The organism is Thalassoroseus pseudoceratinae, from assembly GCF_011634775.1.
Lineage (GTDB): Bacteria > Planctomycetota > Planctomycetia > Planctomycetales > Planctomycetaceae > Thalassoroseus > Thalassoroseus pseudoceratinae.
On record NZ_JAALXT010000005.1, the window covers coordinates 115,344 to 230,686 of the forward strand.

87 protein-coding genes, 1 other RNA gene and 1 pseudogene (1 of these 89 only partly in view) are annotated in these 115,343 nt (G+C 55.2%); 41 read left to right on the top strand and 48 right to left on the bottom strand.

The window, feature by feature from the left end:
- Positions 1-236: 236 nt before the first annotated feature.
- Positions 237-2,150 (bottom strand): vWA domain-containing protein, encoded by a 1,914-nt coding sequence (locus tag G6R38_RS18275; protein ID WP_206028633.1) that lies wholly within the window; start codon positions 2,148-2,150, stop codon positions 237-239.
- Positions 2,151-2,330: 180 nt separating this feature from the next.
- Positions 2,331-3,362, bottom strand: coding sequence for a hypothetical protein (locus G6R38_RS18280; RefSeq protein ID WP_166829443.1), 1,032 nt, complete (start codon positions 3,360-3,362; stop codon positions 2,331-2,333).
- 115 nt (positions 3,363-3,477) lie between these two features.
- Between G6R38_RS18280 and G6R38_RS18285 the strand changes: the two genes are divergently transcribed.
- From G6R38_RS18285 to G6R38_RS18305, 5 genes are all read left to right on the top strand, one after another.
- Entirely contained in the window at positions 3,478-4,137 is a 660-nt protein-coding gene (locus G6R38_RS18285; RefSeq protein WP_166829446.1) for an RNA polymerase sigma factor, read from the top strand.
- 4 nt (positions 4,138-4,141) lie between these two features.
- On the top strand, positions 4,142-5,389 hold the full coding sequence (locus G6R38_RS18290; RefSeq protein ID WP_166829449.1) for a HEAT repeat domain-containing protein: 1,248 nt from the start codon (positions 4,142-4,144) through the stop codon (positions 5,387-5,389).
- Between the two features lie 47 nt (positions 5,390-5,436).
- Complete coding sequence (locus G6R38_RS18295; protein WP_166829452.1) at positions 5,437-6,741, top strand: hypothetical protein; 1,305 nt, start codon at positions 5,437-5,439, stop codon at positions 6,739-6,741.
- A 110-nt stretch (positions 6,742-6,851) separates the two neighbouring features.
- On the top strand, positions 6,852-7,568 hold the full coding sequence (locus G6R38_RS18300; RefSeq protein WP_166829455.1) for a hypothetical protein: 717 nt from the start codon (positions 6,852-6,854) through the stop codon (positions 7,566-7,568).
- A 32-nt stretch (positions 7,569-7,600) separates the two neighbouring features.
- Positions 7,601-8,044: a hypothetical protein gene (locus G6R38_RS18305; RefSeq protein ID WP_166829457.1), complete on the top strand. Its 444-nt coding sequence runs from the start codon at positions 7,601-7,603 to the stop codon at positions 8,042-8,044.
- A 19-nt stretch (positions 8,045-8,063) separates the two neighbouring features.
- On the opposite strand, the gene G6R38_RS18310 is transcribed toward G6R38_RS18305, so the two are convergent.
- The 4 genes from G6R38_RS18310 to G6R38_RS18325 all read right to left on the bottom strand — a co-directional run bounded on the left by G6R38_RS18310 (position 8,064) and on the right by G6R38_RS18325 (position 11,925).
- The gene (locus G6R38_RS18310; RefSeq protein ID WP_166829460.1) at positions 8,064-9,236 is read right to left on the bottom strand and encodes a zinc-dependent alcohol dehydrogenase; all 1,173 of its coding nucleotides are present in this window, start codon (positions 9,234-9,236) and stop codon (positions 8,064-8,066) included.
- 188 nt (positions 9,237-9,424) lie between these two features.
- Positions 9,425-10,933, bottom strand: a complete 1,509-nt coding sequence (locus G6R38_RS18315; protein WP_166829463.1) for a DUF1570 domain-containing protein — start codon at positions 10,931-10,933, stop codon at positions 9,425-9,427.
- A gap of 207 nt (positions 10,934-11,140) precedes the next feature.
- Complete coding sequence (locus G6R38_RS18320) at positions 11,141-11,479, bottom strand: hypothetical protein (protein WP_166829466.1); 339 nt, start codon at positions 11,477-11,479, stop codon at positions 11,141-11,143.
- Positions 11,476-11,925: an SRPBCC family protein gene (locus G6R38_RS18325; RefSeq protein ID WP_166829469.1), complete on the bottom strand. Its 450-nt coding sequence runs from the start codon at positions 11,923-11,925 to the stop codon at positions 11,476-11,478. The genes G6R38_RS18320 and G6R38_RS18325 overlap by 4 nt, the downstream gene beginning before the upstream one ends.
- A gap of 152 nt (positions 11,926-12,077) precedes the next feature.
- On the opposite strand from G6R38_RS18325, the gene miaA reads away from it, so the two are divergent.
- The gene (miaA, locus tag G6R38_RS18330) at positions 12,078-13,031 is read left to right on the top strand and encodes a tRNA (adenosine(37)-N6)-dimethylallyltransferase MiaA (RefSeq protein WP_166829472.1); all 954 of its coding nucleotides are present in this window, start codon (positions 12,078-12,080) and stop codon (positions 13,029-13,031) included.
- Positions 13,032-13,076: 45 nt separating this feature from the next.
- Here the strand turns inward: miaA and G6R38_RS18335 are convergent, their stop codons facing one another.
- A complete protein-coding gene (locus tag G6R38_RS18335) occupies positions 13,077-14,498 on the bottom strand; it encodes a tetratricopeptide repeat protein (RefSeq protein ID WP_166829475.1) in 1,422 nt (473 codons plus the stop codon).
- 490 nt (positions 14,499-14,988) lie between these two features.
- Between G6R38_RS18335 and G6R38_RS18340 the strand changes: the two genes are divergently transcribed.
- Positions 14,989-16,305: a DUF1501 domain-containing protein gene (locus tag G6R38_RS18340; RefSeq protein WP_166829478.1), complete on the top strand. Its 1,317-nt coding sequence runs from the start codon at positions 14,989-14,991 to the stop codon at positions 16,303-16,305.
- 106 nt (positions 16,306-16,411) lie between these two features.
- Here G6R38_RS18340 and G6R38_RS18345 read toward each other — a convergent pair whose 3' ends face one another.
- Entirely contained in the window at positions 16,412-17,953 is a 1,542-nt protein-coding gene (locus tag G6R38_RS18345) for a sulfatase family protein (RefSeq protein ID WP_166830644.1), read from the bottom strand.
- Positions 17,954-18,156: 203 nt separating this feature from the next.
- Between G6R38_RS18345 and G6R38_RS18350 the strand changes: the two genes are divergently transcribed.
- The 4 genes from G6R38_RS18350 (at position 18,157) to G6R38_RS18365 (ending at position 23,565) form a co-directional block, all read left to right on the top strand.
- Complete coding sequence (locus tag G6R38_RS18350) at positions 18,157-19,071, top strand: STM4015 family protein (protein WP_166829482.1); 915 nt, start codon at positions 18,157-18,159, stop codon at positions 19,069-19,071.
- Position 19,072: 1 nt separating this feature from the next.
- A complete protein-coding gene (locus G6R38_RS18355) occupies positions 19,073-20,188 on the top strand; it encodes an STM4014 family protein (protein WP_240928307.1) in 1,116 nt (371 codons plus the stop codon).
- Positions 20,189-20,275: 87 nt separating this feature from the next.
- Complete coding sequence (locus G6R38_RS18360; protein WP_166829489.1) at positions 20,276-21,967, top strand: prenyltransferase/squalene oxidase repeat-containing protein; 1,692 nt, start codon at positions 20,276-20,278, stop codon at positions 21,965-21,967.
- 146 nt (positions 21,968-22,113) lie between these two features.
- Complete coding sequence (locus G6R38_RS18365; protein WP_166829492.1) at positions 22,114-23,565, top strand: PP2C family protein-serine/threonine phosphatase; 1,452 nt, start codon at positions 22,114-22,116, stop codon at positions 23,563-23,565.
- 29 nt (positions 23,566-23,594) lie between these two features.
- On the opposite strand, the gene G6R38_RS18370 is transcribed toward G6R38_RS18365, so the two are convergent.
- The 4 genes from G6R38_RS18370 to G6R38_RS18385 form a co-directional block, all read right to left on the bottom strand.
- Complete coding sequence (locus G6R38_RS18370; RefSeq protein WP_166829495.1) at positions 23,595-24,125, bottom strand: thermonuclease family protein; 531 nt, start codon at positions 24,123-24,125, stop codon at positions 23,595-23,597.
- A gap of 76 nt (positions 24,126-24,201) precedes the next feature.
- On the bottom strand, positions 24,202-24,498 hold the full coding sequence (locus tag G6R38_RS18375) for a hypothetical protein (RefSeq protein ID WP_166829498.1): 297 nt from the start codon (positions 24,496-24,498) through the stop codon (positions 24,202-24,204).
- Positions 24,499-24,642: 144 nt separating this feature from the next.
- The gene (locus G6R38_RS18380) at positions 24,643-27,027 is read right to left on the bottom strand and encodes a redoxin domain-containing protein (RefSeq protein WP_166829501.1); all 2,385 of its coding nucleotides are present in this window, start codon (positions 27,025-27,027) and stop codon (positions 24,643-24,645) included.
- A 198-nt stretch (positions 27,028-27,225) separates the two neighbouring features.
- The gene (locus G6R38_RS18385) at positions 27,226-28,878 is read right to left on the bottom strand and encodes a serine/threonine protein kinase (RefSeq protein WP_166829504.1); all 1,653 of its coding nucleotides are present in this window, start codon (positions 28,876-28,878) and stop codon (positions 27,226-27,228) included.
- Between the two features lie 320 nt (positions 28,879-29,198).
- On the opposite strand from G6R38_RS18385, the gene G6R38_RS18390 reads away from it, so the two are divergent.
- Positions 29,199-30,494, top strand: a complete 1,296-nt coding sequence (locus G6R38_RS18390; protein ID WP_166829507.1) for a di-heme oxidoredictase family protein — start codon at positions 29,199-29,201, stop codon at positions 30,492-30,494.
- 48 nt (positions 30,495-30,542) lie between these two features.
- On the opposite strand, the gene G6R38_RS18395 is transcribed toward G6R38_RS18390, so the two are convergent.
- Positions 30,543-31,199: a vWA domain-containing protein gene (locus tag G6R38_RS18395; protein ID WP_166829510.1), complete on the bottom strand. Its 657-nt coding sequence runs from the start codon at positions 31,197-31,199 to the stop codon at positions 30,543-30,545.
- Positions 31,200-31,525: 326 nt separating this feature from the next.
- Between G6R38_RS18395 and G6R38_RS18400 the strand changes: the two genes are divergently transcribed.
- Together G6R38_RS18400 and G6R38_RS18405 are read left to right on the top strand one after the other, a co-directional pair.
- On the top strand, positions 31,526-32,479 hold the full coding sequence (locus tag G6R38_RS18400; protein ID WP_166829513.1) for a D-alanine--D-alanine ligase family protein: 954 nt from the start codon (positions 31,526-31,528) through the stop codon (positions 32,477-32,479).
- A gap of 276 nt (positions 32,480-32,755) precedes the next feature.
- Positions 32,756-33,058 (top strand): hypothetical protein, encoded by a 303-nt coding sequence (locus tag G6R38_RS18405; protein WP_166829516.1) that lies wholly within the window; start codon positions 32,756-32,758, stop codon positions 33,056-33,058.
- 83 nt (positions 33,059-33,141) lie between these two features.
- Here the strand turns inward: G6R38_RS18405 and G6R38_RS18410 are convergent, their stop codons facing one another.
- Together G6R38_RS18410 and G6R38_RS18415 are read right to left on the bottom strand one after the other, a co-directional pair.
- Positions 33,142-34,041, bottom strand: coding sequence for a hypothetical protein (locus G6R38_RS18410; protein WP_166829518.1), 900 nt, complete (start codon positions 34,039-34,041; stop codon positions 33,142-33,144).
- A 65-nt stretch (positions 34,042-34,106) separates the two neighbouring features.
- The gene (locus tag G6R38_RS18415) at positions 34,107-35,813 is read right to left on the bottom strand and encodes a sigma-70 family RNA polymerase sigma factor (RefSeq protein WP_166829521.1); all 1,707 of its coding nucleotides are present in this window, start codon (positions 35,811-35,813) and stop codon (positions 34,107-34,109) included.
- A gap of 1,062 nt (positions 35,814-36,875) precedes the next feature.
- Between G6R38_RS18415 and G6R38_RS18420 the strand changes: the two genes are divergently transcribed.
- From G6R38_RS18420 to G6R38_RS18430, 3 genes are all read left to right on the top strand, one after another.
- Positions 36,876-37,805 carry a DMT family transporter gene (locus G6R38_RS18420; protein ID WP_166829524.1) on the top strand — a complete coding sequence of 310 codons (930 nt, stop codon included), beginning with the start codon at positions 36,876-36,878 and terminating at the stop codon, positions 37,803-37,805.
- Positions 37,806-37,944: 139 nt separating this feature from the next.
- Entirely contained in the window at positions 37,945-38,313 is a 369-nt protein-coding gene (locus G6R38_RS18425; protein ID WP_166829527.1) for a gamma-glutamylcyclotransferase family protein, read from the top strand.
- Positions 38,314-38,367: 54 nt separating this feature from the next.
- Positions 38,368-39,816, top strand: coding sequence for an HTTM domain-containing protein (locus G6R38_RS18430; RefSeq protein WP_166829530.1), 1,449 nt, complete (start codon positions 38,368-38,370; stop codon positions 39,814-39,816).
- On the opposite strand, the gene G6R38_RS18435 is transcribed toward G6R38_RS18430, so the two are convergent.
- Positions 39,799-40,638, bottom strand: coding sequence for a sugar phosphate isomerase/epimerase family protein (locus tag G6R38_RS18435; RefSeq protein ID WP_166829534.1), 840 nt, complete (start codon positions 40,636-40,638; stop codon positions 39,799-39,801). The two genes, G6R38_RS18430 and G6R38_RS18435, sit on opposite strands and share 18 nt — an antisense overlap.
- Before the next feature lie 105 nt (positions 40,639-40,743).
- Here G6R38_RS18435 and G6R38_RS18440 point away from each other — a divergent pair, with 105 nt between their 5' ends.
- Positions 40,744-42,024: a TIGR02996 domain-containing protein gene (locus tag G6R38_RS18440; RefSeq protein ID WP_166829538.1), complete on the top strand. Its 1,281-nt coding sequence runs from the start codon at positions 40,744-40,746 to the stop codon at positions 42,022-42,024.
- A 115-nt stretch (positions 42,025-42,139) separates the two neighbouring features.
- A complete protein-coding gene (locus tag G6R38_RS18445; protein ID WP_166829541.1) occupies positions 42,140-43,414 on the top strand; it encodes a TIGR02996 domain-containing protein in 1,275 nt (424 codons plus the stop codon).
- Here G6R38_RS18445 and G6R38_RS18450 read toward each other — a convergent pair.
- The gene (locus G6R38_RS18450) at positions 43,386-44,588 is read right to left on the bottom strand and encodes an FG-GAP repeat domain-containing protein (protein WP_166829544.1); all 1,203 of its coding nucleotides are present in this window, start codon (positions 44,586-44,588) and stop codon (positions 43,386-43,388) included. The genes G6R38_RS18445 and G6R38_RS18450 overlap by 29 nt on opposite strands.
- Before the next feature lie 295 nt (positions 44,589-44,883).
- Here G6R38_RS18450 and G6R38_RS18455 point away from each other — a divergent pair, with 295 nt between their 5' ends.
- Positions 44,884-45,261 (top strand): hypothetical protein, encoded by a 378-nt coding sequence (locus G6R38_RS18455; RefSeq protein WP_166829547.1) that lies wholly within the window; start codon positions 44,884-44,886, stop codon positions 45,259-45,261.
- 100 nt (positions 45,262-45,361) lie between these two features.
- Here the strand turns inward: G6R38_RS18455 and G6R38_RS18460 are convergent, their stop codons facing one another.
- The 4 genes from G6R38_RS18460 to G6R38_RS18475 form a co-directional block, all read right to left on the bottom strand.
- Positions 45,362-48,055: a hypothetical protein gene (locus tag G6R38_RS18460; protein WP_166829550.1), complete on the bottom strand. Its 2,694-nt coding sequence runs from the start codon at positions 48,053-48,055 to the stop codon at positions 45,362-45,364.
- An 85-nt stretch (positions 48,056-48,140) separates the two neighbouring features.
- Positions 48,141-49,931, bottom strand: a complete 1,791-nt coding sequence (locus tag G6R38_RS18465; protein WP_166829553.1) for a hypothetical protein — start codon at positions 49,929-49,931, stop codon at positions 48,141-48,143.
- Between the two features lie 236 nt (positions 49,932-50,167).
- Positions 50,168-51,034, bottom strand: coding sequence for a YitT family protein (locus G6R38_RS18470; RefSeq protein ID WP_166829556.1), 867 nt, complete (start codon positions 51,032-51,034; stop codon positions 50,168-50,170).
- 98 nt (positions 51,035-51,132) lie between these two features.
- Complete coding sequence (locus tag G6R38_RS18475; RefSeq protein ID WP_166829559.1) at positions 51,133-52,533, bottom strand: sulfatase-like hydrolase/transferase; 1,401 nt, start codon at positions 52,531-52,533, stop codon at positions 51,133-51,135.
- Positions 52,534-52,718: 185 nt separating this feature from the next.
- On the opposite strand from G6R38_RS18475, the gene G6R38_RS18480 reads away from it, so the two are divergent.
- The 10 genes and pseudogenes from G6R38_RS18480 to G6R38_RS18515 all read left to right on the top strand — a co-directional run bounded on the left by G6R38_RS18480 (position 52,719) and on the right by G6R38_RS18515 (position 60,467).
- Positions 52,719-54,290, top strand: coding sequence for a sulfatase family protein (locus tag G6R38_RS18480; protein WP_166829562.1), 1,572 nt, complete (start codon positions 52,719-52,721; stop codon positions 54,288-54,290).
- Between the two features lie 9 nt (positions 54,291-54,299).
- A pseudogene (locus G6R38_RS28475) lies at positions 54,300-54,728 on the top strand (GNAT family acetyltransferase); the annotation flags it as partial.
- A complete protein-coding gene (locus G6R38_RS28480; RefSeq protein WP_390881432.1) occupies positions 54,702-55,289 on the top strand; it encodes a GNAT family N-acetyltransferase in 588 nt (195 codons plus the stop codon). The pseudogene G6R38_RS28475 and the gene G6R38_RS28480, both read left to right, overlap by 27 nt.
- An 84-nt stretch (positions 55,290-55,373) precedes the next feature.
- Positions 55,374-55,551: non-coding RNA, 6S RNA (gene ssrS, locus G6R38_RS18490), on the top strand.
- A 412-nt stretch (positions 55,552-55,963) separates the two neighbouring features.
- On the top strand, positions 55,964-56,221 hold the full coding sequence (locus tag G6R38_RS18495) for a hypothetical protein (protein ID WP_166829568.1): 258 nt from the start codon (positions 55,964-55,966) through the stop codon (positions 56,219-56,221).
- Complete coding sequence (locus G6R38_RS28075; RefSeq protein WP_240928270.1) at positions 56,218-56,808, top strand: AAA family ATPase; 591 nt, start codon at positions 56,218-56,220, stop codon at positions 56,806-56,808. The genes G6R38_RS18495 and G6R38_RS28075 overlap by 4 nt, the downstream gene beginning before the upstream one ends.
- Positions 56,809-57,546 carry an AAA family ATPase gene (locus G6R38_RS28080; RefSeq protein ID WP_240928272.1) on the top strand — a complete coding sequence of 246 codons (738 nt, stop codon included), beginning with the start codon at positions 56,809-56,811 and terminating at the stop codon, positions 57,544-57,546.
- Between the two features lie 75 nt (positions 57,547-57,621).
- Entirely contained in the window at positions 57,622-58,077 is a 456-nt protein-coding gene (locus G6R38_RS18505) for a hypothetical protein (protein WP_166829571.1), read from the top strand.
- Positions 58,078-58,176: 99 nt separating this feature from the next.
- Positions 58,177-58,539, top strand: coding sequence for a YhdT family protein (locus tag G6R38_RS18510; protein WP_166829574.1), 363 nt, complete (start codon positions 58,177-58,179; stop codon positions 58,537-58,539).
- Entirely contained in the window at positions 58,536-60,467 is a 1,932-nt protein-coding gene (locus G6R38_RS18515) for a sodium:solute symporter family transporter (RefSeq protein ID WP_166829577.1), read from the top strand. Before G6R38_RS18510 ends, G6R38_RS18515 begins: the two co-directional genes overlap by 4 nt.
- Before the next feature lie 18 nt (positions 60,468-60,485).
- On the opposite strand, the gene G6R38_RS18520 is transcribed toward G6R38_RS18515, so the two are convergent.
- Positions 60,486-61,763, bottom strand: coding sequence for a beta-ketoacyl-[acyl-carrier-protein] synthase family protein (locus G6R38_RS18520; protein ID WP_166829581.1), 1,278 nt, complete (start codon positions 61,761-61,763; stop codon positions 60,486-60,488).
- Positions 61,764-62,164: 401 nt separating this feature from the next.
- On the opposite strand from G6R38_RS18520, the gene G6R38_RS18525 reads away from it, so the two are divergent.
- Positions 62,165-63,748, top strand: a complete 1,584-nt coding sequence (locus G6R38_RS18525; protein WP_166829586.1) for a hypothetical protein — start codon at positions 62,165-62,167, stop codon at positions 63,746-63,748.
- A gap of 15 nt (positions 63,749-63,763) precedes the next feature.
- On the opposite strand, the gene G6R38_RS18530 is transcribed toward G6R38_RS18525, so the two are convergent.
- The 19 genes from G6R38_RS18530 to G6R38_RS18620 form a co-directional block, all read right to left on the bottom strand.
- Positions 63,764-64,270, bottom strand: a complete 507-nt coding sequence (locus tag G6R38_RS18530) for a CBS domain-containing protein (RefSeq protein ID WP_166829589.1) — start codon at positions 64,268-64,270, stop codon at positions 63,764-63,766.
- Between the two features lie 103 nt (positions 64,271-64,373).
- Positions 64,374-66,533, bottom strand: coding sequence for a terpene cyclase/mutase family protein (locus G6R38_RS18535; protein WP_240928274.1), 2,160 nt, complete (start codon positions 66,531-66,533; stop codon positions 64,374-64,376).
- A gap of 146 nt (positions 66,534-66,679) precedes the next feature.
- Entirely contained in the window at positions 66,680-67,555 is an 876-nt protein-coding gene (locus tag G6R38_RS18540) for a hypothetical protein (protein WP_166829592.1), read from the bottom strand.
- A 243-nt stretch (positions 67,556-67,798) separates the two neighbouring features.
- Positions 67,799-70,210 (bottom strand): ATP-binding cassette domain-containing protein, encoded by a 2,412-nt coding sequence (locus G6R38_RS18545; protein ID WP_166829595.1) that lies wholly within the window; start codon positions 70,208-70,210, stop codon positions 67,799-67,801.
- A gap of 87 nt (positions 70,211-70,297) precedes the next feature.
- Positions 70,298-71,251: an ABC transporter permease gene (locus G6R38_RS18550; protein WP_166829598.1), complete on the bottom strand. Its 954-nt coding sequence runs from the start codon at positions 71,249-71,251 to the stop codon at positions 70,298-70,300.
- 105 nt (positions 71,252-71,356) lie between these two features.
- A complete protein-coding gene (locus G6R38_RS18555; protein WP_166829601.1) occupies positions 71,357-72,073 on the bottom strand; it encodes a class I SAM-dependent methyltransferase in 717 nt (238 codons plus the stop codon).
- Between the two features lie 90 nt (positions 72,074-72,163).
- Entirely contained in the window at positions 72,164-73,135 is a 972-nt protein-coding gene (locus G6R38_RS18560; RefSeq protein ID WP_166829606.1) for a glycosyltransferase, read from the bottom strand.
- A gap of 44 nt (positions 73,136-73,179) precedes the next feature.
- Positions 73,180-74,757 (bottom strand): hypothetical protein, encoded by a 1,578-nt coding sequence (locus G6R38_RS18565; protein ID WP_166829609.1) that lies wholly within the window; start codon positions 74,755-74,757, stop codon positions 73,180-73,182.
- Positions 74,758-74,873: 116 nt separating this feature from the next.
- Positions 74,874-75,461, bottom strand: a complete 588-nt coding sequence (rfbC, locus tag G6R38_RS18570) for a dTDP-4-dehydrorhamnose 3,5-epimerase (RefSeq protein WP_166829612.1) — start codon at positions 75,459-75,461, stop codon at positions 74,874-74,876.
- A gap of 36 nt (positions 75,462-75,497) precedes the next feature.
- Positions 75,498-76,568 (bottom strand): dTDP-glucose 4,6-dehydratase, encoded by a 1,071-nt coding sequence (rfbB, locus tag G6R38_RS18575; protein WP_166829615.1) that lies wholly within the window; start codon positions 76,566-76,568, stop codon positions 75,498-75,500.
- Between the two features lie 106 nt (positions 76,569-76,674).
- Positions 76,675-77,661, bottom strand: a complete 987-nt coding sequence (gene rfbD / locus G6R38_RS18580) for a dTDP-4-dehydrorhamnose reductase (RefSeq protein WP_166829618.1) — start codon at positions 77,659-77,661, stop codon at positions 76,675-76,677.
- 67 nt (positions 77,662-77,728) lie between these two features.
- On the bottom strand, positions 77,729-78,679 hold the full coding sequence (gene rfbA, locus G6R38_RS18585) for a glucose-1-phosphate thymidylyltransferase RfbA (RefSeq protein ID WP_166829621.1): 951 nt from the start codon (positions 78,677-78,679) through the stop codon (positions 77,729-77,731).
- Between the two features lie 53 nt (positions 78,680-78,732).
- Positions 78,733-80,628 carry a glycosyltransferase family 2 protein gene (locus G6R38_RS18590; protein ID WP_166829624.1) on the bottom strand — a complete coding sequence of 632 codons (1,896 nt, stop codon included), beginning with the start codon at positions 80,626-80,628 and terminating at the stop codon, positions 78,733-78,735.
- Between the two features lie 229 nt (positions 80,629-80,857).
- Positions 80,858-84,400: a hypothetical protein gene (locus G6R38_RS18595; protein WP_166829628.1), complete on the bottom strand. Its 3,543-nt coding sequence runs from the start codon at positions 84,398-84,400 to the stop codon at positions 80,858-80,860.
- Positions 84,401-84,588: 188 nt separating this feature from the next.
- The gene (locus G6R38_RS18600) at positions 84,589-87,465 is read right to left on the bottom strand and encodes a PD-(D/E)XK nuclease family protein (RefSeq protein WP_206028636.1); all 2,877 of its coding nucleotides are present in this window, start codon (positions 87,463-87,465) and stop codon (positions 84,589-84,591) included.
- Positions 87,466-87,546: 81 nt separating this feature from the next.
- A complete protein-coding gene (locus G6R38_RS18605) occupies positions 87,547-90,348 on the bottom strand; it encodes a cation-translocating P-type ATPase (RefSeq protein ID WP_166829636.1) in 2,802 nt (933 codons plus the stop codon).
- A gap of 130 nt (positions 90,349-90,478) precedes the next feature.
- On the bottom strand, positions 90,479-94,282 hold the full coding sequence (locus tag G6R38_RS18610; RefSeq protein WP_166829639.1) for a hypothetical protein: 3,804 nt from the start codon (positions 94,280-94,282) through the stop codon (positions 90,479-90,481).
- Between the two features lie 132 nt (positions 94,283-94,414).
- Positions 94,415-94,831, bottom strand: coding sequence for an acyl-CoA thioesterase (locus G6R38_RS18615; protein ID WP_166829642.1), 417 nt, complete (start codon positions 94,829-94,831; stop codon positions 94,415-94,417).
- A 76-nt stretch (positions 94,832-94,907) separates the two neighbouring features.
- The gene (locus G6R38_RS18620; protein ID WP_166829645.1) at positions 94,908-96,533 is read right to left on the bottom strand and encodes an amidophosphoribosyltransferase; all 1,626 of its coding nucleotides are present in this window, start codon (positions 96,531-96,533) and stop codon (positions 94,908-94,910) included.
- A 276-nt stretch (positions 96,534-96,809) separates the two neighbouring features.
- On the opposite strand from G6R38_RS18620, the gene G6R38_RS18625 reads away from it, so the two are divergent.
- The 3 genes from G6R38_RS18625 (at position 96,810) to G6R38_RS18635 (ending at position 101,429) form a co-directional block, all read left to right on the top strand.
- On the top strand, positions 96,810-98,261 hold the full coding sequence (locus G6R38_RS18625; RefSeq protein ID WP_240928278.1) for a DUF1501 domain-containing protein: 1,452 nt from the start codon (positions 96,810-96,812) through the stop codon (positions 98,259-98,261).
- A gap of 205 nt (positions 98,262-98,466) precedes the next feature.
- Positions 98,467-99,537: a zinc-binding metallopeptidase family protein gene (locus G6R38_RS18630; protein WP_166829648.1), complete on the top strand. Its 1,071-nt coding sequence runs from the start codon at positions 98,467-98,469 to the stop codon at positions 99,535-99,537.
- Between the two features lie 173 nt (positions 99,538-99,710).
- On the top strand, positions 99,711-101,429 hold the full coding sequence (locus G6R38_RS18635) for a beta/alpha barrel domain-containing protein (protein ID WP_166829651.1): 1,719 nt from the start codon (positions 99,711-99,713) through the stop codon (positions 101,427-101,429).
- Between the two features lie 89 nt (positions 101,430-101,518).
- Here the strand turns inward: G6R38_RS18635 and G6R38_RS18640 are convergent, their stop codons facing one another.
- The 3 genes from G6R38_RS18640 to G6R38_RS18650 all read right to left on the bottom strand — a co-directional run bounded on the left by G6R38_RS18640 (position 101,519) and on the right by G6R38_RS18650 (position 103,684).
- Positions 101,519-102,127 (bottom strand): superoxide dismutase, encoded by a 609-nt coding sequence (locus tag G6R38_RS18640; protein ID WP_166829654.1) that lies wholly within the window; start codon positions 102,125-102,127, stop codon positions 101,519-101,521.
- Between the two features lie 201 nt (positions 102,128-102,328).
- Positions 102,329-102,580: a hypothetical protein gene (locus tag G6R38_RS18645; RefSeq protein WP_166829657.1), complete on the bottom strand. Its 252-nt coding sequence runs from the start codon at positions 102,578-102,580 to the stop codon at positions 102,329-102,331.
- Between the two features lie 24 nt (positions 102,581-102,604).
- On the bottom strand, positions 102,605-103,684 hold the full coding sequence (locus G6R38_RS18650; protein ID WP_166829660.1) for a hypothetical protein: 1,080 nt from the start codon (positions 103,682-103,684) through the stop codon (positions 102,605-102,607).
- A gap of 306 nt (positions 103,685-103,990) precedes the next feature.
- Between G6R38_RS18650 and G6R38_RS18655 the strand changes: the two genes are divergently transcribed.
- Positions 103,991-104,713: a GNAT family N-acetyltransferase gene (locus G6R38_RS18655; RefSeq protein WP_166829663.1), complete on the top strand. Its 723-nt coding sequence runs from the start codon at positions 103,991-103,993 to the stop codon at positions 104,711-104,713.
- Between the two features lie 146 nt (positions 104,714-104,859).
- The gene (locus tag G6R38_RS18660; RefSeq protein ID WP_166829666.1) at positions 104,860-105,297 is read left to right on the top strand and encodes an acetyltransferase; all 438 of its coding nucleotides are present in this window, start codon (positions 104,860-104,862) and stop codon (positions 105,295-105,297) included.
- On the opposite strand, the gene G6R38_RS18665 is transcribed toward G6R38_RS18660, so the two are convergent.
- Both G6R38_RS18665 and G6R38_RS18670 read right to left on the bottom strand, forming a co-directional pair.
- Positions 105,298-105,942 carry a CatB-related O-acetyltransferase gene (locus G6R38_RS18665; protein WP_166829669.1) on the bottom strand — a complete coding sequence of 215 codons (645 nt, stop codon included), beginning with the start codon at positions 105,940-105,942 and terminating at the stop codon, positions 105,298-105,300.
- A 171-nt stretch (positions 105,943-106,113) separates the two neighbouring features.
- Positions 106,114-107,367, bottom strand: a complete 1,254-nt coding sequence (locus G6R38_RS18670; protein WP_240928280.1) for a formylmethanofuran dehydrogenase subunit B — start codon at positions 107,365-107,367, stop codon at positions 106,114-106,116.
- A 465-nt stretch (positions 107,368-107,832) separates the two neighbouring features.
- On the opposite strand from G6R38_RS18670, the gene G6R38_RS18675 reads away from it, so the two are divergent.
- The 3 genes from G6R38_RS18675 (at position 107,833) to G6R38_RS18685 (ending at position 111,879) form a co-directional block, all read left to right on the top strand.
- Positions 107,833-110,751, top strand: a complete 2,919-nt coding sequence (locus tag G6R38_RS18675) for a COG1361 family protein (protein ID WP_166829676.1) — start codon at positions 107,833-107,835, stop codon at positions 110,749-110,751.
- 127 nt (positions 110,752-110,878) lie between these two features.
- Positions 110,879-111,238 (top strand): preQ(1) synthase, encoded by a 360-nt coding sequence (gene queF, locus G6R38_RS18680; protein WP_166829680.1) that lies wholly within the window; start codon positions 110,879-110,881, stop codon positions 111,236-111,238.
- A gap of 122 nt (positions 111,239-111,360) precedes the next feature.
- A complete protein-coding gene (locus tag G6R38_RS18685; RefSeq protein WP_166829684.1) occupies positions 111,361-111,879 on the top strand; it encodes a hypothetical protein in 519 nt (172 codons plus the stop codon).
- Positions 111,880-111,936: 57 nt separating this feature from the next.
- Here the strand turns inward: G6R38_RS18685 and G6R38_RS18690 are convergent, their stop codons facing one another.
- The gene (locus G6R38_RS18690) at positions 111,937-112,851 is read right to left on the bottom strand and encodes an aminotransferase class IV (RefSeq protein ID WP_166829687.1); all 915 of its coding nucleotides are present in this window, start codon (positions 112,849-112,851) and stop codon (positions 111,937-111,939) included.
- Between the two features lie 141 nt (positions 112,852-112,992).
- Here G6R38_RS18690 and G6R38_RS18695 point away from each other — a divergent pair, with 141 nt between their 5' ends.
- On the top strand, positions 112,993-113,913 hold the full coding sequence (locus G6R38_RS18695; protein ID WP_166829690.1) for an NAD(P)-dependent oxidoreductase: 921 nt from the start codon (positions 112,993-112,995) through the stop codon (positions 113,911-113,913).
- Positions 113,914-114,047: 134 nt separating this feature from the next.
- Positions 114,048-114,935 carry a 4-hydroxy-tetrahydrodipicolinate synthase gene (gene dapA, locus G6R38_RS18700; RefSeq protein ID WP_166829693.1) on the top strand — a complete coding sequence of 296 codons (888 nt, stop codon included), beginning with the start codon at positions 114,048-114,050 and terminating at the stop codon, positions 114,933-114,935.
- A 19-nt stretch (positions 114,936-114,954) separates the two neighbouring features.
- On the opposite strand, the gene G6R38_RS18705 is transcribed toward dapA, so the two are convergent.
- Positions 114,955-115,343 carry the 3' portion of an ankyrin repeat domain-containing protein gene (locus tag G6R38_RS18705; protein ID WP_166829696.1) on the bottom strand. Its footprint extends 262 nt past the window's final position, so the window shows 389 of its 651 coding nt (coding positions 263-651); its start codon lies beyond the right edge, outside the window; its stop codon occupies positions 114,955-114,957.

Sequence of the window (115,343 nt, forward strand, 5' to 3'; positions counted from 1 at the left end):
CCGAACGTTCTGGTCTCACAAACCACGAGTTTGCTTGCTTCGTTTGATCTTCGTCCGAAGCCTCGCGGACGTCAAGAATCACAAGAGACTTAATGATCGGAAGGCTTAACAAAGCCGCCGGTCACCAACGACAGATCCGTGCGTGGGAAAGTTGTGAGGAGACGCAAGGCGAAATCGCCTCACGTCCCCTCGCCTTAATCCTCACGTTATCACACGAGACCTCATCACACCATCACCTACTCGCCTGCGAGTTGCTGGGCTTTCTTGGCCAACTCGACGAATTCGCTGCGGTAGCCGTTCACGTCGGCACCGGCGTTGTGGGCGGCTCGGTTGATGACGTGTTCGTAGTGAGCTTCCTTAGCGTACTCGGATTTTCGCAGCAACAACCCGAACTCTGCGACCGCGGCGGCGAACTGGAAATCTCCGCTGGCTTCGTCGAAGGTTTGGCCGTTATCGGTGAACGGTTCGCGGAACTCGGTGCTGGTGTCGCCTTCGGGTTCTTTGTACCGTAGCCGGACGGTCAACATTTCTTTGCTCGCATTCTCGTCTTCATCGGCAGCTGGCTTTGGAGCTTCCGCAACGGCCGGTTTCGCCGTCGCATATTTGGACGGATCGACGGGCTTCTTCGGCACATCCATTCCGGCGGGCACGATCTCGTAGAGAGCCGTCACGCTATGACCGGCACCGATTTCGCCCGCGTCTTTCTTGTCATCTTTGAAATCCTCGGCCTTGAGCATCCGATTTTCATAACCGATCAGCCGATACGCACCGACGACGTTCGGGTTGAAGTCGACTTGAATTTTTACGTCCTTGGCGATCGTCACCAGCGTGCCGCTCATCTGGTCGATGAAGACTTTCTTCGCTTCTTTTTCGGTGTCGATGTAACTGTAATTCCCGTTGCCCGCGTTGGTGAGTTCTTCCATCACGGCGTCTTTGTAATTGCCGACGCCGAAACCAGCGATGCTGAGGAAGATATCCGACTTAGCCTTCTTCTTGATCATCTCAACCAACTCGCTGCGGTTGGTCACGCCGACGTTGAAATCACCGTCGGTGCAGAGAATCACACGGTTCGTGCCACCCGGAATTTGATTTTGACTGGCTTGTTCGTAGGCGAGTTGAATCCCGGCCGCTCCGGCGGTGGAACCACCCGCTCGCAGACCATCAAGAGCCGCCAGAATCGTGGCTTTCTCGTCGCAGGCTGTCGACTGCAACACGACCCGCGTGCCGCTAGCATAGACCACGAGAGCGACATGGTCGTCGGCTCCGAGTTGTTCCACGAGTTTCGATAATGCCGACTTCAACAAAGGCAACTTGTTGCTGCTACGCATCGAACCGGACACATCAACGAGAAACACCAGGTTGCTCGGCGGACGTTGGTCGCGTTCGATTTCCCGACCTTTCAGACCGATGCGAACCAAACGGTGATCCGGTGCCCACGCACATCCCGCCGATTCCACATGCACCGCGAACGGAGCTTTGCCATCGGTTGGCGGTGTGTAATCGTAACTGAAATAATTGACCATCTCCTCGATCCGCACCGCTCCCGCCGGAGGAATGCGACCTTGGTTCAACATCCGACGAACGTTGCTGTAAGAGGCGGTATCGACATCAATTGAAAACGTCGAAAGCGGGTCGCGTTCGACAAGTTTGAATGGATTTTCGGTGATGGAGTCGTAGGCTTCCGTATTGTGTTGCACAAGTGGTTCAGCGGAATCCGCTGGGGGTACCCGACCGAATCCATCAGCCTCGCCCCCGGGTAACGGTTGCACCGCAATTCCACGAGCGAGCCCCAAACTTTCGTTCGACTGCATGCGCCGCACGCTTTTCGACCGGGCAACCGATGCGCTCGGCTGACCGGGTTCACGGAATGGGTGTGCGAGATCGGAGACAGGATGATTGGTCGCAGCCGGTGCTTCCGCGCCTTCCATTGCCGCTTCCATCGGGGCCTCTTCATACTCGGCCATCGGCATCTCTCTGTCGGCGGGGGCGGAAACCGTTTCGGCGCTGCCCGCCTCTTCGTCTGCGGTCGCTTGTTGTTTCAACGCCTGAGCGTCGCCGGATTCGTTTTGGCCGCAACCGGTGATCATCGCGCAGCAGGCCAAAAGCATGGCCACGTGAGTCATCGATGTCTTGAGAAGTGACATCTTCATCGCAAACCCTCCTCGAATGTGGGTCATCAAAGACCGCCGGGACGGAGGGCGATGGCGGCGGCCAATTGGGATCGAAAGCCCGTCGGATTACAAACCAGAATGGACGCCCTCACCCACTGTGATGCGCCCACTCAATCGAAAATTCCCGATACTTCCCGAAAGTTTGAGATTCCTCTGAGCTTATTTCGAACGTCGTCCTTGAATGACCTTCAACTCGCCGTCAGCGTCGTAGTATTTGGCTTCAATCGTTTGGAAGGTTTTCAGGTCAATCAGCGTCCACATATTCGGGTAGGTCACGTTCGAGTTGGAGGACAACAATCGCCATTCGAGTTCCGCGACCTGCTCGTCTTTCGTAAGCACTTCGATCTGAAAATTTGCGAAAATCTCGTCGGGGGTGGCGTAGACCGGAATCGGTGATGCGGGAAACGGAAGTGGAATCACGTCCGGTGTGGCCGAAATCGTTTCGGCGGACGCGAGAACAATTTGTCCCTGTTGGAATAATCTGGGCCCGAAGCGAGGGTCGTAGCGTGGCTTCCGAATTGCATTCGGTTCGTCATCTTGGAATGAAGCAAAGAACGACATCTGTTTTCGCTGATGTTCAGCCCAGCTTTCCAGAATGTCTCGCACTCGTGGATCGACCGCTGGTTTCTTCGGGATCGGTTTGGCGTTCGCAGCCGCCACACGGAGCAAACGGGGTTCGTTCTCGGCGACCATCACCGGACGGGAATCGCTCACGCCCGGCGTGAGTGGACTGGCATCGCTGCGCCAGCGGCAGACGACGTTCATCGACTGTTTTTTCGGTTGGCCAGCCAAATCGAAGAACTCCACACCGACCGGCAGCGGATTGTCGGCGAGAAAGACCACTTCCACCCGACCGTAAAACAGACTTTCCACCGAATCGGTCGGTTCCGCAGATAGGCGAACGGCGTCGTCATCAGCCGAAACGCAACTCCACTGGAAGCGTTCGGTCAATTGATTGGCATCGACCGGCCCGCTGAACGTCAGGACGGCGTCGATTTCATGAGCGGAATGTTCCGGTCCGCCGACTCGCAATAGATGCTCGCGGTCCAACCGACCGGGCTCACGGGTCTCGGCGGCGGCTTGCTCCCACTTCGAGAGGATCGCTTGAACGGTCGAGGTGTCGTCCGCGAAGACCAATCCCGTCGGTATCAGGAACACGGCGAGTAAGTTTGCGGAAATCCATTTTCGCATGAGAACACCTGGAGGCAAAGCCGAGGCAAACTTGGCAAGATAGGGCGTGATTCGTTTTCCCGGTCCGATCCCTGGACGGAAAATCGAGCGGCGGGAGTGTAGCGATGATCCCCAAATGCGCGAATGGCACTTTTTCTCTCAAGTTCTGGAATTCGGTTTTGAGTTTGCCGATGTTTCGCCGTCCAACTTGCAGAACACGTCCACAATCACGCCGTCGGTCAACATCGACGGAACCTCCGGAGCGATCATGAGCGAGCCAGCGTCAGCCCGCGAATTCGATCGTCTGGTGCAATCTCATTTGGAGGCCACGTTGCGAATGGCCATTCGACTCACCGGCAACCTTCACACTGCGGAGGATGTCGTGCAGGAATCACTTGTGAAGGCGGCGAGACATTGGCAATCGTTTCGGCGGGACGCTTCGTTTCGCACCTGGCTCTATCGGATTGTGATTAACACGCTTCACGACTTCCGCACCGCCGAGGGCCGACGCCAACCGGTTTCGCAACCCATGAACTCAACGCCGATCGACCACACGCGATCCGGCCCAGACCATCGCATCTTGCAAGAGGAACTCGCCGACATGGTGGCTCAACGGGTCTCTGCATTGCCGCCCCGACAACGCGAAGTCTTGGTGCTCACCGCTTATGAAGGCCTGTCAATCGCTGAAACCGCCGCCACGTTGGAGTTGTCTGAAGCGAACGTGCATTCCACGTTGCACATTGCTCGGAATCGACTACGTGAAGAATTAAGGCCGTATCTCCAAGAGAAAGCCTAACACCATGAACACCAATTCCTCCGAAGATTTTGAATCACGGCCTCCGACCGAACCCGATCCGTTGGATGATCTACTCGCCGAGGCTCGTTGGCCGGAACCAACGCCGCTGGTGGAAGAACGACTCCAACGCCGTTGGCAGGAACTTCGACCACGGGAAAGGCAGTTCGATCGTCGTTGGGTGATCGCGGCCGCTGCGGTAGTCTTGATCAGTGTGATGTGGTTGGCTCGGTCTCATTGGAACGCAGCCGATCCTATCCGGATGCCGATTGCCGTCCCCGATACACCATCGGTCCCGATGCCGATTCCAACGCCGCTACCGAAAACAACACCGGAAAGCGTGCAATCCGCGACGGTCCGACCGCCCCAGTTTTCGACCAGTCGCCCACCGCGTGCGATCGAAATGGCGGTTTTGAATCGGCCAGATCAAACCGAGAAGAAACCCCGTCCGAAACGACGGAAACGACCAAAACGACCAACGGACCTGTTGATCACAGCGGTGAATCAATTGGAACGCCACCCCGGAGCCGTTATTGCCGAGAAGCCGGAAACGACGGCGCGTCATCGCCGCCATCTTGAAACTCGTTTGCTGACCCTAATTCCCCGAAGTTCGCCCGCTCAACAACGCACGTTGTTCCGGTTGCTCAATACGGTGGTGTCGTCTCAATCGACATCGCTCTTGGTGGCCTGCCGGAATCGACCGGACCTGCATTCGATCGTCGAACCGATGCTCCTGCGGGTGGCTGATGCCAGTACGTTGTATCGGATGTCCCAAACGGAGTTCACGTCCGCACGGCAGCGGAATTCTTTGGAAAAGTTGCTAATCCACACCGACCCGCAGGCCGTGGAATTCTTTCTGCAAGCGGTGATGTCTCCGCAAACGCGACGAACAGCTTTGGAAGTCGCTGGGACAACTCGGAACCCTCCGACGGCGGCGTTGTTCCAGGCGTTGAACCATCGACAAACGGACGTCCGCACGATGGCTGCGTTGGTGCTCGGTCGTGTCCTCGACGACACCGTGACTCCCCGGTTGGTGCAGTGGATTCACCTCGATCCAAGCCGTCAGGAACTTTGGCTCGCCTTGCTGGAACGTCCCGATCCGCAGATCAAACCGTTCATCGCCCGAGCGTGTCGATCACGCAAAGTCTTTGCGACCGTCTCGTCTGCGGACCTCATGCGGCAAGCCTTTCAAATGCCGACAACTAAGCCCATTTCGATTTCGCCTCGTCAGTTCCGCCCAGTTCGCTCGAGTTAGATCGTTCGCCCGAGTTTGAAATTTCCTCCTAGTCAAAAGGATCACCCATGCGATTTCCCAAGATGACCATCCTCGGTGCACTTGCTGCCTGTCTCGCTCTGTGCGTTGACACCGCGATTGCTCAAAAGACCAATGAGAACCCGAACTCCGCGAAAGAAGCCGGGACTTCCGACCCATTCGGTGGCGGAAATACGACGGAATCTGTGGACGACGTCTCGATCGTTCGCGTTTACAACGTCTCCGACTTGATCGCAACGCCGCCGAATTACCCCTACCAACCTGGACTGCCAACGACCGCCGAACCAGCCGCAACCTCTGTTTTGGGCGGTGCCGGTCTTGGCGGTGGTCTTGGCGGAGGCGGTGGTGGTTTTGGCGGGAGTGGTCAAGGCGGCGGTGGCGGAGCAGGGTTCTTTGCAGTGCCCACGACTGGTTCCCCATCAGATGCGGTGGCGACGGTCCACCATCAAATGGGCGGCGGTGGCGGTTTCGCTGGTCCTCCCGTCGACAACAGCGAAATGCTGCTCAATGAACTTGTCGATCTTCTCATGGAGACAGTCGGTTCCAATTGGGGTGGTGACGATTCCAATGGTTGGCAATACGACATCCGACTGTTCAAGCAGATGCTTGTCGTTCGTCAGACAAACGAAGTTCACAAGCAAATCGAAGCCTTCCTGAAAGACCTCCGAAAACAGAGCGGTTCTAGTACGATGCTCACCGTTCAAGTCCACTGGGTTCCGATCGAATCCGGTCAAACGTTGGCAGACTTCCAAGAAGCAACCCAGTCACGGACACCGTCCACGAACCCCGAAGATCAGACAATCGCCAGAGATTTCATCGACGAGCATCTTGCAAGAGCCAGCTACCAAGGACAGATCACCTGTCATAACGGGCAAACGGTGCATTTGACATCGGGAGCGCGGCGAATGGTCATTCGCGGTGCGACTCCCAGTGTCGGTTTTGGCTCCGCTGCTTACACCCCGGAAGTGACGTACCCGCATATCGGCACGATTGTGCAAGTCAAACCGTCGCTGAACGCCGAGCAAAACACCGTTTCGCTGGACATCTGGAGCACCGTCACGGGATGGGACGAGCCGGGCGAACCGGTTCAAATCGCAGCCGAGTTCAACCGCGTCAAAAGTGACCAAGGCGAAACCGGCGGCGGCAAAGCTCAAGCTGTGATCGATCGCATCAACATGCCGACACAACACCTTGCCACATCCATCCGCGTGCCGCTCGATACGCCCACGATCGTCGGCACATTGACGACCAACCAATCAGCCGACACCGGCGAAAAGTCTTCGAGCAAGCAATTGGTGATGGTAGTGCACGTTACCGCTAACGAAACGAATTAGACCGCAGCTCGGGTTGACGAAACCTATTCGGTTGCGGTGCACACGCAGAGCCGGTTCAATGGGGAGAAACCAAATTCGTGTTTCTCTCCTTTTTGATTTGTGAGCCTTCCGTGAGCACTCGACGTCGAATCTCAATCGCTACGATTGCAATCCTCTGCAACCTGACCGCATACACGCTCTACGCCGATGACGGTCGCGGGGAAGCCAAAGCCGCTGAACCACCCCAATCCGTTCACGGCTTGCCACTCGTTTATCAAACCGATTTCAGTGACAATGCCGACGATTGGAAACCCACCGACGCGAAGGCTTGGAAGCTCGAAAAGAACGACAACCGCTCGGTGTTCGCACTGACCAAGAAAAGGAGCGACTACAATCCCAAAGTCCGTTCGCCTTTCAACCAAGCCATTCTTCAGTCGCCAACTGTGACGGATTTTATCTTGGACGTGCAACTCAAGTCGACCGAACCCGACTACAATCACCGAAGTCTCTGCCTATTCTTCGGACACCAGGACGCGTCACATTTCTACTATGTGCACTTTGGCAAAAAGACGGACGACCACGCGAATCAAATTTTCATCGTCAACGACGCTCCGCGGACGAAAATCTCCACCAAAACCACACCAGGAACCAACTGGGATGACGAGTGGCATCACGCGAGAATCGTGCGAGATGTTGAAAGCGGTTCGATCAAGGTCTATTTCGACGACATGGACGAACCCGTCATGACGGCTACCGACAAAACATTCAAGCACGGCAAAGTCGGCATCGGTTCCTTCGACGATCGCGGCGTGTTTAGTCGGGTATTGCTCTACGGCACTAAAAAGTAGCTGCAACCGATGGAACTTCTTGGAAGAGCTTGATGGCTGAAGTCGAAGAAAAGAAGACGTTACCCTTCTGGGCACTCATTATCGTCGTGAGTGTTTCCGTGTCGGTTGGTTACGTCACAAGCCAAGCGGTTGTCAAGAAAATTGCCGGTTTGAAGTCGACGGAGGATTTTCTACAGGAGAACGTGGAAGCCATCAACGAGCGACTCCCGATGATGGTCGACCATATGACCCGTTGGGACTCCTCCGCTGTTCTGCCTGGGAATCAATTTGTCTACAACTACACGATTACCGAAATGCCCCTGGAAATCGACGTCGAAGTCTTCAAGCCAGCCATGAAGCAAGTCTTGCTCGAAAACTACCAAAAGTCCGAGGATATGACGGAATTTCGCGAACGGGGGATCACCCTGGTCTATTCCTACTCTGATGCTGACGGCCGCCAATTTGCGACCGTCAGCATCAGTCCCGAGGAACTCTAACATCGCCTGAGGCTCGTCATCAGGGTTTGATGACCACCTTGACGCATCCGTCCTGTTTCTCGCGGAATGTCTTGTAGGCTTCCGGAGCTTCGTCGATTGGAATGCTGTGAGTGATGACGAAGGACGGATCAATTTCGCCTTCGACAATCGTCTGCAAGAGCGGTTCGAGATACCGTTGCACGTGTGTTTGCCCCATGCGGAAGGTGAGAGCTTTGTTCATCGCCGGGCCGATCGGAATGTTGTCGGCTTGCCCCACATAGACACCGGGAACTGAAACTGTCCCGCCTTTGCGACAACAAAGAATCGCCTCACGCAACGCTTGCGGACGATCGGTTTCCATTCCGACGGCCACCTTGACTTTATCGAGGAAGGCACTCAAATCCCCGCTGGCATGAGCTTCGGCACCAACGGCATCAATGCACCGATCGGGACCGCGTCCCTTCGTCATTTCCATCAGACGTTCTTGCACGTCCTCTTCGCTAAAATTGATGGTTTCGGCGTTGCCTTGCGTTCGGGCCATTTCCAGACGTTCCGGGACGCGGTCGATGGCGATCACCCGACCGGCACCGAGCATCCAGGCACTCTTGATCGCAAACTGGGCGACTGGTCCGCACCCCCAAACCGCCACGGTATCACCTGACTCGATGCCACAATTCTCGGCTGCCATATAGCCTGTCGGAAAGATGTCAGAGAGAAACACGACTTTGTCATCCGGAATTCCCTTGGGGACTTTGATTGGTCCGACATCCGCATACGGAACCCGGAGATACTCCGCTTGTCCACCGGGAAACCCACCGAGCATATGCGAATACCCAAGCAACCCCGCCGGCGATTGGCCCATGTTCTTGCGTGCGATTTCCGCATTCGGATTGGAGTTATCGCATAGGGAGAACAGTTGCTGATCACAAAAGAAACACGATCCGCAACTGAGTGTGAATGGCACAACCACTCGGTCGCCCACTGCAAATTTTGAGATCGCCGACCCGACTTCGACGACTTCTCCCATCGGTTCATGACCGATAATATCGCCTTCCTCCATCGTCGGTACGTAACCGTCGTAGAGGTGCAAATCCGAGCCACAAATCCCAGTGGCGGTGACTTTGATAATGATATCGCGAGGGTCTTCGATTCGCGGATCGGGGACGGTGTCAACACGAACGTCACTTTTTCCGTGCCAGCAAACGGCTTTCATGGTTATCAACTCCGTGGTGGTGTTATTGATCGATTGTGAGGGAACGAAGTCCCAACACTGAATCATTACACTCACACACGGTTAGACCATCGGGGGCACCTGCGGTTTGCGCTAGGGCATTCCCCCGCGAAATTGGAGCCATTCATTCCGCCATCTGTGAACTCCGAAAGCACTTCGATGCGGACAAATCAACGACGTTCACGTTCCAAATTCTTGAGATGCTCGGCGTATTGGGCGTCGAGTACTTTGGGACCAATGCCAATCAGTTGTGGCAATGTCGCCGGTGGTTTCAATCGCCTTGGATTGAAATGATAGAGTTGCGACAAGTGTTCGACCAACGCATCCCGGTAGCGACCACCCTGATAGTGCATAAAGAAGTGGGCTAGTCCCGAAGCTTGACTGTAATTCCAGCCAATTTGCGGCTGGGGAATGCTTTGGAACTCTCGCATGCCCATCGCGGAGTATTCATCGAACGGCACATAATAGTCGTCCACAAAGAACCGATACCGTGCCGCCGCAAACCGAATATAGTCGGGGTCGCCGAGACTGATCTGCCCATTCTGATTTTCGTAGGATTCCATATAACAGGCGATTCCCTCGGTAATCCAAAAGTGGGCCTGTTGTCCGACGTGTCTCAGAGTTGGAAGCGTTTCGTAGAGAAACTGATGAGTCGCCTCGTGATAGATGACCGAGTCGTCGGCTTTTTCATCGTGATAGAAGTAGGCCACCCGATCACCGTAATGATAGAAGCCGGTGGTGATTGCAATCTGTGGTGTACGAGCTTTGAGGCGGTCGATGTATTCTTCGCGTGACTTGTAAAAGTGGACGACAAACGGATCGCGACTGCGGGGTGCCCGTCCGCCAGAGCTGTTGGTAAAGAGTTTTTTGAGTTGGTCCGGCGAGTAGAAATAGCCGACGAACGTTTGCTGAAAGAATTCATAGAACTCTTCCAGTTTCGTGGCGATTTCGACTCCACTTTCCAGACTGTGGTTAGTTTTGATCAAGAAATGTTCGGTGCGGACTTCCCAAGCGTGTCGGAAATCTTGACGAATTTCGGCTTCCTGAGCGGCGGGCATCCAACGTCGATAAAACCGTTCGCCATTTTCGTATCGGTCCACTTCGTCGGCACGCAACCAACCGAACGTGTCGTGCCAAACCCGACGTTCACGAGCCATCTTGGCAGCAAACGGTGTGACCCAACGATCTTCCACCCGGACATACCCCAGCAACCGCCGGGCTTGAGAATGATCCGGAAAAATGTTGGCCGTTTCCCGAACCAATCGGTAGGCATAACTGGGAAACCCCGCGTGCAATGCCGTCCGTGACAACCGATACATCGAGTCGCCGAACTTCTCGCGAGTCGCATGCAGTTCTCGCCGCCAAGCTTGCTCGTCGTCGGGCAGGTTTCGCGAAATCTTCGGGGCGACTTCGGTGGGCAACTTTGAGAATTGCAACTGCGAGGACTCGATCGGCCTCATCAGTCGGCGAATCTCCGCAGCGACTTCCGTGTCTCCGTCGGCTTCGACTTTGGGAATGATCGTCGCTAATTCCGTCCGGAGTTCTTCCTGCAAACGCTGGTGCTGCGAACGGATTGTATCGAGCTTCCGCATCACCAGGGAATCTGCCGCCGGAATCGACGGTGTGGCAAATCCAACGACGAGAAGAAACAACGAGATACGAGCGAATGAGGAATTCATGAACCGATTCCGAGTTTCGCGAGGGAAAGGGCAGTTCGAGACGCTGACTAGACTCTTTGAACCAGTGATCACCACTCAGCCAATGACGCTCTCAGCGAGCATTCACGCACAAACCGAGAAATGATGACATGGATTGAGAATGCAGCAACATGGGAAAGTTGCTCAGTCGAATGGTCCTGGCTGCACGTCGGTCAGCCGAATGGGGCTCTATTCTACGTCAAGCCACGGATCGTCGGAACCCCGTTCTGAAGCGGGCGGTTCCGCGTTTTCCCAGAAGCGATTTTCCTCTTCTGCTCCACCGCCTAACCACCACCCCCATACAAGGTAATGAAGCGCCGCGAAGACGCCAAAACCGAACACGATCACGGGAATGTAGAACACATTCGGCATGACCATCATTCCCAGACCAAGCAAAATCCCGACAATCACCAGCAACCCAATCAACGCGAACGCCGTGCCCGTGCCTTTGTTGGCTCGGTCTCGTTCCCGGCGACGCCGAGATTGACTCGGACGACGCGGCGGACGGGGTCGGTCGGGTTGATTCATGCGGTTTCCATCTGTTTCTTCAATTCGCCGTGGCTGTATTCCAGGCTTTTTTGCAAGTTTTCGCGGATGCGGTCTTCGGTCAACATGAAACCGACCATTCCGCCGGGTGGCTCGAATTCCACGCGATCCCGCAGCGTGACACCATCCTCGGTCGGCGTGACGGTGTGTTCGTGAACGTATTTCTTGAACAGACCGGCGGTTTGTTGCTCGACAAATCGTTGGCCGGGATCAAAGGCGATCACTTCGTGCGTGAACTCTTGCGTCATTCCAAAGGCTTCCACTTGGAACCGAATCACGCTGCCAAGTGAGATCACTTCAGGGGTTTGGAGCAGAGTGATGTTCATTTTCGGTGGCGAAAGCGTGTAGGCATCGTGTGGTCGAATGATGAATTCGAACAACTTGGCGGCTTCACAAGAGATCGAACTACTGTATTCAAATTCAGCCATTTGTCGGACTTTCGCGACGATTTTCAAGCGTGATTCTTCGAGTTTGCGTGCTCAGCCTCTAGTCGAGCCAAGCCGGACGCTATATTAAGGTTCCACGTCGCGTTAGGAAAGTCCTTGTTCGGCCCCCGTTTGCACCTTCGACTTTGTTTGCCATGCACATCGACATCTCGATTCTGCGATCCGCTTGGTTTCTAGGCGGCCCGACCGCCAGTGGCAAGAGTGAAGTCGCGATTCATTTGGCACATCGGATCAACGCGGAGATCGTTGCGATGGATTCGATGTCTCTTTATCGAGGCATGGATATCGGAACGGCCAAAGCGACACCGGAGCAACAAGCCGCGGTGCCGCATCATCTGATCGACATTCTCGAACCGCATGAAGATTACAGCCTTGCGGAGTACGTCACCGCTGCCGACCGCGTGTGCCGAGAAATCGTCGCCCGCGATCGTGTGCCGCTGTTCGTCGGCGGAACGGGGTTGTACCTGCGGGGATTGTTGCGAGGTGTGTTCGACGGTCCCGCTGCCAATCTGGAATTTCGGCAGCGAATCGAAACGCAAGCCGCCCAGGAAGACCCGCAGTGGTTGCATCGCGAGTTGGCAAAAGTCGACCCCGAATCGGCCGCCAAATTGCATCCGAATGATGCACGGAGGCTCGTCAGAGCATTGGAAGTTCATCACGTAACCGGCCAACCGTTGTCCCAGCAACAACGTCAAGCAGCCTTGGCTCCGGAAGACCGCCCGCGACACGTTTTTTGGCTGGAACCACCACGAGAATGGTTGCATTCGCGAATCAATCGTCGTGTCGAAGCGATGATCGCCGAGGGTCTGATCGAGGAAGTCCGCGGGCTTCTCGACCGCACACCGCCCATCAGCCACACCGCCGCACAAGCCCTGGGATACAAAGAAGCGATTGCGCATATTCACGGTGAGCAATCGCTGGACGAGACGATCGACCTGATTCAACGTCGCACCCGGCAATTCGCCAAACGGCAACACACCTGGTTCCGCAATCTGGAAGAGTGCATCGCGGTACCGATCAACGGTCAGGATACCGCCGAAGAACTGGCAAACCGAATTGCCAGTCTGTCATCGGTTAGCGAGCACTAAGAGAGGATGACGGTTGTCTACCGTCCGAGAGTCAATCACTCTCGATCAATCGTCGCTTCCGCCCGATTCGCCGGACTGAATTTTCTCCAGCCGTTTTTGCACGTTGCGGTAGTTGTAGTCGATTTCCAAGATGTTGCTGTAGAGTTCTTCGGCTTGGTCGGTATTGCCAGATTCCTCTTCCAACCGGGCCAGGGCGTAGCAAGCGTCTTTGTACAAATCGGGGTCGTCTTGCTTGTTGAGTTTGGGAATGGCCTTCTCGAATTGCCGTTTGGCGAGCGGGAATTTCTTCTCTTTGATGAAGCAATGGCCAAGATGCACCAACGCCTCCGATTCCAACCGCTGGTCAGCAACCGATTGCTGAAACAGTTGGATGGCATCCGAGTACTTCCCGACTTGCCGATAGCGTTTTCCGAGATCGAATTTGAGCTGTGAGTTCTTGGGGTATCGCTTCACCCGCCCTGCGAGAACATCGATTTCGTGCTTCACCAGTTTTCGCAGCAACTTGTCACGAAACCCTTTGACCGCTTCATCTTCGGGATTGGCGTTCATCTCGTCGTTGGCTTTGTCGAGCCGCTGACGAAGCAATTCCAATTCCACGTCTTCCACCAACTCGCTCACGGTTGGTTCATCGCTCATCTCACCGGCTTTGCGGGCATATTTGAGAGCGGCTTCGTACCGTTTTTCCTTGCGATGAAGCTCGGCCAACTTGACGTAGTTGTCGACATCGTCGGGATTCTTGCGAATCGCCATTTCCAAGTCTTTGACGGGATCATCGCCGGGGTTGATCACGTCAGCCCCCTTCGACGACCGATCGCCACGAGCCTGCTCGTAAGCCGTTTTTTCGGTGGCGACATCCCGAGTGCCTTCGGCTTCGCGATAACCGCCCTTCTTGGTGGCTTTCTCGACTTGAATCTGCGAACACTTCGAGCGGGCTTCACCATCGTGCGGATCGAGTTCGTACACCCGTCCCCAAAACTTGGCAGCCTCGTCGTAATTCTCTTTTTCGAGATGGGCGTCACCGAGAGCCCGGAGATAGTCGCGGTTTTCCGTCTCCGCTTTGACGGCTTCACCAAAGGCGAAAATCGCCACATCCAAGTATTCCCGCTTGGAACAGGCGGTTCCCAACTCAAAGTTGAGTGACCCATCCCAGGGGTTCACTTTCAACCCCTCTTCGGCGGCGGCGTCGACGTCGTCCCACTCTTCTTTCGAGCGGGCTTTCTTCAGCCGACTCCTGATGCCCATGAGCTTCGCACTCGCCATGCGAGCACCTTTGCCATTGTCGCCGTATTTTTTGTGCTCCGCACCACGGAGAACTTGACGGTACATCAGGTTGTCAGGAACTAATTTGGCGGCTTGTGCGAACATCTCGATGGCAAAATCCCAATTCTTCGAATTGAGAGCCTCATTGCCTTTCCGCCAGCAATCACGTGCCAGTTGGCCCGCACGTTCCGGATCGAGCGATGGCATGGATGTGTTCCCTTGATACCCACAAAGTTGAAGTTGAGTTTCGGCGTGTCGCCTCACCACCAAAGTGCTGATGAAGCCAACTGTGACCCCAGACCGTTCCACCGAACGACCAAGCCCACAAACAGCTCACTGCGACAAAACGCATTCCACCAGCCGCCACAACCGGGAAAATCACGAGTCCAATCGGAAATCAAGTGAAGAACACAAGTTTGGCGGGTTGGTTTGAATTTTTTTTCCAAAAAAGTGTAACCGCCGCTGATTCTCGTTCAATCTATCACGAACAGACGAACGGTGCCAGAACGGTCCCCAAAACCAATCAAGGCAAATCTTAGCGGAATCTCGCGAAGTTCGCGTCAAGAATTCAACATTTCCTGATAGTTCTGGGCATTTGTTTCGGTATGCTGAAGTGTGAGGACACCTCAATCATATCTTGCTATCGGCACCCATGACTGCTGTTTGAGTCGCTTTTTCATTCTTCTGGAGCGCGAACATGTGGGATCTTCTCAGTGGCCGACAACAATTCTGTGACGGATTAACACGACGCGGGTTCTTGAAAATCGGTGGTTTGGCCGTCGGTGGCCTCACGCTCCCCAAGCTCCTGCAAGCCGAAGCGGCCGCCGGTGCTCGGGCGACTGGGAAATCCATTATCAACATTTACCTTTCGGGCGGTCCAACCCACATGGACACGTTCGACCTGAAACCCAATGCTCCCAAGGAGTTCCGGGGAGAATTTTCTCCCATTGCCACCTCATCTCCCGGCTTGGACATTTGCGAATTGATGACCGACCTCGCAACGGTTGGCGATAAATTCTCGGTCATTCGCTCGGTTGACGGCATGCGGAACGAGCACAATCCGAAGCAGTCCGAATCTGGTTGGTCGCAACGCGAACTGAGTTCGCTCGGTGGTCGCCCCGGAGTGGGTGCGGTGATGTCGAAACTGATGGGACCATCGCAATCCACGCCGCACGGGACCGCTCCAACTGCGGTTGACTTAACGGGATGGACCAAGCCCGGATTCTTGGGGCAAACCAACGCTGCCTACCGACCGGACAGCACCGGGCGTTCCAATTTGCAACTCAATCGCAGCGTGAGTCGCGATCGTTTAAGTGGTCGGCAGTCGTTGCTGGGTGAGTTGGATCGTTTGCGTCGCGATGTCGATGGCAGCGGCATGATGGAAGCCATGGACAGTTTCACCGAACGGGCCGTCGGTATCGTCACGTCCGGTAAGCTTTACGATGCCTTGGACTTGAAGAAAGCCGACCCACGAGCGATTGATCGTTACGGCATCAACGATCAATCGAACCGGCGACGTCGCGACAATGAACGGTTCTTGGTGTCTCGCCGATTGATCGACGCGGGCGTGCGGTGCGTTTCGTTCTCTTGGGGCGGTTGGGACACCCATGGCAAAAACTTCGATCGCATGCGAGAGCAACTCCCGGCCCTCAGTCGAGCGTTGACCGCGTTAATTGAAGACCTCGATGCACACGGCCAACTCGACGACACCATCATCATGATGTCTGGTGAGTTCGGACGAACGCCACGCATCAACGGCAACGCCGGTCGTGATCACTGGCCACGGGCTGCATTCTTCTTCCTCGCTGGCGGCGGAATGCAACATGGGCAAGCGATCGGGGCGACCAACCGACTCGGTGAAGAACCGCAAGATCGCCCGGTTCATCTCCAACACATCTTCCACACCGTCTACCATATGCTCGGCATTGATGCCCACACCACCACACTGACCGACCCCAACGGTCGGCCACAATACTTGGTCGACAATCGAGAACTCATTCACGAACTGATTTGATCAACGAAGTAATCGATGATTCCGACTCCCCATGAACCGCCTTTTCCGACGCGGTCATGGGGAGTTTTCGTTTCGGAATGGCGCATCAATGATGAGCCGCCGAATCTCAATCGTCACCGCGGATCTGTTCGAGATGGGTTGTGAGTTGTTCCACAACTTCGGGGTGTTCCTTCCACACGTTTTTCGTTTCCGAGGGATCTTCTTCGAGGTTGTACAATTGCCCCGGTGGGCCGCCAGCTTTTTGCGGATCGATCCTACGGGGAAAGGTGAAGCCGCCGGAACCCCGTTGGAGAATCAATTTCCACGGTCCCTGTCGAATTGCAAACGCACCCCACAACGAATGATGCACCGCGAATGTCCGGACCGGTTCGACAGGTTGCTCGGTGAGTAATGCAGGCAGAATGTTTTTGCTGTCTTCGCCGGCTCCTTCGGGAAGTTCCACTTCCAACATAGCCGCACACGTTGCGAGAAGATCGGTCAGTTCAATCAATTCATCACTCACTGCCCCCGCCGGAGTTTTGCCGGGCCAACGCACGATGAACGGCACACGGTGTCCGCCCTCCCAAATATCCGCTTTCGTCCCACGCAAATGAGCGTTGCCTTGGTGTCCAAATTGCTTCACGTATTTTCCGCGAGCGGTCATGCGGTAATTTTTTTGGTCGTCGCTTTCTTGGGGCGTCCAATAGTGATAGAGCCCGCCATTGTCGGAAGTGAAGATGAACAACGTGTTCTCGGCTTGCCCGGTGCGATCCAACGTTTCGAGGATGGAACCGACAATCGAATCCGTTTCCACCACGAAATCCCCATAGTGACCCGCTTGGCTATGACCACGATATTCTTCGTTGGGCACGAGCGGCAAATGCGGTGACGTCAGCGGCATGTAGAGGAAAAACGGTTGATCGGCTTCAGACTGAGCTTGTCGTTCGAGGAAATTAATCGCTTCGCCCGTCAATCGTGGCAAGACGCCGTAAATCGTGAAGTCCGGCGAACGCACGCCTTTATCGACACTGATGAACTCTGTCGACATTCGTTCTTGATGAAGCGTCGGCAAGTGGACGGGACGATCGTCTTGGATATAGCAGAACGGTGACATATTCAGCGATGCGGAAATGCCGAAGTACTCGTCGAACCCGCGTGCGGTCGGACCACCGATAACAGGTCGCGTGTAGTCCACGTCATCCCCCGGTCGTGGACGGCCCTTGGTTTCGACCGGCAAGTACGGCACAGGTTGGCCGGTCTTGTCGGTCCATTGCATGCCCAGATGCCACTTGCCGACGCACCCCGTGTGATAACCGTGCTGCTTGAGCAGGGAGGCCACCGTGAGCCGACCGTCTTCGATCAACGGTGGATCGAGTCCATCGAGCACGCGGATTTTCATCTTCGTTCGCCACGCGTACCGCCCCGTGAGAATGCCATACCGCGTCGGCGTGCAAACGGCGGACGGCGTGTGGGCATCGGTGAACCGCACTCCTTCCTTCGCCAACCGATCAATGTTCGGTGTGTCGATTTTGGAATCGGGGTTGTAGCAACTCACGTCTCCGAAACCGAGATCGTCAGCCAAGATATACACGATGTTCGGTCGCTCCACGGCGGAAACCGAATTCACACCGATGACAAGACACCCAGCGAATGTGAGATAGCGAATCATTTTCAAGGGTCGAAACTCCGTAAAATCCAAAGGCGGAACCGCTTCGCGAGGTTTTAGAGTACCGAACTTGCCATAAGGATTCATCTCGTTCCCGAACCGCAACTCGGCAGATGCACTTCTCATCCGTTGCGGCGGGGGGCCGGAGATGTCAGCATGTTGACATCAGTTCTCGCGGCTAAATCCAATACAATGGGAGAATGGTCATGGCGTTCGGGGAACATGCGGAAGAGTTTGACGGCAAGAAGGTAGTCGATTACGAAGTTGGAATGACACTCGAACCGGAAACAACGAACTACCGGTTACGTCTGGAGTACGATTCCGAAGAATCGTTCAGTGAATTGCTGACCGATTTCCTCACGGCGGAGAATGTCGATCGCGTGACCGGCGTGCTCACCGGGGCATATTCCGAGGAGATGTACGAGGAATCGATGGCACCGATCGTGGAAGCCGTCATCGCCGCCGCTCCACGATTGCCGAGCCTTACCGGGCTTTTCATCGGCGACATCATTTACGAAGAGAATGAAGTCTCTTGGATCCAACAAACCGATGTGTCGCCGGTTTGGACAGCGTTCCCAAAACTGCGGACGTTCCAAGTTCGCGGTGGTGAAGGGCTAAGTTTGGGCGATATCGCACACGACCAGTTGAAAACGCTGATCGTGCAAACCGGCGGAATGCCACGCGAAATCCTTCAGCAACTTGCGAATGCACAACTGCCGGAACTTGAACACCTGGAATTGTACCTGGGCGATTCGGGCTACGGTTGGACCGGCACCATCGCGGATGTCGAAGCACTCCTGCAAGCCAATCGGTTTCCGAAACTCAAGACGTTGGGGCTCAAGAACAGCGAGATTGCTGACGACGTCGCCGGAGTGGTCAGCGTTTCGCCAATCGTGGCACAATTGGAAACGCTTGACCTTTCCCTGGGTACACTTGGCGACGCCGGGGCGGAAAAACTGCTCGCGTGCGAGAACGTCAAGACGCTGAAGAAGCTTGATCTTTCGCATCACTACATGAGCAACGAAATGATGAAACAAGTTTCCGAGTTGCCGTGCGAGGTGAATGTCGAGGAACAGGAAACCGAAGAGGAATGGGGACGCTACGTGTCAATCGGTGAGTGAAATGCAATTCGTCGTCATCGGCAACCCGGAGAATCGCCGCGTCACACTGTTTACCGATGCGGTAACGCGACGTGGGTTGCCGACGCCGATCGTGGCTTCCTATCACGATCTGTTGACCGAACGCATCTCGCTAGGCGATGTCGTGCCGAGTGGTTCCGTGATCCGGTTGGATTCTCCCGGCGAAAACGCGGACGTCGAACGACTACTGATTCAACGAGGCTCACGCCAAACAGACCGCATCGAATCAGAGTGGCAACCGGGTCGGATTCTTCATCAGCGACGGTGGTTTCACGGCTTCCGATCGTTGATGGAGTCGTTCGACGGTGTGTGTTCCGATTCGGCTTGGATGTCCTCCCCCCGTGACATTCCGATTCTGTTCGAGAAGCCGACCTGTCTGAATCGGCTGGCAACGGCCGGTGTGCCCGTGCCACGATCGCTTGGCATCGTGTCTTCATTCGAGGAACTGCAAGCCCTCATCGAACGCACGGACGAACGACGATTGTTCCTCAAGCAACCGTGGGGTTCGTCGGCGTCGGGCGTGTTGGCGTTCCAGACGAACAAGCGACAGACAATCGTCACCACCAGCACAGAGATGGTTTCCACGCCCGATGGTGTGGAACTTTACAACTCGTTGCGAGTCCGCCGGTACACCACGTTTCCCGAAATCCGGCAGCTGATCGACACTCTCGGCCACGATGGTTTGCACGTGGAATGTTGGCTACCCAAAGCCGGTTTGGCGGGAAAAACGTTTGATCTGCGAATCGTCACAATCGCCGGTGAACCGCGTCAGATGGTCATGCGGACAAGCTCCGGTCCGCTGACGAACCTGCATCTCGGAAACCAACGCGGTGACCTGGCGTTGCTGCGATCACGAATGTCGGAGGCGACATGGGAAACCATGCTGGAAACCTGTCGCCAAACGGCAGCAGTGTTTCCCAAGACATTCTGTTTGGGGTTGGATGTCCTGATTCGTCCGAACTTCCGAAGCTGTGCAATCATCGAAGCCAACGCGTTCGGAGATTTGTTGCCTCGGGTCTGGGATCGTGGCGAAGACACGTACACAGCGCAAGTCACGGCATGGCAACGCGCAACGCTGCGGAGACCAAGTCGCAATTGACAAGCGAAAGGAACCTGATACTGTAAACTTCACACATCTCGCCCCCATTCGAGCAACTCTTGTTCACTTCGTAGTTGGCGGTTGAATATGACTCATTCCGAAAACTCGGTAACGGAATCGGCCGCCGTTGAACCGCCACCACCACCGTCCTGGCTGCTCAAAGCTCGTCAGCCGGAGAGTCCGCAGCCGCCCGCTTGGTTGGTCAAATCGCGCGAATCGGTCAACGTGGCCACTCAGACGGACCCCGCTCCCACACAACCAGCACCGCCCCCAGAACCGGTCGAAGAGACACTCGAAACACCCGAACCCATCCACGAGGAAGACGCCGCGGAACAACCCACTCCGTCTGCGTATCGCCGATTGGTGCGGCATCTCAGTTCTGCGTACGGTTTGAGTCTCATTCTGCATGCGGCGGTGTTGCTGGTGATGTGGTTGATCGTAATGCCACACGACACCAAGGATATGCTGCTCAATCTGCTCGTTTCGAATAAGGAGCAGACGATTGAGGATTTGACGTTTGAAGTCGTCGAACAACCACCGGAATTGGCACCGCCGCAGATCGACACCGATTCGGAATTGGCCCCCGAGTTAACGGAGATGGAGTCACTCGAACCGGACACAAACGAACTCGATATCAGTGATCTGGAAGCGAGTCTTGACCTGAAACTCGATTCTCTTGCCGGCACGCCATTGGACAAGATCACGGATCATCGGGAAGGACGCAGCCAGGCCAATCGCGATCGGGCTTTGTCCAAGCGGGGCGGGAACCAAGCGAGTGACAACGCAGTGGCCTCGGGCTTGGAATGGTTGGCCTCGGTTCAAAAGGCCGACGGGAGTTGGAACTTCGCCGAGATTGGCAAATCTTCGCAAGCGGGACGACTCCGAAATGGCGAAAACGGTGCGACGGCAATGGCACTCATGACGTTCCTCGGAGCCGGCCACACGCACACCGCCCCGGGACCGTATCAGCAAACAGTGAAACAAGGCATCGATTTTCTGCGGCTCAATTTCGTGTCGAACCGTGGACCGAACGGTTGGGATTTTCGCGGCGAGAATGTCGGCAATGCCGGGATGTACATTCAAGGATTGGTGACGATCGCCCTTTGCGAAGCCTACGGCATGACCAAAGACCGCTTGTTGCGTCGACCGGCCGAAGGAGCGATTCAGTTCATTGTCAAAGCCCAAGACCCGAGAGGCGGGGGATGGCGATATCAGGTGCAGCAAGCGGGTGACACATCGGTCGTCGGTTGGGAAATCATGGCCCTGAAAAGTGGTCATCAAGCAGGTTTGGAAGTCCCTCGTCATGCCATCAGCGGGGCGCGGAAGTTTCTCAATAGCGTCGCGAAAAACGATGGTTCCCAATATTCCTACACGCCCGGTCAAGGACCGAAAGCATCAACGACGGCCATCGGTTTGCTGTGTCGGATGTACCTCGGATGGGACCATGAGGAAGAGGCTCTTGGCGAGGGCATCCGCTATCTGGTCGAAACCGGACCCGCTCGCAACGACATGTATTACAACTACTACGCGACGCAGTCGGTCATTCAATATACCAATGCCGAAGGCGAGCTGTGGAACAGTTGGAATCGGCGGATGCGTGACTGGCTGGTTAAAACCCAACGCAAAGATGGCCCCGAAAAGGGAAGTTGGAACTTAGCCGATCGACACGGTAGCCAAGGCGGCCGACTCTACATGACCTGTCTAGCCGTGATGACACTCGAAGTGTACTACCGCGTATTGCCGATCTACAAAGACGACGCATCCCAGAAGGAATTCTAGACCGGATTGCGGTTCGTGGTGGAATCGGCGTAACCGTTAAAGTCCTGGTATTTTCAAAAGGAATAAGGACCGAACCGCCACCGCGACGATGCTAAAATCATTGACGAAGGCATTCTGCCAATGTAGCTGTGATCAAGGGCCGGTCCATGTCGCGAACCATCATCGACAACTCGAGAAACAATCCCCATGGCGGTTCGGAATTAGTGACAAATGGTCATCCCGTTCAAACCGCCGAGTTGGTTCTCGAACTGCTCGAACAACTCCATCCAACTAAAGAGAGCGGTGATTCTTCGCTTCCTCAGGTTCGTGAGAAGTTGCAAGAATTGATCGGAGACGTGCAGGATTTGGAAAGCCAACTCCTGCGACAGAGTGAAGAACTCTCCGGTTGGTTGCACGCTCGCCGGGAGGACAGTGGCGGGGTCGATCTTCGCATCGTGGCCCGCAAGCAACTGGAGATGATCTGCCGGCTCACGGGATATCGCGGGGCAGCGTTGTTCTTGCTCGACCCCACTCGGCGGCGGTTGGTGCTGCGAGAATCCTATCAGCAAGAGCCGCGTCAAACTCCCCGAGCGTTGCGACTCCTGCAACCGGACTCCCCTGATTGGCTCGCACTCATGCAAGGTCGACAGGTTCTTTTGCAGAAAACCTCGGCCATCCATTCGCGTTGGTTCCCGGACGATGTGCAGTCGGCATGCGTAGTCCGTGTCGGTGATCCAGAGATGCCGTTGGGAACACTTTGGACCTTCGACCGCCGATCGCGGGAACCTTCGACTCGGGAGTTACAAGTGATCGAGTCGCTGATCGTGCAACTCGCGACGACGATCGAACGGGAAGTGCTCACGCATCACTGGCGGAACGGTCAGCGATTACGCAGCGAAGTTGAATACGCATCGTCCAACGTGATCGGGCGAAATCTCGATTTGCAACTCCAGACCTCTGGCATTGATGTCGCCGGGTTCTGTCGAAGTTGCTCCGAACTTGGTGGCGACGTTTGCGAGGTCATGCCCTGGGACCCACGCCGAACGATTGTGGCGGTTGGTGATGCCAGTGGTCATGGTGTGGCGGCGTGCATGGTCTCGGCTGCCGCCCGCGGAGCACTCAACGTGCTTGGCTATCCGGGTGATTCGAAATCGTTGGATACGGTTCACGCGATGGAACGTGTCAACGATGCTTTGTGCCGACTCACGGAATCCTATCAGTTCATGTCATTGGTCTACGGTGTTCTGGATACGAAGCGGAAAACCTTCCGCTATACGAACGCGGGGCATTGTTGCCCGTTGCTTGTCCGCGGACGTTCCATCATTGAATTGGAATCGCACGGACTTCTCACCGGCGTGATCAATGGTTCCGATTACGAGTCCTCGGAACAGAAGCTCGAAAGCGGCGACTATTTGATCTTCTTCTCCGATGGCATTACCGAGGCCATCGGGAAGAAAGAGCGGATGGTGCGAACCGCCGGTTTGAGTGAAGCGATTCTATCCAGCTCGGGCAGTCAATCGGCCGATGAAATGTTGGACTCGATTACCAAACTTCTCTCGTTGAACACACACACGAAAGCCGACGACGACCAAACGCTGCTCGTCGTCCGCGTGCCTTGAACATCGAGATGTGACACGACAATCACATCCTATGGTGTAACTTCTAATCGCCAGATTCCGTTTACTTCGGTTCGTGCGAATTCCTCAGCGTCGCGGAACCGACGTTTCATGGTTTGGCTGAACGAGAATCGTGTTTCGGCCCGGCTGAAACCGGCACGTATCAACTCCTCGTTTAAGAGTTGATCACCGACATATACGTAGGCGAGCACTCGACCAAACCGATCACGACGCTCACGGTCGTATTCAAGCCGAATCGGTTGTGAACCGATGAAACTCCGCGTGAAAGCCGACGCCTCTGGACCGAGCGGTTCCACGGGATGATTCGGCCGCTTGGTTTCGGGCGTGTCGACTCCCAACAGTCGCACACGGACACCATCTTCGAGCAACAGCGTGTCGCCATCGACCACACGCACGACCCGAGTCGGTTCCATCGCGGGAGGCAACCGGTCTGGCAACTCCGGACGACGCGAGAGCGTTCGCCAAACTGTCAGAGCAAGAAACAACACCACCAGCCAAACAGGCCAAGGTCGCCGCGACATTTGCACGGAGTCACGTCTCATTGCGGTGTCGCGACAGTCGAGGTGTTTCCGCAGAACAACAATCGTTTCGGAAGGTTACACATCATCGAAACAGATGTTAATTGTCGCTGAAATTGAGACGGCGGGGCATATGTCTTCCGAGGGGATCGGTCCGGTACCGTTCGTGACATTTCGGGCAGAGGTCGTAACGGAATTCTTGGGGACTGCACTCTGCGAGAGATTCCCCGGTCGCTTCCATTTCCGCGATCGCGTCGGCCACTTGTTCGAGATGGTCCGTATCTAAGTCCTCCTCGCTGATCTCTTCCGGATCGAACGCTGGGTATACCTCAACCCGCGCGACGAACCGTTCCTCACCTAATGTCGTTCCGCAGAGATCGCACGTAAAGTGGAGCATTGCGTTCGAGCCCTTCTCGCAAGAAAATCAGCGAATGCGTAACCTGTTACATTCGATTTAATCACAAACCGGCGAATCGGGAAAGAGAGTCTTTCGCTTTTTAGAAGCGAGATGGAAATTTCTTCCCGACGCCGATTGCACAAGTCACTTCCCGGCATCGTCGCGTTGACGGTTCTGTTTCTCAGCGACGGCGGGAGCCGCAGGTTTCAAAGCGGTGATGACGGTTTTCTTCTGCGACTGGCCGAGCAACCGTTCTGCTTCCTGCAAGACAAAATCCGGATCCATGAACGGTTCGTAACTGATGTCCTGCCAACGCACCAGACCGCTGCCGTCAATCAGAAACGTGCCGTGCATCGCAAAGCCTTCAAAGTCATCGAAACACCGGTACGCTTTGAAGACTTCCCGTTCGGCATCGGAAACCAACGGAAACGGGAAGACGCCATCGCGGTAATTCTCATGGGAACGTCGTAGGTTCTTGATGTCATCGGTGCTGATGGCGATGAGTTCGATTCCAGCGTCTTGGAACTCCTTGGTCTTCGGACCGAACGCCTGAAGTTGCTGGGCACAGTGCAAGCAACCGGCTCCCAGATAAAAGATGACCACAACCGGTTTTCCACGGTACGAGGACAGCGAATGCGACCGACCTTCCGCATCCTGAAGCGACCAGGACTCCGCAGGCGTCGGATGCCAGCGGAACGGGCCAAGATCGTCGAGCGGCGGTCGGGTACCGAAGTCGTCCGGTCGTGGTTGCGGTGTTCGCCAATCGGATGGCATACCTAGTTCCTTGGCGATCGGAGCGAGGGCAGCGAACACGGGTGTGTCAAGATCCGCCGCTTGGCCAACGGTTTGTAGTTCTTTGAAGGCTTTCTTCGCAGCTTCTTGATTGCCAAGTCGCCATTGCAATGCGACAGCTTTCGCGAGTGGCAACGCTTCGTTCTTGTTCCGCTTCACTTCGGAGTCGACCGCTTTCGCAGCCTCTTTGACTTTGCCATTCAAACGGTGCAATTCCGCCAGTTCGAACGCATCGGCTCGCCCGGCTTTCTTGATCAGGTCGTATCCTTTTTGAAAGTCCTTGTCAGCGACAGCTTGGCGGCCGTCCATTTCGTTCAATGCCTGCGTGAGTGATCGCAACGTGGAACCAAATGGTTTGCGAGCTTTCGACTCGGCATCGGCAACGGCTTTCTTGCGAGCTTTTTCGTCCTTGTCTTTCGCCTCGGCAAGCGCTTTGTCACGAGCGTTCTTGACGGCTTCTTCTTGCTTCGCTTTCTGCGTGGCTTGGAGTTTCACCAACCCAGCACGTGTTTGTTGAGCCGCTTCGAAATCGCCCACCTGGAATTGGGCTCGTCCCAAGTATCGAAGTCGTTTGATTTGCTCCCGCGTGATGTCTGTGGGAGCCAAGTACGACGTCTCGGAAAGTTGAATCAGTTCGTTCCATAACTCGGCTTCATTGAGAACATCGAATAGCCGCAACCGACCGTAAGACGCCGACGAACCGGACTTGTCGATGCGGTTGTACTTCGGATGGTGCGGGAGTTCCGTCATGTTCTTGGCGAGAGCGACGGCATCGTGAATTCGCCCGACGTGCACCAAGTTCCGCGTGAGCCATTCATTATTGTGAGCGAAGTTGTGAATTTGATCGGGCAGCACACGATCACGAATCATGTGGGCGTGATCGACACGAGCCGACGCCTCTTGCTGCCAGGCGGCATCGTGATAACGTTTGAGTCGGGAATAAATATGCCCCGGCATATGCCACATGTGAGCAATCGCCGGTGACGATTCACCGCACTTCGCCGCCGAGTTCAACGCCCGAGCGGGTTTCTTGTAATCCCACAGATGGATGCGGTAATGATGCACCGGATGCAGTGGATTCGCCGCGAGCACATCCCTCATGAGAGCATCCACCGTGAGCGTGCTCGGGAGTTCCAAATCGCGGCGGTACTCGTACAACGCCAAACACAGAAACGCTTTCGCTTCGATGTCATCGGGATGGTCGAGTGAAATCTCTTCCAACGCTTTGACGTAGTCGCGTTTGCGGTCCTTGGCGTTTCGATCTTTCTTTTTCGGATTCCAGTACTCGTTCAAAGCATTGATGAAGGCTTTCTCACGAGCGTCGGCATGATCGAGTCGCTCAACGGCTTCCTCGATGAATCCCTTCGCACGTTCGGAATTGTTTTTATTCGCCATCGCCATTCCCCAATAGGCGATCGCACAATCCGGGTCGATCGCGGCGGCTTGGCGAAAAGATCGCTCGGCTTCGAAGTACCAAAATCCGTGCAGTTGACCGACACCTTGGTCAACGAACTTTTGGACAAGTTCCTTCTTCGACGAACACGGAAAGTGAACCGCCCCGGTGCCTTCCATCAAATACGCACTCTGCCGAGGTCCTTCATTGAAGGCTTCGCCATGAAAGGAATGACCGGATTCCACCTGTTTTTCCGCGTTTGCGGGGGTTTCTTCCGAAGCCGCGAAACGGGCTGCAAAACAAACCATCACGCAGGCCAAAGGGTAGGCAATCCAACGGGGCATACGACTCTCGCTCTCTGGAATCGTGACAAATCGGGCAAAATCGATCTGTCTATTGTCGATCCTCAATCGCAAATGTCTACCGGCGAGCCGCCCAAAAACGTATCGGCGGCTGTTTTTTCGGTTCCCGGACGCACGGTTTCGCCAAACTCGCATAATCGGAAGCGAAACGATTCGGTCCGTGGGCGGGACTCTCGTGGTTCATTCGTCGTTGTCCGAGGTGTCCTCACGGAGAACTTCTTCGAGCGGTTGAACTTTCTTGCCGGCGAGTCGACTCACACTATGTTCGACTTGTTTCTGATAAGTGGGATTGTCTCGATAAAGACTGTTGATTCGTCGCCAGATTTTCTGGGCTCCCAGAAGTTGATCGTCCAGGAACAATCCTTCCGCTTCACGGAGTTGCTGATTGACGAACTCGACCGAAGTGATCGGCGGATCGCTTTGCCGATCGGCGATTTGTGCCCGTTGTTTTTCGGCTAACAATCGAAACGGACGGGCGTCTTCGTTGCCACGGATGGATTCGATCAATTGAGCGTATTTGGAATCCGCGAAGGCCAAGTCTCCAAAGTCCTCAAAATCTTGGGCTTCCATGAACTGTGCTTCGGCAACCGATTTGGGTTTGACGCCTCGCTCTTTCCGACTTGTGGACTGCCGGAGAGCCAAGTCCATTTCGATGCGGTCGAGCCATTCACGGACCTCGGGATTGTATTGACTGTTCGGAAACCGCTCTTGCAGCGGCTCAATGAACTTCTCGCGAGCGGTTCGCCAATCGTCGATATTCTTCGACGCCATCAACGTCTTGGCTTCTTCGTAAAGACGTTGCTCACTCATCGGCCAAACCGACCAAGTGACAAAGCCAATCAACGCCGCCAAACACATCACGAGAAACCACGTTCGTTCATAGATCGGGCCGGCTGCTTTTTTCTTCTTCTTGCGTTTCTTGCGGCCTTTGGTTTCGACGGTGGGTGATCCCGGTGCGATGGCCGTCCGACCGTCTTTCGTGGCTCCGGAAACTGCCGTACGTGCCGCAACTCGTTGACCGACATCATCAAGAGCCACCTGAACCGCCAACGCGTCGAAGTAGCGATCCTCGGGGTCTTTGGCCATCAACTTCTCGATGAGCGATTCCAACCAGTACGGGCAATCGATGGCGAAACTCGTCAGTCGTTCCGGTTCCTCTTTGAGATGGGCCATCAACATCGCGGGCATCGAATCGTGTTCGTACGGCGTCCGTAGCGTGAGCATCTCGTACATCACGCATCCCAGGGCGTACAAATCGGTTTTTCGGGAAATCGGTTTCTTGCCGGTGATTTGCTCGGGAGCCATGTACGCATACGTGCCGACCGTGCTGCCGGGAGCCGTCAACGCGGTGGCGTTGGTGTCCTGAGCGATGCCGAAATCTCCGATCTTCAACTGACCTTTCTTCGTGAGAAACAAATTGGCCGGTTTCAAATCGCGATGGACGATGCCCGCTTCATGGGCGTACTCCAGACCTTTACAGATCGCCCGTGTGAACTCGATCACTTGTTCCCATCCGAGCCGCCCCCGTTTTTCGAGCAGGTCCTCGACGCTGCCGCCGTCGATGTACTCCATCGCGTAAAACGTTTGCCCATCGACGGTACCGCCGCCAAAGTAACGCACAATGTGTTTGTGACGCAGCTTTTTGAGAATCTCCATTTCACGGTTAAACCGGGCTCGGAGTTTCATGTCGGACGACATCGTCGGCGTCAGCACCTTGAGTGCGACCATCCGATTATCTTTGAGGTATTTCGCAAGATATACGACCCCCATACCGCCATCACCGAGCTTTCGCTCGATTTCAAACGGGCCAATCCTGCGTTTGGCCTTGGCCATTCCGCTACTCCGAGACCTGGTGAACCACGATGCCAAACCTCCTTGCGTTCCGCGTCAATCCGCCATCAAAGCCGGAATTGCCGAATTGCAACGAATGATTCTGAACCGTAAATGGTGAATTGATTGAGGATGGAAACGAATCCTTCGGGCACATGGATTCGTCATTCCGTCGGGGAACCTCCATTTTTCCGTAAGTGGTCGCGAGATGCAACTTGGAACAAATGCCGAGTTCTTGAATTCTTTTGAAACAAAAGTTCAATAGAATCTGGTCTGATAGAGCAAGAGGCTTCGCTTTGTGACCGAAGATTAGGAGAGAATCCATGACGAAACCTTCAAATCCCGTCGTCTGGCGAGCGGTATTTCTGATGGCTGCCGTGTGTGGCATCGGACTGGCTTGGAAGGCCGGGCAGGGGTACACGCCGGATCGGCAATCGATTGCCCTCGGTCAGGATCTGTTTACTCATGCCTGGGAAGTGAATGACGAACTCGCCGCGGAAGGCGACGGATTAGGCCCGGTCTACAATGCGGAATCGTGTGTGGCGTGCCACTTCCAAGGCGGCGTTGGGGGAGCCGGACCGAACTCGAAGAATGTCCTCACATTCCTGGTTGCTCCGATCGACCGAGGACAGCCGGTTCACGAAGGCGTCGTACATGCGTCTGCTGTTTCGGAGGAATGCGAAGAGACAACAGCCCTCATCCGCGAGCTGTTCCCGCCCACACCCGGCGGTGTCACAAACGATGGAATGTGCCGAGTTCGGGTGCCGAGTGTCGATCCACTGACGTTCCAAACCATCAACACTCCGGCGTTGTTCGGTGTGGGTGAGTTGTCGAAGATCACCGATCAGGCGATTACCTGGAACCGTTGGAAGCGAAATCTCTCCATGATGGGGCAGGAGATGCGAGGCAATTGGAACATGATCCCCACGGGCGAAGTGCGAACCCTGGATGACGGCCGCATCGGGAAACTCGGCTGGAAAGGCCAATTCGCTGACCTGGAAGAATTCGTTGCGGTCGCATGTGCGGTGGAAATGGGCCTCTCGAACCCGCTTAAGCAACAACTTCTCCCCCGAAATGCCGCGTCCGCCCGTGTGAATATCACGGACTCCTCTGCAAAGTTGGATTTGGATCAACAACAGTTCGATGCACTGGTCGCGTTTGTGGAATCTCTGCCACGTCCCGAACAGGTTCTGCCCGATGATCCCGAAGCGTGTCAGATCATTCACGAAGGTGAAGACGCTTTCCACGAAGTCGGATGTGCGGAGTGCCACACGCCGAGTATTGGCGGGGTCGATGGCATTTACAGCGACTTCCTCATTTACCGAATCGAACCGGAAGAAAACGAAGGGAACAACGGTGGCGGATACGGTCCTCCCATTCCGGACGATTGGCCCGAAGACATCCCCGAACCAGCAGAATGGCAAACGCCGCCACTGTGGGGTGTCGCCGACTCCGCCCCATACTTTCACGATGGCAAATCACCGACATTGCACGCCGCGATCGAACGTCACGACGGAGCCGCGAAACTCTCGCGGGAACGGTACCGCAAACTCAGTCCTCACAAACGTTCCGCCATCCTGAGATTTTTGGAAAGCCTTCGCGCTCCCCAAGTCCGGTGAATGCAGATAACGCGTGTCACGGCTGTAGGAGTCGTGACACGCTTTCAATCACTCGTCGATGGAATCGTTGCGGTCGAATTCGTCGAACTCAATTTGCGATTCCGCGTCGCCAGCAGAACGAGCACTGCGAAACTTCGATGTGTTCTTCGCCATTGCCGCGAAAGCCGCATGCTGACCACGTGCACTATGCGAATACGCTAGCGACGATCCGGCGGAGATCCCCATCGCCGCAGCGGACGCAATGGCATCCTGGTCGGCTCCCAAGAACACAAACTGCCAATTGTATTTGTCCCGGTGCTCGGCGATGAGGTCGTTGATCCGTGCGAGGTCAAACTCTTGGCTGGAATTCTCTTGCCCATCGGTCTGAATCACAAACAAAACCATGCCCGGTCGATCGGCTTCCGACATCGCCGCAAACTGCCGTCCATTCTCCAAAATTGTCCGACCAATCGCATCCAGCAATGCCGTGCTGCCACGCGGTTGATAGGTTTCGAGCGTCAATGGTGCGAAATCCTGAATGGGAATCGTCGCGCAATCGACTTGGTAACGATCGTCAAATTGCACCAACGTCAGCAAGCATTCGCCCGATTCCTCTTGCTGAGTAGCAACGTACCCGTTGACCGCCTCGATCGTGGCTTCGCGAATGATCCCCATTGAACCAGAGCGGTCGAGAACAACAGTGATATGTGTTTTGTTGAGGTCCATGAATTTCGTCTCGCTAAAATAGTGAAGTGGTCAGACGGATTTGCTCTGTGTTCCCGATCAACGCAAAACGCGGCCGTATGGATCTGCCATCCCTAATAATAACCAAATGGAATTCCCAGCCGACTCATCAAAAGCCACTTGGCGAACCTAAGGAGCTAGTGTAAACTGTACGACGCTCATTTGGATAGGTGTCGACTGGTCGGAAATGTCTATTCTACTGATCACCTTTTCGTGGTGACTTGGGACATCACTCTCTGACCCATCGAGATATGGATTCTCGAAACCTGTGCCGAATGAGTAGGCCGACATCACGGAGGATCGGATCGATGACAACCTTAGCAAACCGGCGTATTGTGGTTTTAGGCGGAGGAGCATCCGCCGAACGCGACATTAGCTTGGCCAGCGGTCGAGCAGTGCTCACGGCTCTGCGAATCTGTGGGCATCATGTGGTTTGGCTCGACCCCCACGAATCTAAGCTGACTGAGTTTGCTTGGGAACCCCGCGACGTTGCTTTCAATGCCCTGCATGGCGAATTCGGTGAAGACGGCGGGGTACAACGGATTCTTGAATCGCTTGGCGTCCCGCTCACCGGGTGTGATTCCGTGGCCGCCGAATTGACGTTTAGCAAATCCGCCTGCAAAGAACGGTTCCGCCACGCTCGCGTGCCCACTCCGGAAAGCGTGGTGATTCATCAATCCGATGACGCCGAACGCATCGAATGGTTGGCCCGGAATATTGGCTTCCCGTTGGTCGTGAAGCCAGATCGTCAGGGTTCGAGCCTGGGCGTGTCGATCGTCCAATCCGCCGAAGAGTTGCCCGCGGCCCTCACCGAGTGTTTCCATTTCGGGAAACACGGTCTGTTGGAATCGTTCGTCGATGGCACAGAGTGGACCGTCGGAATCTTGCCACATCGCACGTTGCCGCCGGTTCGCATCGAGACACCTCGTTCGTTCTACGACTTCGAGGCCAAGTATTCCGACTCCCACACGCGATACGAATTCGCCGAGGAACTACCACCGCGAGTTTTGCGACATCTCGAGTACGTTGCTGCTCAGGCGGCGGAATCGGTTGGCATTCAGGAATTGTCGCGTGTGGACCTGCGATTGGATCGCCACTTGGAACCGTGGGTGTTGGAGATCAACGCCGTTCCCGGCCTGACCGATCACAGCCTGATTCCGAAAGCCGCTCGCAAAGTGGGCTTGTCTCTCGGTGAACTTTGCGAACAAGCACTGAACCGCGCCATCGAACGTGTACCACTCTTGCACCGTTCCGCAGCCTAGCGAAACTTCAGCAATCCAGTTGATTCCCAAGCGTTCTCGTGTCGTCAGGAATTCATTTTCGGGTGCAGCGGCATCAATCTCTTGATGTCCAGAATATGCAGGCATTTTTGACGTCCCCCTCAGCTATCGAAGACCGTAAAACGGTCTAATCGTCACAAACATTCCAAGTCGGCCTCATCTTGAATGCCGTTTGTGCCGATAATGAGGATGGACAGGGACGTCCATATAACATGGCGTTCTCCTTCCGAAATGGATTTCCGGCAGGAAACGCATCCTATGAATCAGTCGAACGAACTCAATACCGGCCAGCCCACTCCCCAACCGGACGCTTCCGAGCAAGCCGTGCTGGCCGCGAAGCAAACACCGGAATTTATCCTCTCACACGAGGGTGAACTTCACGGAGTCGACACGCCCGAGCACCGCGAACTGGTGCGACGCATCACCGCATGCGTGCATGCATGTGACGGCATTTCCACCGCGGAACTCGAAGCCGGCATCATCGCGGACATGCGGAAGGTCATTGCCGAAGTGCTCCCTGTGCTGCAAGCACAACAAGCCGCCCAGAAAAAAGCGGGCTAAACGACCGTCAGAACAGTTCGCTCGTGATCGTCGCGGGTTCTGTCTCGTGGAAGCGAGGAAACAGGAGACCGGAACACGGTCTGTTACTCGGCCGAGATAAACATCTCCGCTGCACCGCCGTTTCTCCACGATTCCTCCAAGACGGCGAAACACCTGAGCAACTCTGTCGTTGTCGAAACGGTATTTGGGACGATCGGTTCTTGAAGCGAATCCAGCGGATCAATCAGATCGACCGCACTCGCTGGTAGTTCGTAGATTTCATCTTCGGGAGTACGGACGACTTGGGCATGGTTACGAAATCCGCGATGCGTTCCCGCGATTTGCCAACCCGTGTCCTCGGAAATCACTGATCGGGTACTGCGACGAATCTCGATCGTCAAGCCCCCCCGTTCCCGAAGCAGCAGCAAATACCCGCCCCGTGCTTCGCCATCCATCCCCGGTAGCGGAATTGCTTGCACGGTCATGTCGCGATGACTTCGATCACCGACATGCAACAGGTCCCACGCTTGGGCCAAATCCGTCAACGCAAAATCCGCAAATGGTTCTGGTTCCAAACCGGCTTCGGGCGGAACAACACCCGCTGAGCAAATGCTGCGTCGGATTGACCGAAGCGGACCAAAGTCCTCGGTAGACACCGCTGCCATCACTGCCGAAAACTCCGCATCTGCATGATCAGAGCGAAAGATCATCAATCGGCAATCACGACGAACGGCCTCCGATCTGAGAGAGATTAGATCGACCGCCGTGATTTCTGTCGACAATGACAACGCCACCGTCCGACCGGCCAACAGCAGTGGTTGGATGTTCTTGGGGTTGGCGTTACAGACTAAGGCAGTGTCCCATTCCAGCAACGCGAGATCATCGGGGGAATCGATAACCGATTCACAAAGCCGAGTCGCGGCACTCCGCAGGAGCGATTCAGTTTCGCAAGCGGCAACAACGAAAAAATCCGGGCGGAAATGCAATTGTTGAAGCCAATGCATTCCCGTCCGGTTCAATCCAATGATCGCAACTCGCTGAGGCGTCATTCGAGTTGGTTTGCGTCCTCTCAGGCGCCCACGGTTTCCAGCTCGTCTGCTGATTCGAATTCTTCTTCGAATTCAGCGTCCTGATCGACGAATCCACGCAAGTGGTCGGATCGGGTGTGGTGCTGCAACTTCTTCAGGGCTTTGGATTCGATCTGCCGAATCCGTTCGCGAGTCACTTTGAAGATACGACCGGTTTCTTCCAGCGTGTAGCTGTACCCGTCGCCAAGACCGTAACGCAAACGAATGATTTCGCGTTCGCGGTAGGTCAGACTACGAAGGACATGCTCGATTTTGTCCCGCAGCATTTGATGCATCGCGGAATCGGCGGGGCTGCCTTCGCTGGAGTCTTCGAGGAAATCACCGAAGCTGGAATCTTCACTTTCGCCGACCGGCGTATCCAAGCTGATCGGATGCTTCCAGGTCTTCATGATCCGTTCGGTTTCCTCGACGGTCAAACCGACGGCATCCGCCAGTTCTTCCATGTTGGGATCACGACCGGTTTCTTGACGAATCGCTTCGGCTTTGGCTTTCAAAGTCGAAATGCTTTGGAACATGTGGACCGGAATTCGGATGGTCCGGGCATGGTCGGCGACGGCTCGCGTGATGGCCTGGCGAATCCACCAAGTTGCATAGGTGCTGAACTTGTAGCCGCGACGGTATTCGTACTTTTCGACGCCCCGCATCAAGCCGGCGTTGCCTTCTTGAATGAGGTCGAGGAAGGACAAACCACGGTTACGATATTTCTTGGCGATCGAAACCACCAATCGCAGGTTGCCACCGGAAAGTTGTTGCTTGGCTTCGGTCCAGGCTTGGTAACGCCGTCCGACTTCCCGCATGCGGGCTTGGAAATCGTCGGCGGATTCCAACGTCATCGTTTCGTAATCATCGAGTTCGCGTTGAAGGATTTCCGCTTCGGAAGCACCACGACGGTGGGCTCGCAAACTTGTGATCTGACGTTGCAGTTCACCGATGCGATCGGAGACCTGTTCCATCTTTTTCTTGATCGGTTGCAAACGTTGTGTACGAACAGAAAGTTCTTCGCACAGCGTACACATCTTACGACGACGAATCGTCATCCGTTCGGCGGCGACGTTCTTCTCTTCGTCGCTGCAGTCCGCCGATGTCACAATCGCGTAATCTTCTTCGTTGAGCTTCATCAGCTGCTTCAACGTTTTCAGATTGTGCGGCATCCGACCGAGGATTTGTTCCTTCTGAACGTTTTCAGTTTCGCTGGTTCGTAGCGTCCGTTCGAAGGGCAACTCGCCGCAAGCGACTTTATCGAGGATGTCGATGGCTTGCTTGAGAGCGAAGTCCGACTCCATCACTTTGCGTCGGAAACGCTTTCGGGTGATTTCGATTTGCTTGGCCAGGAAAATTTCCCGTTCGCGGGAGAGCAACGGAATGTTGCCCATTTGGCTCAGGTACATGCGGATCGGATCACGGGACGAAAGCGCTGCAGTCTCCGGAGGCAGCAGTGATTTCATCCGTCGGGCGTCAGCCGCCTCGGCACGAGCCGCATCGGCTTCGCTGACCGGTGGGGCTGGTGGAGTCGGTTCCGGCGAGTCGATCAATTCCAGCCCGGCTTCTTCACAAGCCAGAACCAATTGATCCACCAACGTCGGATCGCCCCCCTCGTCTGGGAGATACGCGTCGATCTCCTGAAATGTCAACTGACCGACCGCTTCTGCACGCTCAATTAATGCCTGCTGGCCGTCTTCAAAATGCACTGGTTCATCCTCGAAAATAAGGACCCGGAACGATTCGCACGTCCCTGCACGAATAAGGCTACGGAGATCGCCACCGCATGCCTAATGTTCGACTCTTGACTCAAAATAGACCTTGAGACTCATCACGTGATGACATCTCACAAAAGCTTATGCAGGGTTGCCCCCTGCGGGCGTCATCAATTCGTGATGACTCATTCATCTGTCACTCGAGGTCCCGTTAATTGCGTGACCTCAAAACTGACGCCCCCCTTGGGAAGGGTTGTTCTGCAACCGCACCTGCAGACCAGTCCGCCGCTGAATACGGCTGGCACGAGTCACCCAGCCGGATGGATAGAACTCCATTCGGCGGAACTTATTGAACTGGTTGGTTACGGCCTGAAAGCAGGTTCTCGATTGCAGCATCCCTTCAATTCCGGAGAACCAAGCATCACACTTCACATGGAAACCAGCGTGCGAGTCAGTTCGCTTGCCAAACCCCATGCTCGCGGTTTCGATTGAAATCGCGATTAGTGATGCTCGTCTGAGCGGAGAATGCTACCAGAACATTCGCCGCTTCAAACCGAAAAATAGCCATCCCCAAAAATTTTCCAAAAATTCTTTCAAGTCGGGGCGTCACAAAACCAATCCGAAGAGGTCGCATCAACATATTGCTATGAATTCAAAGGCTGCTCATCTTGCTAGACATTGATGTAAGTCGATTCGCGGTCGGCACTTGTAAACAAACACTGTCGACGGCTGTCTTTCTTGTTATCGGGAATTATTCGGAGCGGTCGACGACATGGTCAACTCCCGAATTCGGAAAAAATGTGGATCGATTGTGTGTTCATGAGTTAATTAGCCTGACAATTTTCCGGTTTTGGAGCCTCCGAGCTTGACCTACTTCGCGAGGATCCGTCGAATTGAGACGCGCCCACCACCACAACGATCTGCACGTGGAAACCAGTTTTCGAACTTCGCCACCCCCTTGGCATTCAAGACGAAAGTCAGTTACACATGCGCTGCGATCGCCCGTCTTGACTTCGCGATTTGAAATCTTTTTTGCGATACTCCCGAAGGATCAAAGTGAACTGGACACCCACCAACCGTCCGCAGCCAATGACGTGGTCCGCCTCAGCGGTCACACTCCTGACGGCTGCATTTTGGGGCGGGACCGCTGTCGCAGTGACGTTCTCAATCGATGACGTTCCGGCGATCATGGCGGCGGGGATTCGTTTCTTCCTGGCATCGGTCTTTATGTTCTTCTGGTGCCAGGGGCAACGGGTTTCTCTCAAGCTGACCAAACACGGCTGGAAAGTTGCCACCTGGATGGGGGTTTTGCTGTTCTTGCAGATCGGAACGTTTCACTGGGGTATTCGCCAGACCAGTGCCTCCCATGCAACGGTGCTCATCAATACATTTGTGTTCTGGATCGCAGGAATTGAACATTTTATCTTGCGATCGCAGCGTTTGGATTCTTCGCGACTGACGGGTCTTGCCTGCGCAGCGGCCGGTGGTTTGATCATTCTCGTTGCCGGCACGCCCGACTCCCAACATACGGTGAAAGACCCGGTGACGCTCACCGGCGATTTGTTCCTATTGGCGAGTTCTGTCATCCTCGCCGTGAAGGTGATCTACACAAAACACGCCGTGATGAATGCCGAGCCGACCGCCGTGATGTTTTGGCATGACATCATCGGGGCGATGCTCTTTTTTGTTTGTAGCCCGCTGGTCGAGAATGTCCATCTGCCGAGCTTGATCGAAGCGGTCCAAAACCCGGTGACGCTGACGGCGTTGCTTTATCAGGGCGTGGTCGTGGGCGGATTCTGTTTCGGCGTGCAAGCGGTGTTGCTCACTCGTTACACGGCTGCTCAAGTCGCAATTTACAGCGTGGCAACACCGTTGTTTGGAATATTCTTCGCTTACCTATTCCGAGGCGACCCGCTCTCGCCATGGCTAATTCTCTCCGGTATCTCCGTCGCCACCGGCATCGCCATCATCAACCGCGCCGGGTGATCCGTTCTGATCAACTTTTCGCTGGAATCGGCTGGTTCCACGTGGCCAATCGACTGGCGAGCCTGATGGTTTGCGAGTACTCTGACCGGTTGTTTCATTCACGACCGGAAGCGTCTTAGTTTTCCCCACCACCGATGCCATGCGTACCGACGCCTCCACATTTGTGTTCGTCTACGGCACCCTCAAACGTGGGTTCTGCCGGGCGTCGGCATTGGCAAATCAGCAGTTCCTTGGGGACGCCCAAACGGTGCCAAAATATCGGCTGGTCAATTGTGGTGATTACCCAGGGTTGTTGGCGTCGGAGCCGGGAAAGTCCATTCGAGGCGAACTCTATGCCGTCGATGTATATTGCCTGCAACGGCTTGATGACATTGAGGCCGTCAACGAAGACTTGTACCGACGCGGGCCGATCGAATTAGAGTCGCCCTATCATCAAACCCCGGTTGTGGCGTATTTTTACAATCAGGACACAACCAACATGCCCGAATGCGGAACGTCGTGGGAGTAGTTTCACGCGTTCTTTGCGACCGAAACCTGACTCTGCTTCCTGAATCGACGGACCATGAATTCAACCGCATCGACGAGCGAACTGCATTGGACCAAGCGACTGTTCCAACCGATCGATATTGGCATGCTCGTCTATTTACGAATTGCGTTCGGTGCGGTGATGGTGTGGGAAGCCTATCGCTATCTGAGTTACAACTGGTTCTTTACTCAGTTTCAAAACTCGGGGTTCTACTTTAAGTATTTCGGGTTCTCGTGGATCCACGCTTGGTCGGGCGATGGCATGCGGATTCACTTCATCATTTGGGGCATCCTGGCGGCGATGATCGCCCTGGGGCTGTGTTATCGAATAGCGACCATTCTGTTCTTTTTCGTGTTTACGTATGTGTTCCTACTCGATCAAACGACGTACCTTAATCACTTCTATTTGATCAGTACGCTGAGTTTCTTGATGATCTTTCTTCCAATGCACCGAGCCGGTTCGTTGGATGTCCTGCTGCGTCCTCAACTGCGAACAACCCGTGTTCCGGCTTGGACGCTCTGGTTGCTCCGCTTTCAGATTGCCGTGCCGTACTTCTTTGGTGGGGTGGCAAAGATCAATCCGGATTGGCTGCGGGGAGAACCGATTCGGTACTGGTTGGCAGAACACTTTGGTGGTCCGGTGTCCGAACCGGTCGTCTATGCGTTTGCGTGGGGCGGGATGCTTTTTGACTTGCTCATCGTGCCGGCATTGCTGTGGAAGCCAACCCGGATTCCCGCATTTGTTGCCGCGATTGCATTTCATTTGACGAACGATACGTTATTCCACATCGGCGTCTTTCCTTGGCTGATGATGGCCGCCTCCGTTGTCTTTTTGCCATCCGACTGGCTTGCGATTTCTGACGAGACCGAGCAATCCCAGAAATCCACATGGCCGATTCCATCACCGAGTCGGCAGCGATGGATTCTGGCCTCACTTGCGGTTTGGGTCGGCGTGCAGTGTTTGGTGCCGTTGCGTCATTGGTTGTATCCTGGCAATGTCAGTTGGACCGAGGAAGGGCATCGGTTCGCGTGGCATATGAAACTGCGGGACAAGTCCGCCGATTCGCTCACGCTCAAAGTGCCGACCGAATCGGGCTTGCTGTTGGAATGGGAACTCGCACCGCAATGGAATCCGGAATTGGGATATCCGGAATTCCAACTCGTCATGACCGCCACCGATGTCACCGGAGAAACCGTCACCGATCCACCAAACGTGGACGTGGATGTGACAAGTCATCAACTGCGCTCAGCCGCCACCAAACCGGATATGCTCTTGCAATTGGCGGGGTATCTTGCGGATCGAGTTCGCGACGCTGGCGAGGAACCGACGGGCGTGTTTGCCGACTCGATGGTGTCGCTCAACGGACGAATCCCGCAACCGCTGGTCGATCCGAACTTCAATCTCCTGAAAGCCCCCCGCAACCTGTGGCATGCGGAGTGGATTCGTCCGCTGACCGTGCCGTTGCCATCACCGAAGCGACGATGATGGTGTCCGCAACCCGGCCGCTTGCATCAGTCGATCGGTCTCCCGGTACGCCTCGGTGACCCATTCTTCGATTCGGTCGGGATCGGGGGAATACTCGAGTTCGATCGAAATACAGCCGTCGATTTCCAAACTCTTGATGGCTTCCAAATACGGCGGAAAGTCGACAACGCCACGCCCCGGCGGCAAATCGCCGTGCACCTGACCGTCGCAATCCGAGATATGAACGTGAATAGCTTGCCCTCGCAGTTTTTCCAACTCGTTCGGTTCCACGCCACTCAACACCAAATGCGAGACATCGATATTTGCCTGACACGCCGGGTGATTCACGTCGTTGAGAAACCGTTTCATGCTGTCGACATCATTCAGCAGCGACAACGGAAACGGTTCGAGTTCCAACGCAATTTTCAGATCCCGATCGGCCGCATAGTCCGCGAGTTCTCGGCAGCCGTCCACACCGGCTTGCCATTGCTCCGGTGGCGGAATGACTTCGCGATTCCAGATGTATTCCCCCAGCACAAGCAGCACATTCTCGGCTTCGTACTCGTAGGCCAAATCGAGATAGGCTTTCACACGCTCTAAGTGAAACCGCCGCACACTCGGATTGAAATCAATCAAACCGACCGCGACACAGCAGATCGAAACAATCGGCAACTCGACTCGGTCGCACTCCCGTTTGATAAGACACCGTTCGCGGACATCGATATCCAGCGGATCGGTGAAGATGTCGATCGAATCGAACCCAATTTCCTTCGTCTTCTGAATCCCCCACTTCGCATCCCGCCCGGCTTGAGCCCAAGCGGAGTTGATCAGTCCGAGCCGCATTTTCGCTGAACCTTCGTGTGTGTTTTCGCGTTATCTCGATCATGCCTTCATATACAGCATGCAGGTTAACCCGGCCATCTATGCAAAACTAGGGAAAACAATTCGATGTCCGCCGTGGCCAATGAGTCATTTTTGCGAGCAATCTTGGAAGATCCCAAAAACGATCTGCCGCGATTGGCGTATGCGGATTGGCTCGATGAACAAGGTGATCCGCGAGGTGAGTTGATCCGCGTCCAGTGCGAATTGTCTCCTCTGACAGAAGAAGACGAGCGGTTTCGCCCACTCTACAAACGTGAACAAGCATTGCTCAAACTGTATAAGAATGAGTGGCTGGGACCGCTTGCGGATTGGGTTCAGAATGCGCAGTTCTCGCGTGGATTTGTGGAAAACATCACACTGGGAGCCAATCAATTCTTGGAACGAAAGCAGCAGATTTTCTCACTGACTCCCATTCGCGGATTGAAACTCACAGGCATGACGACAACGCACGTGACAAAGTTTCGAACCGCTCCAGAGTGCAGCCGTCTACGAGACCTAACGCTTAACATTCGCAAGATGACCGACCTCCGTTGGGAGAAGCTCATCACCGCGCCCAGGCTAGCGTCTCTCAAGAAACTACAGATCAACTGGATGGGCATGGACATGCACCACCTGAATTCCCTCACAGAACTTTCGGCACGTGGCTTACAAGAATTCGATTTTGCATTCCGCGAACGATGTTGGCCGTGGACGTTCTGGGACTGGGGCGTTTTGTTTCGTAGTGGTGTTCTTTCGAACCTGCGTTCGACAGGAATCCACGTTAACGACCTTAAACACGATTTTATCCAAGGCGTCCTGTCATCGACACGTTTCCCCTACTTGCAGAGTTTGACTGTCGATCACCCGTATTTCGGGTACGGCTACGAAACCCGTCGAAAGCGAAAGGCGTTCCAGTGGTTGGGGGATCATCCGCGGTTCCGGGAACTACGATCGCTGAACCTCTCACTTCGCGGCCTAACCTCAAGCCGTTCGATTGTTTCACTCCTGTTTCCACAACCAGACGCTATGCAGACGGAGCGTTTGCAGCTTGCCGTCGCACCAATGAACGCTGACGATGCCAACCGGATCGCTCAGATGTCGCGTTTGACGACGCTACGACTTGAACACGGCAAACTCGGAGACGAGGGTGTATCGATCTTGGCAAACTCGGAGCGTCTACAGAATTTGCGAGTGTTGAGTTTGGTCGACAACGAACTGACCGACAAATCAGCCCGGACGATCTTAGAGTCTCCCTATTGGAACGATTTGGTCATCCTGGATCTGTCAAGAAATGCGTTGAGCAAAGAAACCAAGAAAGCACTGCGAAAGCGGTTTGGGACAGGTGTGTGCAAATTCGGCCGTAGTTAGTCGGTGTTTTTGCTTCGAGTGCGTGTGAGCCGACTTGGCTTCTATTGGTTGACAGGTTACGGTTTCAATCGACAGGCTGTCGAAGATCAGAGAATACAATCGAGAGAACCGTTTGATGTCCTCATCTGCTGAACAATCCTTCTTGCAAGCCGTCCTCGATGATCCCGACGACGATTTGCCGCGACTTGCATATGCGGATTGGTTGGACGAGCAGGGCGATCCGCGGGGCGAACTCATCCGTGTGCAATGCGAGTTGTTCCCGCTGACCGAAGAAGATGAGCGTTTTCGCCCGCTCTACAAACGCGAGCAAACACTCCTCAAACGCTACAAGAGTGAATGGCTAGGACCACTCGGCCGATTGACTCAAAACCCGAAATTCTATCGTGGGTTTGTCGAGAATGTGCAGCTAGGTTCTAAACAGTTTCTAGCCCGACGACAGAAAGTGTTTTCACTTGCACCAATTCGTGTGTTGACTATCACGGCAATGTCTTCGAAGTATGTCTCAGACTTTGTTGCCGCTGAGGAGTGGACTGGATTACGAGAGCTGTCATTAAGTATTCGAGAAATGACCGTTCAAGAATGGCGAGAACTCATGACTGCGTCGCAGATGAAGTCACTACAAAGACTCCGCCTGACTTGGTGGGAGTTAGACCGGCAACTTCTTAGCTTTCTCACAGAGCTAGCTGCGCGAAACCTGCATGAATTTGAAATCGTTGGGCAAACTTGGCGAAATCAAGTTGATTGGAATTCGCTCTTCGCTAGTGGTGTGTTCTCGTCCTTGCGGACATTTGAACTGGGAATCGGAGAGTTGCAAGAGGATCTAGTTGACAACTTACTTTCGCGTTCTCAGTTTCCTCATTTGGAAAACCTAATATTAAACAGCCTTGGTTCTGTTCAACCGATAGGACAACGACGTCTACAGTCCATCGGCAAGCATCCGGGACTCGCCCAACTTCGTTCGCTAGCCATTCAGTCGTTAGGTATGACGATGAATGAATCAATCGCGACACACTTGTTTCCGCATCCGGAATCCATGCAACTGGAGCGGCTTGCCCTAAAAGGTCATGCGGTGAACGAAGATGGCATTCGGCGAATTGCTCAGATACCGAACTTGAAAACACTCAAGCTAGATATCTGTCGACTCGGTGATGAATGTGTTTCGATCCTAGCCGATTCGGAACAGCTACAGAGTCTACGCATCCTCAGTTTGACCAACAACGAGCTAACCGATGCGGCGGCGGAGGCGATTTTAAAGTCTCCGCACTTGAGTCATCTGCTAGCACTAGACTTATCACAAAACGCGATTAGCAAGGACACACAAACGAAACTTCGCAAGCGTTTCGGTGCCGGAGTATGCACGTTTACTTCGATGCTGACGCCCCGCGATTAATATAGAGTTTCACATTGTGAGTCACACGACCGCCGGCGACGATATCGACTTTGCCGTCACCGTTGAGGTCTTCGGCGACTAAATCTTCGGTCGCAATCCCGCCGTTGTCGATGACGTGTTTGGTCCATTTGGTACCGGTCTCGTCGTCGGCATCGTAGATGTAAACACCAGGGCCTTTGATCTTTCCTTTGGCAGGGTCGCTGTGACCAAGAATAATTTCATCCCCATGGTCACCATCGACGTCTGCCGTCCACAGGGCATGGCCGCGACCAAGTGTGTCATCGAGAACAATCCGTTTTTGCACCGGGTCCCTTTCAAGACCACCGGGGAGAATCACCGGGTGCGGATACACGACAAGACTATTGCCATGCATGGGTTCGACTGTGGTAATGAGATTGACGCTGCCTTCCCGGAGGAAGCCATATTTGATTTCACCAGCCGCTTTGCTATTCGGCAGTTTCCGAATGTTCCACGATGAAGTTTGCGAATCTCGCCCCCGCTTCCGCATGACCAGATGAACGCCCTCTTCACTGGCGGTCAGTGTCAATTTCGATCGGCCTCCCACATGCCAATGGTTGTGCATTTTGTTGAGGGAACCATCCAGCACGGTTCGCGGCCACGCATCGGTTTTGGGATCGTCGGGAATGGCGAACGCGGTGAGTTTGACACCGTCGCCTTCGGTTTTGTTGAGCGGACTGACGACGAGTTGCTCTTCTCCGGTGCCGAGTACATCCGCCCAACGCATGCGGTGGGTCCAGGGGATTTCGCCGATGAAGTGCACGTTCCACTTGTTATCGGGGTTTTCGCCGCGAGTGATCCATTGAATCGTTCCGGTGTTCTTGCCATGCAGCCAACCGGCTCCGATGGCGAAATCGACTTGCCCGTCGCCGTCGATGTCATGTGGAGCGAAGCAAACGTTGTCGGGTTGCGTTTGGTTATCGAGGATGACGTGCTTCGTCCAATCCGGTGATTCGTACCAGATCACTTGGGTTTCCGTCAGTGCGACGATGTCCGGTTTGGTGTCGGTGTTCACATCAGCCACAGTGACGGCGTACACGACTTCACCGGCGTGCGGATCGATCGTGACGGCTTCAAACTTGGGAAAGCCCTCAGCGAACGCCTGTTGTGAGGATGAATATCCGAAGGCCATCGCCAGCAAAAGAAGACGGATCATCAGGAATCTCCTCGTCGGTGTGTCATAGGAATTGCCAAAGCTGTGTGCATTGTGCCGATTATTCGGATTGGGTTCAACGACCGGATCACGCTTGTTGTCGGTCCCCGGTGATGTCAGTCCGACTGGTTTCTTCGTCATGACCGGAACCGGTTTCGCGTGGGATGTCGATTCGTGAAGTGCCTGGCTGGAGCAAATCACTGGCGTTCGCCGAACCAAGATCCGGAACACGCCAACCGACGCCGGGCCGGACAACATGGAAGTCGGTGCATCCTCGAAATCAAGGAGTGAAAGTTTGATGCGGAAGCGGACTCTCGTTGTGATGGCATTGTTTCTCGCGACGGCCAGCGTTTCGACCGCTGAAGCCGGTTTTTTCGGCCGTCTCTGGGAACTGGAAAAGAAAAAGAACGCTTGGATTATGCGAAACGTCTTCCGAGTCGGACGGAAGAAGCCCGTGGTGCACTACCATACGCCACCTGCACAACAACCGATGCAGTACCGCGAGCCAGAAGTGATTTCGCATCCGATGCCTGAGGGAATGCCGTCCGCACCGCCAGCGGTCACGGCTCCGGCCGCACCGGCTCCGCCCATTGAGCCGTCGGAAGCCGCACCCAACCGAGCCCTCACTCGCCCTCAAAACACTGCCGCCATCCCCCCGGCTCCGGCGGTGCGATAGCTGCGACAAAAGAATGAACGCCGTCTCCGCAACGCGGTCCGTTGGTTGAACTCAACGGACCGCGTTTTTTTGATGCCGTCTCAATGTTCGTACGGTTCCATTAGCGTTCGCGGGTTTCTTGCTCGCTCAATTTCGCCGACGTCGGCACCACGATTTCCACATGCGAACTGAGAGAGCGTTCACTGCGATTTAAACTCAGTTCGATGAGTCCACCACTCAAAGACTCAAAGAACGGGTGCGAGAACCCTGGCGGAACGGCGGTGTCAGCGAAACGACTGCGGTGCGGCCAATGCGTGCTGACCCACCCGGCGCCCGGAGAGTCTTCTGTGGCTGTGACCCATTGTAGTTGGCCTCCGAGTGGATCGAGCAAGTGTCCCTCGTGGATCGTCTTCGCCGCTTCTGGGACTTCCGCCGGTTCGAGGTGAAGTTGCTGCATCAAGCGATGAAGGTACATCGCCGTATCCGCGGACATCCGCCGCGTTTGAACGTAAGCCTCAGCTTCAGCGGCGGCTCGAATTTTTGCTTGGGACACGTCGCCAAGAGACAATCGGAGTTGAGCCGATCGTGCAGCGGGTTGCACATTCAAGTGCGGCGTCACCTGCTCTAAGACGGCTTTCTGCGGAGCGATCGCAAGCCAATCGTCATTCCAAACCCGAATCCAATTCTTGCGGAACTGTCCGTATCCGTCGGCATCCCGTTTGATCTTGTCTCGGTCTCGGTCGGAAACGAACAACTGCACCAGCCCCGATTTCTTGGTTTGCCCCAGGAATCCGGGCAACCGTTCTTCGTCGACCTTCGGATATTTGACCTTGGCATTTTTGATGGTGAAGGGCACCTCAAAGTCCAAAACTCCGGCGAACAGGTGTAGGTCCTTACGGCTCTCTTCGTCGAGACGACCAAACAACGGGGAGACAATGTCGAGGAAGAGAATGCTACCCGTTGGTGGGGGAACGTGGACGTCGTCGGGCTTCGGTAGAAACGCCGCCAGCATTCCGTATTGGCCCGCCACGAACGGCGTGACGTACAAATCGAACACCAGTCGGATCGTTCCCCGTTTGTCGGAGGGTGCCTCATTGATCGCCAATGCCACCGGATCGACACGCGTCCAAATTCGCCGATAGAACGTCGTAAACCGTTTGTAAGATTCCACTTCGGACTTTGTCACGCCCTGAATTCCCACATCAGGGATCGGCAGAAACGTCCCGCGTCCGCCACGGTTCGAATCGGTGGGACGTCCGTTCTTGAGGGTGGGTTGACTGTGGTCGGGACGACTGAGAATCGACGCAGGGAGTAATTCCGCTGAAACCAAATCTCCGACCGAATCTGCCGAAACTCCTTCGGACTTCGCCACAAATTGAGCGAACGTGACCAATTCTAAATCGGAAGCCGCTTTGGCTCGTCGTGTCATTTCGATGCGGTACTGCGGACCGATGAAGTTGCGAAAGAATGCGTCGGAAAGGTACACGAACACGGGGCCAATTCGATCATCGGGAAACTTGACGGCTCGTGTGTATTGGTACTCTCGAAGCGCTCCCAGCGAACCGTTGGCTTTCGAGATTTCCACAAAGCGTTCCGCGATTTTGCGAGAGTTGGTCACCAAGTGGAATCGACCAACGGACACATGGAACGACCGCACCCGATGATCCGACGTCGCCAAGAACGTGCCCTTCGTCTTTCCAATTTGAACTGTCTGAAGTTTGGCTTGCGGTTCTTGCTCGAGAGCGTGTGATTGTTCCTGTTTGATCCAATCGGCAACACCTTTTGAATCATGTGCGTCAAACACAACCCCGATGGCGGCCCCTTCGCGGACGAAGAAATCGGTCCCAATCACGGCCAGTTGTTTGAGCGTCTGTGGTGTTAGCAAGTTTTCGGCGGTTGATTGTCTGAGGGCAAGTTGTTTTTCGAGCTTGGCGTGAATTCCGGGATCGACGGTGTAATCCGCCGTCACTCCCTGCACACCTTGCGAGAACATTTTCAACGTGGCGAACGCGTTGTGCAGCCAACCGTACTCGGCTACTCCGGCACACCGAATGTAGAAACATTCCTCGGGCACATGGTACGCCAGCTCCTCAACATCACGGCCTGCGAAGTCTTCGGGGATTTCCACTGCCGGCAGTTCGGCCGATTCTGGTAGCGGTTGATTGGCGATTTCAACGTCATCGGTTCTCTTCAGCAACGTGTCCCGCTGCAATGCCGCCTTGACCGACCGCGTGCCGATCACCAATTCCGCAAAGTGCGACCATTCGTTCCCGAAAATTCCGGTCCGTCGAGACCACGAACTTTGACGACGACCGTAAGCCTCATCCAAATCCAACCGACGGGCCAACATCCCGGTCAGGTAGGTTCCGAGTGCTTCCGGCTCCCGATGCCATTGCTGCTTCCGCAGGAACTGTTTTGGAAAATGCTTCCACCATGTTTTCAGCAAATCCCGATGGTTCGTCGCGTCGTCGTTCGGTTTGACGGTGAGTTGCGTCGGCGGGGTCGTGGCCAATTCCAGATGAAGCGGTTCTTCGCCTCGGAAAAGAAAGTACACACGCAACTTCGCGACCGAACTGCCCTCGTCTTGCAGCGACCGTACAACAACCGGATAGAAAACTCGCTTGTTGTGCTCATCGAAGACAAACGACCGATCGGCGGGGAAGTTGTCTTTCAGTTGCGCTTCGATGTGCCCCACACCGAACGGTTCTCCCAGAAATGCGGACGATTGCCATTCAGTCTCCGCGGCCGATGCCGACTGCAACATCACGCAGAGACCGACCAGCCCGGTCACTCGAATCCAACGGAACGCACGCATCGGGACACCTCCGGTGTGGGAAGACGGGTCGACTTTCCCAAGTGTACCCGAATTCCGTTCTCGGAGTTTCGCTTTTCTCCGGTCCCTACTTGACCATGAAGTTCAGGCGATACGTCGCCACTTTCTGGCTGAGCTGATCTTCCACCGTCAAGACTAGCACATGCGGCCCAAGGGAGATCTGCTGCGGGACCGAAAACTCGTAGCTGTGGAAATAATCCTGGCGATAGTTGTGACAGAAATCTTCCGTGGCCGGGAAGGACATTTCCTCCACAACCTCACCCGACGGCCCCACCCGGCTGATTTCAATTCGGGATTTCAACACCGTCTTGTATTGCCCCTCCGGCGTGACGTCGCTTTTGAAGTTGCCGACTTCGGCGTAGAGCAGCACCGGCTGACCGGGACGGAATTCATCACGCTCGAAGCGTTCGTAGTTGCCGAAGCTGGAAATCTTGTGACAAAACGCCACGTTCCGCAGTTCCAACCGGGCGTTCTCTTGCAGACGCCGAACGGCGGTTCGCAATTGAGCGACCGTCTGCGTGGCTCGATAATCCGCATCGGGCATGGCGTTCGTGTCGAAGTAGTTCGCGGTTGCCCAGAAGACTTGCTGCCAAAACTCTCGGTCCGATGGTGGGATATCCGGAATCGCGGCGAGTGCACGTTCTTCTTGCCCGTCGATCAGGTACAGCAACCGCAAGAAAACGTGCTGTTGGATGTACCGATTGCGGTCTTCGGGTGTCACCTGATCGGAGTATCGCAGCGATTGCAACCCGGTTTCATACCGAGCAATCACGCTGGCCAACTCGTCGGGGTTTTCGACGTTGTTCGGTCCCGGCGGCACATTCGATTCCCGAGGAAGCGTTCCTGGAATTGCTTGGTTGGGGTTGCGACTGGCCGTCTGTAATGGCGGACGTTGGGCGAAGGGATCGCCATCGGTCTGCGAGTAATTCGGCACACGCGGCGGAGGCGGAAATTGGTCACCGGCCAAACGTCCGTCCTGCGGTGAGAAATTCCCGTTCGGGTAATACGGTCTCCCCGCCGATTGCGTTTCAGACATCGGTGTTCGTGGACGCGGTTGACCATGTGCGGTCGGTCGCTGAACGACAATGTTCGATGGCGAGGGTGACTCGGAAAATCCGTCTGCTGTGATCTCCACCGGGTTTCGCGAGCGACCGATTCGATACACGCCATCGCCGGAGTCTTGCTGATCGGGACTGGCCAACTCTTCCACAATTCGCTTGGACTGTGATCGGGGAACGCGTCCCCACGGATCGACGGCCCCCAAACCGGGATCATTCGCCGGAACGCGACCCGGCACGTGACCGTACGGATCGGCAGTTCCTCGTTGCCCTTGTTCGTTCGCTGGGGCCGGCGGAACGTCAGCAGCAGCCAATTGAATCGGCGACTGCCCACGGTTCGGGACATTGTCTCCTGCGAAGTGGCTGTGCCCGGGACTGATGACTGGCATACGAGAGTCCGGCGTCTCTTCCACTTGGCGAACCATCCGACGAATCCGCAAAATCTGGCGGATCATTGGCGGCTCAAGACCTTTCAGGTCAGCCATCAATTGTTTGCGTTCGGCGGGAGCAGCTGCCGCGAGTTCACGGTCGATCATCTCGCGTGTTTCGGCATCGAGATTGTCCCAAGACGAATCGGTCGATTTCGACGTTTTCACCGGCGGCTTCGCGACCGTGTGTTTTGCCAATTCGCGACGAAGCGGATTGTCCGCGTCGGCAGTCTCCGCTTCCATGGACTCAGCTTGCGACGTGCGCTCAAACAGAGTGGCCACTTGCAACCCGACCGGCGCACCGCAGCCGCAGGTCATGGCACAAATCGACACCGCAATCGGTGCCGCGGCGCATCGGGACCATCGGCTCATGAGGGCATCCTTGCTCGCGATGAATGTGTCGTGTGTGAGTGTCCGAATCCCCGTCGTTCCCGCAACGAAGTCTCGGATTTAATCGCACCGAATTCCGGAAAACGATCGTTTCATGGCACACACCAGAACGGCGTGCAACCGAACTTCTCAATTCCAGAACGGGTTCATAATGAATGGAACCGGGGGTTTATCCGATCTGCAAAATCGCTGCAAGACCAAAACCGCGAGCCCGATGGTCATCCGATCGGCGTGATGTAATACCGCCCGGAAATCCCCTCGATATCGTGGAAGTAATAGAAGCACGCCGGGTCCGCGGCTTCGATGGCATCGATCATCGCGGGCAGTTCCTCATGGGTGAGAATCGTACGGACGATGAAAAATGATTCCCCACTGCGACCGCCCGTGCCCGGATGCACTGTGTATGTGCGATGCTCCGTCGTGGCGGAAATCGTTTCGCCAACTTGCTTTTGATCCCGTGTGATCACCACGAGCATCGTGATTTTGAACTTCCGATAGAAGTTGTTCAGCGTCTCCGCAGAGGCGAAAATATACACGCAAGTATACATCAACGTGTTCACGACGGATTCGACTTCACCGGTTTTGACCAAATCCAAAGCCAACCCAAATACCGTCGAAGCTGCCCCCGCGAACACCGCAATCGAACCGACCGGCTTCAGATATTTGACCGCGAAATAGGCGGCTAAAATGTCTTCATCGCCGGTCGAACCGCGATACTTGAACGCCAACGATTTCGCCACGCCCGCCAGAATTCCCCCGAACAACACCAGAATGATTCGTTCGTTCTGCGGTTCCGGTTGGGCGAACCGCAATTCTGGCAGGATCATCAACGAGATCACTACCGTCGCCACGACCACCAGCGATCGCAACGCAAACACACGACTGACCTTCGCAAATGCAAACGTCAGAAGAACTGTCTGAAACGCCACGTACAACCAAATGAAAACCGACTGGCTGTCGAAATAATACGACAACGCCGTCGCGATCCCCTCCGTGCCGGTGAGAATCACCTTGGATGGCAGCACGAAGTAATGCAACGCGATCGCGTACATCAATCCCGCCAACACAATCAGACCGTAATCCATCCACACTCGACGCACGCGATGTCCTCACGAAGTTTGAGTTTAAAATCGCGGATAGTGTAGCAATCGCGCGAGTCATGGTGAACGATGACGTCGCGGGTTCAGAACGATCGTTCCCACCTCTTGAGTTCCGATTGCAATTCTTGAACAACTTGCGGTTTCTCATCGGCGAGGTTTTGCGACTCACGCGGATCGGATTGGAGATCGAACAACTGCCAAGAGCGTTTCGGATTTTCGCGGACGATCTTCCAATTCCCTTTTCGCAACGCAGCATGATTTCGATAGCGAAAGTAGAACGACTCATGGGGCGACTTCGCGTGGTCGGTCAGAACCGGCAGGATATTTTTCCCATCCAACACGACGTCCGCCGGAAGTTTCGCGTGCGTCAATGTCGCGAAGGTCATCAGCAAATCCGGTGACCAACATGGTTCGGAAATCGTGATTCCCGCTGGAATCTTCTTCGGCCATCGAGCCATCGCTACAACTCGCAGTCCGCCTTCCCAACACGTGACCCCGCCGCTGCGAAGTGGATCGTTTGAACCAACATCCAACCCCGTCCGGCCGAGCCTGAACGCTCCATTGTCAGAATAGAAGAAGACCAACGTGTCGTCCGCGATTTTCAGATCATCCAAAGACTTCAACACCCGACCGATGGCCGCATCCAACGCCGTCACGACGGCTCGGTAGCGTTTGACGGGATCACGTTCATCCGGGGACATTCCGTAAGTCTTGAATGCCCAATCCGGAGCTTGCCACTCGTTTGGCTCACCGGGAGCTTTGTTGCGAGCATTCGGAAAGTGCGGTGCATTGAACGGCAAATAGACGAACCACGGCTGTTCTTTTGGGGACTGGCGACGGATGAAATCAATCGCGGCGTCGGCGAACAAATCGGTGCAGTGTTCGCCCTCACGATGCAGTTCTTTCGTGCCCTCGTACAGATCGTGCTTGCCGTTGTAGTTGTGGGTGTAGTAATCCATGTTGCCGGACGCGTGGCCGACGAATTCATCGAAGCCACGCTCAGTCGGTCGGGATCCGTTCGCGAAACCGATGTTCCACTTTCCGAAACATGCGGTGGCATACGCCGGTTTGGGGGTCTTGAGAATTTCCGGAATGAGCGTCTCGCCTTGGCTGAGTCCCTCACCGTAATTCCCATCGAGACCGGGCAACTGATAATCCAAGCCGTGCCGTTGCGGAATGCGTCCAGTCAGCAAACATGCTCGCGACACCGTGCAGGTGGGCGACGCAGTGTAGAAACTTGTCAGCTTCGCGCCCGACTTCGCCAACCGCCCCAAATGCGGAGCCTTTATTTTCGAAGCCGGGTTGTAGCACGGTAAATCACCGAAACCCAAATTGTCGGCCGTGATCAACAGAATATTCGGGGACACCACCGGTGCCGCGTCTTCCGCTGACACCGCAACCGACGACTGAATTCCCGAACCAATCATCAAAGCCGACAGTGCAATCAGCCGCCAAATGTGTGCGGATTGAAAACGATGAAACACGAGAGGTCCTTTGTTGAAGGTCAGTCAGCGCAGGTGGTCATCCCAATGTAACGGGAATTGCGGATGCAAAATACTCAGGCCGGTGGCGTTTCGTGCGGGCGTCGGATTATCATGCGGAGTGTTCCGCCCTTCAATCGGCGAGATCCAACATCTCACACAATCTCTGCTTCAATGACGGTGATCACATGCTGTTCCGAAATCCCTTTCGTTGGTCGCAGGCTGCCTCGCTTGCGATCGTTTTGCTTTTAGTCGTTTCGTCGGCGTCTGCGGCGGAGCGTCCGAATGTCGTGTTGATTTACGGCGATGATGTCGGTTTCGGTGATTTGAGCGTGAATGGCTCAAAAAAGATCCCCACACCGAACCTCGACCGATTGGCCGCCGAAGGGCTGAACTTCACCGACGGGCATTGTCCGGCGTCGACGTGCTCGGCGTCCCGGTACACGATGCTCACGGGAATTCTCGCGCATCGGAAGAACATTCGCGTGCTCGGGCCAACCGCTCCGCTGGCGATTTCCACCGACCGCTATACCTTGCCGCAAGTCTTCAAAGACGCCGGCTACGCCACAGCCGTCGTTGGGAAATGGCATCTCGGATTGGGCGAGAAAGGTCCCGGCACCGATTGGAATGGCGTCGTCAAACCGGGACCGCTGGAAATTGGCTTCGACTACGCTTTCCTTCTGCCGAATACCAACGACCGCGTGCCGACGGTGTATGTGGAGAATCATCGCGTGGTCAATCTCGATCCGAACGACCCCATCTCGATCGGTAAACCGGCCGGTCCGAATTCCACCGTTTATCCCGACGGGAAGAAGAATCCCGAAGCGATGACGTATTACAAAAGCACACATGGCCACAACAATTCCGTGATCAACGGCATCGGTCGCATCGGTACGATGTTCGGTGGAAAGTCGGCGTTGTGGAACGATGAAACCATGGCCGATGAATTTGTCGACCACACCCGAACCTGGTTGAATACGCACCAAAAGAAAAACGCCAAACAACCGTTCTTTCTCTACTTCTCCTCGCAAGACATTCACGTCCCTCGTACGCCGCACCCACGATTTCACGGAAAAAGCGAGTTGGGTTATCGCGGCGATGCGATGGTGCAACTCGATTGGTCGGTCGGACAGATCATGAAGATGCTCGACGAACACGGTATCGCTGACAACACGATGGTCATCTTCTCATCCGACAACGGCCCTGTGTACGACGATGGTTACGATGACGGCACGACGGTGCATACCTCGACGGAAGAAGCCGACCGCGGGCATGATGGCTCCGGACCGTATCGTGGCGGGAAATATCAAATCTACGAAGGTGGCACACGGGTGCCGTTCATTGTCCGTTGGCCCAACCGCATCAAACGGGGGACGTCATCGGCTCTCGTCACGCAGACCGATTTCATTCCGACCTTCGCCGAATTGCTCGATGTCGAAATCCCCGAAGACGCCGCCCCGGATAGCCAAGTCAATCTTGCAGCACTCCTCGGAGACGACTCGAAAGGCAATCGCTACATCGTCGAAGAAGCTCGTGGCTTTGCGATTCGCGATCATCAGTGGAAACTCGTCCGCAATGTCGCCGGACGCAGACAACCGCAGAAGATCAACTACGAATTATACGACTTGTCCGAGGACATCGATGAACAAAACAACGTTGCGAACGCTCATCCGAAAGTCGTTCAACGTCTGGGTGGCATGCTCGAAAAAATCGTGCGGGGAGCAAACGTTCGGGACGTATTGAATTCCCAATCGAAGTAGAGATTGAAGATGTCGAAAATCATTGTGCGCTCTTTTCGATCATCAGACTACGACGCGGTCATCGCTCTGCGTGAAACCGCGTTGCCCAGTTCGCATCCTCGCAACGATCCCAAACGGGCGATCTGTCGAAAGCTCGCGTTTGACGATGGTTTGTTCTTCGTCGCCGAACGCGGCGGTAACATCGTCGGCACGGTGATGGCGGGTTACGATGGCGTACGGGGTTGGATTTACTCGCTCGCCGTCGCGGAGGACGCCCGTGGACTTGGCGTCGGTCGCAAACTGCTCGAAGAAGTCGAACAGACGCTCCGTGACAAAGGCTGTGACAAAATCAATCTGCAAGTGCTTGGGGAGAATTCCCAAGTCGTCGAGTTCTACCAAAAGTGCGGATTCCGGGTCGAAGATCGCATTTCGATGGGCAAAGACACATTGGTGACAGATGCCATCGCCGAGCCGGTTCCGACCATCGTGGTGAATCCGGAAATCGAACTCTCACAAATTGTGCGGAAGGATCGAGCCGCCTATTTGCAGTATCTGAATGAATCCGGCGATTTTTACGATCGCATGGGCAAGATGCCGTTTCCATATCGGCAGAGTGATGTCGACACTTGGCTAATGAAGGTGCAACGCGGCACACTGCGAACGCATAACCGCCGAAATTGGGCCATTCGTAACGCAGACGGAAAACTCATCGGCGGCATCGGATTGTTCGACATCACACTCAAGCAGAAATGCGGCACAGGGTATTGGCTGGCCAAACGGTATTGGGGCCAAGGAATCATGACCGCTGTCCTTCGCCGACTCTGCGAATTCGCATTCGAGACCTACCGTCTGCAACGGATGTTCGCTCAAGCGTTGAGCACGAATCCGGCCTCGGGGAAAGTCCTGCAAAAAGCCGGGTTTCAGCTTGAGGGCACTTTGCGTAACCATTTTTTCCGGGATGGAAAGGGCTACGACCTGCAATATTTCGGACGACTGAATTCACCGCACGACGCCAATTGATAATCCGGGGAAACTTGCCAGAGAACATCTTGTCGGGTCTGGGGGTGCGTGCTACGATGCATCTAGCAATCCGAGAGGACTTGCTTGCCTCTACCACCTATATCGCCTGGGCAATTGTCGAACCCTATGTATTGAACCCAGGGAACCCTGTCGGTGTGGCAGCGTGTATAGCCGGCTTGTACCGGATCACACAATCCATGCGGAGGGTGCCCACCTAGCATTTTCGGGTTCGTACACAGCCCACGCGATCGGTAGAGGTTTTACTCAACTTTCAAAGCTCTCTGGTTCTACCAGAGGGCTTTTTCTTTTTGGGTAGACGGGATCGCCGTTGGCGATGATGATGTGATGAGGCCTTGTGTGATGATGTGAAATACGGGATGTCGTGAGCGTGAGAACCGTGTGACATTGATATCACTCAGGAGAAATCACATCATCACCTCAGACCTCATCACATCATCACCAAAATGCCCGGACTCTTCGACGCCCAGGAAGCCGACAATCTTCACGAAGCGGATCCGCTGGCTGCTCGTTTCACGTAATCACTTCGGTGAACCATGCTTCGATTCCGCTCCATCGTGAATCAGTTTCCAATTGAAGAAATGAGGTTGTTTCGCCAACTGACAGGACTGAGTCTTCAAGAAATTCGGGCTCGCGCAATCTCGGGAGAGCCGTTAGTGACCATCGAACCGTTCTGCAATGATTGGCAGGAAAGAAGACACCTATTGGTACAATTGGCCCAACAAATTTCGAATGGCGAACTCCATCTGGTAGCTATTGACGAAGAAGGGCCGATGACAGTGGAAGGGCTTTGGGGTGTCATTCAACACTTACGCGCTGTTGAGCTAGAAACGCAAATGCACACCGATCTCGAACAGGGTTACATCAACACTCGTGATCAATTCGTACCACACGACGAAGACTGGACACGATGAACATGGCCGGGAAAGGGTTATTCGATCAACAGGAAGCCGACAATCTCCGCGATGCCGAACCGCTTGCCGTTCGGATGCGACCGCGATCGCTGGATGAATTCGTCGGCCAAACGCATTTTTTGGGTGAAGGAAAACTTCTCCGCCGGATGTTGGCGGCGGATCGGTTGGGGTCGGTGTTGTTTTATGGTCCACCGGGCACTGGGAAAACGACGCTGGCGAAATTGATCGCTCGGCAAACGAAGTCGAACTTCGTGACCATCAACGCCGCCGCATCGAGCGTCAAGGAACTACGAGCCGAGTTGGAAACCGCCCGACGGAATCTCAAGACCGGTGGCACGCGGACGGTATTGTTCATCGATGAACTTCACCGCTTCAACAAGGCTCAGCAGGACGTGTTGTTGCCAGACGTGGAAACCGGTGTCGTCACGTTGATCGGGGCGACGACGGCGAATCCGTTTTTCTCTCTCGTCGCGCCACTCGTCAGTCGAAGTCAGATTTTCGAATTCCAATCCCTCGCCGCCGAAGACGTCGAGAAAGTTTTGCGGCGGGCACTCACCGACAAAGAAAACGGCCTCGCGAAACACTAAGTGCAAGTCGATGACGACGCCATCGCCTTTCTCGCCGACATCTCCGAAGGTGATGCGCGAAGGGCGCTCAGTGCCCTCGAAATTGCGGTGCTGTCGGTGTTGGAAACGGATCAGCACGTGACCGTCGACGTCGCTCAAGAATCGATCCAGAAGAAGGCGATCTACTACGACGGCACCGGCGACGAACACTACGATGCGGCGAGCGTGTTCATCAAGAGCATGCGGGGCGGCGACCCCGACGCGGCGGTGTATTGGTTGGCTCGCATGTTGGAAGCCGGTGAGGACCCGCGGTTCATCGCCCGGCGGATTGTGATTCTCGCCTCCGAAGACATCGGTAACGCTGACCCGCAAGCCCTCGTCATCGCCAACGCCGCCGCTCAAGCGACGGACTTCGTCGGTCTGCCGGAATGTCGCATCATCCTTTCGCACGCCGTTTGTTACATGGCGACGGCACCAAAATCGAACGCCGCTTACAAAGCGATCAACGAAGCTCAGCAAGACATCAAGAATCAACGCGTTCTGCCGGTCCCCATGACGCTCCGCGACAAAAATTCCAGCGGCCGCAAATTGAATCAAGAAGGCCACTACGTCTACCCGCACAACGCCGCCGAGGGCTACGTCGATCAGGACTATCTCGGAGTCGAAAAAACCTACTACACTCCCACCAATCGCGGTTACGAAGCCGAAATCCAAAAACGCCTCGCCCATTGGCGTTCACTGAGGGACGAAGAGTCGTAGGGACGGGCGTGACGAGTGCTCCCAAGCGTGTTCCAACGTTGACTCCACCGCCGCCATGAATGGAGAGACACCGCAATGAAGTTTCTCAAGATCACCGTTGTGTTGCTGCTTTGGGGAGCGGCGTTGATTGGCGTGCTTCAATTGAAAGCTCTGCCGGTTTCTCCATCGCATAGCGTCTGTGGACCTTGGGGCTGCGGACCTGAGATTCCATCGCTGCTGGCATATCACGGCTTCTGGCTTGTCGTGCTGAGTCTCCCGACAATACTCGTCTGCCGACATCTCTCACAAATGCGGCTGCGGCGTCTCGGAGTTGGGGGGGTCGTGCTCGCGATCCTGTGTATTGTGGCAATTTGCATTTGGCAGCGGATGACCTGGTGGCCCGACGTCACAGACTGGCAGCGAGAATACTTCGTCAAACGCTGCATGTTCGTGGTGATCACGGCGGTGGACTGGCCTGTCTTGCAAATCTTGTTCTTAAGTACACTTTGCGGTTTGACGGGTTGGTTCAAACGGGAATCGAGTTTCGCATAAAAGAATAGTAACCATTAGATTCTCGTGCAGCGTGACGGTACAATCAGCGGACTTTGATGTAAGCACTCACCCTGGATGTTCTCGAATTGACTTACACTTATGTCTGACACCTCCGCTCTCGAACTCCCGAACGATTTCGAGTTCGACGACACGTTCCTCCACGCCCGCAAAGAAGCCCTGATTATCCTGGGCATTTGGTTCGTTTGCCTGCTGTGGACGATTCCCTATTGCTATCTCAACGGGTTCGCGGACCCGGCGGCGGAAACCACGCAGATTGCGACCGTGTGGGGCATTCCAAGTTGGGTGTTCTGGGGCGTGGGTCTACCGTGGTTGGTGGCGGATATCGCCACGACCTGGTTTTGCTTCGCCTACATGAAAGACGACGATCTCGGCGAAACCCATGAAGGAGCCGACCTCGAAGAACAACACGAACTGGCCGAACGTGCGGAGGGGCAAGCATGAGCGAGTTTCCTTCCGCCATCTTCGCCGCGAATTCGAATCCGGCGTTGATCACATTCTTGTTGTACACGCTCGCGGTGTTCGGCATCGCGGGGTTGTCGAATCAGTTGCTCAAGGGGCGAAGTTTCCTCAGCGAGTATTTTCTCGGCAGCCGAAGTCTCGGGGTGTGGGCGTTTGCACTGACGTTCGCGGCCACAAGTTCTTCCGGGGGAAGTTTCACGGGGTTTCCCTCGCTGATCTACACGCACGGTTGGATTTTGGCCCTTTGGATCAGCAGTTACATGGTCGTGCCGATCTGCACGATGGGCTTACTCGGCAAACGATTGAACCAAATCGCTAGAATCTCCGGTTCGATCACCGTACCCGACGTCCTCCGCGACCGCTTCCGTAGCGTGGGACTCGGCTTGCTTGCGGTTTTGCTGATCGTGTTCTTCATGAGTTTCAATCTCGTCGCGCAATTCAAAGCCGGCGCGATGATTCTCAAAACACTACTGCAAGACGTCGCCGTCTTCGAAAACTCCGCCCGGTCGCTTGGTTCGATGACGAGCGGCATTTCGTTGTTCGGTGATGACCCGCAGTATTTGCTGTGCTTAGTGTCCTTCGGGATCGCCGTCATCATCTACACGACTTACGGTGGATTCCACGCCGTGGTTTGGACCGACGTGATGCAAGGTGTGGTGATGGTGATCGGCGTGCTGATCATGTTGCCACTCACGCTCGATGCTGTCGGAGGGCTGGAAAATGCCACTCAAGAAATGGCCCAAATGAAACCGCCGGTGGAGCAGGTCCTCACACTCGAAGACACATCGCCCGACACGCCATTGCACGTGGACAAAGGCGATTGGCTCGTGGTGGATAATCGCATTTTCCGTTTCGCCGAAAATGCGCGTTGGACAGAGGACGAACCAAGCCAGTCGGTGAATGTGATTGAAATCGTCACGGCCAGCGAGAAAGAACGGTTTGTCAGCCAACCACATCCGCGATATCAAGCGGCGACCGAATTGGGCGAGAACGAAGTGAGTCTCGTCGAAGTCGGGGACGCCACGGAGTTCGCCTATGGAGCCGAACAATCAGGGGCATACGTAAGCGGACCAGGGCCAAGCAAAACCAACGCCAACGGCTTCCTACCGCTCTCACTCGCGATTTCGTTTTTCTTCATGTGGTCGATTTCGGGGAGCGGGCAGCCAAGTAACATGGTCCGGCTGATGGCGTTTAATAGTTCGACAACGTTGCGACGCTCGATCTTCACCGTCGCGATTTATTACACCGCGATTTACTTTCCGCTGGTCATCATCTTCTGTTGTGCCCGTGTGTTGATGCCGGGGATGGAAGTCGAGTCGGACCGCATTATGCCTGCGATGGCCGTGTTCATTACCGAAAACGCTGGCGTCGGTTGGTTAGCCGGTTTGTTGGTGGCGGCTCCGTTTGCGGCGGTGATGAGTACCGTCGACAGTTTCCTCCTGATGATCTCGTCGGCTCTCGTGCGGGACATCTACCAACGCAACGTGAACCCCGACGTGCAGGAACGCACGATCAAACGGCTGAGTTATTGGTGCACGCTGATCGTCGGAACGGCGGCGATGTTCGGGGCGATGAACCCGCCGGAATTCTTGCAGAACATCATCGTCTATACCGGTAGTGGATTGGCGGCGGCGTTTTTGGCACCGGTTGCGTATGCCTTGTATTGGCCTCGTGTCAACACGGCTGGCGTAATCGCAGCGATGCTAGGTGGGTTCACAGCTCACCTTTCGATGTACATCACCGGCATGTTTGTCAACGACAGCTTCTTCAACCCGTACCGGTTGTTCGATTTCGATCCGATTTTGGTCGGATTGTTCTCGTCGTTCCTGATCGGCTGGTTGGTAACGAAAGCGACCCCACCACCGCCAGCGGATCTCGTCGCACGCTACTTCGGAAAGCCCAAGGCATAATTTCCCACGCCGCCGTGGTTATTCCCCCCGAATGACGACGGCGGCACTTTGTCCGGCGGATGTCCGACTGACCACGACTGCGGTTGGATGCGTGCTGGGCTGCGCGTCGGCACTCAATTGGAGCGGGCATTTCGAGTCGACATGCCGAAGGTTGCGTGTCGGTGGAATCGTTCGCTCACGCAACGCGAGCAAACTGCTGGCAAGTTCCATCGCCCCGGAACCGGCATCAGCGGTTCCCAAACTTCCTTTCAAAGCAACACAAGGAATGCGATTCAAAGCTTCGCCGAAAACGGTCGCCAATGCTCTTGCTTCAGTGCAATCCGTATTCCGCCCGCCGTGTCCGTGTGTATTGATGTGACCAATCTCGTCCGCTCGCAAATTCGACGACCTAGTCGCAGCACTCACGGCGTGAATCATGCCGCGCCCCGTCAGGGAGTCCATAGGATCACAACCGCTGCCAATACCGAGAACTTCCGCAAACACGGTCGCCCCCCGTTTGGTGGCATGACTTCGGCGTTCCAACACGAATGCCGCCGCTCCTTCGCCGACTACGGTGCCGTCACGGTCTTGGTCAAACGGACGACATGCACCGGCGGGATCGTCGAACGATTGCGAGAGTTCATCGAATAACTGCAATTTGAGCCAATCGAGTGGAGCCACCAACGATCCGCACCCACCCACGATGACGCAATCTGCTGCGTCGCGTTCGATCATGTTGACCGCTTCGCCGATCGACAGCAGAGCCCCGCAATCGCGGCTGGTGATCGTGTTGCTCGGCCCACGCGCATCGAACTCGATCGACACATGGCTGGCGGGCATGTTTGGCAACTGTCGGAGCAACCACAACGGTGCGATCTCGTCGGTCGCGGTGTGCCCCCACTTCGCGGCGATGAACTCCCCGGCTTCGGTTCGGCAAGCGGCCAGCACATTGGACAGTTCTTGTGGTGTCGTCGAGAGTCGTCCCGCACCAAAAACAACGCCCAACCGTTCGGGCGGAATGTCACGACGGGCCAAACCGGCTTCCCGCATCGCGAGAGTCGCCGCGGCGGTTCCGAACTGAATCGCGGGCGGCATCACCTTGAGAAACTTCCGCCGTCGAGCAAGCAGCTGATTCGGATCGAAGTCTTTGACTCGTGCAGCAAGCCGAGGCGTTTCCGTGCCCTCTGCGATCAACTCAACACCCGACTTGCCAGCCACAAGAGACTGCCAAAACGGATCGTTGCCGATACCGATGGGCGAAACCACGCCAACACCGGTGATGACAACAGATTGACTCGTATCGCGTCCCGTGGGCATGACGTGTCCGACGCGGCAATAGCCTTGTCCTGGCGTTGGTGGTGAATCCCGGTTGACGTCACCCGCTCCGTGGTCGCTTGTTCGAGCTTGCTCGATCCAAAAATGCCGTATGACATTCTAGTGCGGTCACACGCCATCGGTTGACGGAGGCGGTCGCGGGTCGCGTTGGGTCGGAAATTACAACGGGAATTGCCGATTCTGTCAAGAAGGACCAGCACGAAGTATTTTTCCTGACCGTCACAAACCCACCCGACATTTCGATTCTTCGCCCCACGATGAGTTCCGCCCGGGTTCAGTGGTCGGGCAGGGCGAGGGAATTGCCATTGGGAATGCAGACCCTCTGCGATATGGTTCCGCTCCCGCAGATTTCGCGATTTCCCTCACCGACGAGGCCAATCGAAATGCATTTCGCCCGCATCGGCACATTCGCCGCCTTGATCGTTTCCGTCAGCGTTGGAGTCATTCCAGCTCAAGACGGCCCCTTGCTCATCCCCCCAACACAACCGACACCCCCACCGCCGGAATTGCCCACGATTGATTCCTTTCCGTCAACGGAGTTGGACTATCGGGAGAGCCGAGCTGACCGGTTGATCGCGTTGCGTCCCAAGGGAACAGATTTCTCAAGGCCTTCACTCGAAAGGTTTTACGCAGCGTTCGAGAGTGCGTATGGACCGACGTACCGTGAAGTGCCGCTCGAAGCGAAGGCGGAATTGTACGAATGGGCGTTAGAGCGTTATCACTGGACACCCTGGGACCAAGTGCTGCCTCGGGTGATTCTTTCCGACGACCCAAACGCCGAAATCGGTTGGCATCAGGGTGCGGATATTTCGACTTGGAACGGGGCGTTTTTGGCGGCCCTTAGTTACAAATATGCCGTCACCCGAGAACCGGAAACGCTAGAGAAAATTGCCCGTCTACTGCGGGGACTGCACTTGTTCCTCAAAGTCACCGATGAAATGGGCCTGCCCGCCCGTTGTGTAATGAAAACGAAACAAGGCGATGTGAACCGACATTTCGTCACCGAAGACGGCGAAGAATTTTGGTTTCGCAGCGATGCCGCGAAGGGCACGTTGAATCAGATTGTCGGTGGATTTGCGGTGATGATGTTGCTTGCTTATCCCGATTTGCCACCAGATGTCCAAGCTCAGGCTCGGTTCGATTTGCAGGAAATGGCGTATCATCTTATCCGTCACGATTACAAATTGACCGAACGCGATGGCAAGCACACCAAGTACGGCAATCTCACGCCGCGTATCGGCTCCACGGGTGTGCCGTTCAATGCGCAGGTGGCTTATACTGTCATCGCTGCCGCGACGATTTTCGAAGGTCCCGATGAGGGTAAACAACGCAAGATCCTCAAGCATATGCAGGACTTACGTGGCAGACATCATGTGTATTACGAATCACCACTCAGGCATATCATTCTGCCGCAGCGAATCGGTGCCAGCCCGTTCGTCAAAGGCATGAACGATCGCAACCACGTCTGCAATGCGGCGTACATCGGTTTGTTCTTGGAACGATACGACGCCGTCAAAAACAATCGTCCGCTCGATTCCCGATTCTGTTACGAACTCGGCCGCACGATGTTCTGGACGCTCCGCGAGTTGGAAGATCATCGGAATGCGTTGATCAATTTCCAATGGGTCGGCATTCTCAGTGATCCGGACCTCTTACCGCGAATCCTGAAAGAAAACGAGCAGCAGCCAATCCTTCGGCAACTCGCCAAATTGCACGCCGACGGCATGGAGCAACTTCACCGCTTTCCCATCAACCGCTTCGGAACGGAAGGCCAAGAGGCCGATTCGCCCGTGCCGCTGTGGGTCGATGCCCGTAAACGTCACGACGCTTACTTGTGGAAAAGCGACGCCTTCCAAGCCTGGCAATCCAACGGCCAAACCACACCCACGCACATCGCGTCGATCGACTTCCTACACGCCTACTGGCTGATGCGGTATTGGGGCCTGGATCGCTCGGTGGCTCGCTGATTGATCAACGGGTGCTCACTCACCCGGTTCATCGGCAACATTGACCATCGCGGCGAGCACATCCATCGCGGTGATCATACCGCAGAGCGTGCCATACGCATCCACAACGGGCACGCGATGCCAGTGCCGGTCACACATCAATCGAGCGACATCGACCAAGGTGGAGACATCGCGAACCGATTTCACATGCTCAGACATCCGCGTAGCCACGGATTGCGTTAGGAAATCGGGATCGAGTGCGGGCGCGTTGTCCCAAATCTTCCAAACGGAGCGTTGATTGCCGTGTTCGAGCGTGCCCGGTTGTGGCGGCTCGTCTGTTTTGGAGATCTCCATGAAGTCAGCGAGCGACAGAATTCCCACGAGTTTGCCGTCATCCGAAACCACGGGAGCCCCGGTGATGTGCTGTTCGCGGAAGGTGTGCAAAGCGGCTTCGAGCGTGTCGTTCTGTGCGACGGTAATGACCGGTCGCGTCATAATGTCTTTGGCTCGAAGTTCACCGAGACGTCCGGGCAGCCGAGACATTTTCGTTTCTCCAACATCATTTTCGAGGATCACAAAGAAAAACCGCCGCGAAGCCAACGACGCTTCGGGGCGGTTAAATTTTCATTGAGAACCACGCTCCGCGTTACTTCGCTCGCAGTCGATTGTAACGCCCAAGGGCCATCAGAGGGAAGTAGATGCGGTAATAGTGATAACGCAAGTAGAAGACTTTCGGGAACCCGGTGCCGGTGAACCATGGTTCGTCCCAGGTGCCGTCGTCTTTTTGCGTGCTCAGCAGGTATTCCACACCGCGTTGAACTTCGGGGGAATTTTCCTCACCAGCAGCCATCAATCCCATCAACGCCCACGCGGTTTGCGAAGCCGTCGCCGGGCCTTGTCCGCGAAGTTTGGGATCGTCGTACGAATCGGCCGTTTCGCCCCATCCCCCCGACGATTGCTGACAATTCTTCAGCCACCGCACGCCGGCTTGAATTCGGGGGTCCATCGTGGAGTAACCGATGTGAGTCATGCCGACCAACACCTGCCATGTCCCGTAGATGTAGTTGACACCCCAACGGCCGAACCAGGCCCCATCCGGTTCCTGTTCGCTCCACACAAATTCGGCGGCTTTTTCGAGGGCAGGGTGGCTGAGCGGCACATTGAGATGGCTGAACATCTCGATGATTCGGGCGGTGATGTCGGCGGTGCTCGGGTCGATCATTGCGTTGTGATCGGCAAAGGGAACCCGCGTGAACAATTCCCGATCGTTGTCGGAATCGAACGCTCCCCAACCGCCGTTCTTGCTCTGCATGCTGAGCATCCACTTCGTGCCCCGCCAAATGGCATTCAGAATCGGGGCAGCGTCTTCCACGTCCCGGGTGGAATTGTGATGGCCTCGTCCACTGATGACGGCCGACGCATCTCGGTCGGCTTCATGCGGACTCCAATCGCCCAACAGGAATTGTGTCTGCCATTCGCCGTCATCGGTGCTGCTCGGCAAACACCGACTGAGCGCCATCACCACCATCGAAGTGTCATCGGTGTCGGGATAGAACTCATTGTTGAACTCGAAGTACCATCCCGCAGGTGGTGTGTTCGGTTTGAGCATCGACCAATCGCCGGGGTCTTTGACTTCCTTGCTCAGTAGCCATTCGACCGACTTGCGAATTCCCGGATGATTCCGCGGCACACCGGCGTCTCGCAAGGCGATTGTCGCAATTGCCGTATCCCACACGGGCGACTTACACGGTTGCAAGCGGATTGTGTCATCTTCTTCGATGAACAACGCTTCCAGCTCGTCCATCGCAGCTCGGACCATCGGAGAATCATCCGAATGACCGAGACATTTCAGACCGATAATGCTCCAGACAATCGGCGGGAAGATCGCGCCCAGACCGTCGCTCTTTTCAAAGCGTTCGGTCATCCAGTCGGCGGCCCGATTGATGGCCACTTTCCGCAGCGGCTTGATTCGCAACTTCTCGGCCACCTTGACCGCCGAATCCAACCACAAGAACATTTGGTCCCAATTCAACCGGGTCGACTTCTTCAAGTCGTCCACGACGCCCGCCGGATCGGTGGCCAATTTCAGGTCATCGGGATGTTCCAAGAACAATTCGTGAATGTGCATCGACTTGGGAAGATGCCGCACCGGTTGGTACGCCCACAGCAAACTGAGGGGAATCACGATCGTCCGCGACCATGACGACATTTCGTAGATATTGAACGGCATCCACTTCGGAATGAGGATCAACTCCGGCGGCACAACCGGGCATTGGGAGTACTTCAAGAGCCCCAACATCGCCAAGTAATACCGAGTAAAACTGTTGATCTTCTCCGCACCACCCGCTTGCCGAATCGCATTGCGAGCCCGGATCATTTCCTCGCTGTTCGGATCGAACCCGAGAATCTTCAACGCCAAATACGCTTTGACCGAACCGCTGATCTCCAACTTCCCGCCGGGATACATCGCCCAACCGCCGGTCGGAAGTTGCTGCTTGCGGATGTATTCAGCACACTTGCGTGCCGTCTCCGAGCGTTCTTGCCCAAGATAGGTCAGCAAGAGGATGTACTCGGACTCGAGAATCGTATCCCCTTCGAGTTCCGCACACCAAAAGCCGTCTTCGTGCTGCTCGTTCAACATGAACGATGTCGTCCGTCCGATGGCCGCCTCCACACGGTCACGGTCACCAACCTTCGGGACATTCCATTCCTTCAACGATGCGGCCGTTGTTCCGCTCTGAGCAGGAGGCCCAGCCATACCGGCATCAAAACGAAGACGATTGGGACCATGGGAGCCGGAAGCCATTTCCGTGTTCCTAGATGAAGAAGGATTGGGAGAGATAAACGCGGAGTGGGCAGTATTCTAAAAGCATCGATGCAGTGTCACAAGCTTGCCCACGACGACGCCGACCAAATCGACTGAACGTCAGTTGCACATCCGCAACAATCGATTTAATGCGAAGCTCTTAACGGCACGATTCGAGAAATTCGATACTTCGGAAAGCCCGTTCGCGGATCGAGATTCGTATTGTCGATCCCGCCTTCGACGAAGACAACTTCACCGTCCTGCAACCCGGTTAGCTTCGGGTGATCGGCCAATGTGATCTGCCCGTTGAATGGATCATTCGCCTGCGGAACTTGACTGTAGAAGATGATCCAGACATTGTCTTGCGGATCATAATCGACGATTCCACGCAACCAGGAGTAGCCGTTCGGATCACGATCGTAAGGGCTCAACTCGGTGTTGCCGGCAGGAACCACACCCGATGCACGTGCGGTCGATTGCACATTCGCTGCGTTTTCGACTCCTCGCGATCCATCCGGCTGAAACATCGCGCCTTCGGGATAAAACGGCGTCGAATTCCCACCGCCAAACGTTCCACCACCACCCGCAGGCGGAACCGTGTTCGCATCGGGATAAACAGGAACCGTTCCGCCACCGTCGTAACTTCCCCCCGATGGCGGCGGAAGATCGGAACTTCCCGGAACCGTTCCCGATGAACCTCCAGGAACGACCGGTTGTGGAGAACCATACTCCTCGGGCGGCAACGATGGACCAAAAGTCGATCCATCACTCGGGAAGCTCTGCGGCGTCCCCAACGGTGCGGAATAGGCCGGCGTCGGCATTCCCGTCGGGGGTGCGACCGTCGGCGATCCATATGCAGGTACAGAGTTATAAGGCTGATAAGGTGCCGGTGCGTAAGGACTGTAGGGAGCGGATTGATAGTGCGAAAAACACCCCGACGCTCCGACGAGTCCGACCAATCCTATCCAGCGCAATGCGTTTTCAAGTCGTCCAAGAAGACGACTACAATTGTTGGCAGCCATGCCGTGGGTCCTCGTATCCGTTCCGAGAAATGAAAATTCCGGATCGGCACACTCCATAGCGGGGAACCTGGAGCGGCGAATCGGCAGGTAGAGCAATCAACCATCATGCGAAAAGAAAACTTCGCACGACAATTCATTGCCGGACCGGAGTGCGAATCTTAGAGAACTTGGCATATAAATCTAGAGCAGTTTCCGCTTCGACTTGAGCCAAATCCAACAATATTCGCAATTTCTCGAAAAGAATTACGCAACCTTGCGAGCGTCTTCGCTTGTAGTCGACTCGACCGATTCCGTTTGCAGGAAATCATAGACAATCGACGTTGAAACGAGACTCTTCGAGCGATTCGTCGCGCCCACAACACACCGAGCAAATTTCGGCAAACGGGCGATCACGTGAGGATTATCAGACTCACGACTTTGCAGGGCCAAGTTCACATCGTAGACACCGGCATTGAGATGCGGAATCATCTCGAACTCATAACGCCGCACGAGTCCTGAATCACTATCAGACTCGATCAACCGGGGATCAAGCACGGTATCAAGACTTGCCACTCGTCGGCCGTCGAGTGTTGTAAATGACAGTTTCAAACCTGGGCTTTGCATCGACCTCGCTAGTCGAGTGTAGAAGACAGTTTTTAACGATGCCCCAGGTGCAATCTGAACATGATGAGGATCGTCAAAACCCATGAAACCTGCGGCGGCAATCTCAGTCCCGTTGTACTCTGGCGCCGTCTCCGATTTCTTCCGACTTAACAACTGCAATTCAGACGACGTCTCTTGAGATTCCTCAATCGAAATCCGTTTCGGATAAGCCACCCGAACCTCGTTGCCGGTACTAGCACCACCAACGACCTGCATTCGGAACGCTTCGACCGACTCAATTTCCACCTGACGACCATCCGGCGTATCCGCAGTCGCACTGATATTGAATTCATAGTCAGCCGCTGTCACATTCGCATCAAAGTCCACATCAACCTGAAACCGTCCCGGTTCACAAGTGGACCGATCAATCTTCGCGGTCAACCCACCGAGCACAGGTTTGCCGGACTCGTGAATCTGAACACGAATCTCACACTGCTCTAGCTTCTCGTTCGCCTCAAACTCGACACTCAAGCGACAGTGTTCACCAACACGAACAAAAGTTCGTGGAACGCGAGCCGACGGCGCAAAGCCACGCACCACACGCAAACCGGTTGCATCGCCGACAAGACCTGAAATCGTCTCATCACTTCCATGCATGGTTAGTTTTCGACACGCGAGAACCGGACGCTCCGAAGCGGACGGCTGATCGTGTTTCAAACCGCCGAGCTCCCGAATCGCAACATGCGTATTCAAATCCGCATTCGCGACTAGTCCGAGATTGCACAGCGTGTCTTCACAGATCGCATCATTGCTCTGCAAACTACCGCCGGATTCCAGTTCCACTGGCCAGTGCTGATCCGACAAAATTTGCTCCGCATCATCCGCCAACGGCCGAGTGACAAGAAGACGAAGCTCATATCGTCCTGGTGCCTCATCGACTGAAAACCCCCAGTTCAATCTTCCTTCGTCGCCTTCACCCGTGGGTGCAAAACGATCCGCCTCCAGCACAAACTCAGAGCGATCAACACACACACCATTCGGCTTCGTTAACGACAAGCGAACAACTGGCCGAACAACGGATTCATGAAATCGAAGTTGCAGGGACAATGACTGCTCTGAGCCAGTTTGGAACGTCGTTGCTCTATTTGAATCCAGTGACTGGCCGGACAACTGCACCTCTGAAACTTCAACAATTGAACTTGACTGAGGAGTCGTCTCGCTGTGACCAGGACCAAAGATTCGACAGACCGACGCTGCTTCGGGAAGTGCGTTCGGATTCTGTGTTTTGACCTCACGCGCGCCAGACGCTTCCGACTCTGCATCAGTCTGATACTGCTCTAACAGAACATCAGCCGCACCATGCGCTAGGACTTGTCCTTTCTGCAGCCATAACGCCTCGTCCGCCAGTCTCCGCAACTGACCAGCCGAATGACTCACAAGAACTAACGTCGTCCCCTGTTTCTTCAACCCTTGAAGATGGCGGATACATTTTTCCCGAAAGGCCACATCACCAACAGCGAGCACTTCATCGACTAGCAACACATCGGGCTGAGCTTGAGCCGCAATACTATACGAGAGTCGAACATACATGCCGCTACTGTAGTACTTGACTGGCATGTCGATGTATTGGCCGATCTCGGAGAACTCGAGAATATCGTCAAAACGACGATCGATTTCACTTCGACTCAGACCTAGCAGACTACCATAAATGTAGACGTTCTCGCGTCCTGATAGCATGGGATGAAACCCCACACCGGACATCATCAATGCGACGAGTCGTCCACGCGCACGAATCTCGCCTTGATCAGGTGTAATCACCCCTGTCAACAGTTTCATCAAGGTACTTTTGCCGGCACCGTTTCGTCCGATGACTGCTAAGCATTTGCCAGGGCCGATCTCGAACGAGACGTCGCGGAGACTCCAAAACTCGTCGTTTCGCAACTCTTGACTTTTGCTAGCCATGTTAAAGAATGTGCGGCACGAGTCCGTCATAGCATACAACGAACCTCGACGGAGGTTTCCGCAGTACCGCTTCCAGACATTGCTAACTTTTAGCTTCCAAGGATCAGCCATGTTCTCGACACCACTTTCCGACGACATCACAGGTGGCTAGACTAGCATTCACGTTCTTATTCCGCTCGAACATCAACCGAAAGAGTCTTATGCTTTCTCGGCGACATGGGGCAAGAGACAGTGAAAGAACCGCCAGCCCGCGAGCAATAGAACAACCGTGATTCCACAACTGAGTAGCAGTTGGCCCGGCATTGTTAGATATCCCCGAAACAGCAAGTCTCGGTATGCGGTAATAAACGCACACATCGGATTGATCCAGTTAAGAATCAATCGTTTGCCTTCGGTGAATGTCGGGAAGAACACTGGGGTCATAAACACCCACAGATTGATCACGAGTGGGATCACACTTGTGATATCTCGCAAGACAGCATTCATCACCGAAAGAATCAAGACGATGCCAAAGCTAAACAGAAACTGCATAAACACGAGCACCGGCAAGAGGAGTGCTGTACTCGCGGGCATCACGCCGTAACCAAGGAGAACAATCGCCGTAAGTCCCACGCCGATCAGATAGTCGAAGACTGCACTTGCCATCGCCGCTAAGACGAGGACCTCGCGAGAACAGCGAAGTCGCTGCACGAGATGCGTTGAGGCAACTAGACTTTGCGATCCCCGCGTGAGGCAAGCTGCGAACATCTGCCAGGGAATCAATCCGCTAAACACGAAAACCGGATAAGGAAGGCCGGTGTCTCCAACTTTCACGACGTTGGCGGAGTTGAGGTAAATAAAGACTCCAGCCATCGCAAGCGGCGTGAGAATCGCCCAACCAAGTCCTAAGATTGACTGGCGATAACGCGATACAATCTCTCGCCGAGCCAAACGCCAAAACACCTGGCGACTCGCTCTAAGTTCTTGAAAGGCTTCCTTCCAGAACGAGAGACCGAACTCATTCACACGATCTGCAACGTTGACGAACTCGGTCAGAGAAGCCACGTCGGCTTGCGGGATTCCATCAGCTTGGACACTATCAGACCAAGGTTCTTTCTCCGCTTGCTCTGTCTGATCAACCTCGCAGACACCCGCAATCGTTTCCGTCGACATATGTGTCGTCCTCGTGGTATATAGCCGCTGACAATGCACCGCGACGGGATCAAACTCGTGAGATGAGACTAAGTTCGTCGCCTGCAAACGCGATGAACGACAGCCCTAGTTTTCTGAACTTTGAAACGAAGACCGAATTGCTCGGAGCGGCTTCTTCCAAGCATTGAGAATGCTGGACCGTTTCTCGGTGAGCTCGGGTCGCCGTCGGCAAACCATGAGGTAGAATCGTGGTTTGAGTTTGCTCGGGTCTTTGGGATGTCGAGCCGGCAGCCATCGCTCGCGAACAAGCTCAAATTTTGGTTTGATCAGTCGGTGCAATTCTTTGCGGGTAAACTCTTTGACGTGATACTTCGAGACCAATTCTTCGGTCATAAACAATGGCGTACCGATGATGAACTGACCGTTTGGCTTGAGGTATTGATCGATCACGCCAAGAAGTTCAGTGGGATCGAGAAGATGTTCGATGCAATCCATCGAATAGATCAAGTCATAACCTTTGAACTCGGTCGGCATTCGTGAATGCATATCAGCGAACACACTATGAACTAGCGTGTAGTTCTCAACTTTATGCTCATCGAGTTCCTTCCGTGCGCATTTCACGCCGTCGGGATCTCCATCGACACCAACAACATGCTGACAGAAGTTTGACATCTCATACATGTACGCGCCATCACCACAGCCAAGGTCGAGGACAACATCCGTTGCCTTCGCGGCTGCACAGCAGTGCATGACACGCAATCCGTATTCGGGATGCGTTTTGAGATGTTCCCAATGGTAAGCTCCGTGGGCACGATATTTGTTGAACTCTACCATTGCAGTCATGTTCGTTCCGATCTTTGAACGAGTGTCGAATCTTGGGGCATCAATAACGGTTCTTGCCAATTTTGCCTAGACGGAATTCGAGCACTCCGGTTAAGCAGCTTTTGACAACGGTGTTCCCTGCTTCCACGCGATGACAGACTGAAAGTACGTCTCGTATTGGGCAGCGATTGCTTCAAGCGAGTACGGATAACAGTCGGCTAAGAAACTTTCGTGTATTTCCTGCCGACGTTCATATGGCAGAATCTCTTGCAAGCAAGTTTCGAGTTGTTTCTCGTCCGTGAAGAAGCGGACGTGTCCATTGTCGACTTCACGATAGGACTGTTCATCGCTTTGAACAATTGCGGGAATTCCCGCTCCCATTAGATTCGCAAGTTTCACGTTCGACTTGTAGCGAGACGCCATCATGGATCCGTGGAGTCCACCGCGGGCGGCAAAGCCGATATCACATAGCCCAAGATGTCTCGGATTGACGACAAACTTCAGTCCGAGTTTCTCAGCAACATCGGTGACAATTTGTTCCCAAGGGCCAAGGTATTCTGCTCGCCCTTCATAGCCAATCACTTCCGCTTTCTCGCGAATTTTGATCGGTTTGGTGTTCTGCCGATAGTGGTGATAGATCGTCGTTGCGTTGGGCATGAGGTGGCCATGATCTTCCATCATTTTGCGATTCGGAAAGATCACTCCATCGACTGGCAGCCCGTCAAAGAAGCGGTGAAAGTAGTCGAGCACTCTCGAGATGGAATTGTTTTCCAGCCCGTCAAACGGTTGAATCCACGGATCGACCGGATCGTAAATCACGGCTTTGCCAATGGCGTGCGCGTGAAGCGCAAGCGGAAGATCAAAGCGTTTGATGATGCACAGAACATCATAGTCAGCCAGCCGCGACGGAGCGAAGTCCTGCTTGCCAAATGCCGCCCATTCCGGTCGCATGGATGCGATCTGATCGGCCCGCATCAGCCACGAACCGCTGGAACCGTCGCCCACGAAACACACTTTGGGCGTTGTTCCGGTGGGTGAGTGACTTGATGTCGAGTTATGGTCGGTCAAGGAAATTTGGTCCATGGTGAGTCTGATTCAAACGGGTTGAGATCTTAGGCCACAGCAAACTACCAGGAGCCATGCAAGAGTCGTCGCACGGCCCCGGCCGGGTTGCGTGCACTTCGTCCTGCAAAGGCATACGCCCTTTGTGTCAATACCACGAGCCGATTCCCTTGCGGACGTTGCGGCAAAGGGAACCGCCGTCGCGCTCGGAACAGTTCCATTTGTTCTTCGGAAAATGCGTCCAAGAGCGATTCGTTGATGTAGCCATCTTCACTGGCGTCATAAACGTCATCCACGGAAACGTCGCCTGTTGCAATCGCTCGCTGGAGTGCCGCATCCCAAGTGGGGCAGTTTCCGAGTTCCTGTTTCCAGGGTTGATGCTTCGGATCGAGAAATCGGTGAACCCGGGTATCCTTCGAGAGTTTCCCCGACGTCGGCCGCCAAGCCGATGGAATGGATTCCGCGATATCCTTCGAATCTTGAATCAACGCCAAGTTGTGAATGAGTTCGTCGGAGGTGTATCGGCCCTCGTCCAACTCACGGATGATGGCTTCAATTTTCCAGTCGGCTCGCTCGCAATTGATGACTTGCAAGCTCGATTCCCAGCCGGCTGAGTCGGATCGACGAAGCACCGCAACTTGGCAGTCCTCCATCGCGAGCTGCGCAAGTTCGCTGACATCATTTCGGACCAACATATCGGCCTGCACGAAAAGTGCTTGGCCCTGGTAGCCGGTCATTTCTGGCACGAAGAATCGAGTCAAAGCGCGAGGATCGCGTGGCCAACATTGTGGATTCCGCACTCGTGGCAGCGGTGGATTCTTGAGAACCGTCACGGCGACCGTCGTTGTTGCATGATCTCGAATCTGGCGAGCCAACACCGAAGCGGCCAGTTCTTGCGATTCATCCGCATTGATAAAAACCCGAAACGGTTGTGTAAGCGGTGTGCATGTCAGGCTGAGATTGGCCAGATGTTTCCGACGATGATCGCGTTGTTTTCGCTGCCGTTGTGGGTCGGTCACCAACGAATGCGATTCGTGGAATGGACGGAAGTCGTCATGGAGATCCGCTGTTTCATCGCAACCAAGTGTTTCTAACGTGGTCGCGCCAAGTTTTGCCAGGAGTTCGCAGGCGATTCGTTCGTCGAGGGCCGGTCGATGTTTGTCGAAGCCGCTCGAACACGCCTCCAAACCCGAACGGTCGAAACCAACGACTCGCCCATCGTCTGCAAGCGTTTGCAATGCTGGTACCACACGGACGAGTTCATCGAGCGTGATGGTCCCCGGGCGACCGTGCACGTATGGTTCCGTCGGCATCAGAAGTGTGCCGACGTCTTTCAGATCGGACGCGGAACAACAATCGATGGTTTCCGCATCGAGTACGATGGCAAAGTCGACCGGCGTATGGCGAAAAACGTGATTGAGCCCAACCGTCGTTCGTTGCGACAGATCGACGTTGTTCATCTCGGCAAACGTGGGACCTTCACCGATCAGCAACCAGCCATTTGGTTGACGATTGAGTTGTTGAGACCAATCACAGAATTCGATCACAGGTGACACTCCGGTGTCCAATCCATTGAGACGGTGTTTCCGGATCGGTAACCGATCGAGAATGTTGAGGCGACACTGCCGACGCAATGTTGCCACACGTCGGCTTCCGACATTCTCTTTTCGTCACAATCGCTACCATCCAACCAGATGAATCCGGAAAAAATCTTCCGCGTCCGGAGAGCCCGGTAGGCTCTCCGTGCCAGACCGGCTTTTCAGGCTGCATTCCGATAGGACGCATCCGGCTCGGTTAGTTGAAAGGTGAGCCGTTCGAGCGGCACATCCTTCAGTCGAGGGGCGTCTTTGTCTTTGTCGGAAAGTGCTGGCTCGTCGACGGGCCAGTCGATCCCCAAATCGGGATCGTTCCAGAGAATGCTGCCTTCAGCCTGCGGATCGTAGAAGTCCGTGCATTTGTAGACGAACAACGCCATCTCGCTGGTCACGCAGAATCCGTGTGCGAAGCCAGGCGGAACGTAGAATTGTCGTTTGTTCTCGGCGGAAAGCGTGACGCCGACCCATTCGCCAAAAGTCTTCGAACCGGCTCGTACGTCGACGGCCACATCGTAGACTTCGCCTTCCAGAACCGAAACCAGTTTGCCTTGGGTGTTGGGATTCTGGTAATGCAAACCACGGAGAATGCCTCGCCGAGAGTACGAGAGATTGTCCTGCACGAAGCTGGCATTCAAGCCGGATTCCTGATACCGCTTGGCGTTCCACGTTTCCATGAAAAAACCGCGATGATCGCCGAACACCTTCGGTTCGATGATGACCACACCATCGAGTTTGGTTGATTTGATTTCCATTTGTGTCCTCCGTGACTGGCGTCTCGCCGAGATTGTTTACGCTGACTTCTTTTGATCGTCCAGACCGAGACGTTGACCTTCGTAGCGATCGTTCGTCACCCGTTGACACCAGGAATCGTTCGCGAGGTACCATTCCACCGTGCGTCGCAAACCGGTTTCAAAGGTTTCGCTGGGGGTCACGCCGAGTTCGCGTTCGATCTTGTTGCAATCGATGGCGTAGCGGAAATCGTGTCCGGGTCGGTCGGTCACGAAGGTAATGAGATTCTTGTGCGGTGCGTATTCGGATGCCGGTAGCAGCTCGTCGAGCAAGTTGCAGATCGCTTCGACAACTTGCAAGTTCGTTCGCTCGTTGCGTCCACCGATGTTATAGGTTTCCCCGACGACACCTTTCTCGACGACCGTAACCAAGGCTCGTGCGTGATCGTCAACGAACAACCAGTCTCGCACGTTCTCGCCGGTTCCGTAGATCGGCAGCGGTTTCCCGGCGATGGCATTGCGAATGATCACCGGGATCAGTTTTTCCGGATATTGGAACGGACCGTAGTTGTTCGAGCAGTTCGTCACAATCGTTGGCAAACCGAACGTGTGTTCCCAGGCACGCACGAGATGGTCCGAAGAGGCCTTACTCGCCGAGTAAGGCGAACTTGGATCGTACGGTGTTGTTTCCAGGAAGAATCCGTCGTCGCCCAGCGAACCATAGACTTCATCGGTCGAGATGTGATGGAAACGGAAGGCGGATTTTTGGTCTTCCGGCAGCGTGTTCCAATAGGTCCGAGCGGCTTCGAGCATGTTGTAGGTTCCGACGATGTTCGTTTGAATGAACTCGGCGGGACCGTCAATCGAGCGATCCACATGCGACTCGGCCGCCAAGTGCATGACCGCATCCGGGCGATGCGTTTCGAACAACTGATTGATCTTCGGCGCATCACAAATGTTGACTTGCTCGAAGGTGTAACGTGGATCGTCGGCGATCATTTCCAAGGTCGAGAGATGACCGGCATAGGTCAGGCAATCGACATTGACGACCTCATGGTCCGTATTGCTGATCAGGTGGCGAATAACCGCAGAACCAATGAACCCGGCTCCGCCGGTGACGAGAATCTTCATGTCTCACATCCTTGTATGATCGCTGTGTCGTGAGTTGAGTCGGTTTAGGAAAGTATCGAAAGGCGGTTGAAGTTCAAATTTCCAGTCACTCGGATTTGCACAAGGTCTAGGCAACTTTGCAATCGGCCTTGGTGGCCGTTGGTAGTGTGGATCGCAAGTTCGCGAAGGTGGCTCGAAGCGCGGATTGCCAACTCGGACCAACAATGCCGAAGGTTTCTGTCAGCTTTGAGCAATCGAGCCGAGAGTTCAGCGGACGCGTCGCCGGTGTGGGATAGTCGGCTGTGGGAATCGCTTTCACGTTGCGAATGGACAGCGGCACATCGGCGTTGTTGGCAAGTTCAAAGATCTCGCTTGCGAACTCATGCCAACTGGTCGTTCCGTCACACGCGAAGTGATAGGTCCCACCGACACGGTTCAAGAACGATGCAAAATCTCCATTCGCCTGGGCGAGAACTTGCCCTGTGGCTTCGGCGATTGCACGAGCGGATGTCGGGGCACCGATTTGATCGGCCACGATCGAAAGTTCCGGACGCTCCAGCCCCAATCGCAACATCGTTTTGACAAAGTTGTTGCCATGGACGCCGTAGACCCAGCTCACACGCAGTAACAAATGGTCAACGCCGACTGATCGCAACGCTTCCTCGCCAGCCAGTTTGCTCGCACCGTATGCCCCCAGCGGTCCGGTGGGAGCATCTTCGCAGAACGGTTGATCGCCTGCGCCGTTGAAAACATAATCGGTCGAATAGTGTACCACGCCTGCGCCGATTTTCTTGGCGGCTTCAGCGATCACGGCGACGGCGTCCGCGTTGATCCAATTCGCCATTTCCGTGTCGGATTCGGCTCGATCAACCGCCGTATAAGCGGCCGCGTTGACGATGAGTTGCGGTTGAACGTCGTTCACGCATGCACGGATGGCGTTGGCATCGGTCAAGTCGAGCGGTCGGCATTCCGCCACCACGAGTGAAAACCCGGTCCGTGTGGTTGCCGTCACGTCACCAAGCGTGGAAAGCGTTTGAGCCAATTCCCAACCGACTTGGCCGTTCGCACCAATCAGCAGAATCCGCGGGCGACTTTCCGAGGAAATTGAACTCATACTCTGTACCACTTTCGCAATGTTACTACGACGAATCTCGTAATCTCTGTGTGACCCGAAATGATGACTATGCGGCCTCGGGAATTGTCTTGGGCTGTGTTCGTTGCGACGAACCCTCGACGCGGATCATGTCGATCAGATAGCGACCGTACTCGTTTTTCTTCATCGGGTCCGCGAGCTTCAACACGTCTTCGTCGGTGATGAGTCCCATTCGCCAAGCGATTTCCTCAGGACAGGCGATCTTCAACCCCTGCCGTGATTCCAACACCGCCACGAATTGCGACGCTTCCATCAACGACTCGTGTGTGCCGGTGTCCAACCACGCACTCCCACGACCGAGTGTTTCGACGAACAACCGTTTCTGTTCCAAGTAGATGCGGTTGATATCGGTAATTTCCAATTCACCACGTGCGGATGGCTTCAGATTCTTCGCCATCTCGACCACATCGTTGTCATAGAAGTACAGCCCGGTGACAGCCCAATTCGATTTTGGTTGAGCCGGTTTCTCTTCGATTTCGAGCGCTCGTTTGTCGTCATCAAGCACCACAACCCCATACCGTTCGGGATCGTGCACGTGGTAAGCGAACACACTGGCACCATCCTCGACAGACGCCGCATTCCGCAGCGTTGCGGTGAGTTGATGTCCGTAGAAAATGTTGTCCCCTAACACTAGACACGTTGGATCGTTACCGACGAAATCCTCACCGATGATGAAGGCTTGTGCCAGCCCTTCCGGCTTGGGTTGTTCGGCGTATTGCAAATTGATGCCCCATTGCGAACCGTCCCCGAGCATCTTCTGAAACAACGGCAAATCGTGTGGAGTGCTGATGACGAGGATGTCTTCAATGCCCGCGAGCATCAGTGTGCTCAGCGGGTAGTAGATCATCGGTTTGTCATAAATTGGCAGCAATTGCTTGCTGATGACTTGCGTAATGGGGTACAGCCGCGTGCCCGATCCGCCGGCGAGAATGATGCCTTTGCGTCGGCTCGTGGAACACGATTGAGAGGTCTGTGGCATGGGTGTGATCTCCGTCCTTGGCGGTTCGGTTTTTCGTGACGAGTTGGCGATTGTCAAGCCGCCTGTTCCAATTCCGTCTGTGTCTGTGGCTGCGTTGTGGTTTGAAACCGATCGATCCAACACGCAAGTTGTTCGATGGTGTTTTGTTCGTCCGTCCGGCGGAAACGTGGCGTCGTTGCCAAACATTCCAATGCCGGATGGAAATACGGATCGCGGTCGATGCCTCGTTTCACCAGGAAGTCGACAAAAAGTTCGAGGTCTTCCAGACTATCACCCAGCGGCCGCGTGGCTGATTCGTGATGCACCAACGTGGCGTGCGGTGTATATAGATTCCGATACCCTTGCTGCCAAATCTTCAAGCATAACGTAACATCGCTGTAGGTCATGCGGAATTCTTCATCCATCCCACCGACATCCCAGAACAACTGAGTGCGAATCAATTGACAGGCCCCAGTGACGGCGGACACGTTGCGAAGCGATTCCGAATCCCCGAGCGGACTTGGTGTTCCTGGCGGGACATTCGAAAACAGATGACCCGCAACACTGGTGAGTCCCAATGCCAATCCTGCATGTTGAATCTTGCCGGTCGGAAACAGCAGTCGGGCTCCGACCACACCGATTTCCGGTCGCTCGCCCCACCGAACCAGCTCGGTGAGCCAATCGGGATCGACGACTTCGATGTCATTGTTCAAGAACAGCAAGTACTCGCCGGTGGCCGCTTTGGCTCCGATGTTGCATGCCACCGAATAATTGAACGGCTGATCAAAATTGACCAACCGCACGCGATCATCACCGTTCAACGATTCATACAACGCGAGCACGTCTTCATCCGTGCTGCCGTTGTCCACGAGAATGATTTCCAGCGAGGGATACGCGGTTTGGTTGAGCAATCCATCGAGACACGTCGAGATCAGCGAGAATCGGTCTCTCGTCGGAATGACGACGGAAACCGTTTTCAATGAATCCACCGGCCACGTGACTCGCAACCGTCGATTCGGTTGACGTTCAACCTGACCGTTGATGCCTCGACGTACTAGAGTCTTCGCCATGCAGTCTTCGGCGTTCTCCCGCGATTCTGTTTCCGGGCAGCGGTGGTAGAGAATCTGAGGAATGTGACAAACGCGGCTGGCCCGTTCCGCCGCCAAGAGCAGCGTTTCCCAACTCGATGTCGGCTTGTCATCGCAGGTTCGCAGGAATTCGGATCGGACGAAGACGGTGTTGCCGATGTCGTTGGCTTCGAGCAGATTCTCCGGCGACCAATCGGGCAACAGTGTGGGAAAACACCGCTGACCCGTTGGAGTCCAAACGTCGTGATCGCCGTAAAGCACGTCGATTTCCGAATCCTCGTCGAGTTGGTCCGCAACGGCAAACAATGCCCACGGCGGCAACCGATCCCCGAGATTCAACTTCGCGACAAACGCACCCTTCGGATGGCCAATCCAATCGGCTTCGTTCGTGGCAATCACGCGAATTTGGGATTCGTCGTTTGCCAGATCAAGAATTTCCGCGGATGGACGATCCGAGACGATAATCCATTCCCAGTTGGAATAGGTTTGTCGTGCCAAGCTATCCGCTGTGAGTTTCAAGTATTGTTGCAGATTCTTGAGGGGAAGGCCATCCGCGACTGTGGTCCACACAGAAAACAGCGGACCGTTAACCTGTTGTGACCACAGGGTTTGCCGTTGAAGTTCAACAGCATTCGGTTCAAACGCGTTTCGCCACGCACGGTAATTTGCCGACGGGCGAGCTTGGCGGTATTGGCGTTGCAGACGACGAGCAAACCGCCCAACAACCGCCTGGATTCCTTCCTCACGCAGATAATGCGAGGCTTTTCCGAATGCGTACGCGAACCTGCGGGCCAATCCACGGACGTTCATCCGCTGCCCAAGTCGCTTTAGTGATGATGCCCGGCGACTGGAAGTTCCAGCGACCGTTGGAATCATCCACATCCGAAAGCCCTCCGTGTGGTCGAAAGCATCGGCCCATCCTAGACCGACTCGCGCGGAGTATAGCCCTCATTTTCGGAGTGTGTCAATAAGTTTCCGCGAACCGCCTGAATCGCCGGGTTTTTCAGGCGGAAACGTGCAAAGGCGTTTTGCGATGCGTAGCGTCGGTCGATAGGGTTTTCCCTATGAAGACACAGCGTCTACCCCAAACACGGAAAGACTGTGACATGGTCTAGTTGAGATTCGACACCGGAATCGCCGGAAGCAAACGTACGTCGCTCGGGAAGAGTGCCGGACCGGCTTTCGAGTCTTGTTCCGCATCCCAAGCCGCGACCCAATCGTCCCATCGAATCGCGTTCTCTGCAAAGATGGCTTGCGGAGCCTCCATTGCGGGCATGGCGTGCTCTTTGGCGAGTGTTCGGGGACGGGGCCGCATAGTTGGACGTTGCGACATCTCATATCGGACTTCGTCCCGATAATCACCGCTGGGCCAAACGACGAGTCCGCGATCGGTCATGTCGTACGGTGGCATTCCGCCGGCAAAGCAACTTTGCAACTGCTCGCGGACGATATCCACACCGGCCATTTTGTAAAACCCGGCAAACGCCAGCCACAACGATTTCTGTTCCGCTTCGTCCAAAGACGTCGTCCAACCAGGGCGAAGTGTGCCCGCCATCAAGTAACTCGACTGCTCCTGAAACGCCACAACCAATGACAGGTCAGAGAGTTGCGGACACAAGAGTTCCACGCAGATACTGTTGGAAGCGACCCGAATCTGTCCGGTACGGATTTCCAAATGCTGAATCGCTTGGCTTTCGGAGAGCAGCTGGATCAATTCGCGATCGACGAAATGTCGAATCTCCACAACCACATGGTGCAATTTTTCGTGATAACGCACACGGTTCCGGACACGGCGTTCGGGGTTGTGGTGGCGTTCGGCGTGTCGAAGTTTGCGGAAGATTTTTGGAATGGTTCCGGAGTGGAAACCGGGTTTCATCAAGCGAATCATGGATTCCCCATGACTACCGACAACCACAGGGCTCAGACGACGCGAACGGTTCGCCGTATACAAACGCCAGTTTTCTTTGCACTCCCAGACAAGGAAGCCGAACACACCAGGAATCAAAAACACCACGCCCGCCGCGATTGCATTAGCCGTGCTGATGTCATCCACGAGGGGGGCAATGATCGAAGCCAACGGGCTGAGAGTCGTTTTGGGATCGCTCGTAAACCCAAGTGGCAGAATGATTTTGTGCGAGACCGTGACGACAGGAAAGTGTTTGATCGGGTTGACTTGTGGCTCGACGAGCAGGTTGATCACAAACCGCAACACGAATGCAACCCCCGCCCACATCAGAGCGGCGACCCCTTTGATCCACATCGTCAACGAGTTTTCACCGCTCTTGAACCGAAGCCATTCATCGACCGCATACAGGATTCGCTCAACCGTCTCCAAAACACGTTTGAAGAAGTTCATGATCGATTCAAACAACGCCACGAACACGTGCGCTCGGACCCGCCGCCAGGTATCGTGTGCCCGTTCGGTCGCCAACTCTTCGAAATCGCGACCAGCCCGACTGTTCAGGGCCACGGTCAGCACGGCAAACAATAACGCGGCCCAGCCGATGTGCATGCGTTCGAGCGGTGTGATGATCGGGAACATCAACCAGACGACGCCCGTGATAATCAGCGGGTAGAACACCCACTCACGGAACATCTTCGCCACACGACTTTTAAACAAAAATCGCAGCGAACTCACACGCCAGACCCATCGCGGAAATTCCACCACGCCGATCCGCAGAATTCGCCAAACCGCTCGCAATACGTCGACGACGACGGCACGGAATTTCGGAATGTGGATCAGCCCCATCAGAAAGAAGCCCATCACCACAATTCCGGTCCAGAAACCGACTGGGTGATGATGCAAATCGAACCAGGACAGCAAGTGCGTCGGGTGTTCGCTCAGTTCGGCCCCCTCGACCGGAACCGCGTGGGTATCCACACCGGCGACTTTGTCGAATAGGTGCTTCATTCCTTCCAGAATGATCAAGCCCCCGCCGAACGGAATCGCAACGTACTTGGTGAGAAACCGTCCCGGTGGCGTGCCGAACGCGAGCGAACTCACCTTCTGCAAACCGCGAAGGTAAATCTCACCGCGACGGTACACACCATCGAGCAATTCGTTCAATCGGCGATCCGCTTGCAGCAGCCAATCGCCTTGCCAAAGTTCTTTGGGGCCAGAGAGATCCGGCATTTTCAGGTTGTTGCGTGAAAGGGCATCACGCAGCATACTCATGTTGAGAAAGCCGTGATGAACAACTTTGTCGAGCAGTTCGTTGATCAACTTCTTGCGCGAGATTCGTTCCGGGAGATTCCGCGGACAAATTCCGACATCATCCAAGGCTTGCGTCACAAGTGGACCGAGTCGGTCGCGAAGTTGGATCTCCGCCGATTCCGTCGCTTCGTGCAATAACTCGGACAGTTTTTCCCGTTCTTCCCGGGGCAAACGGACCGAAGCCAATCGACTGGTCGCTTGCCGCAAGTGCTTCGACATCAACACTTCCCGTTGATTGGGAAGCGTGCGTCGAACGGGTTTCTTGCCCAGGGAAAACATCCACGAGACTAAATCGACCTTCGAGACTTGTCTCTCGTGGTCGATGCAGACTTTTTGCAAATCGTGGAGAACCCGTTTGTCGGCGTTCCAAAATCCGCTGGTCGCATTCGTCGCGAGTGCGGTGAGGATTTCCCGCCAAGCGTCCGCTTCGTGATCGCCAAACCCCAATGCGTTTTGTAATCGGGCAGCGAGTTGGTCGAGTTCCCGCTTTGCCCCCAACGACGCCTCTCCGACGGACTCTCGTCGTCCGTGTCGAGCCGCCCGCAATCGCAACAACGCTGCCTTCGCGGAGTTCCCACGATCGGCTGCCCGGTTCGCCTTCGTCACGAAACGGTTGTAGGCTCGGCTATTCTGTTCGCCATTGGCGGCAAACTCCGCAGCGGAACGCGTTAACCGTTCTTGGGTTGTGACTTTCGGCTCGAACGACAACGGGGGAGCGGCGTCGTCACGCATCCGAGGCGTTGTCCGATTAGAAAGCTGTTCGCCCGGTTGCGGTGCACCTTCCGGACGTGTGGATTCCAACCAATGTTGAACGTCAACATCCTCCGCGAAGATGGCTTCCACCCGGTCCCAGTCGTCTAAACAGGGAAACCACGCCGAGAGCCATTGTGGACGGAAATACTTCAGTTCCAGAAACACCGCGGCGGCTTCGGTGTAGATGTGCATGGGGTCTTCGGGTCGCAACAGGAAATCTTCCTGGCGGACGACCGCGTGCATTTCGTCGTATTCAACCTGCCCAATCCGATCGATGCGTTCACGCACCATGTTCGCCGTCAGTTGCCCACTCTGGATTTTCTCGGCGATGGTGGCATCGATCCGCGAATGGAACAGCAAACTCCAGGACCGCAGCAACAAATCGGAAAGCGTCAACGTGGCCAACCGTTCGTCGCCGGGTTGCGCAATCAGAATGGCCGGCGAACGGACTCGGCTACTCCGATCAAGCCCTAACTCGTCCCGTTGCACGACTTCCAAGAGGGTGTCGGCGTCGATGACGTAGCTTTTTCGATGCGGAATCCGCATGCCCAATCCGGTGAGTTCGTACTCTGCCCGGATCACGCGTCGCACCACACGCGATTCGACCAGAAACGCCGACGGATCGGCAGCGTGAATCGCTTCCGCAGCTTTACGGATCAGTAGTTCTTTGGCATCAGTCTTTGGCACGGATGATCGCCCTCGGCGCAACCGGAATCGGAACACAGGCCCCCTCGTTACCGAAATCGGTCCGACTTGAATCCATGTCGATCAAAATCGGCGATTCCCCCCAAGTTTTTGCGGCATTACGGTCAAGTTAACCAATTTCGCCGATCATGCCTAACAGGAACCACGAATCTGGACAAAATTTCGAGACGTCACGACGACAACATTTCCATGGTCGCCGCATCCTCCGTGGTCGTCCCGTAAATCCCATCCTGACAGATCGCCGCAAACTCGCGGAAATACTGAACGTCCTCACGTGGCGGCCAGAAGTTTTCTCGGCGAATATTGCGAATCACATCCGCCGCGACTTCATCGGCTTCCGCCAACTCATCCGGCGTCCAATCCGCCAAATGCATTCCGGTTTTCGCGAGTTCGCGTGGCAACAGAACATAACCGACTTGGAACGCATCGACATCCGGCAAACCATCCACCGCCCGAATTAGTTGGCGATAAAGAGGAAGCTGGAGATCGACCCATTCCTCTTTCTTCTTACGGTGTTTTTTCTCCGGCGGATCACCGGCATCTCCGGTTTTATAGTCAAGAATGGCAACTTCCAGCCCATTTTCGGTTTCGCGGATGTCAATGCGGTCGATCCGTCCCCGCAGATACATCGGCTCGCCATCGACTTCCAGAAAGGAATCGGCACTGTCGATCTTCTGTTCCGCCGCAAACACCCGCCAACCGTCCGCCCGCCATTGCGCCTGCCGTTCCGCGAATACACGCAATCGTTCGCGGGCTTGCTCGACTTGAATTCGCACCGCCGGCAACGGTTCGGTTCCAAATGTGCCGGTGGCCATCTCATCGAGTTTCTGGTTGAAGAAGTCTTCAATCGTTTCGACCGAGGACGAATCCCGAACGTCTTTCTGACGACCGAACTCCTCGAGAACATCGTGAATCAAGTCGCCGAACGCACTTGGTGGCATTTCCAGGCTCGTTGTTTCGCGAGTCTTCAAGGAGAGCCGTTGCTTGAGGTAATACCGATACGGGCACTTCAGGTAATCCGCGAATTCCGTGACCCGCATGGACACAATAGGTTTCGGCAACCGCACCGGACGCGGCGGTTCAAAGACGGTTCTCGGCCCGGCCTGTGGGCTGCCTGCAATGCGAGCGGTTGCCAGCGAGGTGCGTGGTGGGTCGAACAATTGTTTCACCCGGCCGGGCAGTTCCTCATCGGGACACGCCAACAACAGTCGACTCGGTACGAGCGGGTCATTCTCGGCGGAGCGGCGGCCAGCGATCAGTCGGACTTCCGGCGTACTGGCGAGAATCGCCATCAGTGTGTACGCATCACGGGCATAACGGCGGTCGTTGTCTTCCAGACTCAGCGAGCGACGAAGCTCATTCGGCAAGAACATATCCGCATTCCGCGAATTCGGTACGATGCCTTCATTCATGCCGGTCAGAATGGCGACGGGCGAATCATCCAAACGGACATCCAGCCAACCAATCAAGTCGACGGAATCCGCGGTCGATTCCTCGAACAATCGAGCCCGTTCAAACGCTCGCTGCACCAGTCGCACCGCTTCCGCCCCGGTGACCAATGGGGCAAGCAACTCCGGCAAACGGGCCAACTCCATCAACGCCGCTTTCAATTGCTCGATGGAATCGAGGATCGTGCGATCGTTCGGTGACTCGGAGTCGAACGAATTGGACCGATACACTTGGGTCACGCACCGATAAATCGTGTCTGCCCATTCGTGTAACGGTTTCTCCGCATCGCCGAGCGGTTCGAGCCATTCACGCACCGATCGAAACGCTTGGCTCAGCCCATCGGGCGGTGTGCCGTCACGACGCGGGCGTGCCGACCCGGAAAGCAGTTCCCGCCCCAGCGTTTGCGGTAGTCGTTGGTTGTAATAATCATCGAGTTCACTGAGCCAATCGCCCTCGATGCCCTGTTGACGCAACCAGCGTTCGACATCGGGATGCCGAACCAAATTCGCGAACGTGCGGAACGTTTGCCGTTCGAGATGGCTCGCCATCGCCCGAAACAATCGCCCCGTCGGATTTCGGCGAATCGGGGAGCCGGATTCGAGACGCGTTTCGAGATCACACTCTTTGAGCCGCTGCCGAATGTAAGGCACGATGCGTTCATCCGGGACGGCAACGGCAACGTCATCGACGCGGAACCGATCTTCGAACTCCGAAAGCGTTTGAATCACCGCCATTGCTTGCTCGGACGGACCGTTCACGATCGTCGTCCGCCCCGCAATGCCGTCGATCTTCGCGTGCTGCCACCGTTCGGGAATGACACAGCCGAACTCATCGAAATCGTTTGTCTGTGTCGGTGACGCAAAGACCCATGCTTGAACTTGGTCGGCCACCTGTTTCAACACGGCGCGTTGCATCGCGTTCATGTCGGCCACGCCAATGAGGATCAGCGGACCGGTCGCGACGAATTCCCGATGCTCAATCGCGAACAGCCGGGCGGTTTGCTTGTCCCACAGCTTGAGCCCGTCGAGAATTCGCAGATATCGCTGTTGAATATCGGAAAGAATCCGCCAACGTCCGGCCTCACGGAGACTGCCAATCGCTTCCAATCGTTGTTGCACGTGACCGAAGTCAAGAACCTCGGCGGCAAGTTCACGATGGATCTCGGCAATCATGTCGGCCAATGCCAACCATCCACCGCGATCGTCTAAACTCGGCAACCGACGAGCAATTTGCGAGAGGTCTTCTTCCGGCGATTCTCGCAACGCTTGCAGCCAAGCGAACTCCTGCGTGACGGCATTCGCGAACGGCAACTTCGCTTCATACAGCAGCTCCGGCAACTCGCCCGGCGTGATGATCTTTCCCGGCTCGAAGATGACGCGTTCCGCTTCGCAGCGTTCGACCAACACCTCCAACAATCGACGAGCCGCCCGACCACCGGGAACAACGAGCACCACGTTTCGTAACGACAGCAAATCGCCATCACGGAATTGGTGCAGCAACCATTCGGCGGCCTTCGGAAGTGCTGGCCCGGACCAATCAAGAAATTCGCGGGTGATTGCCATGTCTGTTTGCCAACTGCGGTCAGGTAAAATGCGCATGCCGTTGCATGAGCATGATTGGATGTTCGAATTTCATCAGCTCGTACGCACCCCGAGCGGTCGGCATGCCAAATGAGTCAATCATTGCGGTACGGGACTGTTCTTCCGTATCCACCATTTTTGGACTTCTACCGCCCAAAAGACAAGGGTACTGATCGCCAGACAGATCAATAAGTCTTGCAAGTTGAGTGCTGTGGTGCGGAAGACGTTTTGCAGGAACGGCACATAGATCACACCGAGTTGCAACGCGAACGTCAACGAAACCGCCGCAAGCATTAGCTTGTTCGAGAACAGTCCTTGTTGGAACAGCGACTCTTTGTGCGATCGCACCGCGAGCACATGCCCCATTTGCGAGAATGTCAGCACGGTAAACACGATTGTTCGCCAATGCCGATTCGCCGCCCCGTCAGACGGATCGGGTGGTCCGTCGGCGAGCCAGTACACAATCCCCGTACCGAGGGAAACCGCCCCCATCAGCAGCCCGACCCACAAAATGTGCGACGCCATCCCACGACCGAAGAAGTTTTCGTTCGGTGGGTACGGCGGACGATTCATCGTTTCCCGTTCGGCGGGCTCGACGGCGAGAGCCAAACCGGGCAGGCCATCGGTCACGAGGTTGATCCACAAAATTTGCAGCGGCAGCAATGGCAACGGTATGTCCCCCACCACCCCCCAACCGATGACCGCCAGAATCGCCGGAATCAACATCACCCAGATTTCGCCGGAGTTGCTCGTCATCGTGTACATGATGAATTTGCGGATGTTGTCGTAGACGATCCGGCCTTCCTCGACGGCACCGACGATGGTTGCGAAGTTGTCGTCGGTCAGCACCATTTCGGAGGCTTCCTTGGAAACATCCGTTCCGGTGATGCCCATGGCCACGCCGATCTCGGCCCGCTTGAGGGCAGGGGCGTCGTTCACGCCGTCACCGGTCATCGCCACCACTTCGCCTTGCTTCTGCAGGCTTTGAACAATTCGCAGCTTATGTTCGGGAGCCACACGGGCAAAGACAGAAACATCTTGAACGACTGCATCGAGTTCGTTCTCCGGCATCTTCGCCATTTCGCTGCCAGTCACGACGCGATCGTTGTCGCTGATGCCAAGTTCCTTCGCGATATGCCGAGCGGTCAACGGGTGATCGCCGGTAATCATCACTGGCCGAATGCCCGCCGTCTTACAGCGATGAACCGCGTCCCGCACTTCCGGTCGAGCCGGGTCGACGATCGCCGTCAGACCGACAAAAATCAAATCGCTCTCCCAATCCGCTGACGGAGAATCGGCTGACTCATCGGACTTCAGCGGCCGAAACGCCATCCCAAGGACACGCATCCCGTTGCTCGCGAGATCGGCATTCGCCCCGTCGATTCGCGATCGCCAGGACTCATCGAGGGTTTCAATCTCACCATTGTTCCAGACCCGCGAAGACACATCGAGCAAACTATCGACCGCTCCCTTGACGAAAATGACATGCTGTGAGTCTCCCGACATTGCCGAGCGAAGTTCCTTGACGAACGCCGAAGTTTCTTCAGAGTCGGTGTCACTGGCATCAACCGCGTGAACGGTCGCCATGCGTTTGCGGTCGGATTCGAATGGGATTTCCCCCTGACGCGGTAACCGTTCTTCCAACGCGTTCTTATCAAGACCGGCCTGCGTCGCGGCGAAAACGAGAGCCGTCTCGGTCGGGTCACCGACCGACTGGGGTTCGTCGTCATCAGCTTCCGATTTCTCCGTGTGGAGTGAAGCATCGTTGCACAGCGTAGCCACACCGAGAATCAGCGAGATTTCTGGATTCGTCTCGACGCGTCCGGTGAGATTGACGTCACGATTGTCGATCGTAATCCGATCGCCAGCGGCTTCGATTGCGGTGACAGTCATGCGGTTCTCAGTCAGCGTGCCGGTTTTGTCGGAACAAATAACCGTGACCGACCCCAGCGTTTCGACGGCAGGAAGTTTGCGGATCAACGCATGTCGCCGCAGCATTTTGCGAGCACCGAGTGCGAGCGCCACCGTCGCAACCGCCGGCAACCCTTCAGGAACAGCGGCCACCGCCATCGCCATCCCGGTCAGCAACATTGTTTTCCAGTCTTGCTGATCAAGCAATCCTAACACCACGACAACCGCGACAATCCCAATCGCCGCAATCGCCAAACCTTTGCCGAGTTCTCCCAAACGACGTTGAAGTGGGGTTTCCTCGGCCTCGACAGTTTGCAGCATGTCGGCGATGTTGCCGAGTTCGGTGTTCATGCCGGTTTCGGTGATCATCAACGAACCGCGTCCGTAAGTGATCTGGGTGCCCATGAACCCGAGATTGCGTCGATCGCCAATCGCCAAATCGTCCTCGGAGATGGCGGAATCCGATTTCTCGACCGGCTCGGATTCCCCCGTCAAAGCCGCTTCCTGAGCCCGCAACGATTGAGCTTCGATCAACCGCCCATCGGCGGGCACGACATTCCCGGCTTCCAACAACACGAGATCGCCCGGCACCAATTCAAGGGCGGAGATTTCCTGCACTCGTCCCGACCGTCGCACCCGCACGTGAGGAACCGTCATCTGTTTCAGAGCAGCCATCGCCTGTTCGGCGCGGTAATCCTGAATGAACCCCAACACCGCGTTCAACACGACGATCAACAGAATGACAATCGCATCTTGATATTCATGCAGCAGCACCGAAACGGCAGCGGCGATGATCAGCAAAATCACCATCGGCCCGGAGATCTGTTCCCACACGATCTTCCACGGCCCGCGTCCGGCAGCTTCGATCAACTCGTTCGGACCGTGCTTGGCTTGCAGCGACTCGACTTGCTCAGTCGACAAACCATTTTCCAAATCCGACGAGAGCTTGCGAGCGACTTCGTCCGGAGATTGCTGATACCAATGAGACAATGCGACGGCTCCGTACCGGGGGATTTCGAGGATGGAGAATTGAAGATAAGTATCGCAATCCCTGATTGCCACTCAATCGGGGACTTACAAAAAGTCTTTCTTCATTTCCCAATCCCGGAGCCGAATGAAACTAGTCGTTCAAACGCTCGCGTCGCTTGGCGATGCCCTGCAAGTATTCCTCGTAAAGATTGCGAATGGCCGCTGGTGCATCGGCGGGTGGGGCACTGATGATCTCACGATCGGCCCGATTGCGAACCGCGGACCCCCGTCGCCGGACCGTTTCGGATTGGCCCTTCGGTTTGATTTGCTTCAACCATTCCTCATATTGCCGTCGTTGGGCTTGCGACTGTGGCGAGTTCTCGCTGGGGTTCTGACGTTGTTTCATGCGATCAAGAAACTTAGCCGCATCTTGATCGGTCCAACCCATTTTTTCGAGCCAATCTTCGTCAACCTGCCCGCGTTTCAAATCGTCTTCCAACTTCTTAAGCACAAAGTCGGCGGCTTGCTTGCTGTCCTCTAGGTTGGGTTGTTCAGCGGTTCCGGATCCTTGCCCGGCGTTATTGGGAACCTCGTCACTTTTCTGATCATTCCGACCTTGCGGACCGCCATTGCCCGTTTGCGGCCCTTTCGGATCCTGATCGGTTCCCGTTTCGGAGGCTCCGTTCGACTGATCACCATCCGGCCGATCGCTGCCGGTCGGTGCATTTCCTGGTTTTTGATCTTGGTTGGCATCCGATGGTTTCGAAGGTTCGCCTGACTTCGGATCGGTCTGCGGGGCTTCGCCGCCGTTGTTCATCGGTTGTTCGGAATCGCTTTCCGATCCCGATTCCCCTTCGGTCGGTTTGCCCATGCCATCGGTGGGTTGCTCCTCATCGGTCGTACGCTCTGACGAACCTTTCCCAGTTTCGTCGCTGGCTTCGCCGCCGTTTGGCTTTTCGCTAGTGTCCTTATCACCCGGCGTATCGGATTTGTCACCAGGGCCGGTTTCTTTGCTGCCCGGTTGTCCTTCCTGATTCTGTTTGCTGCTGCCTTTTTCACCGCCTTCGGGGCGATCGGATTTTTGATTCTTCGGCGGTTCATCGCCTTTCAATTCATCTTCACCGGCATCAGCGTCACCTTCGCGTTCGGCAGGCCGTTCGGAATCGTCGGTGTCACCATTTCGTGGGCGATCCGCGCTATCCATGGAGTCCTGCTTGTCGCCAGGTTCGCCTTTCGCCGCATCGGTATCGGCTGGTTTCGAATCCGGATTGCCTTCGCGTCCGTCAGGATCGCGATCGGTTTTCCGGCCGTTCTCGCCAGGTTCCTGATCTGTGGAAGTCGGTTTGCGTTCACCGCCAGGATTCGGTTCTTGATCCGTCGGTTTCTCTTCGCCCGTCCCATCGCCCATGGCATCCGAACTCGGCTTTTCTTCGGTGTTCGGGTCGCCGGTCATGTCTTCGGATTCGGTTGAATCACCATCGACCGGTTGATCGGCGGTATCCGTTGGCTTGGGTTTGCCATCGTCCGGAACTCGATCGCCATCGGTTACATCGCCAGGCTTCTTGTTCTCCGTGGATGGTTTTGCCTTCGTGCCGTCATTGCCATCCGGCATGTTGCCGGGATCATCCTGAGCTTCGCTACTCTCATTGCCGCCCGGTGTGGAATTGTCGCCGGACGGTTTGTTCGACGAGTCGGGATTGTTTGCACCATTCGGTTTATCCGACTTTGGTTTGGATTCATCATCGCCCGCGTCGGAAGCTTCACTCGGTTGGTTTTCGGAGTTGGGTTGTTGATTCTCGTTGGGTTGGTCGGAGTTGTTGCCATCTTTCGGCTGCTGATCTTCCGATGACTCGCCCGGCTGATTTTCCGAGTCGGGCATTCCGGAATCGGACGGTTGCTTATTGTCACCGGACGGCTGTTCGTCCGATTCGTTTGGCTTTTGATCCGGATTCTGCGGGTCGGGCTCTTCGGTACCGTCCTGCTTTTGTTCCTGTTGTTCACGGAACCGTTCGACGAGCTCTTTCAGAGCTTCGCCGTCTTCGGAACCGTCATTGGCAACGGACTCGTCTTGCGACTCCCCGCCTTCACCACCTTCGGAAGGTTCCCCCTTCTCGCCGGGTTGGCCGTCGGATTGGTTTTCCTCGGAGTCTTCACCGTCTTCGTTGGCGTTCTCGTCGGGTTGGGGTGGGTCTTTATCGGTGAGTTCGGAATCTTGCTGCTCACCCGGTTGTGGTTCGGAATTTTGATCCGGATCATCGGATTGCTTGGGATCGTTTTGGGGAGTCCCTTCGTCGCGGCGTCGATCTTCTTCGAGTTGTTTTTCGACTTCCTCCGCGTCCACAGGCTCGGTAATGACCACCACCCGCTTCTCAGAATTCTTGCGACCAGGGCGGAGTGTGTTGTTGTCGCGGGCTTCGATCCACCAAGTGATTCGATCTCCGGGTTTGACCGACCATCCGGGACCTTCGCCGATTCTCCACTCGTAACCGGCGGTGACGGCTTTTTCGAACCCTTCGAACACCACCCGATGCACACGCGGCTGTTCGTCGTTCTTCTGTTTCCAAAGCGTGGCCAAGTGGACGGCGAAGTCGTCGCGAGCGGTAAACCGCAGGGGCAAAATGGCATTAGCGGGGCGTTCGAGGACCGGATCTCGCGGTCGGATGACACGAATCTCCGGCCGCTCATCGGGGCGAACGGCGATGTCATACCGCGTCGGTGACGGATCGCGTTCGTCCCGGTCGTTGCGAACGTCGATGTGGTAATGCGTCGGAAACACGCCATCGTCGGCAATCGACAGCATCCAACGGCCTTGGAATTCCCGACGATCTTTGCCAACCGCTCGCAACGGAACATTTTCCGCACCGAAATCAGTACCGTTATCGTCGGAAAACGTCACGACCGCAGATTGCAACGGCATGTTCGCCGTGACGCGAATGGTCACGGTCGTGCCTTCGTAATCGTCGATATTCCCTGTGGATTGCGTTTCTGCGGGATGTTTCATGTACTCGGGGTGACTTCGGCGAATTTCTGTCACTTGAGCACTCGGCGGTTGATGCACCGCAACCGTGTACTCCGGCGAACGGGCATCACCCGCAACGATGCGGTACGTCAGCGACTGCTGAATCCCCGCACCGTTCACACCGAGGATATCACCTACAAACCGCCCCGGCATGGTTTCGTCAGTACGCAGCGGAATCACTTCATCGACGAAAGCCCGATCGGACGTCGTATAAACCAATTCGACCGCGTCGGGAGTCTCGCCCGAAATCTCAACCTCAATCGGCAACCGGGTCCCGGGAACGACTTCGGCATCTCCTGGCAGAACCGATTTGATGACCGTTTCGGTCGGAGCGGCGATGTCGGAGGTCGGAAGAATCGCCCGCCACACAGAACTGGAAACCGGTTTCGGCGTGAACAGAGAATACAGCAGAAACACCACAATCAGCACACAAAACGCGTAAACGCTGATCATCAATGGTCGGCGGTCGATGGCGGTTTCCACATCGGTACGGGCCATGGATTCGGCGGCACGACGTTGGAGAGACATCTGAATGTCCGACGGCAGTTCGCGACCGTCATCTTGCAAATCGACCAAGTTCAGCAGCGTGCTCTTGAGTTCCGGCTGCGTGCGTTCGATCTGCTTCGCGGCGAACAACCGATTCACCCGATACAGGTACGGAACCGCCACTTTCCATCCGAGCCAGCCCAAGCTGACGATCCCAAAGACAACCGCCATCGCAATTCGAGCGGTCGGACCGATCCCGTCCTGAACGACCCAGTGATCGAGAATCACGAACAACAACAGCCAAACCATCACGCCAACCGCGAACATCATCACGGCGGTGAGGATATCGGTCGTTCGGATTCCGTCACGGGCTTTCTGCAGTTGCAGGTCGACATACTCGTCAAAATCGACGTACTTCTGCGATTTCGGGGGCTCGATTACGCTGGCCATGGGGCTTCCTGACGCATTTCAGACCGGCTGTGAGTTCGGCAACGACGCGACGTCACCGCACTCCATTATACAGCACATGACGCAAGGAGGCACCCAGAGGTTCCGGATTCTCGAAGACAGACGACGTCTGACCTACCGATCGACGAGCAATTCGTAGTTGTCGAGTACGTCGGAGAGTTTGAGGATCTTTCCGTCACGGTCGACACAAGCGAGGACGGTTTTGCCAGTGGTCAGGAGGGTATCGCCCCGATAGAACTTGTATTCGTGTTCCATGCGGGCGAGTGTGAGACTGGTGAGCTTGGTGTTCAGACGCAACACGTCATCGTAGCGTGCCGGAACTCGGTATCGGCATTGGACATCCGCGATAACAAGGTACTGCCCGCGTTCTTCCATTTCCCGATAGTTGCCGCCCTGAGCCCGAAACAATTCCGTACGACCCATTTCAAAAAACACGAAGTATCGCGAGTGATGCAAAAACCCCATTGGGTCGGTTTCGCTGTACCGAATGCGGATTTCCAGATCAATTTCACGTAAACCGGGGTCGGCCATTTCACAATCTCATTAGAAAATCATCGACAAACTTTGCGACCGTCTTCCGGTCCGCTGAGACCATTTCCAGTCTGGTCTAAGACGTGTGCGACGGGACACAAGCGACGTCCGTCGGTGCGGAATCGTATGCTCGTCCGTTCTCGGGGCGGCCTTGCTCTCGCTGATCCAACGCGATTTGATAGAGCTGTTGACCGGCGTCGGTGGGGTATCGGCAATCGATACAGGCTTGGCAGAGGTCACTTTCCGCCATGCCAATGGATCGTTTGATGGCATCAACCGGTAGATATCGCAGGCTGTCCGCCCCGATGGTCTCCGCCATTTGCTCTTCGATCTCGGGCGTTAACTTCATGCCTTCCATGAACTTCGGTGCGAACAACTCACCGATGGTGGACATGTCGATCCCATAGAAACATGGCGAGATAATCGGCGGACACGCCACCCGCACATGCACTTCTTTGGCCCGGCCTCGCTCTTTGAGTTGCCGAACCAGAGCTTTCATGGTGGTCGAGCGAACAATCGTGTCCTCGACGAGCAGCACCCGTTTGCCTTCCAGCACCTCTTTCAACGGCGTGTACTTCATGCGGACTTTGTCGGCTCGGTTTGCCCCATCAATGAACGTCCGTCCCACATAACGATTCCGGATCAGCCCTTCCAAAGACGGAACATTCAAGCAGTACGCCATACTGTCGGCAGCGGCTTTCGCGGTATCAGGGACCGGAACAACGATGGTATCGCGATCCGTTTGAATCGTTTCCTGCTCGGCCAATTCTTCACCGAGTCGTTTCCGCGTGACGTAAACGCTTCGGTCATCAAGAGTACTGGCGACGTTCGCAAAGTAGATCCATTCAAAGAAGCAATGAGCCTTGCGGGGGCTTTCGGCGAACCGACGAATGTTCAATTCACCATTTTCGATGATGACCGCCTCGCCAGGTGCGAGACTATGAATGTTTTCTTCTTTAAACCCCAAGTGTGCCAATGCGACACTTTCACTTGCGGCGGCAAACAACGGTCCTTCCACGGCATAACACAATGGACGCATGCCAAGCGGATCACGTGCCACAAACATGCGACCGTCGGCACTCAGGAAGACAATGTTGTATGCACCATCCAACCGACGACTAATGCTCTTGAGCACATCTTCCAGCGAGATATCCCGATCTTCCGAGAATTCTCGGGCGATCATGTGCATGATGATTTCGGTATCGGTGTCGCGAGCGAGATGGAAGTTCGGATCCGCGAGGACTTCGTCTCGCAATTGCGGATAGTTCGCCAGTTGCCCATTGAACGCGAAACTGAACCACTTCGGTTTCTCGATGTGTTCGCGTTCAAACGGTTGGGCGTTGCTGCGGTCGTCGAGTCCGCAGGTTGCATACCGTGTGTGCCCGATCGCCGCCGGACCCAGGTATTTGTCCATCAATTCGCGGGACCGCTCCGGTTGGTTGAGGTGGAACACCTCGGTCACCGTGCCGACATCTTTGTGCGTCGAGAGCAGACGGCCCTCTTCCGGATGGAACCGTGTGATTCCAGCCGCAAGTTGTCCGCGGTTTTGAATATCAAGTAGCATCTGCACCATCAACCGCGATGCGTCGTCAATTTTGCCGCTGGGAATTAGCGGACTGACGGTTTCGCTCGTCTCCGAGTTCGAAGACTGAGGAAGATGGTACACCGCGGCAATGCCGCACTCGTGGAACAATTCCGCCATTTTGGTTGGATGTCCGTCGTGGAGGGGGGCGAGAGGCAGCGATTCGGTTGAGTGGCTCAACTTCCTCTATCCTAACGACAGACGAACGCCGGACCAACCAGTCGGCTCGAAATTCCTGGGCGACTCAAAAATTCTCCGAACCATGCCCATGAAATTCATATAACCCGTCACAGTTGTTGGCGCAACCATCACATCGGTATACACTGATATCTAAGACACGCCCGAACATCGTTGTTCACAAGTTGGTGATAAGTCGCGAACCGTAAGGAAATCATTGTGAGTTCACGCCAAAACCACTGCGTTTCTGTTGACCGTGCGAGTTGGAATCGCCGGGCGTTTCTTGTGGCCTCCGCAACCCCGTTGTTCGGGTCGGCGTTCGACTCGATGAATCGCTCGGCGGTGGCATCGAATTCCGTCTCGGCATCCGGTGGTGGACGGGCAAAATCGACGATCCTATTTTTCCTCTGCGGTGGGGCATCACAGCTCGACACTTGGGATTTGAAGCCGAACGCACCGCTGGAATATCGGGGGCCGTTCCAACCAATCGCCACGTCACAACCAGGGTTATGGCTATCGGAACACTTGCCGATGTTGGCTCGGCAAGCCCATCACCTGGCGGTTGTCAATTCGGTAGGAGCAACCGTTAACACCAACGACCATCACGCTGGTTACTACTACAACCTGACCGGCCACGTTCCCGACATTACATTTCGCACGCAGGGCAACAACCGAACACCGTACCCGGATGACTGGCCGTTTGTGGGTTCGGTGGTGGCGTCTCGTCGACCGAAACAAGACTTGCCAAACGCGATCACGCTTCCGCATAGCCCCAGTCGCAAACCGTATACGCGGCCCGGCCAATTCGCCGCCAAATTGGGTGTGGAACACGATCCGCTCTATCTGATCGGTCAGCGTGACGATCCATATCGGTTCCAGGCTCCCGCATTGGTCCTCGACAAAAGTTTGGCACCGACGCGGCTCAATCAACGTACGGATTTGCTGAAATCCCTTGATGACGCCCGGAGAACATTCGACAAGACGGCCACGACAAAAACATGGAATCAGCACCAGGAACGGGCCGTCTCATTGTTGCTTTCTGCCGGAACGACGGAGGCGTTCGACGTTTCCAGCGAATCACCAGAAACTCGAAACCGTTATGGAGAAACCATTAACGGCATGAGTTTACTACTCGCACGGCGATTGGTCGAAGCAGAAGTGCCGTTCATCACCGTGTTTTGGTTGGGCGATGGCATTGGTACGCCACTCGCCAAGAAATGTCGAAGTGCCGGCAGTTGGGACACGCACGGCAACAACTTCGACTGTCTCAAAGACGATTTGTTACCGGAATTTGATCGGTGTTTCTCCGCGCTCATCGAAGACTTGGCTGACCGCGGTTTGCTCGACACGACATTGGTCACGATTTCGAGCGAAATGGGTCGCAGACCGAAGATTGGCGACCCGCGGAGTGGTGGGACAGCGGGTGGCGGCCGCGATCACTGGACACATTGCTTGACCAACGTCCTCGCTGGCGGTGGGATTCAAGGCGGACAAGTCTATGGAGCCAGCGATCCACTCGGCGAATTCCCCGCGGACCGTCCGGTCACGCCTGCGGATATCATGAAAACCATCTATCACGCAATGGGTGTCGAAAACCTCGAAGCGACCGGACCACTCGGCCGACCGTTCAATTTGCTTCCCGAAGGCCAACCAATCACGACGCTATTTTGATTTCGATAGCGTCATCGGAAATCAATATCTGCCTGGATCACAACCGTTCAATCAGGCTTCGATTTATCCAAACAACACGGGTCAAAACCCGGTTGAGCCCGGTTTTCACGGTCGTTCTGCACGATTCCCGATTCGGCACGGAAGATGCAATTCGCACGTGAGGTCGATTGACGACACAATTCAATCTCCTCGAAGGAAACCGGAAATGCGGACATTTGAGTGTACTTGCGGCGGCGTGCTGTTCTTTGAGAGCACTCAATGCGTGAAATGTAGTTTGGAGGTCGGTTTTTGCGAACATTGCCGTGCAATCACGCCCTGGACGAGTACCGATACGCATCACACATGCAATCTCTGTGAAACGAAGTTGGTCAAGTGCTCCAACAACACGGAACTTGGTGTGTGCAATCACGGCGTGATTCATCCGGCGGAACCCAGCGACACAACGGGGCCGCTTTGTGAATACTGCCAAACGACATCCGTCATTCCCGACTTGAGCGTTCCCGGAAACGATGAGCTTTGGCGTCGATTGTCGTTTGCAAAGGCGCGGGTTCTCTACGGTTTGGAGGAACTTGGGTTTGCGACTCGTGAGAATGACCGATTGGTTCTGCCGGGGTTGTCGTTTGAGTTTCTTTCCGATGACGTTAAGCCAGTTTCGACGGGGCACGCTCGGGGTGTGATTACCATTAACGTGAAAGAGGCAGACCACGTCGAGCGAGAGAAAACTCGCGTGGAGTTCGATGAACCGCAACGCACGCTGGTCGGGCACTTTCGCCACGAGTTAGGGCACTACTTTTGGGAGCAACTCGTGCAAGATCACTGCTTGGCCGAGTTCCGGAATGTCTTTGGTGACGAAACCGCTCCCATGTACGCCGATGCTCAGAAAGCGTATTACCAGGACGGTCCCCCCGAAGATTGGCAAACGAACTACATCTCCGCCTACGCGACCATGCACCCGTGGGAAGATTTCGCCGAGTCGTTCAATGCCTATCTCGATATGGCCGCAGTCGTTTCGACGGCACACCACTTCGGCTTAACAACCTGCGATCTGAACGATTTCGACGAGATGATTCTCGAATACGAGCGAATCGGCATCGTCGGAAACGAATTGAATCGCGACATTGGTCTACTCGATTTGGTACCAGAAGTCTTCACAAAACCGGTGATCGAGAAACTGCGATTCATCCACCGCTTGCGGCGGAATCTCGAACCGACCGGCAGGCCCGAGGAATCATCGTCAACGCAACGCCAGTCGCAAATGACGACTCCGATTTCTTGAAACCAAGCGATCTCACTCGGGGTAAACTTTCTCGAACCATTGACGAGATTGCGTCGAGACAGCACGCTGGTCCGTGTCGTGACCGATGACGGCGGCTGGAATTCACGCAGTTTCGGCTCATCGTGTTGGGTTCGTGGAAAGAACGAGTTTTGTCATTTCTTGGAGTCGCTTGCATGTTTCGGCGTAGACAATTGCCAACCCGTTACCGATTGCTGCTGTTCTTTTTGTTCGGCGGGCTGTTGATGGCGACGACTCCGGCGTTCTCACAGGATGCCGAGGAGGTTATCCCCGAGGACGCACCGATTCCGTTGGTGATCTTCAATCTCGCCAGCGTCGAAAGCCTGATGACCGACATCGACTACATGTTCAAAACCATCAACCGACCGGACATGACCGATGTTGTCAAAGGAATACTCGGAACCGCGAATGATCTCGGCGGGCTCGATCGCAAGAAACCGCTAGGAGTGATGTTGTTCATGAAACCGGGGGTCGTGCCAACCTTCGCACCGGTTGCCTATCTCCCGACGGACAAACTCACCACCCTCATCGAAACCATGGAACTTGGCCCGGTGCAGGCATCCCGCGTCGCGGGCCAGACCGATCGTTACGAACTTACCACCCGTGGCCAAACGCTCGAACTTAAGTTGGACAATGGCTATTCGTTGATTTCCAACGACATCGACTTGCTCGATTCTGAACTGCCGTCACCGACGACACTCACTCGCTCCATGTCGGCAAAATACGACTTGGCGATTTCCGCGGACATCACCGCCGTGCCTGAGGCAATGCGGAATCTGTTCTTGGATTTGCTCCGTGCTCAATCCGAAGCTCAACTCCAGCAACGCGACGACGAACCGAAAGCTCAATACGAGGCACGTCGGGCCGCGGGCATGAACAATTTGGACAACCTGGAAGCTGTTTTGCGAGACGGGCAACGATTTACCATCGGCTTCAATGCCTCTCCGGAAGAGCAAGCGATTCTGATTGACCTGTCGCTCGATGTCACCGCCGACAGCACACTGGGCGAAAACCTAAAAAGTTTCGCCGGAGCCAAAAGCCGATTCACTCCGCTGATCGACAACCGTGTGCCGATGATTATCTCGGCTTCCTTCAACGCAACTGAGAAAGACCAGAAAGTCTGGAAGACGTTCGTTGAGTCCGGTCGGGAAATGTTGGTCAATCCGGAGAATGTGGAATTCGACGCGTTCGATGCCCCCATGGTCGACCGAATTGCCGACTCGCTGAAGGCAACCATCGACACCGGCAAAATCGATGCGTTCTTGAAATTCGAAGGACAACCGCCGAACCCATTCGTGCTCATCGGTGGCATCCAGACCCGAAACACGGAAGCCTTGGCAACCGGGTTGGTGCAAGTGGGTCAAGAGTTGGATCGTCGAATCGACGAAACCAAAGGGAGCTTCGATATTAACTACGAAACTCACCGCGGAATGGCGATCCACCGTTTCACGGCCGCGAATTCAAGCCGCTGGGATCGACGAACCTACGGTGGTCCCCCGAGTGTGCACGTGGGAGCCGGTTTCGGAGCCCTATGGTTCGCCGTCGGTGGAGAAGATTCGGTCTCTGTTCTCGGCGATGCCATCGATGAAGTGCTGCAACCCAAAGAAACCGACACGGTCGTGCAATCCACGGCTCCGTTCCATTTCGTCCTGAATTTCGGGCAATGGTTCGGTTTGCCGGAAGACGAAGAGCGACGTCGCGGTCGTGCCTTCCGTGAGCGTGCCAAAGAGGCATTTTCCGACGGGGGCGATCAATTGAAGTTCGAACTCCGTCCGACAGAAAACGGCGTGCGATGGCACATCCGGCTCGACGAAGGCTTCATTCGGTTAATCGGCTCCGGCATTACCAGCCAATATGACCGCAATCAAATCTGATCACCGCTTCCCACAATTCGATCCATAAAAAAGACGCTTGGAGAAATTCACTCTCCAAGCGTCTTTTGTTTTCTACTCGTCCGATAGCACTACTTCGCAGCGGCGTATCGTCGGGAGACTTCATCCCAATTGACGACATTCCAGAACGCGTTGATGTAGTCGGGACGCTTGTTTTGATAGTTCAAGTAGTAAGCGTGTTCCCACACATCGAGACCAAGGATCGGTGTTCGACCTTCGGAAAGCGGGGTATCTTGGTTCGGGGTGCTTTCGACGACGAGCGAACCGTTGTCGACAGACAACCACGCCCAACCGCTGCCAAAGCGAGTGGCAGCAGCCGCTGCGAACTTCTCTTTGAATTGGTCGAAGCTACCGAAAGTGCTGTTGATCGCATCGCCCAGTTCGCCGGACGGTGCACCGCCACCATTCGGGCACAGCACGGTCCAGAACAAGTTGTGATTCGCCGTTCCGCCACCGTTATTGCGAACCGCACCGCGAATGTCTTCCGGGACAGCGGCCAAATCGCTCATCAAGTCTTCGATGGACTTCGATTCCAAGTCCGACTTACCTTCAATCGCCGCATTGACTTTGTTGATGTAAGCCTGATGGTGCTTCGTGTGGTGAATTTCCATCGTCTTCGCATCGATGTGCGGTTCCAATGCGTCGTACGCATAGGGCAGCTCGGGCAGCGTGTACGCCATGAGTCTCTCCTAGGTTGAGGGGATGTTCGAAGTTGTTCCAATCATCTATGCCGCGACGGCCTCAAACCGAGACCGTCGACGGTCTTATTCTAGACACTCCTTCCCTACCCACAACCGACGGGGTGGGAGAAAATCCCAGGTTTCTCAGTCATCTTCAACCTGACCGTGCCGTGGTGGATTCCCGTTGCCGGCGTATGCCACTTACTCGCGGTTCGTTTCGTGGCGAACTGCCAACGGCAGGACAAGCCCGATCAGCACACACAGTAAGCTCACCGTCGCAACGAGCAGCAGCCCGAAAAACAGCTCCGTCTCAGACAGAGGCAATCGAACGACTTTGTAGAATCCGAGTATCAACACGAGAAGTGCAGCGAACCAAGACACCAGTTGTCCGGCCTTGGCATCCAATGTGACCGACGTCAATGGGCGATGCAGAAATCTTAGCAGTTCTGGCATTTTGATATCCTCATTCTCGAGATGTTAAAACCCACCTTCGCCGCCCGCTCCACGTTCGCCATCAGCACCACCCTCTGCGTTGTTCGCATTGTTACTGGGGCGGTGATTGGGATTGTCGCGGACATTAAGGTCGTAAACCGCGTATTTGCCACGATATTGACGGACCACAAAGGTCAAAAGTTTTCCGGTATCAGGATTGGACAGCGTGATCCAAATATCGCGTCCCACGGTTCGCCGACCATTCGGCAGGAGTGCCATCAACATCTCCTGACCTTCCTCGATGGCGTCGGCCCGAGTTTTCTCGGCAAAGAGTTCACCCACCAAACCTTTCGGACGCAGCGGATAAATGTACGTCGGAATTTCTTCCTCATTGGATGCCAGGATATTGCGAATCAACTCGACAACGGGATATTCGGGGGTGTCATCGGGAACTTGCGGAACCATCCGGGCGGCCTCTTCGGGAGTTTTCGGTCGGGCGTTGCCACCTAAACCATTCCCACCGGCACCGGGTTCACCCGCGATTTCCCCTTCGCCGCCGGCCCCTTCCGGTAGACCGGGCATTGGCAGTTCCCCGTGTTCGCCTGGAGGCCCTTCACCGGGCGGAAGTCGCATTGGGTTGGCCGCGTTGCCTTCACCGTGCCCGGCTTCCACATGAGCGAACTCTTCCGCCCCCGGCATCGGAATAACAGTTTCTTCGCCAGGTCCACCATGACCGCGTTCGGGATTCGGCATCTCTTCCGGTGGAATGAAACCGTCCGGATCTTCCGAGTGAGCCAGTGACTCTTCCGGCAACGCCACCTCGCTGTGTGACGCCTCGCCATGTGATGCCTCAACATGTTCACCAGACGGCAAACTGTAGTCGACGGGCATGCCTGCGTCATCAACAGCCACCATCTCGCTATGCTCGCCGTTCATTTCGCCATGCATCTCACCGTGTTCGCCAGGCATACCAGGTTCATGCCCCGACGGTTCCGCCGTGCCACCGGAATTGGCTCCGACCGGTGGTTGCTGAACCACCGCACCTGATTCCTCACCACCACAACCAGCAACGACCAAACAGCCGACAAGTAAGAGCAGCGTTGGGACGGTTTGTCTCAAATTCATAAAACCGGTTCCTAGGTGGAGCGTTTTTCGAGAGTTGCTTCGCAATAATCCGCTATGAAAAAATGAACACAGTAGTTCTCTTGGGATCGTAACGGATTTTGTCTCGTCGAGGTCAGGAAACAACGGATTTTTGTGCCCACCATGGACACAGAATCCCGTATCTAGTCTTGATCATAACCATGCTGAACCAATGGTTCCAACAAAACCGCCCCGGATTCTGTGACTCCATCGGGATTAACTTGTATAGAGAGAATGCGGGGGAGTCACTTTTTGCGCTCACAAAAGCCCTCAGGAAAGACGGACGGTATGTTCGACCATCCCAACGCCGATGTTATTCACCGGCATGTTGCCACACGCTACGAGTGTGACGCGGAAGAATTCACCAAACCCGGCGTGCATTTGGAAGTTTGGTACCACTCCGATCGTCGACTGATGCTGACGTTCCAACACGACGACTACCTTCTCATCAAGACTTCGGAAGACTTAGCCGACCGCATTCAATCTTGGATCGACGAACGCAATGAGGAATCGGTTTCATTTGGCGAGTTGGCCGACCATTTCGCTCCTGGCCGATCGTTGGGAGCTCCCACCGAACGCGTGTTGTACTTGCACCCCGATCGGTTTCGATCTCAACCCGCCCCCGATGTCCGGAGACTGACACTCGACGATGGCCATGCACTCACCGACCTGCACCGTGCCTGTCCAATGTTGGATCAACGCATGGCGAACATCAACATCGACCACCCCGCGGTCTTCGGCAAATTCACAAACGATGAGTTAATCGCCGTCGCCAGCTTTATTGAATCCGACTTCGATGCCATTGCAGATATCGGCGTGCTCGTCCACCCCGATCACCGTCGCCAAGGCAATGGCCAAGCGGTCGTCTCCGCACTTGCAGAACACGGCCTCAACAACAACCGCATCGTTCAATACTGGCGACTCGACTACAACAGCGGTTCCGCCAACATTGCCGACCGACTCGGCTTCACCGAATACGGCCGACAAACCATGTTACGTTGTGAGGTCTAGTACAATACTCTCACCAGCTAGTCCACCGAAACTAAGACTAGTATTCGACAAAAGACACTGCGACTGATTCCGTCTTGGCTCAACCGAATTGATCGCCAGACCTCCGCCCCTGCAAACACGACACACCATAGAAATCCGCATCAGTTATGAAGATCGTGAAAGCTGAGAAGATCCACTACGAAGATCTAATTGCCATCTGGGAAGCGTCAGTCCGGGCAACACATGACTTTCTACCAGAGGAAGACATTCAAGCTCTAAAACCACTGATTCTCAATCAGTACTTTGATGCCGTCGACTTGATGCATGCAATTGACAATGCCGGGGCACCGCTCGGCTTTTGCGGCGTGCACGAGGGGAACATTGAAATGCTATTCGTTGCACCGGAATCTCACGGGAGAGGGATCGGCCGAGCACTGACAGAATACGCCATCAAGAATCAGGGAGCGACTCAAGTTGATGTCAACGAGCAGAATCAACAAGCACTAGGATTCTATCAACACCTTGGGTTTACTGTCACAGGACGCTCGCCCCTCGATGGACAAGGCCGCCCATACCCACTATTGCACATGACGCTTCGCCAATAACTAGGAATCGATAGAGTCATGGGCTTGCAGCAGCGTATCAAGATCGGAACTTGTAATCGCTTTGATATTCGCCGTAATCTTCTTGACCGGCCAGTCCCACCAACGGATTGCTAGCAGTGTCTCGATGACGTGTTCATCAAACCGAGACTTTACGATCTTGGCAGGATTCCCGGTAACAATGGCATAGGGCGGCACGTCTTTTGTCACAACGGCACGGGCCCCGATAATCGCCCCGTCACCCACAGTAACACCGGGCATCACCATGGCTTCCATGCCGATCCACACGTCATTCCCGATTACGGTATCGCCCTTTTTCTCCGACACTTCAAACATCGCTTGGATGTCTTCCATCGTCGTCGATTCAGTCATCATAAAGTTGTTGAACGGGTAGGTTGAGAAACCACTCATATTATGATTGGCAGAACTTGTGATGAATCGCACACCATGCGCAATCTGACAAAACTTGCCAATCACTAACCGCTCAGGACTTAGCGGAAATAGAAACGGTGCAAGGAATCCGCCGTAGTCATCTAGTACTTCGAGATGACCAAAATATGTAAAATCACCAATCTCCATCCGGGGGTGTTCAATAACTTGGTTCAATTGAACGACAGTTTTGATAACTGTCCCGTCTGGCATCACCATCGGGTGTTTTTGTTTCGGGTCAAGCACGCCGGTTCCTCATTTCGGAGTTGTTTCAACTGCACTGGTCGAACTGCTTTGGAGCTATCATTGCTTACTAGCGTTCGCACGACACGAGGGTAAGACGCCGGGTTCGCTAGTTTTCAGGACGCGATGAACTACGCACAATCAATGCTAGATTTTAATTCGATCGACGATGGTGTTGAGGACTTGATGATCAGTGGGAAGTTCACTTGTGAGAAATGGTCGCAAGGGAATTGGAACTTCGTCCATGCGATAGGCGGTGCCGGGATGATGGACACCATAAACTGCAGTCGTAAAGCGGACTGTTGGCGAGATCGTGGATTCGACAGTCGGATAGTCGAGCACAATTGTCGGAATGGATTGGAGTCGCTGTTGGGCGAGCGGTGACAACGCCGGTACACCTTCACTGCCGACGAGCAAACACAAATCGACTTCGTTCTGTTCCAACAAATCGTTCGCAGAAAACTCACCGGGGTTGTACCTCGGATACCCCCGTCGCAAATCGACACTAAACGGATACCCCGTCTGCCAACACAGCACGCTGTCGGCTCCCGTGACGTCACCAGGCACACGCATCCGTCGGGCGTAGAAATGCGAGTGCTGGTTCAACTCCGCCGCCAGTCGGAGCAGGGCATCGACATTCAAGTGTCCTAACGGTTGCTGCGTGAGTCCCAAGCCGAAGAAGATCACGCCACACTCACAAGACTTCATGCGATTCGCTAAGTCCCGAAGCGCTTCCCGATCAGATCCCAGAATCGTATTTTCTGGTGGTTCATGCCCGGCGACGAAACTTCGCAGGGTCCATAACGCTTCGTAGTCGCGATTCGGTTCGACACGGACGAAGACGTCTGCCACCTCCGTTGTGGCCGTTTGTTCCACGTCAACGACAACCAGCGTGCGGTCAGCCCGGCCGTTGGGAACGAATCGCCCAACTGGCTCGATCGAATACCGTTCGAGATGCCGAGGGTGACTGACAAGCGGGTTCGACCCCCAATACACCACTAGATCCGCCCGATTGCGTATTTCGCCCAGTGAACACGTTGGTTCACCGGCTTGCTGGAACGCGAGAATCGACGGGGCATGACATCGGGAAGCCGTCGTGTCGATGACGGCTCCCAAGTGGTCCGCAAGTGCCGTCGCCGCTCGCTGGCCTGGGGTGCTGCTTCTGGAAAGACCGTAAATCAGCGGAGCCGTGGACTTCCGCAGCAATTGGGTTGCCCGATCGATGGCGTCTTCATAGTCCGCCGGTTCTTCAAGGATCTGGTGCGTCTTCGAGTGGCGACAACTCTGTTCCAAGAACCACGGTTCTGCGAGCGTACACGCCCGCTCGGCTTGGATGACCGCACCGTTGTCGGTAGTGATCGTCAGATCATCACACACACAACCGCAGATGGTACACGCCACATCGGAAGTTGTTTTCCTCGGGGAATTGTCTTTGGACAAACTTTTTAAACTCCACTGTTTTCTTAGGGGGACCGCAGTTTTTCATCGAGAATTGAAAAACTCGGGTTTGCGAGGGTGCGGATTTGTGTTAATACCCCGCTCCCATCCTCAAATTGCACTATCTACCGTTTCCAATGTCATTTCTACAGATACGTCGATGGAAAAAACATCGTACCAATGAAGCTGCCAAGAGCGACAACGGAGCGGGTTCAGTCAACACGCACCGACGGTCAACTCCATAAGATGGCACAACATTGATTCCGGAGTTTCCTGAAGGTGTGTTGTTCGAGGTAATAATCGGGATCGGTTTGGACGACGCGACACATTCAAAGAGGTCAACGGATCGACTTCGTATGAATGAACAGATTAACGGTCGTCCAGACCAACCAGTTTGAATCATATGTCCGCAGGCGGGAAGGGATTTCCATGCAGACCTCGTTATGGAAAATGACAGCCCTGATGGGTGTCGTTGGTATCGGTGTGCTGGTCGTATTGCAAGCGCAACGCGGACTTTCGAGCGCCGGGAAACAGGAATTTGTTCCCACGGTGGCTGATGCGAGTGAGCTCGACCGCGACGGGGACCGTCGTGCGGACGAAGCCGACCTCGTCCCGGATAAGCCGTCCGAACCATTGCGTTTCGCGGCGGAACAGCTGGAATTCGCCGCGATGCCACAAGCCGTCCCGGATTCCGGTTCGCCTCGTGCATTGCCCACAAACTTAGATGTTCCTACCCCTGTGGAAGCGGTTGCGTTACCGGTGGAATCACCGACAGCATTTCGCCGTCAATTGCCCGACGCCAACAGCGAACCGGTTTCGTTGGAGGAATCCACCAAACCGCTCGGGCGAGCCTCGGTCAGTAATGACGCCGCTAATAACGAATCTGCTCCCGCTGCGGGACCGCAGGAAATTCGCGTCGCACTCAACGAGCCGGCTCCGTTTGGATCGGCTGGTGCCTCTTCCGACGCGTTTGGTGCAGGCAACGAGAATCCCTTCTTTGATGCCCCCGAACCAACCAGCGAAACTCCGGCATTGCCATCGCTACCGAATCCGGAGCCTGATCCGAATGGCGGCGCGTTCGATGAACCGGCGTTTCCGGAACCGACTGCCCAACCAACCTCGAATACATCAACGGATACATCCCCAGAGTTCGATCCCTACGAACCCAAAACGGCCCAAGATTCTGGGCCGTCGCTGCCGGTTCCAGCTGGTCCGTTTGATGACGCTCCGTCAGAAACACCAAAACCCGCCGAGACAGCGGCAACAACTCCGGTTCTGCCGGAACTTGCGCCCAGTCCGGAAGCTGCTCCTGTCGGCCGGGCCCAAGTCGCGGCTCCTCTCGAAGTTGCATCGCCCACGAAAACCGATGCACCAACCCCAGCCGTCGATATGCGAACACCCGTGTCGAGTGTCGGTCCGGAAGAAGATCCGCTGACGGCATTCGGTCTCGTGCCGGAGAAGGACGATGCAGAAGCAGCCGCCAAACAACCCGAGCCAGCCGACCCAGGTTTTCCGGAAGCGGCTCCGTTGAAAGAAATGCCATTGGCGACCGCTCCCGCGAATGAGAACCCATTCGGTGGATCGGCTGATCTTTCAGAAGCCAACACCAACGAACCCGTTGCGGAACTCCAACCGGAACCGCAACCCGAACCGACTCCAACCGTTGCCGTGGAACCGGAACCGGCCGCCGATCCATTGGACAATTTGACATTCGATTCCGGTCCGGCGTTGGGAAGCATCCCGTCTCCGACACCCCCGAAAACCGATCCCACACCGAATTCCGAACCCACTCCGATTCCATCGGCCCCGGTACCAACCGAGAAAATGACCGCATTGGAACCGGAACCACAGCCAGAACCGGAAACCAAATCGGCTGCCATTGAACCGGCTCCGACGGTTGCCAACGACGACCAACGGGTTCCCGGCAGCATTGTTACGCGTCCGGAGGAACTCACCGGTGATGGCGTCGTGACCGACCCCTCACTGAGCGAGCACGAACGGCCACAACTAAAAATCGAAAAAGTCGCACCGCCACGAGCCGTGCTCGGCGAACCGATGGTCTACAAAATCGTCGTCCGCAACGTCGGACAACGGCCGGCACATCAGGTGGTGGTGGAAGATCAAATCCCGAAAGGCACCCGACTCACCGGTACCATTCCGCGAGCAGAACTCTCCAGTACGACCTTGCGATGGAAACTTGGGAAGCTCGAAGCTGGCAATGAAAAAGTCATCTCCGTTCGTGTCATTCCGCTTTCGGAAGGCAATATCGGTAGCGTGGCGAAGGTGAACTTCGTCGCCGAGGTGGCTGCTCAAACGGTCATCACATCGCCGAAGATTTCACTCACCATGAACGGCCCCACAGAAGCTGCCGCTGGCTCCGAATTGACTTACACCTTCAAAGTCACCAACACCGGTCAAACTGCTGCCGAGGGCGTGTATCTTCGGAATTTGTTGCCGACAGCACTCACACACCCTGGCGGCAACGACTTGGAATATGAAGTCGGCAAATTGGCCGCCGGCGAAACGAAGGAAGTCAGCTTGACGGTCTCCGCCGTCGAACCCGGCACCGCGTTGAACAAAGCGATCGTTACCGCATCGGGTGGTGTCAAAGTCGAAGCCAGTCGGCAAACGGCGATTGTGGGAACGCGGTTGTCGATCACTCGTACCGGTCCAACCCGTCGATTCATCGGTCGAGCCGCCGTCTACGAGAACACCGTGCAGAACGATTCCAGTAGCGTTGTTCGCAACATTCGAGTCGTGGAAACCGTTCCAGCGGGTATGCAGTTCGTCAGTGCCACCAACGGTGGACAGTACGACGCTCAGCAAAACACCATCACCTGGACCGTTCCACAACTGACGCCCCAAGGTCAACAGAAAATGACCGTGCAGTTTCTCCCCACAGCCGCCGGTGCCAAGAAAAGCACCGTCATCGCGAGCGAGGGTGTGGGTGGTGAAGCGGTGGTGGAATCTCAAACGGATATCGAAGGTTACACGGCCTTGCGATTGGATGTCGCGGAACTTCGTGATCCGGTCGATGTCGGTGAGGAAATCGCCCTACGATTTATCACCAAGAATCGTGGTACCAACCCGGCGACGAACGTTCGTGTGAGTTTCACCCTTTCACCGGAACTTCAGTTGGTCTCCGCCAATGGCCCGACCGACGCGGTTCAAGATGGCGGAACCGTCCGTTTCACCCCGTTGCCGTCGGTGGCGGGTGAGATGAAATACGATGTCGTGTTGAAAGCCGTCAAACCGGGATCGGCACTCATCGGATTCGACTTGCAGTCCGATCAAATGTCCGAGCCACTTCACCGTGACGAACCCCTCCGTGTGCTGCCACCGGAGTGAGGCCGCATTGTGATCGCAATGATTCGGGTGGTCATGCCTCACTCGAATAGTCCGGACAGTTGCTCCTTCGAACGGAACCGCTATGATTCTTCGCGAATCATCGGTTCCGTTTTTGATTGAGAGCGTTATGTCTTCCGTGTCGACCGACTTGCTGGAAACCTTCGAAAACCCGTTCCCGCATCGCGACTACGTGATGGAAACGATTTGTCCGGAGTTCACGTCACTGTGCCCGAAAACCGGCCAACCGGACTTCGGCACCCTGACCATCAGCTACATCCCCGACCAAGTCTGCTTCGAACTCAAGTCCTTGAAGATGTATTTGCAGGCGTACCGGAATGTCGGGGCGTTTTACGAAGACGTGACGAATCGCATTCTGGATGACCTCGTTAAAGTCACATCGCCCCGCTGGATGCAGATCATCGCCGCCTTCACACCGCGAGGTGGAATTCGTTCGACGATTACCGTCGAACACGGCAAACGCTCGTAGTTGGATCTCACCGTTCCTAACACGCCACGAACTCAACAACATTTGTACCGTGTCGTTGACAGAATGACCCCATCGTGGCAGGATGGTGGGTCAACATTCGTTCTGTTTCTAGGAGGTGAACGATGCGATCAATCAATCTAGCCAGCGCGGCGTTGGCATTCGGTTTCTGTCTGCCGGTTTTCGCCGACGAACCCACTTCAGACGACCCACTAAACAACTTATTCGCCCCGGCAGTCGAAATCACCCCCAGCACGCAACCAGAGGTTCCGACTCCGCCCACCGACGATCCGCTGGATGCACTCTTCGGTCCTCAACCGGTTCAACCAAGTTCAAAGCCGGCGACGAAGCCAGTCTCAAAAGATGAGGACGTTCCGAAGGCGGAGTTGCTGCGTCGTATCGAACAACTCGAAAGGCGGCTTGCGGAGGTGGAAGCGAAACAATCCCAACCACCGAAGCACACATCCCCAACGCCAGATCCAGCTCCGTATTCGGTGAAGCCCCAAAGTACACCATTGTTGCAAAACCCAGTGGCCCCTCCGAAACGATCCGTGCCGCCAAATTGGAAGAAGTTCCACTTCAACGGCGAGGATTATTACTACATTCCCGTGAAGGATGTTTCGCCCACCCGGCCGAGCTATTGATCTGTCCAATCCATGCCAATGCGTTGGCCACGATTGGGCATCCGCGTGAATTGAGATTTAGGCTCTGACAATCTGCCCGACAATATCCAAGCCAACGCGGTCACTCCAAGCCTTCATCAATCGTGTGAACACCGCCCCCGGGCACTTTGAACCGATTTCGTGGCCGTCGTGACTGCGGACCGGCATCAAACAATATGGCGTGGATGACGTAAACGCTTCGCTGGCTTCGCGGATGCGATCGCGGTGAAGTTTCGTAAATCGAAACCCGATTCCCAACTCCGCCGCCAATTCTTGCACGACCATCCGACTGATACCCGGCAAAGTGTCGGTTTCGGGTGGTGTGAGGATTTCGCCGTCAATCACAATGAAAAAGTTGCCGGTGCTGGTTTCGGTGATGTGGTCTTCGTGATCGAGCAGCAACGCGGAGGCCTTGGGATGTTCCGCCCGCACTTCCCGGTCGGCGATGTACCAATGCAATCGGCTCCGGGATTTGATCGTCGGATCCAGACTGTCCACCGGAATTGCCCGCGTTTTCGGCGTGCGTAACTCTTGGCCGTTTCGCATTTTTTCGGCCCACAAACCCATCGGCAGTCGCCACGTGTGCACGCCGACAATCCCGCCACGCTCCGCGTTGGGGCCGACATACGTGGGATTCGGCCCCGCGGTGACAAAAATTGTGATCCCGAGTTCTTCATCCGATGCAATCAGTTGTCCGTTGTGCATCGCGACTTCCAAAGCCGCTTTTCCGATCTTTCGCTGCGTTTGTGGCCACGGAATGTGGGCTCGCTTCGCGGATCGTTCCAGCCGTTTCAGATGATCTTCCAAACGATACGGTGTTAAATGGAATGTTCGGAGCAACTCCGTCACGGTCGCCCCGTGAACGAAACCCATATCGCTGACTGGGATCATTGCATCGGCAGCCGGGACGAGTTCACCGTTCAGGTAGGCAATCGGTTCGCGCTGGGAAACCATGCGTTTTCTCACGAAATCGGTGCATGTTCAGGGTGGATTTCCGGTTTTCCGGGCCGATGAAGTGACGACCCGCGTGCAGACCGTTATACTGCCTGCCGGAATCGCACCATCATTTTGAGTCGCAGTGAGAAAGGCAATACCATGGCAGTTCCAGCCATTGTACCTGGACAAACAAAAATCGGCTGGATTGGCACCGGCGTGATGGGTTCGAGCATGCTCGGACATTTGCTCGACGCAGGGTTTTCCGCCACCGTGACAACCCGCTCGAAATCCAAGGCGGACGGCGTGATCGCCAAGGGAGCCGTCTGGGCCGACACCCCCAAAGCCGTCGCGGAAGCCTCCGATGTGATCTTTGCCATCGTCGGTTTTCCTTCGGATGTCCGCGAAGTAATGCTCGGCGAACACGGCGCTTTGGCCGGTTCGAAGTCCGGTAATGTGCTCGTCGATATGACGACCAGCGAACCATCCCTCGCCGTTGAAATCGCCGAAACCGCCAAGGAAAAAGGTGTTTACAGCGTTGATGCCCCGGTCTCTGGTGGCGATGTCGGTGCGAAAAACGGCACGCTGTCCATCATGATTGGCGGCGACGAAGACGTTGTGACCGCACTCAATCCATGTTGGGAAGCGATGGGCAAAACCATCGTCTACCAAGGCCCAGCCGGTGCCGGTCAACACACGAAGATGGTCAATCAAACCCTGATCGCCGCCGCGATGATTAGCGTGTGTGAAGGACTTCTCTACGCCTACAAAGCCGGTCTCGATCTGCCGACGGTGATGAAATCCGTCAGCAGTGGAGCGGCGGGAAGTTGGTCGCTCTCGAACCTCGGGCCGCGAATGATCGAAAATAACTTCGATCCCGGTTTCTTCGTCGAGCACTTCATCAAGGACATGGGCATTGCATTGGCTGAAGCGAAGAAAATGGAACTCAGCCTGCCCGGTTTGGCACTCGCTCATCAACTCTACCTCTCCGTCCAAGCCAACAAACACGGTCGCGACGGTACCCATGCGTTGATGTTGGCGTTGGCTCAAATGTCGAATGTAGATTGGAAGAATCGGGGTTAATCGCGAGAGATTAGGGACTCGGGGTGAGGGTTGTGAATTCTGCCCGACCCCCGAACCTCTGACTCCTAATTCCCTCAATGAATAAAAACCCTGGCGGTGCGCTAAAACGCACCTCACTTTTTGGAGACTCAACCATGCCTCGCAAAGGCGAACAGTTTGCCGGATTGACTGTGGCTCTCGTGACCCCGTTCGAGAACGGAAAGGTCAACGAGAAAGCCTTGCGGGATCTGGTGGATTACCACATCGAAGCCGGAACCGATTGCGTTAGCCCAGTCGGCACGACCGGCGAAAGCCCAACCCTCACGCATGAAGAGCACGAGCAGATTATCCGCATCGTGTGCGAGCAAGCCGCTGGCAAAATCAACGTCATGGCCGGTACCGGTTCAAACAGTACGGCCGAAGCCATTCGCCTCACGAAGTTCGCCAAGAGTGTCGGTGCAACCGGGGCGTTGCTCGTCGCGCCGTACTACAACAAGCCCACTCAGGAAGGGTTCTACCTGCACTACAAGTCGATTGCTGAAGCGGTCGACATTCCGATTGTGCTCTACAACATTCCCGGTCGAACCGCGAAAAACATGGAGCCGGAAACCATCATCCGACTCGCGGAACAGCCGAACATCGTTGCAGTCAAAGAGTCCACGGGCAGCATGGACCAAGCCTCTGCGATCCTGAACCGATCGGACCTCACCATCTTGTCCGGCGACGACAGTTTGACGCTCCCCCTGATGTCACTCGGCGGCAGCGGTGTAGTTTCTGTTGTCGGGAACCTGGTCCCGCAGGATGTCAAAGCCATGTTGAATGCGTTCAACAGTGGCGATCTTGCCGCCGCTCAGGCACAGCATCACAAGCTGTTCCCGCTGTGTCGCGACATGCTCGGCTTGGCAACAAACCCGATCCCGGTCAAAACCGCCATGGAACTCATCGGCCGTTGTTCCGGTGAACTTCGCTTGCCAATGACCCCGCTCACCGATGCCGAACTTGAGAAACTGCAAGGTACGCTGAAAACGTACGGATTGCTCTAATCGTGTTGCACGATGGCGTTCACGAGGAGGCTTCGTCATCCGGAGGGAAGTCGGGGCCGACTTCAGAACCGTTATACGACAGCTGATCAACAATCGACTTGTCGCGACGATACCAACTCGCCCAACTCAAGGGCGAGTCTTTGTTTGCATCGCGGATTGTCGGATCGGCACCGGCATCGAGCAGCAGTTGAATCACTTCCGAATTGCCCCAAGCAGCGGCCCGATGTAACGGAGTTTCTCCACGGACCCGGGCATCACGCCATAGGCAGTACGTTTTCATGCCCGGTTTGGTCCGTGCATTCGGGTCCGCTCCATATTGCAGAAGCAACCGAACCGCATCGGAATCGTCACCGCCCGCATACCAATGCAAAGCCGTCTCGCCATTGTGTTCACTGGCTCGATTGACAT

What these genes read in the sequence shown, in the direction of transcription:
- G6R38_RS28075 (WP_240928270.1), top strand. Translation starts at nt 56,218, where the DNA reads ATGAACATGGCCGGGAAAGGGTTATTCGATCAACAGGAAGCCGACAAT.
- G6R38_RS18280 (WP_166829443.1), bottom strand. Translation starts at nt 3,362, where the DNA reads ATGCGAAAATGGATTTCCGCAAACTTACTCGCCGTGTTCCTGATACCG.
- G6R38_RS18320 (WP_166829466.1), bottom strand. Translation starts at nt 11,479, where the DNA reads ATGAATCAACCCGACCGACCCCGTCCGCCGCGTCGTCCGAGTCAATCT.
- G6R38_RS18620 (WP_166829645.1), bottom strand. Translation starts at nt 96,533, where the DNA reads ATGGCGGAATTGTTCCACGAGTGCGGCATTGCCGCGGTGTACCATCTT.
- G6R38_RS18510 (WP_166829574.1), top strand. Translation starts at nt 58,177, where the DNA reads ATGTCTGACACCTCCGCTCTCGAACTCCCGAACGATTTCGAGTTCGAC.
- G6R38_RS18540 (WP_166829592.1), bottom strand. Translation starts at nt 67,555, where the DNA reads ATGGCTGCCAACAATTGTAGTCGTCTTCTTGGACGACTTGAAAACGCA.
- G6R38_RS18345 (WP_166830644.1), bottom strand. Translation starts at nt 17,953, where the DNA reads ATGATTCGCTATCTCACATTCGCTGGGTGTCTTGTCATCGGTGTGAAT.
- G6R38_RS18385 (WP_166829504.1), bottom strand. Translation starts at nt 28,878, where the DNA reads ATGGCCAAGGCCAAACGCAGGATTGGCCCGTTTGAAATCGAGCGAAAG.
- G6R38_RS18310 (WP_166829460.1), bottom strand. Translation starts at nt 9,236, where the DNA reads ATGAAAGCCGTTTGCTGGCACGGAAAAAGTGACGTTCGTGTTGACACC.
- G6R38_RS18365 (WP_166829492.1), top strand. Translation starts at nt 22,114, where the DNA reads ATGTCGCGAACCATCATCGACAACTCGAGAAACAATCCCCATGGCGGT.
- G6R38_RS18640 (WP_166829654.1), bottom strand. Translation starts at nt 102,127, where the DNA reads ATGGCGTACACGCTGCCCGAGCTGCCCTATGCGTACGACGCATTGGAA.
- G6R38_RS18600 (WP_206028636.1), bottom strand. Translation starts at nt 87,465, where the DNA reads ATGCGCATTTTACCTGACCGCAGTTGGCAAACAGACATGGCAATCACC.
- G6R38_RS18350 (WP_166829482.1), top strand. Translation starts at nt 18,157, where the DNA reads ATGGCGTTCGGGGAACATGCGGAAGAGTTTGACGGCAAGAAGGTAGTC.
- G6R38_RS18460 (WP_166829550.1), bottom strand. Translation starts at nt 48,055, where the DNA reads ATGCGTGCGTTCCGTTGGATTCGAGTGACCGGGCTGGTCGGTCTCTGC.
- rfbC (WP_166829612.1), bottom strand. Translation starts at nt 75,461, where the DNA reads ATGGAAATCAAATCAACCAAACTCGATGGTGTGGTCATCATCGAACCG.
- G6R38_RS18275 (WP_206028633.1), bottom strand. Translation starts at nt 2,150, where the DNA reads ATGAAGATGTCACTTCTCAAGACATCGATGACTCACGTGGCCATGCTT.
- G6R38_RS18615 (WP_166829642.1), bottom strand. Translation starts at nt 94,831, where the DNA reads ATGGCCGACCCCGGTTTACGTGAAATTGATCTGGAAATCCGCATTCGG.
- G6R38_RS18685 (WP_166829684.1), top strand. Translation starts at nt 111,361, where the DNA reads ATGCGATCAATCAATCTAGCCAGCGCGGCGTTGGCATTCGGTTTCTGT.
- G6R38_RS18635 (WP_166829651.1), top strand. Translation starts at nt 99,711, where the DNA reads ATGTTTCGGCGTAGACAATTGCCAACCCGTTACCGATTGCTGCTGTTC.
- rfbB (WP_166829615.1), bottom strand. Translation starts at nt 76,568, where the DNA reads ATGAAGATTCTCGTCACCGGCGGAGCCGGGTTCATTGGTTCTGCGGTT.
- G6R38_RS18315 (WP_166829463.1), bottom strand. Translation starts at nt 10,933, where the DNA reads ATGAATTCCTCATTCGCTCGTATCTCGTTGTTTCTTCTCGTCGTTGGA.
- G6R38_RS18405 (WP_166829516.1), top strand. Translation starts at nt 32,756, where the DNA reads ATGAATCAGTCGAACGAACTCAATACCGGCCAGCCCACTCCCCAACCG.
- queF (WP_166829680.1), top strand. Translation starts at nt 110,879, where the DNA reads ATGTCTTCCGTGTCGACCGACTTGCTGGAAACCTTCGAAAACCCGTTC.
- G6R38_RS18295 (WP_166829452.1), top strand. Translation starts at nt 5,437, where the DNA reads ATGCGATTTCCCAAGATGACCATCCTCGGTGCACTTGCTGCCTGTCTC.
- G6R38_RS18375 (WP_166829498.1), bottom strand. Translation starts at nt 24,498, where the DNA reads ATGCTCCACTTTACGTGCGATCTCTGCGGAACGACATTAGGTGAGGAA.
- G6R38_RS18690 (WP_166829687.1), bottom strand. Translation starts at nt 112,851, where the DNA reads ATGGTTTCCCAGCGCGAACCGATTGCCTACCTGAACGGTGAACTCGTC.
- G6R38_RS18340 (WP_166829478.1), top strand. Translation starts at nt 14,989, where the DNA reads ATGTGGGATCTTCTCAGTGGCCGACAACAATTCTGTGACGGATTAACA.
- G6R38_RS18435 (WP_166829534.1), bottom strand. Translation starts at nt 40,638, where the DNA reads ATGCGGCTCGGACTGATCAACTCCGCTTGGGCTCAAGCCGGGCGGGAT.
- G6R38_RS18655 (WP_166829663.1), top strand. Translation starts at nt 103,991, where the DNA reads ATGTTCGACCATCCCAACGCCGATGTTATTCACCGGCATGTTGCCACA.
- G6R38_RS18630 (WP_166829648.1), top strand. Translation starts at nt 98,467, where the DNA reads ATGCGGACATTTGAGTGTACTTGCGGCGGCGTGCTGTTCTTTGAGAGC.
- rfbA (WP_166829621.1), bottom strand. Translation starts at nt 78,679, where the DNA reads ATGCCACAGACCTCTCAATCGTGTTCCACGAGCCGACGCAAAGGCATC.
- dapA (WP_166829693.1), top strand. Translation starts at nt 114,048, where the DNA reads ATGCCTCGCAAAGGCGAACAGTTTGCCGGATTGACTGTGGCTCTCGTG.
- G6R38_RS18480 (WP_166829562.1), top strand. Translation starts at nt 52,719, where the DNA reads ATGCTGTTCCGAAATCCCTTTCGTTGGTCGCAGGCTGCCTCGCTTGCG.
- G6R38_RS18335 (WP_166829475.1), bottom strand. Translation starts at nt 14,498, where the DNA reads ATGCCATCGCTCGATCCGGAACGTGCGGGCCAACTGGCACGTGATTGC.
- G6R38_RS18590 (WP_166829624.1), bottom strand. Translation starts at nt 80,628, where the DNA reads ATGTGGATGATTCCAACGGTCGCTGGAACTTCCAGTCGCCGGGCATCA.
- G6R38_RS18425 (WP_166829527.1), top strand. Translation starts at nt 37,945, where the DNA reads ATGCGTACCGACGCCTCCACATTTGTGTTCGTCTACGGCACCCTCAAA.
- rfbD (WP_166829618.1), bottom strand. Translation starts at nt 77,661, where the DNA reads ATGAGTTCAATTTCCTCGGAAAGTCGCCCGCGGATTCTGCTGATTGGT.
- G6R38_RS18465 (WP_166829553.1), bottom strand. Translation starts at nt 49,931, where the DNA reads ATGAGCCGATGGTCCCGATGCGCCGCGGCACCGATTGCGGTGTCGATT.
- G6R38_RS18545 (WP_166829595.1), bottom strand. Translation starts at nt 70,210, where the DNA reads ATGGCTGATCCTTGGAAGCTAAAAGTTAGCAATGTCTGGAAGCGGTAC.
- G6R38_RS18610 (WP_166829639.1), bottom strand. Translation starts at nt 94,282, where the DNA reads ATGGCCAGCGTAATCGAGCCCCCGAAATCGCAGAAGTACGTCGATTTT.
- G6R38_RS18430 (WP_166829530.1), top strand. Translation starts at nt 38,368, where the DNA reads ATGAATTCAACCGCATCGACGAGCGAACTGCATTGGACCAAGCGACTG.
- G6R38_RS18525 (WP_166829586.1), top strand. Translation starts at nt 62,165, where the DNA reads ATGCATTTCGCCCGCATCGGCACATTCGCCGCCTTGATCGTTTCCGTC.
- G6R38_RS18380 (WP_166829501.1), bottom strand. Translation starts at nt 27,027, where the DNA reads ATGCCCCGTTGGATTGCCTACCCTTTGGCCTGCGTGATGGTTTGTTTT.
- G6R38_RS18325 (WP_166829469.1), bottom strand. Translation starts at nt 11,925, where the DNA reads ATGGCTGAATTTGAATACAGTAGTTCGATCTCTTGTGAAGCCGCCAAG.
- G6R38_RS18660 (WP_166829666.1), top strand. Translation starts at nt 104,860, where the DNA reads ATGAAGATCGTGAAAGCTGAGAAGATCCACTACGAAGATCTAATTGCC.
- G6R38_RS18505 (WP_166829571.1), top strand. Translation starts at nt 57,622, where the DNA reads ATGAAGTTTCTCAAGATCACCGTTGTGTTGCTGCTTTGGGGAGCGGCG.
- G6R38_RS18445 (WP_166829541.1), top strand. Translation starts at nt 42,140, where the DNA reads ATGTCCTCATCTGCTGAACAATCCTTCTTGCAAGCCGTCCTCGATGAT.
- G6R38_RS18560 (WP_166829606.1), bottom strand. Translation starts at nt 73,135, where the DNA reads ATGGACCAAATTTCCTTGACCGACCATAACTCGACATCAAGTCACTCA.
- G6R38_RS18370 (WP_166829495.1), bottom strand. Translation starts at nt 24,125, where the DNA reads ATGAGACGTGACTCCGTGCAAATGTCGCGGCGACCTTGGCCTGTTTGG.
- G6R38_RS18650 (WP_166829660.1), bottom strand. Translation starts at nt 103,684, where the DNA reads ATGAATTTGAGACAAACCGTCCCAACGCTGCTCTTACTTGTCGGCTGT.
- G6R38_RS18675 (WP_166829676.1), top strand. Translation starts at nt 107,833, where the DNA reads ATGCAGACCTCGTTATGGAAAATGACAGCCCTGATGGGTGTCGTTGGT.
- G6R38_RS18355 (WP_240928307.1), top strand. Translation starts at nt 19,073, where the DNA reads ATGCAATTCGTCGTCATCGGCAACCCGGAGAATCGCCGCGTCACACTG.
- G6R38_RS18410 (WP_166829518.1), bottom strand. Translation starts at nt 34,041, where the DNA reads ATGCATTGGCTTCAACAATTGCATTTCCGCCCGGATTTTTTCGTTGTT.
- G6R38_RS18550 (WP_166829598.1), bottom strand. Translation starts at nt 71,251, where the DNA reads ATGTCGACGGAAACGATTGCGGGTGTCTGCGAGGTTGATCAGACAGAG.
- G6R38_RS18520 (WP_166829581.1), bottom strand. Translation starts at nt 61,763, where the DNA reads ATGCCCACGGGACGCGATACGAGTCAATCTGTTGTCATCACCGGTGTT.
- G6R38_RS18645 (WP_166829657.1), bottom strand. Translation starts at nt 102,580, where the DNA reads ATGCCAGAACTGCTAAGATTTCTGCATCGCCCATTGACGTCGGTCACA.
- G6R38_RS18515 (WP_166829577.1), top strand. Translation starts at nt 58,536, where the DNA reads ATGAGCGAGTTTCCTTCCGCCATCTTCGCCGCGAATTCGAATCCGGCG.
- G6R38_RS18530 (WP_166829589.1), bottom strand. Translation starts at nt 64,270, where the DNA reads ATGTCTCGGCTGCCCGGACGTCTCGGTGAACTTCGAGCCAAAGACATT.
- G6R38_RS18470 (WP_166829556.1), bottom strand. Translation starts at nt 51,034, where the DNA reads ATGGATTACGGTCTGATTGTGTTGGCGGGATTGATGTACGCGATCGCG.
- G6R38_RS18285 (WP_166829446.1), top strand. Translation starts at nt 3,478, where the DNA reads ATGCGCGAATGGCACTTTTTCTCTCAAGTTCTGGAATTCGGTTTTGAG.
- G6R38_RS18390 (WP_166829507.1), top strand. Translation starts at nt 29,199, where the DNA reads ATGACGAAACCTTCAAATCCCGTCGTCTGGCGAGCGGTATTTCTGATG.
- G6R38_RS18360 (WP_166829489.1), top strand. Translation starts at nt 20,276, where the DNA reads ATGACTCATTCCGAAAACTCGGTAACGGAATCGGCCGCCGTTGAACCG.
- G6R38_RS18695 (WP_166829690.1), top strand. Translation starts at nt 112,993, where the DNA reads ATGGCAGTTCCAGCCATTGTACCTGGACAAACAAAAATCGGCTGGATT.
- G6R38_RS18455 (WP_166829547.1), top strand. Translation starts at nt 44,884, where the DNA reads ATGCGGAAGCGGACTCTCGTTGTGATGGCATTGTTTCTCGCGACGGCC.
- G6R38_RS18665 (WP_166829669.1), bottom strand. Translation starts at nt 105,942, where the DNA reads ATGGTGATGCCAGACGGGACAGTTATCAAAACTGTCGTTCAATTGAAC.
- G6R38_RS18440 (WP_166829538.1), top strand. Translation starts at nt 40,744, where the DNA reads ATGTCCGCCGTGGCCAATGAGTCATTTTTGCGAGCAATCTTGGAAGAT.
- G6R38_RS18395 (WP_166829510.1), bottom strand. Translation starts at nt 31,199, where the DNA reads ATGGACCTCAACAAAACACATATCACTGTTGTTCTCGACCGCTCTGGT.
- miaA (WP_166829472.1), top strand. Translation starts at nt 12,078, where the DNA reads ATGCACATCGACATCTCGATTCTGCGATCCGCTTGGTTTCTAGGCGGC.
- G6R38_RS18450 (WP_166829544.1), bottom strand. Translation starts at nt 44,588, where the DNA reads ATGATCCGTCTTCTTTTGCTGGCGATGGCCTTCGGATATTCATCCTCA.
- G6R38_RS18305 (WP_166829457.1), top strand. Translation starts at nt 7,601, where the DNA reads ATGGCTGAAGTCGAAGAAAAGAAGACGTTACCCTTCTGGGCACTCATT.
- G6R38_RS18400 (WP_166829513.1), top strand. Translation starts at nt 31,526, where the DNA reads ATGACAACCTTAGCAAACCGGCGTATTGTGGTTTTAGGCGGAGGAGCA.
- G6R38_RS18555 (WP_166829601.1), bottom strand. Translation starts at nt 72,073, where the DNA reads ATGACTGCAATGGTAGAGTTCAACAAATATCGTGCCCACGGAGCTTAC.
- G6R38_RS28480 (WP_390881432.1), top strand. Translation starts at nt 54,702, where the DNA reads ATGGGCAAAGACACATTGGTGACAGATGCCATCGCCGAGCCGGTTCCG.
- G6R38_RS18290 (WP_166829449.1), top strand. Translation starts at nt 4,142, where the DNA reads ATGAACACCAATTCCTCCGAAGATTTTGAATCACGGCCTCCGACCGAA.
- G6R38_RS18535 (WP_240928274.1), bottom strand. Translation starts at nt 66,533, where the DNA reads ATGGCTTCCGGCTCCCATGGTCCCAATCGTCTTCGTTTTGATGCCGGT.